Source organism: Paraburkholderia sp. GAS32, assembly GCF_050434225.1.
Lineage (GTDB): Bacteria > Pseudomonadota > Gammaproteobacteria > Burkholderiales > Burkholderiaceae > Paraburkholderia > Paraburkholderia madseniana.
In genome coordinates this window covers 1-115,343 of sequence record NZ_JBNPVS010000020.1, presented here as the reverse complement: position 1 = coordinate 115,343, position 115,343 = coordinate 1, and the positions used below count along the sequence as shown (strand labels likewise).

Below are 115,343 nucleotides of genomic sequence, written 5' to 3'. Positions count from 1 at the left end.
AGTGGAGGGCGAGGCCGCCAATCGGGCGATTCGCATTGCGCAAGTGCTCGGCGTGCCGGTGTATATCGTCCACGTGTCCGCGAAGGATGCGGTCGACGCGATTGCGCGTGCCCGCAGCGAAGGCCTTCGGGTATTCGGTGAAGTCTTGCCGGGTCATCTGGTGATCGACGAAGCGGTGTATCGCGATCCCGACTGGACCCGCGCGGCGGCGCACGTGATGAGCCCACCGTTCCGTTCCGCGGAGCATCGCGAAGCATTGTGGCGGGGTTTGCAAGCGGGCCAATTGCACACCACCGCGACCGACCACTGCGTGTTCTGCGCGTCGCAGAAGGCGATGGGCCGTGAGGACTTTACGAAGATCCCGAACGGCTGCGGCGGCGTGGAAGATCGTATGGCGGTGCTCTGGCATCACGGCGTGAATTCGGGGCGTCTCACGCCGAACGAATTCGTGCGTATTACCTCAACCAACGCCGCGCAGATTTTCAACCTGTATCCGCGTAAAGGTGCGGTCCAGGTGGGCGCGGATGCCGACCTGGTCGTGTGGGATCCGCAGGCAAGCAAGACGATTTCGGTGAAGACGCATCACCAGAAGGTCGACTTCAACGTGTTCGAAGGCATGACGGTGCAGGGCGTGGCGATGCACACGCTCACGCGCGGCGCGCTGGCATGGACCGATGGTGAACTGCGGGCAGTGCGTGGCGCAGGGCGTTATCTGAAGCGCCCGCCGAATCCGGCTTACTTCGACGCGATCCGGGTGGCCAATAAGCGGAAGGAGCCGCATCCAGTGGAGCGGTAAGCCGTTTGCAATCTGACGGGCGGCCTCGCAATGCCGCCCGTACCGACTATTTTTCAACGCCGCGCGTTCGCCGCGGCGATACCCCTCCCGCGTTTTCCCCGATGGCGCCCGGCACGTGTTCCGTGGTGCGATGCATGCCGCGTCTGCCATATCTGCTGTAAAGTCGAATTCGACGTTGTATGAGCCACCTTGGCTGTCCGCTTAGCACGCAAGCGCATATTGATCGGAAACCTGATCCTTTGTAAGAACGCAAACCGTTTGCTACAGTCCGCCCACTCTGCCGGGTCTGACCGCCGACGGAATGCCGCACACAAAACCATGCAACTGACGTAGCAAACTTTACGGAGCCACCAGATGAAGTCGATTCGTTCCATTCTGCTGATCGCGCTGCTGCAAGCGGTGACCCTGAGCCCGGCCTTCGCTGCTGACGAGCTCGCGCAGATCAAGTCCGCGGGCGTGTTCAAGATCGGCACCGAAGGCACCTACGCACCGTTCACGTACCACGATGAATCCGGCAAGCTGACCGGCTTCGACGTCGAGATCGGCACCGAGATTGCAAAGCGCCTGGGCGTCAAGCCGCAATTCGTCGAAGGGAAATGGGACGGCCTGATCGCCGGTCTCGATGTGAACCGCTACGACTCGGTGATCAACGAAGTTGCTGTCACCGACGCACGCAAAGCGAAATACGATTTCTCGGACCCGTACATCACCTCGCACGCGGCGCTGATCGTGCGTTCGGACAACACTACGATCAAGACGTTTGACGACCTGAAGGGCAAGAAGTCGGCGAATACGCTGACCAGCAACTTCGGTAAGATCGCGGCTGCACACGGCGCCGAGGTGATTCCCGTGCAGGGCTTCAACGAATCGGTCGACCTGCTGACCTCGGGCCGCGTCGATGCGACCGTCAACGATTCGCTGTCGTTCCTCGACTTCAAGAAGCACAAGCCGGATGCGAAGGTGAAGATCGCCGCGCTCGATACGTCGGCTGATAGCAGCGACAAGTCCGCGGTGCTGATCCGCAAGGGCAGCCCGGAATTGCAGGCGGCCATCAACAAGGCGCTCGCCGACATCAAGAAAGACGGCACTTACGCGAAGATTTCGCAGAAGTACTTCGGCAAAGACGTCTCCCAATAAGCGTCATCTGCGAGTCTGAATCATGCCGGCATGGTTGCATCTGATGGCGCAGTCGCTGTGGCCCCTGCTGTATGCGGGGCTCGTCTTTACCGTGCCGCTCACGCTCGCGTCGTTCGCGATCGGAATCGTGCTCGCGTTTATCGTCGCGCTGGTCCGGCTATTCGGGCCGCGGTGGGCGATCGCGTGCGTACGTTTCTACGTATGGCTGTTTCGCGGCTCGCCGTTACTGGTGCAACTGTTCGTGATTTTCTACGGACTACCGAACGTGGGCATCGTGCTCGATCCGTTGACGGCGGCGATCATCGGTTTTTCGCTGAATGTCGGCGCGTATAACTCGGAAGTGATACGCGGTGTGATCGAGTCGATCCCGAAGGGCCAGTGGGAGGCGGCGTACTCGATGGGTATGACGCGTGAACAGGCGCTGCGTCGCGCGATCTTGCCGCAGGCGGCGCGCGTCGCGCTGCCGCCGCTGTCGAACTCGTTCATTGCGTTGGTGAAGGACACATCGCTTGCCGCGGTGCTGACGGTACCTGAGGTATTTCAGGCGGCGCAGCGAATCGCGTCCGTGACCTATGAACCGTTGATTCTCTACACGGAGGCGGCGCTGGTTTATCTGGTGTTCAGTTCGGTATTGTCGTCGGCGCAAGTCCGGCTCGAGCGCAAGTTCGGCCGTCACGCACTTTTCCATGCGGGCAACTGATGATTCGACTGGAAAAAATCGACAAGTACTTCGGCGAGAATCGGGTGTTGAACTCGGTGGATCTGCAACTCGCCTCGGGCAACGTCACCGCGCTGATTGGCCCATCCGGCAGCGGCAAGAGTACGCTGCTTCGCTGCGTGAACCTGCTGGAAATCCCGGAAGCTGGATCACTTCAAGTTGGCGACCAGCGCCTCGAATTCAGCCGCGACCACAAGCCGCCGCGTGAGGAGGTGCTGACGATCCGCCGCCGCACCGGCATGGTATTCCAGAACTTCCAGTTGTTTCCGCACTTGACGGTACGACAGAACGTCATGGAGGGCCTGCTGACCGTCCTGAAGTGGGACAAGGAAAAAGCGCGCGTACGTGCGGACGAATTGCTGGAGAAAGTCGGCATCGCACAAAAAGCGGACGCATGGCCCTCGACACTGTCCGGCGGCCAGCAGCAACGCGTGGCAATAGCGCGGGCGCTAGCCCCGTCGCCGGAGGTATTGTTGTGCGACGAACCCACCTCGGCCCTCGATCCCGGACTGGCCGCGGAGGTAGTAGACGTACTCAAGCAACTCGCGACAGAAGGCATGACGATGTTGATGGCAACTCACGATTTGCGTCTAGCCGCGACGATCGCGCGAGACGTGGTATTTCTGAACAACGGCGTAGTGATCGAGGCGGGCCCATCACGGGACATTTTCATGAATCCGAGCCAACCGGAAACAGAGCGCTTCGTATCGACGCTGACGCACAGCTTGCCGGACGCATGGACAGAGCGGGGCTGACCGGAGAGAGGGAAGGGCGGGAACAAAAACCCGTGCATCGATCTCCAGCGGCGTAGCAAAAAAGAGGGGCGCCAAAGCGCCCCTCAATAAAAATGTACAACAGTCCCAAACCTTGATCACTGGTTTTCTAGCAGACTCTTCCGACGAGCACACAGTGCGAGTCGGGAAGTATGACTCCCTTGTCACTAGCGTATGCAGGGGCACAAACACAGATTCCAGATGCACCACTACCCGTTGCAAACCACGGTGCCCACTTAGTCAGTAGCGGTTTGAGCCGCTTTCTTTTGCCTACTTTTCTTTGCGGCATGCAAAGAAAAGTAGGTGCCGCCCCGCACAGGGGCAACGCTAATAGACCACTAACAATTCAAGGAAAGGCACCAAAGGCCAGACCAGGGAAAAAAACCTCAAACCGCCACACGCTCCGCGTCATTAGCGAGCGCGACCTCAAAAAACCGCTCCTGCGCAGCGGAACTAGCGCGTTCATAGGCCCGATTAACCCCACTAATAACAGCCCGAATAGAAGCAGTCACCAGATTGGCATCAATCCCAACCCCAAACGCGCTCCCAGCCACATCAGCCCCAGCCATTTCAGCGACAGCAACAGCCCGCGCATCAGCGCCTTGAGTCAGAGCCCGCTCCTCATAGTGCTGAATCCGCACCGGCACCCCAATAGCATGCATCAACGCATCAAGCGGCCCATTCCCTTCACCGCTCAACACGCGCCGCGAGCCATTAATATCGACAGTGAGCTTGATATGCTCCCGATCGCCACGCTCCGACAGACTATGCCCAACATAATGAATCGGCTCAGCACTATGCACATACTCCTGCTGGAACAATTCCCAGATCTGCGAGGGCGTCACTTCCTGCCCGCTATCATCCGTATAGCGCTGCACGGCCGAGCTGAAATCAACCTGCAAGCGCCGCGGCAACACAACCCCATAACCCTGCTCGAGCAAATAAGCGATTCCACCCTTGCCTGACTGGCTATTCACCCGAATCACCGAGTCATAGGTGCGCCCAAGATCGCTAGGATCGATCGGCATATAAGGCACTTCCCAGACCGCGTCCGGTTTCTGCACGGCAAAACCCTTCTTGATCGCATCCTGATGGGAGCCGGAGAACGCGGTGAACACCAGATCGCCGACATACGGATGGCGCGGATGCACCGGCAACTGCGTGCATTCCTCAGCAGTCCGCGCGACTTCATTGATATTCGAAAAATCGAGCTCAGGATCGACACCCTGCGTGTACAGATTCAACGCGAGCGTCACGAGATCGACATTGCCGGTACGTTCGCCATTGCCGAACAAACACCCTTCGACACGATCCGCTCCCGCCATCACCGCCAGTTCCGCGGCAGCCACGGCCGTGCCCCGATCGTTATGCGGATGCACGGAAACGATCAACGAATCGCGACGCGCGAGATTGCGATGCATCCATTCGATCTGGTCCGCGTAGACGTTCGGCGTAGCCATTTCGACGGTAGCGGGCAGGTTGACGATCGCCTTATGCTCGGGCGTCGGTTGCCAGATATCGAACACCGCATCGCATACTTCCTTGGCGAATTCGAGTTCGGTGCCACTGAACACTTCCGGGCTGTATTGCAGCGTGAAGTGCGTTTCCGGCGTGGCGTCGGCGAGACGCTTCATTGTGCGCGCGGCGTTTTGCGCGAGTTCTTTCACGCCGCTCTTTTCGAGGCCGAACACGATGCGGCGGAATTCCGGCGCGGTGGCGTTGTACAGGTGGACGATAGCGCGCGGCGCGCCACGCAAGGATTCGAAAGTGCGTTCGATCAGGTCGTCGCGAGCTTGCGTCAACACTTCGATGGTGACGTCGTCGGGGATATGGCCGCCTTCGATCAACTCACGCACGAAATTGAAGTCGGTCTGCGAGGCAGACGGGAATGCGACTTCAATTTCCTTGAAGCCGATCTGCACCAGCGTCTTGAACATGCGCATCTTGCGTTGCGCGTTCATCGGCTCGAACAGCGCCTGGTTGCCGTCGCGCAGATCGGTACTCATCCAGATCGGCGCACGCGTGATGACGCGCGACGGCCACTGTCGGTCGGTCAAATTGATGGGCTTGAACGAGTGGTACTTGGTAGCAGGGTTCTTCAACATTTTCATCATCCTTGGGATCGATCAACCTGGGTTGTCGACCGGACGACGAAAAGACAAAGCATGGCCGCCGGTCGGAAACCGGGGCTGGGTCAGTTACTGGGGAATTGAGCGGTGCTTCGGGTGTATCAGATGGAAGCGCGCAGCAGCAGACCTAGCCCGGTAGAGCGGGCTAGTAGTAGCGATAGGATGGTCTGGGCGCGGTACATGGTGCGCAATAGGAACATATTATTGGGATCTCGTCAAGCGCAGTGCGGTGAGGCGCACGCCGGCCGGAAGCGCCTATCCCGACCGGCGCGCGCTGAAAGCCAGGCCGGTCATGCGTGTCACCTGGGTTTCACGAAGCGCAAGGTCATGCGATCCGATTCGCCGATCGCGGCGTACTTCGCCCGGTCGACGTCGTGGCCTTCATACGTGGGCGGCAGCGACCACACACCGTGTGGGTAGTTTTTCGTGTCGCGCGGGTTGCTGTTCACCTCGCTTTGGGCCGCCAATTCGAAACCTGCCGCTCGCGCATGTTCGATGACATAGGCTTCGGTGACATAGCCGCTGTCGATGGTCTGTTGCAGTGAAGTGCCCGGCGCCGCGCGATGTTCCTCGACCCCGAGGATGCCGCCCGGCTTGAGTGCCGTGTAAAAGGCGCGCAGATTGGCGTCGATCTGGCCGTCCTTGATCCAGTTGTGGATATTGCGGAAGGTCAGCACCTGGTCAACGCTGCCGTCGGCCGGAAAGCCGCTGAATTGACCTGCTCGCAGCGTACCGACCACGACATTGCCGTAAATAGCCGGTGTGGCCGACAGCTTGCGCGCGAATGACGCCCGGCCAGCCTGCTCTTCTGCCAACGACGCAGCGTCCGGGCTGTCGTATTGCGCCTCGTACAGCTTGCCGTGGTCGTGCAGATAGGGCGCGAGTATCTCCGTGTACCAGCCGCCGCCGGGCGCGATCTCCAGGACGGTGTGCGACGACGCCACGCCGAAGAACTGCAGCGTTTCCTTCGGATGACGGTAGACGTCGCGTGCGCGATTCTTGTCGCTACGCTGCGGCCCCGAAATGGCGGCATCGAGCGAGGCGGAATCAGTCGCGGAGAAAGAGGTCGATGCCGTCGGAGCAGCGCAGGCGGCCATGAGCAGCGCCGCGCTCAGTGCCACGAGCGCGGAACGCAGCGCGCGGGCTTGGGGAGTGGGGTGGGTGTTCATGGCAGCCATTATCGGGCGCGATCCGCCTGAAAAGAAATCGCCAATCGGCATAACGATATGCGCTTGCGGTATTTGCTGTGATCCCGTGTCCCCATGGCTTCGGTCAGCGCACGGGGCGCGCCAGTTCGGCATTTTGCGGTGGGCGGGCAGATTTTGCCGAATCCGAAAGACGAGGTAGCGCGTATAAATGATGTGATCAGCGTCTGGGGCGCCTGGACTGGAATCGCGGACATGATCGCCTTTCATTTCACTTTGCACTTTGCCGGAGGTCGGTATGAAACGAACATCGGGGACGTCGAGGGTAGCGGGGGTTCTGCTGTGCGCGGTCGCTTGCGGCGTCGCCGCGCAGGCTGGCGCACAGGGCCTGAGCGTTCAGGACGACATCAACGCGCCGCAAAACAGTACGCGCGTGATGCCGAACGCGGCGCGCGGCAGCGAATATCCGACGCACGGCAACCAGCAGGCGGGCGAGTTGAATCTGAATCCGACCGATCCGCGCGCGCAACTGGTCAATGGGTTGCCGAACAACACCCAGTCAGGTGGCTACGGTTCGCCGCTCGCCGGCGTGCGCACCTACGTGCAGCCGCAAATGCCGTCGAACTGAGCGTTCGCGCGGGCGACAGTCGGTCGTGCTGCATCGCGCGCTGGTAGCAGCGCATCCCGGCACGGACCGTAGTGTTTCTGTTTTGGACTCAGGCTCAGGCCCAGGCCCAGGCTTTCAGGCCGAGGCGTGGCCACCCCACCGCCCGGCGACTGGATCGCCGGCTGCAGGTCCGCCTCACATACCGAACACGATCCGCAAGGTATCGTTCTGCACGATCACCGAGACGCCAATTACCAGCAGGATCAGTGGCAGCAACGCGGTACCGTAGCGCCGGATCGGCGCGCCCAGCAACGGATGCGCCACCAGCCACACGGCGCCTGCGCACCAGAGACCGATCATGGCGACGAACACCAACGAGATGAACATGCCCTCACTATGCGAATGACTCGCGTACAAAGGCACGTAGACCGCGAGATTGTCTGAGCCGTTGGCGACCGCGACGCACGCGACTGTCCACCATGACGAGCCTGCGCCGGCCGTAGCCGGCGCGGCGGCTGGTGAACGCGTGCACGCCTTGGCCCGCGCCTCTTGCACCTGATCCGCGTTGCCTGGGCGCAAGCGCGCCCATGCTTTGCTCAGCCCCACGCCTATCGGCAAGATACCGACCAGACCGACATAGCCGGCAGGTAATCGCGTCAACAGGGCGGCGAGCAGAATCGAGCCTGCGATCAAGGTCAGCGAACCGGCAAACTGCCCGGCGATCACGCGCCGACGCTGGCCGCCCGTTTCCGCAAGGAAGGCGAGCAGCACGAAAAGGTTGTCGATATTGGTGGCGGCGTAAGCCGCGACGGCGATTAGGGCAAGGCTGAACATGGGGGAAAGCCGGTCAATGCGCAGTGGGAAAACGGATCCGCGCCCATGAAGCGGGTACGGATGAAGAGGCTGCGGCGCGCCGCAGGCATGGCGGCCGGTCAACACGATGCCGATACGAAGCGTCGCGGTCAAGCTGTCTCGTTGTCTTGTGCGATGTGTGGTTTGGCACGTCCTTGCGCGGTGCCGCGTCACTGTCTGTGTGCTTATCCCTGTGCCGTCCCCGTGGGCGGCGGCGGTGCCGATCCCCCAGCCCGTAAGCTACAATTGCCGACGGCTTGCAAAACGGAACATCAATGAAGATTCGGATTCTCTCTATCGCCTGCGTCACGACCGCTGCCGCGCTGCTGGCGGCCTGCACGGCCGTCTACAAGAACTCGGATGCATGCGAGCAGTTGATGCGAAGCAAGCTGGCTGAAACATCGTCGCCGGATACGCTGAAGATCGCTCATACGGGCGCCGGTATCGACGGCTCGCGGGTGGTCGTCGAAGGATCGATCGAGCATGTGATGACGGCTTCGGAGGTTGCGGCCGCCTCGGCGGCCTCAGCGGCTTCCGCCGCGAAACTGGCGAACGCGCCTCATCCGACTTCGGGCGTGCGCGCGGCGTCCGTGCCGCAGGGGGCTTCCTCGGCTTCGGCCGCTGCGGCTGCCTCCGGCGTGATGGCTGGAGCGGCTTCAGGTGCAATGGCCGCTTCGGCGAGCCTCGCTGCCTCGGGGGGCGACGCAGCTTCGCTCAAATCGACCAAGCCGAAGAAGATCAATACGGCCGCGGCCGCCGAGTGCACATTCCACGGCTCCGCGCTGAGCGTATTTAGCTGGTTGGCGCCGGCAAAGCTCGCCACGCCGGCCCCTGCTGCTGCGAGCGAAGTCGCCGAGTAAAGCCTTGCTCGAAACGGGCGCAGGCAGTTTTGGCCAGCGCCCGCTTGACCGCAAACCGCAAACCGCAAACCGCAAACCGCGAATCTTAACCCTCAAGCCGCCCCATTCGCGAGGCGGCTTTTGTCCTCGCGCATCAGTTTCAGCACGCTTTCGCCGAAGGCCTGCGGCCGCCCCTCGAAGCAGCGCTGCACCGCCTGCGTATCGATCAGGCGTTGGCGCAGCGCCGCGCGCTCGTCGTGCTGGTCGATCATGCGCACGGCCGCAGTGACATACGTCTCGACGCTGTCCGTGGTGGTCCACGAGGGCATGCCCACGCGCTCGAACAGCGCGCCGTCGATCCGCTCGAACACTTCCGGCCCGCGTTTGCATACACCTGGCAAGCCGAGCGTCAATGCATCGACGATACCGTTGGTGTTGCCGAACGGAAACGGACTGAGGAACAGGTCGGCCTGGTTGACGCGCGCCAGATACGCGGCGTAGTCGTGAAAGTCGTGCACGATGGCGCCCGGCACCGCGCGCGCGATGACGTCGCGCAGACGGTCGAACGGCAGACCCGACGGCACACCGGTCATGAAGTGAAACTCAACGGGCGTCGCAGCACGCGCGCCGATCTCGCGGCACGCGTCGAGAAAGCCGGGATTGAGTTTCATCGCGCTGGCGGTGATGACGATCTGCAGCGCCTCGCGCTGTGACGGAATCTGCGCGACGATGTCCGGCAACGCGACGGACGGGCGGTACGGTTGACCGTCTTTCGGCAACTTCATCAGGCGTTCGCTGAAGCAGGCCGGGTCGCCGACATAATCTTCCTCGACGCTGATGTAGTCGATCTTGTCTGAATGCGTGGTAGCGGGATGGCCGAGCGCCGCGATTTGCAACGGCGCGATGCGTAGGTTGGACATGAACACCGTTAGCACGAACATGCCGACGCTCGGCATGTACAACACGTCCGGCTGCTCGGCCTCGGCGAAGTCGCGAATCGTCTTCAGGCACTCGCCGATGTAGTCGGGCTGTTCCAGTTCGATGAAGCGGTCGAAGACGTCCTGCCCCACGTCGTCGAGCGCGTAGCCGAAGCCGAAGCCCACCACCTCGAAATGTTCGCGTGCGGCTTCCAGCGTACGCGAGTGCGTGCGGTAGATCGAATGGGCGCCGCTGAACCATTCCAGCACCACCACCATCAGCGGCTTCTTGCCGCGCTGCGTTTTGCCTCTGGCACGCTTGGGTTTCGATGCGGACAAGTCAGTCAGGCCGAGTTGTTCCAGCTTGCGACGCACCAGCACGTTGATGTCCTGCTTGATCGCGTGCCGCCGCGGCGTATCGGCATAGCTGCAGAACATATAGGCGTTGTGCAGCACGGCCGATGGCAGATCGTCGAGATCGTCGATGAGCTGCAGCTTGCCGGGCAGCCACTCCAGCAGCGCCTCGCGTTTGAGATGCGCGCTTGGCGAGCCCTTGAAGACCGGTGCCAGCAAAGCGAGGGCGAGACAGGCCGCGATGGTTTTGTCGTACGCCCAGAGCGCGGCGAAGTCGAGTTCCAGTTCGGACTCGGTCGAATAGAGCACGCATAGCTTCTCGATGAAGCTGTCTCCCGGCAGAAACTGTGCGTCCGCCGCGCCGCGAGGATTCAGATGACGGATGACGTGGTCCGCATTGCCAAACGCCGTGGCCGAGAACAGCGTGCCGATCCATTCATGCAGCGTGAAAAACAATCTGAGGCACGCGGTGGGTGGCCGGAAATCCGGGTCGGCGAACAACATAGACGCCGCGCTTGTCAGACGCGTGCAGAAACGCTGGCGTTGCTCATTGGGAGACAGGTCGATCATGCCCGAGGCTTTGAAGCTCGCGTTCAACTCGCCGCGCGTTTGTTGAAGGAGTGCGAGTGCCGCGATGAGCTGAAGCGAGGCTTGCGTATGCTGCCGCGTGTAGACGAGTTGCTCGAAATCGTCGAGCGAAAAGGTGACTTCCATCGTTTCACTATTATTAGATTATGCAGAGCTAACGATATCGAGATCACGCTAGCCGGAAACGACGATTATTGCAGTCAGGGCATATCAAATAAGCGGGGGATGAGAATTTGGGAATTTTCCGCGCGGAGAAATCCGAGCGGACTGTAGGATTTTTCTGTTTGAGGCGGGAGTTTGGCGCTCGATACGCCACGTATGCTCGGGCACTCAATCGAACCCGCCCAACGCGGCTGTCTGCGCAAGGCGGGCCCCGACATCGAGCACTCAGAACGCGTAATACGGACCTGGCCCGGCCGACGTCACGCTCGATGCAATCGCCGTGTAGACGCGTCGTCCGAAGAAGAAGGGCAGGCCCCAGCCGAAGCTGTTGCTGGCAATGCCGGCCAGGTTGTCGAAGGCGTTATTCGACGAGCCAAACAGTGCGCTCGAATTGCCGATCGAAAATGATACCGTACTCGACACGCCATCCGTGCCGGAGATCGAGGCGTTTGCTGTTTGCGTGGAACTCGGGCAGTACCAATAACCGCATCGGGGCAATTGGCTATTGTTGAAGAACAGGCCGTTCGAGCCACTGTCGAGGTAGCTCTGCCCATAAGTCTGGCCGGCGCTGGTAGTGCGCACATAGCCCGTCTGCGTGTTGGTCCTGAAGACGGTCGCACCGCCCAGTGTGTTATTCGCCTGAGTGCCGATGCCGAATATCAAGGAGCCTGACACGCTGGGCGCGCCCGCGTCGGCGATTGCCGGCAGGTCGATCACCACGCCGTTGTTGTCGAGGGCGAAGCGGCTGACTGGATTGGTCACCTGCAGGGCGAGCGCTTGCGTGCCCGCGAGGCAGGCGCCACTGGCGTCGCAGTTGTAATACCAGCGTGGCAGGGCCGAATTGACGCAGCCACTGCCGCAATCGGCCGAGAACAGGCCGACGCCGAGAATGCCGTTGGCGCGCAGGCTCGCGACGGTCAGCATCGCGGGTCCGGAGCCGGCACAGTCGGTGGGCACGTTGGGCAGGGTGGGGTCAGCGATCAACTGGATCGGAATCGAGGCGGCCAGTTGGCCGGCCATGTGTACGTCCGCGCTGCGGACCGCGCCCCACGCATAGCCGCCGCCGAATACCGCGCACTCGCCCGTGACGCCGCTGCCTGAGGCCACGGCAGCAAGCGGAAGGCCGGCCGGCAGCGCCGAGGCGAGAATCCGCAAGCCCTGCGAGCCAGTGTCGACCTGAATATTGTTGACAGTCGCGCAGTTGCTGGTGCCGGGCTGGCAGACGGTGACGCTAGTGGTCAGCATGTTGCGCGTCAGGCCAGGCGCAGCGCTAACGGTGATCGGCTGGACATTCGGCGTGCTCGACTGCGGCACGGAGTTCGTCACGCTGGCGCCAGCGGGTCCGGACGGCGCGCTCGCGGCGTTCGGGCTGCTGGCCGGGCTCGTCGAGCCCGCCTGGGTGGAAGCCGCCGGCGTACTGCTTCCACCGCCGCCACCGCAACCAGTGAGCACGGCGCAAGTCAGGAACAGGGCGCGGAGATGAGAAGAGGTCTTCATGGCGTGTTGACGGTAGTTTTTCTGGGCGGTTTATTGCTGGCCTGCCCGCGTCAGCGGAGGTCAGCGGAGGTCGTCGGAGGTGACGCCGGCGGGCAGCGCCGCCGGCAGCCACGCGCGTCCGACATAGCCGCGCATCGGACCACCCGATTCCACGATCACATCTGGCCTGACAACCCGCGAGGCGTGCAGATTGCCGTCTGGCGCCGACGCGGCAGCGCCCGCCCTGTAGGAGTCGGCGTACTTTCCCAGCAGCGCGCGCAGATCCGGCATGGTCGGGCCTTGCCATGTGTAAGCGATGATCTGACCGGTATTCGTCGCGTACTCATTGAGGGTCGTGTTGCCTGCGTCGGTCAGCGTGCGCAGGCGTAAGGCGCCGTTCAGCAGGGTTTGGGCCGCCGCGGCCGTCGAATTCGCCTGGCTGGGCATTGTGCCGCCCAATTCGGCATGCGCGTCGGCACTGGCACACAGCAGGGCGGCCACCATTGCCGGGACGGCGAAGGCTGGTAAGAAAGAGGCATTTGGCATGGCAACCTGTCCCGCAGTTGGGGCGCTCAAGTTTTATTGATATGTCCAATTCAAGATAACACTCAGGTTTCCTGATCGTTGTCATGAGGGGCTCGCGGCGCTTCAGCCAATCTCGAAAATAGCGTGTGGCGGGGATGGAAAGTGTCTTTTAAAACAATGATCTGACAAGAAGCTGGGTCATGCCATACAGGCGTTTGAGAAGTGTTGTGAACTGTTAAATTTGCCGCTGATGGGCATGATCGCCGCCGTGAGGCAGGGCGTTTTTCTGCGAAAGGAGGGGCGCGCTTCGCAGCGATTCATCGGTATGCCGACCCTTCGATGCAACCCGGGATTTGCCGTCCGCGCTCTGCTCAATTCACGGGCAAACCCGGGTTTTTGCACATGACTCGCCGGGATCGGTAAAATGTTGGGTTGATCCACGGAAACTTGCCGTGGCGTAGCGGAAGGATTCCCCGAACATGACTGATCTTCGTCTTACCAAGCGGTTTGCAGTAATGCTGATGGCAGGCGGTCTGGTCGCCGGCTGCGGCACCTCGTCGCCGACCAAAATCGACTACAAAAGCGACTCGAAATCGAAGCAAGTGTCACTTGCCGTACCGCCGAACATGATCGATGAGACGTCCGATCAGCGTTCGTTGCCCCCGCAAGGCGGCCAAACCTCGCTGTCCACGCTCCAGCAGGTCCAGGCGCAAGCACCGGCCGCCAACACCCTGACGGTGGTGCCGCAGGTGAACGGCATGCACATCCAGCGCGACGGCACGGAAAGCTGGCTTGTGATCGACAACAAGGCGCCCGACCAGGCCTGGGCGCCAATCCGCCGTTTCTGGCAGGAACAGGGCTTCCTGCTGGTGGTCGACCAGCGCGACAAGGGTGTGATGGAAACGGACTGGAACGAAACGCACGCTTCGATCAACGAGGGGCTGATCCGCGATACGTTGTCCAAGGCAATGGGCAACAGCTATGTGAGTTCTGAGCGCAACAAGTACCGCACGCGTCTCGAAACGGCGCCGAACGGCGGTACCTATGTGTTCATCAGCCAGAAGGGCATGCGCGAGGCGATCAGCGGCACGAACAACGAGTCGACCAAGTGGGAAGCCAAGCCGAACGATCCGGGCCTCGAACAGGAATATCTGAAGCGCTTGATGGCAGCGCTGGCGCTGGCCGATTCGCGCAACACGCAAAGCGCCGACCTCTCGCCGGCGGGGGCGCAAACTGCGCCGAACGCGGCTACGGCGGGTGCGAAATCGGCGGCTGCGGCCACGGCGGCGCGAAACGTGGCGTTGTCGGCGCAACAGCCCATGCCGGATGACGCGGCGAACACCACGGCGGCACAGTTCTCGTCCACCGAGCTGACGCTGAGCGAGCCGTATGACCGTGCATGGCTGCGCGTGGGCCTCGCGCTCGATCGCAGCAACTTCACGGTCGACGATCGCGATGCGAGCCGCGGTCTGTACTTCGTGCGCTACGTCGATCCGAAAGATCTGACATCGGCGGAGCAGGGCTTCTGGAGCCAGGTGTTCCACGGCAAGAAGGAAAAGGTCGCCAAGCAGTATCTCGTGAACGTGCGCGCGGTGACGCCTGACCAGACCCGCGTAGCGGTGGTCGACGACAAGGGGGCTATCGATCAGAGCTCGCAGGCCAAGCAGATCATGGGTCTGATGGTCGACCAGTTGCACTGAACGAAGGTGTAGCAAGCAGCGAACGCTGTCTGAAAACCCGCCCGGAAGGCAATTCCGGGCGGGTTTTTTTATGCCCGCAATTTATCGCCGACGCAGTAAGCCGTAGACCGCTATCGCGGTGTGCACGCGTTTTGCTTTCCGTCTGAAACACCGGTATGAACCGGCGACGCTTAACGGGGAGATGGCCATGTTCGACGTGATTCCTTACTGGATGTGGGCGGCGAGCTTGCTCGTCCTGGCGCTTGTCTGCGGCGCGGCCCTGGAGCGGCGCGAGACGCAGCGGCCAACGGGCTTGCGGGTCCGGCATACGGCCGCGCAACGCACGAAATGGCCGGTGCGGTGAGGGTCGACTCGCTTCAAACGCATGAAGCGAGTTCGCGCGGCCGCCCCTGTGCGGCCGCATGTAACGTGACGTTACCCCGGTGACGTAACTCGCGAAGCCCCTTCCGCAGACCCTGTCAATATTCCTTCTTCGCAAAATAATGTAATAAAAATCAATGATTTGCGAACAATTTCTTGTAAATCGCTATAACTGGCACGCAAGCTGCTTTTAAAGACTCATGGGGCCGGATTCGTAACATCCGACGTGAGTTTGCGGCGAGTGTCCAATCGGCGATTCCCAGACCCTTTCCGCACCGGCGAACGAACCGGTGCTTAGCCCGATGATGGCCTGCGCGCATGGCGCGCGGCCTCGGTGGCCCCGTCGCCTATCCTCGTAGGGCGACGGTTTCGCCCGCACTCCAACGGAGTGCGGGCTATTTTTTTGGGTGCCCGGAATGGGTCGCCAGGCCGCTGACGCGGCGAGCGGTGCAAGACGGGAAGGCCGCGACCTTGAAGGCGTCGCGCGAGGCGGTGTTCCTGTGTCCGCGCGGCCCTCGCGGGGGCGGGAAGCGGACTGCGCCGAACGTATCGTGCGAGGCGGCGTTCAGGTGTCGGCGCGGCGCGGCCCGACCCACGGCAGACGTTTGACCACGCCGGTGGCAAGTGCGGTGCCGACGAGAATCACGCCGCAGCCTTCCAGCATGCCCGGCGACACGGTTTCGCCGAGAAACAGGGCACCCCAAAGAATGCCGAAGATCGGAATCACGAAGGTCACCGTAATCGCGCGTGCCGGCCCGGCCACCGCGATCAGATGGAAGAACAGCATGTACGCGACGCCGGTACACGCGATGCCTAGCGCGATGACCGCGCCCCACGCGTGCAGCGAGATCGGCGCGGCAGGCCAGTAGATCACGGCGAGCGGCAGCAGCACGATGGTGGCGCCGGTCATCGTGCCGGTCGCGACGGTCAATGCGTCGACGCCGGTCAGGTGGCGCTTCGTGTAATTGGCGGCGATGCCGTAAAGCAGCGTGGCGCCGAGCGCGGCGGCGGCCGCGAGCGCGGTGCTCATCGGCGTGGCGGCCGAGCCGTTCGGTGCGGCGATCTGATCCCACACCAGCATCAGGACGCCGAGAAAGCCGATCACGAGACCGAGCGTGCGCAGCGCGCTCAGGCGGTCGCGCAGCCACAGGAAGCCGACGAGCGCGCCCCACAGCGGGGTGGTCGCATTGATCACGGACGTTACGCCCGCCGACAGCGTCAACTCGGCATACGCGAACAGGCAGAACGGCGCCGCCGAATTCAGGATACCGACCACCAGCAATGGAAATGCGCGCGTGCGCAGGATCTTCGCGGACTCGCGCAGCGGCCGCCGCGCAATCAGGACGACGGCCAGAAAGGCCGCGCCGATGCCGACGCGCAACGCCATCAGCGGCGCGACACCGAAGTCGGTCACGCCGACGCGGATAAACAGAAACGAGGCGCCCCACAGGGCGGCCAGGATTAGCAGTTGCAGCAGGTTTTTGGCATTCATTGTGTCGTGCGCCGCGCGCGGTTGAGTCGAGACGCCTGTGCATCGTAGCAGCGCGATTGCGCGAAACGTTTCAGGCTGGAATGAAACGGCAAGATTCGGGGGATGGAGGACGTCTGGTAGTCGTTATCGTATGCGCGGTCGAGCCGACCGCAAAACGAGCAATTCTCACGCTAATGTGAGAAAAATTGCGATGAGATCGGTGAGGTGAGTTATCAGGTGTAGGCCCGACGGGGTTGGCGCCTGTGAAGCGTGAATTATATTGCGGCAACGCACCAGTGATACTGGCCCATCACGCAAGCCGCCGCTTCAAGGAATTAGCAGGCGCGTGCCATTACGTCGATGGGCCAGGCGCGTCTCAGTGCGGGATCATCCCCTGCAGGAAGTTCTGCTGCAGCCAGACCAGCACGCCGAGGATCACCGTCAACAGAATCGAATGCTTGAAGGTCTTGGCGAACACGACGCCTTCCTTGCCTTTGAGGTCGGTTGTCGCCACGCCGGTTGAGATGTTTTGTGGCGAGATCATCTTGCCCATCACGCCGCCCGACGAATTGGTCGCGGCCATCAGGATCGGGTTCAGATTCAGTTGATGGGCCGCTACCACCTGCAGGTTGCCGAACAGCGCGTTGCCCGAGGTGTCGCTGCCGGACAGGAATACCGCGACCCAGCCGAGGAACGCCGACACCAGCGGAAAGAACGGTCCGACCGACGCGACGCCGAGCCCGAGCGTGTAGGTGAGCCCCGAGTAGTTCATCAGATAGGCGAGCGCGACGATGGTCGCCACCGTCAGAATGGCGATGCGCGTCTGGACCCACGTGTCGGCAATGGCCTTGCCGAATTCGCTCGCTCCCAGACCCGTCGCGAGCGTCGTGATGATGGCGGCCACCAGAATCGCCGTGCCGGTCGCGAGCGGCTGGAAGTCCCACACCGCGCCGTACGGCGTGTTGTACAGCGTGATGAACACGGCTTTGTCGAGGCCCGGCCACGGTAGCTTGACGTCGCCGATCAGGAAGATTTTGGCGATGGTCCAGACAATCACCACCGCCGAGACGATGATCCACGGATACCAGCCCTGGCCACCGCTGATCTTGCCGCGCACCTCGCCCACGCGATCGATGTTGATCGCGAACTTCGGATCGGCGGCGGGCTTCCAGACGCGCAGGAACGCGATGGTGAGAATCAGCGACACCATCGACGACAACACGTCGGTCAGGCTGTAGTTCACGTAGTTCGACGCGACGAACTGGGTCAGCGCGAAGCTCGCACCTGACACCAGCAGGACCGGCCACACCCGTAGCATGTTACGAAAGCCCGCATAGACGCCGATCACATAGAACGGCAGCAGGAAGGCGAAGAACGGCAACTGGCGGCCGACCATCTTGGCGAGCGAATCGGCCGGCAGGTGCGTGACCGCGCCGAGCACGGTGATCGGCACGCCGAGCGCGCCGAAGGCAACCGGCGCGGTGTTGAAGATCAGCGTGAAGGTGAGTGCTTCGAGGGTCGGAAAACCGAGCAGGATCAGCAGCGAACTGGTGATCGCGACCGGCGTGCCAAAGCCGGAAATGCCTTCTAGCAGCGCGCCGAACGAAAAGCCGATCACCACCAGCACGACGCGGCGGTCGTTCGGCAGGTTATCGATCATCCACATGCGGAAGGCGGCGAAGCGGCCCGAGCGCTGCGAGATGTTGTAGAGCAGGATCGCGGTGAACACGATCCACATCACCGGCCAGCAGGCGAACACCGCACCGTTGGCCACTGATGCGGCCGCGAGTCCGACCGGGAACTGCCAGACGAAAATCGCCACGATCAGCCCGACGATCAGGCCCGCGAGCGAGGCCTGCCAGGCCGGCCGGCGCGCCCAGCCGAGCAACAGCAACACGACGATGATCGGCAAGGCCGCGACCAGGAACGAGAGCGGTAGCGAATTGCCGACGGGTGTGAGTAGTTGGTGAAACATCACGTCTCCTTCTTTGTTGTTCGATTCGACGCGGGACTACGCACTACGGGGCGCGTCGTTCTGGCAGGACGGATGGGCGCCGGCGGCGCGTCGAAGACGTGCCGGGTCGCTTATTTAAACAGGTACTGCGTGTGGCTTTCCCAAGCATAGGGCCCGATTGGAGCGCGTCAAGAAGGGAAAGTACGGGCGAAGGAGAGAAAGGGGCGCCGCGTCTTGCTTGGCGGGATCGTCGCGGCGTGATGCGCGTGAGGCCCGTCTGGCGCGGCATGGCCCGTGCTGGCGGGTAGGCCGACTTTCGGGCAGCGGGGTTGCGCGAGTTGTGAGGCATGGGTCTGTCCCGCGCCTGACAGTCGCGGGCACGGGACTGTCAAAGCAGATCAGCAAGATCCGGCTGCGAGACTCAGTGCCAGTGACCGTGGCCACCCCAGCCACCATGGCCACCCCAGCCACCGTGGCCTCCCCAGCAGCAGCCGAAACCGACGCCGATCGAAACCGACGGGCCATACCAGCCCGGATAGCTGTAATAAGCCGGATAGGCCGGGTAGACCGGCGGCGGATAGTAGACGGGATAAGCGGGGGCAACGTACACGGGCGGCGGCTGAGCCACCGCGTAGGTGGCCGGCTGGGATTGCGAATTGGCTCGCGCCTGCTGCTCCGCTTGAGCTTGCGCCTGGGCCTGCTGCTGTTGCGAGGTGGCCGAATCTCCGGCCGTCCCGAGGGGGACTTCCTGCTGGACGCCATTGGCCGGAACGGTGCCGTAAGCGTAATACGGGTAGTAGCCTGGATAGTAGCCGTAAGGGTAATAACAGCCGGACAGCGTCAGCACACAGGCCACGCCGGCCAGCGCGATGCCAGTTTGGGAAAGACGGGGCAAGCCGCGCGGCAGCCGCTGGCTGATTGCGCAAAGAGAGTTGCTGACGGGGGACTTCATGACGTGCTCCTGGTTACACCGGACGCCGCCATCCGGGGCGTAGTGGCTTGAGCTTACGCCGCGGCAGCGCCAACAGGATTGCAAAACCGTAACGGCTTATTTCACGTCATTGCAAAGCATTTCGCGAAGCACCCGGCATGGCGCTGGTTGCGTACGCTGCGTGCCCGCACGCTCGTCGGTGCGGGCAAGTTCGTTGTTGGCAGTTGATACATTTGGTGTCCTGCGCGGGCTTCCCATGAAAGCGTCGCCAGTGCGTGCTTGCGCTTACTTGCCGACCTGATTACCGATGATGCCGCCTGCTGCCGCACCGCCAATCGTCGACAGTGCATTGCCGCCGATCAGCCCGCCTGCGGCACCGCCTACACCCGCGCCGATCACCGTATCGCGTTGCCGCGTGGTCATGTTGTCACACGCGGAAAGACTTGCGACAACCGCGACGATCGCAGCGAACGTACCGAGTTGACGAATCGATTTCATGATGCTGACTCCATTCATTGTGTTTGGAAAATGCTTCGTGGAAGTGGACAAATCTCCCCCGTCCTTACATTTGATCTTATCGCCGCAGCCCGTATCCGGATGTGTGAGGTTGTCAGCAAGGTGTCGGTTTCGTAATCAAATGTTTCCCTTCTATCAGCATGCGGCGTGCCTGCCCGCGCAAAAATGCAAAAGCCCGCCAGTGGCGGGCTTCGGTGCTGCAATACCGTGACGCAGAAGGTTCGAATGGCGGGCGCGCGCTAATGCGCCCGCGATCCGTACCTTACTGCCGCTGATAGATCTCAGCGCCTTTCTTCATGAACTCGATCGACTTCACTTCCATGCCTTTTTTCAGCGCGTCGTCGTCGGAGAGACCTTGTTGCGCGGCGAATTCGCGCACGTCCTGCGTGATCTTCATCGAGCAGAAGTGCGGGCCGCACATCGAACAGAAGTGCGCGACCTTGGCCGAATCCTTCGGCAGCGTTTCGTCGTGGAATTCGCGTGCCTTGTCCGGGTCGAGACCGAGATTGAACTGGTCTTCCCAACGGAATTCGAAACGCGCCTTCGACAATGCGTTGTCACGCACCTGAGCGCCCGGATGGCCCTTCGCCAGATCGGCGGCGTGCGCGGCGAGCTTGTACGTGATGATGCCGGTCTTGACGTCGTCCTTGTTCGGCAGCCCAAGGTGTTCCTTCGGCGTGACGTAGCAGAGCATCGCCGTGCCGAACCAGCCGATCATCGCAGCGCCAATGCCCGAGGTGATGTGGTCGTAGCCCGGAGCGATATCAGTGGTCAACGGTCCCAGCGTGTAGAACGGTGCTTCGTCACACCATTCCAGTTGCAGGTCCATGTTTTCCTTGATCAACTGCATCGGCACGTGGCCGGGGCCTTCGATCATCGTCTGCACGTCGTGCTTCCACGCGATCTGTGTGAGTTCGCCGAGCGTCTTCAACTCGCCGAGTTGCGCTTCGTCGTTGGCATCGTAGATCGAGCCGGGACGCAGGCCGTCGCCGAGCGAGAAGGCTACGTCATACGCCTTCATGATTTCGCAGATGTCTTCGAAGTGCTCGTACAGGAAGCTTTCCTTGTGGTGAGCGAGGCACCACTTCGCCATGATCGAGCCGCCGCGCGAGACGATACCGGTCATGCGTTTCGCCGTCAGCGGCACGTATTGCAGACGCACACCCGCGTGAATCGTGAAGTAGTCGACGCCTTGTTCGGCCTGTTCGATCAGCGTGTCGCGGAAGATTTCCCACGTCAGGTCTTCAGCCTTGCCGTTGACCTTCTCCAAAGCCTGATAGATCGGCACCGTGCCGATCGGCACCGGCGAATTGCGGATGATCCACTCGCGCGTTTCGTGAATGTGCTTGCCGGTCGAGAGATCCATCACCGTGTCGCCGCCCCAGCGGATCGCCCAGGTCATCTTGTCGACTTCTTCGCCGATGGAGGAGGTCACCGCCGAGTTGCCGATGTTCGCATTCACCTTCACGAGGAAGTTACGGCCGATGATCATCGGCTCGCTTTCCGGGTGGTTGATGTTGTTCGGGATGATCGCGCGGCCGCGGGCGACTTCTTCGCGCACGAATTCCGCGGTGATTTCTTTCAGTCCGTCGGGACCGAAGGCGCTCGCGCCGAACGCCTGGCCCGGATGCTGGCGGCCCATCATCGCGGCGAGCTTTTCGCCGTTCGGACCGCTCGTCTTCAGGGTCTCCAGATACGCGGCGCGTTGCTGGTTCTCGCGAATCGCGATGTATTCCATCTCCGGCGTGATGATGCCGCGACGCGCGTAGTGCATCTGCGAGACGTTCTTGCCGGCGATGGCGCGGCGCGGCGTGCGGTGCAGGCCTTGGAAACGCAGATCGGCGGTCGCGGTATCGGCGGCGCGTTCGCGGCTGAAGTCGCTCGACAGGCCCGTCAGCGCTTCGGTGTCGCCGCGCTCTTCGATCCAGGCTTGACGCAGCGCGGGCAGACCGGCGCGGATGTCGATTTTGGCTTCCGGATCGGAATAGGGGCCCGACGTATCGTAGACGAAGACCGGCGGATTTTTCTCGCCGCCGAAGCTATCCGGCGTATCCGCCTGGGAAATTTCGCGCATCGGCACGCGGATATCGGGGCGCGAGCCGGTCACGTAAACCTTGCGGGAATTCGGCAGCGGCGCGACAGCGGCGGCATCGACGTGGGCGTCGGCGGAAAGGAACTTCGGATTGGCGTTCATGCGTATCTCCTCTGCAAAGCAATGTAGGGCCGCTAAGCAGGAGACGAGACGGAAGTTGTCGGAATTCGCGAGGGATGAAACGGTAGACCAGGTGCGAAATCCGTACGCTTCCCTGCGCTGGCATTATCCAGATCAGGTTCAAAGGGTATTTCTCACCCACGCAACACGGACCTCCAACCTCCGCGCTACGCAGGACCCCCGCGTTAGCAGCGCACACGATACACCGCCCGGGCGTTGCTTGGCAACCCGTCTTGAAAAAGTCAGATGTCGGAGATAACGCCGGTCAGCCACGCACTATTCTTATTGTGATAGGGCTGCCGGGGATGATGCGGCGCAGCAGTTCTGCGTCGCGAATGCGCTTCGCTTACAGCGTGAAATCGTCGGCAGCTTCGGGCTGGAACAGGATTTTTTCGAGCTTCAACACTTTCTCCGTGCCGCTCGGCGGCGTGAAGCGGATGCGTTCGCCGCGTTTGGCGCCGAGCAGCGCAAGGCCAACCGGCGAAAACACGTTCAGGCGGCCGTGTGCGAAATCCGCGTTGGGCGGATAGACAACCGTCCAGGTCATCTGCTCGCCGCTGGCTTCGTCGACCAGCGTGGCTTGCGAATTCATCGTGACGACGTTCGCGGGGATGTCGCGCGATTCGACGATCACGGCGCGTTCCAGGACGTCGTCGAGCATGTCTTGCAATTTGGCGTCGGCGCCGGGCGCGGCCGCGTGCTTTTCAAGACGGGCGACGTCGAGTTCGGTGAGGTAACAGGTTTTCGTCTTTTTCATGACGGGTTCTCCAATTCGATCTGCATGTAAAGGGACAGCGTGCGGATGAGATTTGCCCGGAGCCCGACGACGCGGCCCCGGTAATGGAGGGGAATTGCGTCAGGTCGGGCGCCGGGCGGCGAGAAGCGGGAGCGTTCGGGACGGCTGGCCGGCGTGAAGCGTCGCGATGTCCGCGCGCGCGCAACCGGTTGCGCGGCGGGGGCGCAAGCGGGTGAGGGCTCGGGAGAACGGAACGCGCATCGGGATAGCCGGCAGAGTGCGAAAAGTATTGGGGGAGCGTCGGAAGAAAAGCCTGATCGACGCAATCGAAAGGTGAATGTTAGCACGGGCCGGGTGTCTCTTTAATTGCCGCCGGGAGGTGCCGTGGATACGCGCTGCGGCGTGTCGATACCGCACTTGGTCATTCAAGGCCGTCGCCGCGCTGCCGTTAATCCGCCTGTAGGGGCGGCCGTTGCCCAGTCGAGCGACCGGCGGTGGGCAGCGCGTCAATGGCGCGATGCGGTTTGAGACGGCTTAAGGAGAGTGCTGATGAAAACGGGAATGGGGCGGTTTGGGGGGCTCAGCGCGGTCGCGGCGACGGCAACGCTGGTTGCGCTGGTTGCAGCGCCAATGTCGGCGGTGGCCGCGAATGGTGGAACGATCAGCTTTTCGGGCGCGATCGTGGCGCCACAACTGGCGATTTCGGCGGCGCCGGCCGGGGCACGTGTCGATGCCAGGGGCGCGCGGCTCGAGCAGTCGGGTTCAGCGGTCATGCTGACCTTTAGCGCCGCGCCGGGCGTGGCGACGGGCGCCGATGTCGCGCTTCAGGTGAACAGCGGCGCGACGGCGCGTAATGGTAATGCGCTGGGTGATGCGCTGACTGAGCGTTTTGTCGACAGCCATGGACGCGTGTTTCGCGCGGGCAGTGATGGGCACTACCGGGTTGGCCGCGATGGCGGGGTGTTGTCGCTTGCACCGAAGAATGCGGGGCAGGATACCCGGGTGACGGTTGTCGTGAGTTACGACTGAGGCACCCTCCGCGGGGCGCTTTGGGGCGGTTCGCCCGCAAGCGTACAGACACGCCGCGCCCCGCGGGGTATAAACAGCATGGAACGGTCTCGACCGTAGGCGCACGACCCGAACAAAAATAAAAAATCAAAATCGGCTGTCATAAGCGGTCTCGTGGTTCGACAAACGTGCAGATCCTGATGGAGCACGCCATGCAAACCGCACGAACCCGCCGAGACAATCGGCATGTCACGCGCGCAATCGCGCTAGCCGTAGCGCTGACAACCCTCTCCGCCAGTGGCCTTGCAAGCGCGGCCGGCGCCGTGTGCACGTCGCATAGCCCATCGCACCGCGTAGCGCTGGTGGAGCTCTACAGCAGCGAAGGCTGCAATAGCTGCCCGCCCGCCGACAACTGGCTGGGCCAGTGGAAAAACAGCGGTGCAACCCAAAGCATCGTGCCATTGGCGCTGCACGTGGACTACTGGAATAGCCTCGGCTGGACCGACCGCTTCTCGCAACATCGCTTTACTGAGCGTCAGCAAACCCTCACTGACCTCGCTGGTGGCCACACCATCTACACGCCCGAAATCTTCGTATCGGGCCGCGAACTGCGTAGCTGGTCGCAACGCGACAGTTTCCAGAGCCGCGTCGGCCAGGTCGTCGCCGAACCGGCGCAGGCGAACGTGGCGCTTGAACTGAAACCCCAGGCGAAGGGCGCCTTCAATGTCGATGCGCAATTCACCAGCAAGGCGGCAGACACCACGGCCCCACTGAACGCCTATGTCGCGGTCTACCAGAACGCGTTGAACTCGCAGGTCAGAGCAGGGGAAAACAGCGGCGCAACGCTGCATCACGAACGCGTCGTGCGGCAATGGATCGGCCCCGTGCCGCTGGTTGCCGGTAACGCGCAGATCCGCCGCGATATCCGCATCGACGATGCCGATGCTAACGCCCCGGCTGACCACTTCGGCGTCGTCGCCTTCGTCGAAAACGCTGCGACCGGCGACGTGTTGCAAGTGGGCGAGCTCGCTGCCTGCAACTGATCGCGCGACGACCCCGCAGCGCTCCCCATTTCATCGGAGATTCTCATGGCCACGCCTCATGCTCTTAGCAAAACCGCTCCGCCCGCCACGCCGAAGAGCGGCACGATTCATCCGGTGTGGGTGCGCGTCACGCATTGGCTCAACGCACTCGCGGCCATTCTGATGATGCTGTCCGGCTGGCGCATCTATGACGCCTCGCCGATCTTCAAAGGCTTCACGTTCCCCACGGGAATCACGCTCGGCGGCTGGCTCGGCGGCGCGCTGCAATGGCACTTCGCGGCGATGTGGCTGCTGGTCTTCAACGGCTTGCTGTATCTCGTGCTGAATCTGGCCAGCGGGCGCTTCGTGCGCAAGTTCCTGCCGGTCTCGCCGCGCGCCGTGCTGCACGACTTCATCGCCGCGCTGACCGGCAAGCTCTCGCACGCCGATCTGCGCGTCTACAACGCGGTGCAGAAATTCGCTTATCTGTTTGTCGTCTGCGATCTGATCGTTCTCGTACTCTCGGGCCTCGCGATCTGGAAATCGGTGCAGTTTCCGCTGCTGCGCGAGCTGATGGGCGGCTACGACAACGCACGCATCGTCCACTTCTGCGCCATGTCACTGATGGCCGCGTTCATCGCCGTGCATCTGGTGATGGTGGCCCTCGTGCCGCGCTCGCTGCTGGCGATGCTGCGCGGACGCTAAGCGGCTGACCCACGGATATGCAAAGCCTAAGGACATCGAATCATGACCACGCCTGATACAAAACTCGATCGAAAGCTTGCCGCTATGCCTGACAACACGCTCGACCGCGAATCGATCCTGATCGACGCACGGCGCGAACTCGCGATGCCGTCGCGGCGCCTGTTCGGCAAGCGGCTTCTGACGCTCGGCGGCCTGTCGATGCTGACGGGTTGCTCGCTCACCGACAACGATTCTGTCAACGCGTTCCTGACGGCCGTGTCGCGCCTGAACGACCGCGCACAAGCCGCGCTGTTCGATCCAAAGCAACTCGCGCCAACCTACACGGAAGCGCAAATCACGCGGCCGTTTCCGTTCAATGCGTTCTACGGTATCGACGACGTCCCCGATGTCAACCCCTCCGACTACAAGCTGAAGATCAGCGGCCTCGTCACCGGTCAGCGCGTCTGGACCTTGCCCGAGTTGTACGCGCTGCCGCATGCCGAGCAGATCACGCGGCATATCTGCGTGGAAGGGTGGAGCGCGATCGGCCGCTGGGGCGGCACGCCGTTTGCCGATTTTCTGCGGCGCATCGGTGCGGACACGAGCGCGAAGTACGTCGGCTTCAAATGCGCCGACGACTACTACGAAAGCATCGACATGCCGACCGCGCTGCATCCGCAAACGCTGCTCACATTTTCGTACGACGGCGAACGCCTGCCCGCGAAATACGGCTTCCCGATGAAGCTGCGCATGCCGACCAAGCTCGGCTACAAGAATCCGAAACACATCGTCGAGATGTTCGTCACCAACACGTATCCCGGCGGCTATTGGGTCGACCAGGGCTACAACTGGTTCGGAGGCTCTTGACGCGCGCGGGTCGGCGCGTGCAATGCCGGACGCGCGACCCCGGGCGGCAGAAGCTTCGGAAGTACCCCGGCACAAGGTAGAAACCAGAAGCCGGGTCAGATTCATCCACCACAAAACGGAGTCATCCCATGAAAAAGTTCGCAATCGCAGCAATGGCCGTCGCCCTCCTGACCAGCGGCGGCGCCGCGTTCGCCCAGGCAAGTGGCGCAATGTCCAACGATGCGATGTCCAAGGACACGATGTCGAAGGATTCGATGTCCAAAGACACCATGTCGAAAGACAGCATGAAGAAGGACACGATGAAGCACGACAAGATGAAAAAGGGCAGCGACGCGATGGGCATGAAGCACGAAGCATCGGGCGCCATGGCCAACTGAGCGTTGCCGGCGATGCCGGTTGCATAGCTTGAGCGCCGGTGTTGCAGGTGAGCCCAAAGCCGGGGATACGTCCCCGGCTTTTCTGTTGCATGTACGCAAAAAAGTTACGATTCTTTCAGGCGACGCGGTGGGCGCTTACTGCATAATGCGATGCGCGCCGAACATTTGGCGTGTGTCAGCCGTGGCTCGATTTCCATCGATCTCCGCGGCGTTGTGGCCCCATTGGCCATCTATCGTCCTTCCGTTCCACCGACATGTCCGCCAGCCTCGCCCGTCAGACCGCATCGCCGATGCGGTGTCCGCCATCCCGTCACAGGGTCTTCTGCGGGGGCGCAGCACCTCGAGCGGCATGGGCGGGTTGAACGTATGGCGCCGCAACTCCCCAGCCGCTTTTCGCGTGGTTTCCCGATCCGTTTGCCGCAGTCCCGTAATGGACAGATCGCGCTCGCGCTCGCCGTCGTTTATCTCGTGTGGGGCTCGACCTATCTGGCCGTGCACGTCGCGCTCGGTTCGTTTCCGCCCTTGCTGCTCTCGGGTCTGCGCAACCTGTTTGCCGGGATAGGGCTCTTCATCTTCGCGACGCGCCGCAATCCGGTCTGGCCGAGCGTGGGTGAAATCCGCAATGCCGGTATTGTCGGCACGATGCTGGTCGGCCTGTCGAGCGGCATGCTGGCCTACGGCATGCGTACCGTGGGCACCGGTACCGCTGCTGTGATGGTCGCGACCGTGCCGCTGTTCGCAACGGTGATCGCGGCGGTGGCGGGGCGCAAGATCGGCAGGGGCGAGTGGTTTGCGGTTGGCCTCGGGCTGGTGGGTATCGCGATCCTGAGCCACGGCGACAGTGCACCGGGATCGGCGGGCGGCAGCCTGGCGATCCTGTGCGGTGCGCTTTTCTGGGCCGGCGGCGCGCATCTGGCCGGGCGGCTGAAGCTGCCGTCGGACCTGTTTCTCTCGACGTCGCTGCAGATTGGCCTCGGCGGCGCGATGTCGACGATGGTCGCCCTTGTGACGGGCGAGAGGATGATGGAGGTGCATTTTCTGCCGGTGCTGGCCTTCGTCTACCTGATGCTGATCGGGACGATGACCGCCTACGTCGCGTACGGCTTTCTGATCCGCCATACGAGTCCGATCATCGCCAGTAGCTGCATGTACGTGAATCCCGTGGTGGCGGTGGCGCTCGGCGCGTTGTTGCTCGGCGAGCCGGTGACGCGCTCGACGGTCATCGCGACGATCGTGATTCTGGCCAGCGTGGGGCTGTCTTTCTGGTTCGATTACCGGAAGAAGGGGCTTGTTTAAGGAGGGCGGCGCGGCCACCTCCGCTCTCCGCTGGCTCAGTGGCTCAGAGCGCTGCCGCCACCTCCGCACCCTCGCGAATCGCGCGTTTCGCATCGAGTTCGGTTGCCACCTTTGCGCCGCCGATCACGTGATAGCGCGGACCGTTCGCATCATTCGAGCCTTTAACGCTGTTCGCGCCGTTTGACCTGCCCGTAGTTCGTGCCGCCGTCTCCGGAACCAGGTCGCGCAACGATTCCTGCCCCGCGCACACGACGATCGTGTCCACTTCAAGCCATTCTTCGACACCTTCGCGCGCGATCTTCAAACCGCGCTCGCTGATCTCCAGATACGACACACCACCGAGCATCTTCGCGCCGTTTCTGGCCAGCGTGGCGCGATGTACCCAGCCGGAGGTCTTGCCGAGCCCCATGCCGAGCTTGCCCGCCTTACGCTGCAGCAACCAGATCTCGCGGACCGGCTCTGCCGGCGCCGGCGGTTTCAAACCGCCGCGTTCCCGAACCGCAAGGTCGACACCCCATTCGTCGAGCCATGCATCGCGTGGCACGGGCAGAGGATCGCCGGAACGATGCAGCAAAAACTCGCTGACATCGAAGCCGATCCCACCCGCACCGATCACCGCCACGCGGCGTCCCACCGGTGCACCGCGCAATACATCCACGTAAGACAGCACGTTAGGCCCGTTAATACCGGCGATCGCGGGGCTCCGCGGCACGATGCCCGTGGCGATGATCACATCGTCGTAACCGCCTGCCGCGAGCAGGGCAGGATCGACGCGCGTATCGAGCCGCACGTCGACGCGATGCCGCTCCAACTGGCTCTGAAAATAGCGGATCGTTTCGCTGAACTCTTCCTTGCCCGGCACGCGCATCGCCAGATTGAACTGGCCGCCGATGGTTGCGCTTGCATCGAATAAGGTCACGCGGTGCCCGCGTGAGGCCGCAACGCTCGCCGCGGAAAGTCCCGCCGGACCCGCGCCGACTACCGCCACCGAGCGCGCGGCCTCTTGGCCTGCGATCGGCCGATAGACCAGCTCGGTCTCGCGTCCCGCACGTGGATTCACGAGGCAACTTGCGCGCTGGTTCTTGAACGTGTGATCGAGGCAGGCCTGATTGCAGGCGATACAGGTGTTGATTTCGTGCGCGCGTCCCTCGGCGGTCTTCAGCACGAACTCCGGGTCGGCGAGTAGCGGTCTTGCCATCGACACCAGATCGCCCGCTCCCTGAGCGAGCAGTTCTTCGGCGACCTCGGGCGTGTTGATGCGGTTCGACACGATCACCGGCACCTTGACCGCAGCCTTCAACCGCGCGCTCAACGCGGCGAATGCAGCACGCGGCACCGAGGTCACGATGGTCGGCACTCGCGCTTCGTGCCAGCCGATTCCGCTGTTGAACATCGTCACGCCGGCGGCTTCGAGTGCCTGGGCGACCTGCACGGTTTCTTCCCACGTGTTGCCGCCTTCGACCAGATCGATCAGCGAGAGCCGGTACACCACGATAAAGCGTTTGCCGCACGCCGCGCGTACGCGCTCGACAATCTCGCGCGCGAGCCGCATGCGGTTCTCGATGCTGCCGCCGTAGCGATCGGTACGCCGGTTCGTGCGTGGGCACAGGAACTGGTTGAGCAGATAGCCTTCGCTGCCCATGATTTCGATGCCGTCGTAACCCGCGCGCTGGGCAAGGCGCGCGCAGCGTGCATAATCGCGCACGGTCCGCTCGATGCCGGCTTCGGTGAGCGCGCGCGGTTTGAACTTCGAGATCGGCGACTTGAGCGCCGACGCTGACACGACAAAAGGCTGATACCCATAGCGGCCCGCATGCAGGATCTGCAACGCGATCTTGCCGCCTTCGGCATGCACGGCCTCGGTCAGCAAACGGTGATTGCGCAGATCGAATACCGAGTTCAGCGTGCCGCCGAAGGGCAGCAGCCAGCCTTGCCGGTTCGGCGAGATGCCGCCCGTGACGATCAGACCGACGCCGCCTTTCGCGCGCTCACGGAAATACGCGGCCAGTTTCGGGTAATTCCAGAAACGATCCTCCATGCCGGTATGCATCGAACCCATCACCACGCGATTGCGCAAACGGGTGAAGCCGAGGTCGAGTTCAGCGAGTAAGTGTGGGTAAGACATGCAGGGGACCGTGTGAGTATGGGTTGTGCGCGAACAATACACCGCGAAACGTGCCAACCCGCCGAGGAAAAATTCTAATCCGCGCAACTCGTTGCTCAGTAAGCCATTCGTCTGGTGCCAGAAGCCAATCGCCGTTTTGTTTATAGGTCTGACTATAAAAAAGCCCGCCGCGGTTTCCCGCGACGGGCTATGGAGATCCTGCATTGCAAGGCGCCGCGAGGCGCCCAGCAGCCGATTGGCTATCGCTCACTTACTTGGCTTGATCGGCCGAATTCGTGATGGCGTTGCCACCCTTCGAAATATCCTGCCCAACCCCCGCCATCGTGTTGCAACCCGCGAGCGCGGTCATCCCTGCAATAAGAAGCAAAGCGATTAGTCGATTCATGAGAGTTCTCCCTGTCGATAATGCATTGGTTGCCGTGCTCATGTTTTACGGCACGCGCTAGCCCGGCCAGCTTTCGTCTGACCGGGACTTACTCCAGTCGATCCGGTCTGATTGCATGTTAAACAAGACGGCGGTAGTGCTATCAACTGCGCTGCGATTCTATTGTAAGCGTGCTCCGGCGTTTGCGTCGTCGGCGTAGAGGTGCCGCCCCGCACAGGGCAACACTAATAAACCTCTAACCTTTTACCGTGGCTGCAAGCCTCAAATGATTCCAGGCCGCCAGTGCGGCAAAACCCACCCCAGCAACACTCACCCCAACCCACCCAAAGGCCGGCCAAACCGCAGCGCCGACCCCAGACCCGACAGCACCACCAATAAAATAAGCCACCATATAAACCGTATTCACGCGACTCCGCGCCTCAGGCTTCAACGCATAAATCCGCGATTGATTGGAAATCTGTGCAGCCTGCACACCGATATCGAGGATGATCACGCCGATCACCAACCCTGCAATACTCTTCGCCGACAAGGCAAAAACAACAAACGAAATCGCCACCAGCACAATCGACACTGTGATGATCGCCCGCGGTCCGCGGCGGTCGGAAAACTTGCCGGCGAGCGGCGCAGCCATCGCCCCCGCAGCACCGACGATCCCGAATAATCCAGCCGCCTGCGGCCCAAGATGAAAAGGCGCACCTGCCAGCAACAACGCCAGCACCGACCAGAAAATGCTGAACGCCGCGAACATCGCGGCCCCAGTCAACGAGGCTTCACGCAGCGCGCGATGCTCGACCACCAGGTGCCACATCGAGACCAGCAACTTGCCGTACGGCAGCGTCGACGTCGGCTTGCTCTTCGGCAGACGCATGATGATCACCGCCGCCAGCACCAGCAGCGCAACCACAGAAGCGCCGAACACGGCACGCCAGCCGAAATACTCGGCGACAATGCCCGCCGCAGTCCGTGCCAGCAAAATCCCCAGCAACAATCCACTCATCACCGTGCCAACGGCATGGCCACGCTGGGAAGCCGGCGCGAGTTCGGCCGCGAACGGCACCGCCTGTTGCGCGATGGTGGAGAGCACGCCAATCGCGAGACTCGCGACGATCAGCACCGACAGCGTCGGTGCCGTGGACGCCAGCACCAGTGCGACGCACATGCCCACGATCTGCAACAGGATCAGGAGGCGTCGATCGAAGCGGTCGCCGAGCGGCGCCAACAGCAGCATCCCGGCTGCGTAGCCGAGCTGCGTCACGGCCGGTACCGCGCCAACCCACGACGCGCTATTCGGAAACGACTGCCGGAAATTGTCGAGCAGCGGCTGGTTGTAATAGATGTTTGCGACTGCCACACCGGCGATCGTCGCGAGCAGAAGCAGCAAGCCGCGCAACGACCGGTCGGCGGAAGCGGGAGTGGAAGCGTCGGATGTGGACATGAGAGGGGGCTATCGACGGACCGGCCCATGCGCGGTCCTCAAGCGTGCCGATCATACCGGAGCAGGAAGGATCGTGCTGACGGCCTCGCAGGCCTCGCAGACAAAATGAGATGGTCGTTCGGTTTTCGTTCGTAGAATCTGCGCGCGCAACACGATCCATTACGTGACCGATCTCATGAACACACCCTCGACACCCGAACCTCGACGCATCAGCGGCTGGCTGCTCGTCGCCTTGATCTGCCTCGCTGCGTGGGCGCTTTCTACCGCGGTTGCATTGCGCGATCCGCTCAAGCTGATGCTCGAATGGGAGCTGCTGGCGGTATTCGTGCGCCCTGAAACACACGGCTGGTATCGCACCGTGATCGCGATGGTCGGTTGTGACGTGATTATCGGGGTGTTCATCGTCGCAGGCGCAGGTTGGCTCGCGTTGCTCGCGCGGCGCAAATCGGCGCGTTTTCCGGTGCAAGTGCAGGCGTGGCTGTTGGCCATCGTCGTCATGCGAACCATCGCCTACCTGCTCGGCGATCACATGACCCGCACCATTGGCGTCGCCATCGCCATTCCGTTCGATGGCTTCATTCAGGCCGGCGTTGCTGCCGCGCTCGGGATACCGTATTTCAGGCTGTCCCGGCGCGTACGGCAAACTTTCGTCGTTGCCTGAACCGGCGAGGCGACACCGTTAATCGATCAACTCGCCTTCAGCCTCGTAAAACGGATACGGCCCATCCGCTGTATCGACATACGCATGATGCGTGACGATGCCTGTCGCCGGATCGTAGCGATGCAGCGCGTACGCGGGCGGCTCCATCACGAATGCGGAGGGCGCATCCTCGCGCAGATCGAGTCCGACCTGATGCGCGGGTGCCGGCACCGCGGACGCAATCGTGCCGCCAAAACGCACGAACATCGGCCGATGCACGTGGCCGCAGATCACCCGCTCCACGTTCGGATAACGCGCGATCAACGCGGCGAGCTTGTCGGCGGCAGCGGGATCGAGCCGCAATTCATCCATATGCCCGATTCCGCAGACGAACGGCGGATGATGCAACGCGACCACCGTCGGCTTGCCTTGTGCCGCATCGAGTTGCGTCTCGAGCCAGGCGAGACGTGCGTCGCATAGATTGCCGGCGCTTTCGCCCGGGACCAGCGAATCGAGCGCTATTACGCGCAGCGGTCCGACGTCGACCGCGTAGTGCACGAACTCGCCACCACTACGCAATTCGGCGCGATCGGGAAACGCCGCGCGCAACGCAGCACGTTCGTCATGATTGCCCACCATCAGGAAGTAGGGGATCTCGAGCGGCGCGAGCAAGGTCTTGAGGTGTTCGTACTGTTCCGGATCGCCCTGATCGACGAGGTCGCCGGTCATGATCACAGCGGCTGGACGCGGGTCCAGCGCATTGAGCGCGGCGACAGTGCGCGCGAGATAGGCACCGGTGTCGACGCGGCGGTAAGCCAGCGCGCCGGGCCGTTTGATATGGAGGTCGCTAATTTGAGCCAGCAGCATGGGGATGTCCTTCGTTATGGCGCGCTAGAAACGCAGCGCTGTGTCATTACGATAGCGCAATCAGCGCGTCCTGCGCGATCGAAATCCCGACCGGCGTGCCACGCGCGAGTTCGACGCGGCCCGCGACGTCGATCAGCAGCGCGTCCGGTGCGGCGCCACCGATCGTCAGACGGGTGCGCTCGCCAAGAAACGCCGTGCTTTCGATGTTGCCGCGCAATTGGGCGCTGGCCGGGTCGGCGAGGTACGCGTCTTCGGGTCGGAAGAAAAATTCGTGTGCCGCGCTTGCCTGAGCGGGACCTGATGGCAGCGGTACAGCGCCGCCGGTCGTCGTCAGCAGACCATCACGCCGTTCGCCCGCCAGCCGGTTGATCGTGCCGACGAATTGCGCGACCGTGCGATTCGCCGGACGGTAGTAGATGTCGCGCGGCGACCCGATCTGCTCGATGCGGCCTGCGCTCATCACGACGATGCGGTCGCCGAGCTCCATCGCTTCGGCCTGATCGTGGGTCACGTAGACGGTTGTGATGCCCAATTCGCGCAGCAAAGTATTCATCTCGCTGCGCAAGGTGTCGCGCAAACGCGCGTCGAGCGCGGTCAGCGGTTCGTCGAGCAGCAGCACACGGGGTTGCACGGCGAGTGCGCGCGCCAATGCAACACGCTGACGCTGGCCGCCCGAAAGCTGATCGATGGGTTTGTCCGCGTGCGCGGTGAGACGCATCATCGCGAGCAATTCGTCGACGCGTTGCCGTGCGGTTTCAGCCGGCACGCGTTTGATCTTCAGGCCGTAGCCGATGTTACCGCGCACGGTCAGATTCGGAAACAGCGCGTAGCTCTGGAACACCATGCCGACCTGACGTTTTTCGATCGGCAGGGCAGTGACGTCTTCGTCGCCGAACGCGATGCTGCCGCCGGCGTCAGGTGTCTCGAGGCCCGCGATCATGCGCAGCGTGGTGGTCTTGCCGCAACCGGACGGGCCGAGCAGCACCAGCGTCTCACCGGCGCCGATGTGCAGATCGAGCGGTTCGAGCACACGCGTGCCGCGAAACGTTTTCGCGCACTGTGTGAGCGTGATGGGAACGGAGTCGAGTTTCATGGCGTGGACGTCGGTGTAGGCTTTGAACGGGAGGCAGCGGTGCGTTGTTTGCCCGCGCTGCGCTGGCCGGTCGCATCGACGCCGAGCCATTGCATCGCGACGAGCAACGGCATCGTCATGATAAAAAACAGAATCGTGTAGGCGCTGCCGATTTCGATGCGTAACGACGCATAGGTGTCGGCGAGACCGACCGGCAGCGTTTTGGTGTCGGGCGTATGCAGCATCCAGGTGAGGTTGAATTCGCCGATCGAGAGCGTCAGCACCGCCAACGCACCGGCGACGATCCCCGGCCGCGCATTCGGCAGCACGATCGTCACGAAGCGTTGAAAGAAGCTCGCGCCGAGGCTCGCCGCGCCTTCTTCGAGTGTGCGCAGATCGCTGCTCGCGCACACTGCCGCAACCGCGCGCACCATGAACGGCAGCGTGAACACCACGTGCCCGACGACGATAAACGCGACGCTCATGCGAAACATCGTGAAGCCGCCGTAGACCACCAGCAGCGCGAGCGCGGAAGCGAGACCGGGCAGGGCGATCGGCAGCACCAGAAACTCTTCGATGATGCGCGAGAGCCGCGTCTTGCTGCGCGCCAGCACGTAGCCGGCGGGCACGCCGGTCAGCAGCGTGATCAGCAAGGTCATCGCTGCCACTTCGAGCGAGAGAAATACCGAGCCGTGATACTGCGTCCACACTTCGCCGAGCCAGCGCAGCGTGAGTCCGCTCGATACGCCTTTGAAGTAGTTCACCGTGAGCCCGGCCATGATCGACATCACGACCGGCACGATCAGAAACGCGCATAGCAGCAGCGTAACGAACCACTGTCCGGCTGCGAGCCACGTGCGTGATGTGGGCAACCCACGGCGCCGCGCACGCGGTTTTGCGGGCTGCTTGATTGGAGCAGTGATGGAATTCATCGAAGTCTTTTCATCGGGTTTGGACACACCGCTCATGCGCTTGCCGCGACAGCGGAACCGCTCACGCTGCGAGCGAACGCCAGCACGGCCCATGTGACGATGCCGAGCACGATCGAGAGGCCCGCGGCCGTCACCATGTTCGCGTTCAGTGTGAACTCGGTGTAGATGGTCATCGGCAATACGTCGATGTCGGTGGCCAGGGTGAAGGCGGTGCCGAAGGCACCCATGGCGGTCGCGAAACATACCGCGCCGGCCGCGATCAAGCCCGGCGACAAGGCGGGCAACACGATGTCGCGCGTAATGCGCCACGGCGATGCGCCGAGCGAACGCGCGGCCTCTTCGAGCGAGGCATCGAGCTTGGTCGCCGACGCCATCACGGTGACGATCACGCGAGGGATCGAGAAGTACAGGTAGCCGAGAAAGAGGCCGCTCATCGAGTAAGCGAACACCCAGCGGTCGCCCGTGAGTTTCAGCGACAACGCGCCGATCAAACCCTGACGTCCGGCCAGCATGATCACCATGAAGCCGACCACGACGCCAGGGAATGCCGATGGAAATGTCAGCAGCGCGAGCAGTGTGCGCTTGAGTGGGAACTCACGGCGCGCCAGCAGCAAACCGGCGATCACCGAAAGCACAAGCGTCGTCGCCGTGACCGCTGCGGATAGCATAACCGTCGCGCCGAGGCTCGACATGTAGCGCGGATTCGTCAGCATCGCGCGATAGGTCGCGAATGCGTGGCCGTCGCCGCTGATTTGCGCGAGCGCGCCCATCGGCAACAGCCAGAACGCGATGAAAACCGCCAGCGCCGGCGCGATCAAGGCGATGCGCCAGCGCAGCGGGAACGTGACGTCGTTCAATGCATCACCTGTAGATAACGCTCGCCGAAGCTCGACTGCTTCTCGGCCATCTTGCCGAAGTCGACCGGTTTGGCGCGGGCATAGTCGCTTGCGGGCAGGAATTTGGCTGCGGTTTCCGGGCTCATTGCATTCGCGCGCACCGGACGCAGATAGGCGTCGGCCCACAGTTTCTGGCCTTCGTCCGACAGCACGAAATCGAGCACCTTCTTGCCGTTCGCTTCATGCGGCGCGCCCTTCACAAGACTCATCACGTACGGTACCGAGATCGTGCCTTCCTTCGGAATCACGAATTCGACGTTGGCGTGATCCTTGTACTTCGCGCGGTAGGCGTCGAAGTCGTAGTCGAGCAGGATCGGGATTTCGCCGGACATCACGCGCGCGTAGGCGGTCTGCTTCGGCACGATCGGCGCGTTGGCCTTCAGCTTGCGGAACCAGTCGAGGCCCGGCTCGAAGTTATCGAGCGTGCCGCCGAGCGCCTGATTCACCGCGACTGCGCCCGCATAGCCGACAAACGCGCTCGACGGATCGAGGTAGCCGATCATGCCTTTGTACTCAGGCTTCAGAAGGTCGGCCCACGAACGCGGGACCGGTTTGCCTTCGAGCGCGTCCTTGTTGACGAAAAAGCCCAGCGTGCCCGAGTGAATCGTGAACCAGTAGCCTTGCGGGTCCTTCATGTTGGCCGGAATGTCGTCCCAGTGCGCGGGCTTGTACGGCTGGATGACGCCTTTGTCTTTCGCCTGGAACGCCGACGACACGCCGAGATAGACCACGTCCGCAACCGGGCTCTTCTGCTCGGCCATCAGTTGCGCAATCGACTGGCCGGAGTTCTTGTTGTCGAACGGTACGCGGATGCCGGTCTTTTGCTGGATCGCCTTGATCTGGCTCGCCCAGTCGGCCCATTCGGGCGGGCAGTTGTAGCAGATCGCGGTTTCGTCGGCATGGGCAGCTTGCGGTGCGAGGGCGGCGAGCGCGGCCGTGACGATCATGCCGGCTGACAGCGCGGTGGCCGTGGTGCGGGCTAGACGGCGCCAGAGCGGTTTGATCGAAGACGCAAAACGTGTTGAAGAGCGGATCACTGCGGGTCTCCTGGAGAGGACGAGAGCGGGTGGTTCGGGGTTTGAATTGGATGCTTACGCAAGCGACTATGCAAACGGCCTTCAGGTCGCCACCGAAGTTTCTGTGCGGTTCGAAATCGCCGCGATGGTGGCGCCTTCACGCAAGCTGTGCGGCAAGGTCAGCGTGGGCGACGTTTCCCCTAGCGTTTCGTAGCTGCCAGTTACGCGGGCCAGCAAACGCCGCCAGGCGGCGCAGCCGATCTCGCGATTCGGCGCGCAGATGCTTGCCAGCGGCGGCGACAGCAATTCGCCCATCGCGAGTCCGTCAAAGCCGAGAATCGACATGTCGTGCGGAATCTGCAGACGCGCACGGCGCAGGCCGCGCATCACGACCATGGCGAGCAGATCGTTGCTGCAGAAGAGGGCGGTCGGGCGGTTCGGGCCGCTGGTCAGATGGGCGAGCACGGACGGCGCCAGTTCGTCGGCGTTGAAATCGACTTCGAGCGCGGGCGCAGGGGTGAGGCCGGCCTGCTGCATCGCCTGCGCGTAGCCGAGATGCCGCTGGCGAGCGCGGTCCGAAGCGGCGAGTGTGCCCGCCAGCATCAGGATGCGGCGATGGCCGTGCGCGATGAGCATGCGTACGCCATCGAACGCAGCGAGGCGGTTGTCGACCGAAACCGACGGACGCCGCACGGTGTCGTTATGCATCAGCACATAGAGCAGACCGGCGCGGTCGAGTTCGTCGAGCAGCGGATGCGTGTCGGCATCGGCGACGGTCACGATCAGGCCTTCCACGCGATGCTCGCGCAGCGTTTCGATGGCGTGGCGTTCGCGGTCGGCATCGTACTGGGTGGTCATCAGCATGAGCCGGTAGCCTTGCGCCGCGGCGAGCTCGTCGATGCCTTGCAGGCATTCGGCGAACACGGGGTTGGCGAGTGTCGGCAGGATCACGCCGATCAGGCGCGTGCGCTCACCGCGCAACTGCCGGCCGAGCGGGCTGGGACGGAAGTTAAGGGCATCGATGGATTGACGCACCTTATCGAGCGTGACTGGATTCACGGTGTGCGGCGCGTTGATCGCGCGCGAGACCGTGGCGATGGAGAAGCCCGCGTGGGCGGCGACGTCTTTGATCGTTGGGATCATGATTTCCGCGCGTTATGTAAACGTTTTCGTCAGCGGATTATCAGGAATGTTTGTGACTTGCGGATGACTCCAATTTTTGTGCCTGGCGGGAGAGGGTGAGGATGGGTCGCGGCTGGATTGCGGCGGTTTGGTGCGTCCGCCTGGCAATGGTAGAATTCGCGTCCAGCGTGGTTCTGACCCCTGCCGGGGTGATGAAATTGGTAAACATAGCGGACTTAAAATCCGCCGCCTCACGGCTTGTCGGTTCGAGTCCGATCCCCGGCACCAGGAAGTATTCCACCAGATTCCAGAAAATTCCTTGGACCCTCGATGCAGCAATGCTTCGAGGGTTTTTTTGTTTCCTGGAGAAACCGCGGAGTTCCGTTGACCTCTGGGGGCATCTTAGAAGGGGGCATGTTGGTGTAAAAAACGGCGTCCTTGAAAAAAAGCCCCCAGGAGGCCTTCATGCCCCTGACTGACATTGCTGTGCGTAGCGCAGCCCCTCGTGAGAGTGTCTATCGCCTGACCGACGGTGGCGGGATGTATCTGGAGATTGCGCCGTCGGGAGGGAAATATTGGCGCCTGAAATACTGATTCGGTGGTAGAGAAAGACGCTTGGCGCTGGGCATCTACTCTGACGTATCGCTCGCAGCAGCGCGCAGGAAGCGAAGTGCGGCGCGTGAACAACTGGCGGCGGGGATAGACCCAGGCGACGTCAAAAAGGCTGATAAGCGAGCCGCAAGACTCAACGCCAACAATTCATTCGAGGCCGTAGCCCGCGACTGGCTGGAGGAGCGCAAATCGGTCGTGCAGATTGGTCAGCACGAAAAGACGCTCGCCCGTCTGCAAAACGACGTATTCCCGTGGCTGGGCAAGCGTCCCATCACCGAGATCGACGCGCCCGAGATTCTGCTGGTGCTCAAGCGGATCGATAGGAGGGGGGCGCGATATTCAGCGCACCGGGTGCGCAGTGAAATCAGCCGCGTTTTCCGATATCCGATCAAGGAAGGCAAGGCAAAGAGCGATCCAGCAAAAGACCTGATCGGAGCGATTCCGCCTCCAATAGAAAAGCACTTTGCTGCGCTCACCGAACCCGCCAAGGTGGCGGAAATGCTCAGGGCCTTCGACGGTTTCTCGGGGACGTTTCCCGTCCTCTGCGCGCTCAAGGTTGCGCCGATGCTGTTCGTGCGGCCAAGCGAGCTTCGTCGGGCCGAGTGGGCGCAATTCGACCTGGATAAGGGGGAGTGGCGCTATCTGGTGACAAAGACACGGACTCAGAATCTGGTGCCGCTTGCAACCCAGACAGTGGCTCTCTTGCGGGAGTTGCAAGCACTGACAGGCAAGGGGCGTTTTGTCTTTCCCGGCGCTCGTTCGACGTTGCATCCAATGAGCGAAGCGGCGATCAATGCTGCACTCAGACGACTGGGTTATGACACCCGAACGGAAATTACCGGCCACGGTTTTCGCGCGATGGCCCGTACCCTCCTGCACGAGGAACTGGAGCAGAAACCAGAGGCAATCGAGCATCAACTCGCACATGCAGTACCGGATAATCGTGGCTCGGCGTATAACCGGACCAAGTTCATCAGGGAGCGCCGGGTGATGATGCAGTTGTGGGCAGACTATCTAGACAAGCTGAATGCGGGCGCACGGACCATTCGGATTTGTGGCGTGGCAGGCTGAGTCGGAATCTGAGCGTCCGCTGGGGAGATACTTCGACCGGCTGCTATAAAGGGTCGAGCTGAGCAGGTTGTCATTCGGCTCTGTGCGGCCATTACGCGTCATTCGTACGAGCTGTAACTTGGACGTTCAGGTGGCCGCTTCGCACAGGAAGCTGCCGCCGACCTTGTGCGTGCCCGAAGGGCGCCTCAGGGTCGACCGGCGCCGGATGCAGATCGATGACAGGCAGGCCGCAACGCCAGTTTGGCATTCGCCCGCGTTTGGCCGTTGGCTGCCCTTCGTGAACGTCTTCTTTCGGGTACGCTGGAATCCCTGTGATTTCAAGTCTCACAGAGGCGCTCGGCATCGGCCTGGTGGGCTGCGATATGTATCATCGAAATTGGCCGCAACGTGTCGATTCGACAGCCCTTCGTTCGTCGTGGTCCTGAAGCACCATTCAACTCAGGAGAACGACGATGCGATTCATCATCACAGCCCAAGCGAGCGCAGACAATGAGGAGCCGGATGCCGGCGGCGGTTTGGACGAGGCCCTTCTCACGGCGTACATGAGGTTCAACGAAGAGATGCACAAGGCCGGTGTCCTGGTGGCTTCCGAAGGCTTGAACCCAGCAGCGCCCGGAGCGCGAATTGCGGTTAGCAAGGGGAAACGCTATATCGTCGATGGCCCGTTTGCAGAGTCCAAGGAACTGGTCGGTGGCTTTTACATCATCGAAGTTGGATCTCTTGAGGAGGCGATTTCCTGGGCATTGCGCGCGCCATCCGGTCTCGGCGCGGACGATGTACTGGAGGTGCGCCAACTCACCGGAGCGGGCGACGTCCCGCCAAATGTCCTCGATATCATCCGGGCAGCGGCACCGACCTGGAGCGAGTCGGTTTGGCAGGCGAAGAAGTGAAGGCCACATACGGAACCGCCGAGTTGCCATCCAGCCGGGCGCTCGAGCCGACGTCCGCAGGCGAACCTCCGTCTGCGGCTCAGCGTCAGCGTAGAGCGACCGCTTTTCGGCGGCCATACCCGCGGCGAACGACCGTCGGCTTCCGGTCGGCGGCGTTACGTCCGGCCTAGCCGATTCAGGCTGGACTCGGACAACTACGGACGTTGGCCCACGCCATCGAGTGCTCGGTCGAACGTTGGCTACTGCTCCGGACCGGACCATCGAGCAGATTTCGGCCGATCGGGTCATTGGCAACGTCGGCCGGCAAATGGTTAAACTAATGCCTCTGGACCCTTCGAACCTAACCTGGCTATGCCCCTGTCAGTTGAGTTGCAGTGCTTCATATCGCGTTCCGCCTGGTCGGCCAGGTTGACACAGGAACAGCTCGCTCGCGTCCAAAAAGATGCTTTTCAACGATCGTTTTCTGCCGGCGCCCTGGTCTGTCTTCGCGGAGCCCCTGCGGATCATTGGATCGGCGTGATCGAAGGGTTAGTCAAAGTCGATACGGTCTCTAAAGGTGGGCGGGCTACAACCTTCGCCGGCGTGCCGGCGGGTTCCTGGTTCGGGGAGGGAGCCCTACTAAAGGATGAGCCTCGCCCATACTCGGTGGTAGCGCTGCGTGACAGCGAAGTCGGGTTTATACCGTGCAGCACATTTGAGTGGCTGCTTGACAATAGCCACTCGTTCAGTCGATTTGTCATCAATCAACTCAACGCCCGGTGCGGCTACTACGTCGGTCTGGTTGCAAACCTCCGTTTGCAGAAAGCGTCTGCAAGAGTCGCTTTCTGTCTCGCTGAAATGTTCAATCCGCAACTCTTTGGCGTCGCTGATCTGATGCTGGGTCTTTCGCAAGAAGAAATTGGACGTTTGTCCGGCCTTTCCAGGCAGAACACCAACCGGGCGCTTCACGAGCTCGCTGATGCGAGGCTTTTAACGATCGAATATGGGGCAGTCCGAATTCTTGACCTAACAGGGCTTCGAGATTTTGCGCATTCCGAAGATTGATTGGGCCGCATTCGTGACTACGCGTCAGACAGCTTCGTAATGGCTTCCCGGCTGCCAGCCTGCGCGCGAAGCCGAAATTTCTGAATTTTTCCTGTGCCTGTCTTTGGCAACGCGCCGTATACGATCCTCACAGGACACTTGTAGTGTGCGAGCCGTTCCCGACAGAACGTAATCAGCTCTCGTTCAGAAGGTGAATTGACACCCTGTCTCAACTCGACAAATGCGCAAGGCACTTCCCCCCACCTGACATCGGGCTGCGCGACCACCGCCGCGATGAGTACTGCTGGGTGTTGGTGCAATACATCCTCGACCTCGATCGATGAAATATTTTCGCCACCCGAAATGATGACATCTTTGGATCGATCCGTGATCTGAATGTATCCGTCCGGGTGCACCACGGCAATATCTCCAGTGTGGAACCAGCCACCCTCGAAGGCGTTTCGGGTCGCTTCCTCGTTCTTCAGATAGCCCTTCATCATGACATTGCCGCGCAGCAATATCTCTCCCTCGCTCTTCCCGTCCGCGGGAACGGGCTCAAGCGTGGCGGGATTTGCGACTTGCATGGCTTCGAGTCCGGCGGCCCGCTGACCTTGCCGCGCCTTCAGGCGCGCCTGCTCCTCGTTTGTCGATGCGTGCCAGTCTGCCTGGATGAAGCAACTGACCGGTGTGCCGGAGGATTCGGTGATGCCGTATACGTGCTCAACCTCGAATCCCAACTCGCTTACCGATTTCAATACGGTTGCCGGAGGTGGCGACCCCGCCGTGCGGACGCGAACGACGCGAGGTAACGGGCTACGCTCGCTGGCGGGCGCGTCTGCCAGTGCGGCCAGGACGATTGGCGCTGCACAAAAATGATCGACGTCGTACTCGCGGATGGCTCGAAATATTCCTGCGGCATTGACTTTGCGCAGACAGACATGGGTGCCACCCGCTGCTGTGACTGCCCAGGCGAAGCACCATCCGTTGGCGTGGAACATTGGGAGGGTCCAGAGATACACCGGCCCGCGCGGCATGCCCCAGTCAATCAACTGGAGCATGCTCATCAGGTGAACCCCACGGTGACTGACCACGACCCCTTTCGGGTCGGAGGTCGTGCCAGACGTATAGTTCAATGCGATAGCGTCCCTTTCATCCGCGGGCCATACGCCTTCGAAGTCCGGATTTCCCTCTCCGAGCAACTGCTCATAGTCGAGCTCACCTATCGATGCCCCCGGCGGCGCTTCGAGATCCGCAATGTCAATCACGAGTGGCCTGTCTGGAACATGCTCGAGTGCGTTCGCAGCAAGGGCGGCAAACTCGCGATCCACAAAAAGGACCTTGCATTCCCCGTGAAGCAGGATGAACCGAATGCCGTCGGCATCCAGCCTGCAGTTGATCGTGTTGAGAACAGCTCCGCTGAGCGGCACCCCGAAATGCGCCTCCACCAACGCGGGCGTATTAGGCGCAATGATCGATACGGTGTCGCCGCGCTTGACACCTCGCCGGACGAGCGCACTGGCGAGCCGGCGGCAGCGGCTGCGCGTCGCCGCCCAGGTCTGACGCATCTCGCCATGCACGATGGCGATACGCTCCGGAAACAGATCGGCGCATCGATCCAATGAATGCAGCGGTGTCAGCGGCACGTAGTTGGCTTCGTTTCGATCGAGGCCGCGCTCGTAGATTTTAGTGGCCATGTCGTGTCTCCTCACATGAATGTGAAAGTGTTCCGGGCATTGGTGGTGCGTAGGTGCAACCTCTGAATCGGATCGCTCAAACCTTGCGATGTCGCATCAAATCTAACCGTTGCGCCGGAATGGAACTGTCTCGAACAGGACACTCCTTGGGTTCGTAGGGGACGACGGGTTGCTGGATGCCAATTGTCATGTTCGAGACAACACGCCCTGTTCCCCCTGGCTAATCTTGCTCGCAAGGCAATGCTGCCGTGAAGGGAAGTTGCTTGAGTTTGCTGACGTTGAAGACAGATGGAGTGACAGATGAAGAGAAGTGAGACACCACCGGCGATGGACGCCGATGCGCTGCGCAAGGCCATCGAATGGGCGATCCTGTCGCGTCGCAGCGTCAGGGCGTTTCTGCCCACGTCGGTTCCTCGGGAGACGGTGGAATCGATATTGGACGTAGCGCGCTTCGCTGCCACGGGAGTCAACATTCAGCCCTGGCGCGTACACGTCGTCACGGGGCACGCCAAAGACCGTATCTGTGCCGCGATCCAACGGGTTAATGACGACTCGGCACTAGACGAGACATGCACGGACGAGTGGGACTATTACCCGCGCGAGTGGATATCTCCATACCTTGAAAGAAAACGGACTGTGGGTTGGAAGCTATATGGGTTGCTTGGAATCGAAAAGGGCGACAAGGAACGGATGCTGGCCCAGCACAGCCGCAACTATCAATTCTTTGACGCGCCCGTCGGCCTGTTTTTCACAATCGACCGCGTCATGCAGCAGGGTAGCCTGCTCGACTACGGCATGTTCCTGCAGAACATCATGATCGCTGCCCGTGCTCATGGCTTGAGCACATGCCCTCAAGCAGCATTTATGAAGTACCACAAGGTCATTGCCGATCAACTTCGATTGGAGACAGGTGAGAGGTTTGTTGTCGGCATGAGTCTCGGATTTGCGGATGCCTCGCGCATCGAGAACACCCTCGTCACGGAAAGAGCGGAGGTCGGCTCGTTTACAACGTTTTATTCGGATTAGCAGCGTGCATCGGGAGCGAATCCAGACACCAGTCAGCGACCCACGTAACGAATGCATCAGCGCAGCGTCACATGAAAGGAAAACAGACATGCAGATAAGAGACAACGTATTTGTAGTGACCGGTGCCGGTTCCGGGTTGGGGGCGGCCACGGCGAAGATGATCGTCGAGCGGGGCGGCAAGGTGGTCCTGGCGGACCTTAACCCCGAATCTGGTGAGGCCATCGCCGCACAGCTAGGGCCGAATGCCCGATTCGTTGCCACCGACGTCGCCAGCGAACACAGCGCCCGGGCAGCTTTTGCGGCGGCCATGGAAATGGGACACCTCAGGGGACTCATCAATTGCGCAGGCGTTGCTCCCGCCGAAAGGGTCATCGGCCGTGAAGGAACCCACAAGCTGGAAGCGTTCGCCCGGACGATCAATATCAACCTGGTTGGTACTTTCAACATGACCCGCAATGCGGCGGAGATGATGAGCGCCTGTCCGCCAGTGCCCTCCGGCGAACGTGGCGTCATCATCTGCACAGCCTCCGTGGCCGCGTTTGAAGGACAGGTGGGGCAGGCAGCCTACGCCGCTTCCAAAGGCGGCGTTGTGGCGATGACCTTGCCACTCGCGCGGGAACTCTCGCGCTGCGGCATCCGGGTTATGACAGTGGCTCCAGGCATCATGGAAACGCCGATGCTGCTTGGCATGCCCGCTGAAGTACAGGAGGCGCTGGGCAAAACGGTGCCGTTCCCAGCCCGGATGGGTAAGCCAGCCGAATACGCCGCTCTGGTGGAGCACATCCTCTTGAATGAATACCTGAACGGCGAGGTCGTCCGCCTCGACGGCGCCATTCGTATGGCCGCCAAATAAACCGCATCCATCTTTTCAGTGAACGAATCATGTCCAAAGATCCCGTCGTTATCGTCTCAGCCGCCCGCACCCCTATTGGCAGCTTCCAGGGGAATCTCTCCGATCGCACGGCGCCGCAGCTCGGTGCCGTTGCCGTACAGGCCGCTATCCAGCGAGCCGGCATTAGCGCCGAGCAGGTCCAGGAACTCATCCTGGGTTGTGTGCTGCCTGCGGGACTCGGCCAGGCCCCTGCGCGCCAGGCGGCCATCGGCGCCGGGCTACCCCTCTCGGTGGTCTGCTCCACTGTTAACAAAGTGTGCGGTTCCGGCATGAAAGCCGCCATGCTAGCCCATGATCTCCTGATGGCGAGCAGCAACGAGGTCATTGTTGCGGGAGGCATGGAGTCCATGACAAACGCTCCTTACTTCATCCCGAAGGCACGAGGGGGCTTCCGCCTTGGTCACGGACAGATTCTCGACCATATGTCCTTCGACGGTCTGGAAGATGCCTATTTCGACCGTGGCCGTCAAATGGGCACCTTCGCTGAAGAGTGCGCCGAGTCTTACGGATTCTCCCGGGAGGATCAGGATGCCTACGCAATAAAGTCAACCACACGAGCCCAAGCCGCTATTCGGTCCGGTGCGTTCGCGTGGGAGGTCATCCCAGTGATGACCTCCAGCAAAAAAGGTGAAGTTCTGGTACAGCACGATGAGCAGCCGGGCAAAACCAAACTGGACAGGATCACCAGCCTGAAACCCGCTTTCAAGACCGATGGCACAGTAACTGCGGCTAACTCCAGTTCGATTTCCGATGGTGCCGCCGCGCTGGTGCTGATGCGCCTCTCAAGTGCCGAGAGACTTGGGATCAAGCCTCTGGCCGCTATCGCCGGGCACGCCACCCACGCTCAGGAGCCGAGACTGTTTACCACCGCTCCCGCGGGCGCGATTAAGAAACTACTGTCCAGGATTGGATGGGGGACGTCCAGCGTAGATTTGTGGGAAATCAACGAGGCATTCGCGGTCGCCGTGATGGCTGCCATGCAGGACATGACGCTCGATCACGACAAGGTCAACATACACGGCGGCGCCTGTGCCATCGGTCACCCTATCGGCGCGTCCGGAGCACGCATTCTGGTCACCTTGCTTGCGGCCCTCAGATCGACGGGCGGAAAGCGCGGAATTGCAAGCCTCTGCATCGGCGGTGGCGAAGCCACCGCCATGGCCATCGAGATAATTTAACGTAAGCGCCGGTTGGACTCGTATCGGGAGCTCTGCATGGACATACTTCAAGACATGCGCGTCTTTGTGCGCGTCGTCGAAGCCGGGAGCTTCACCGCGGCGGCGAACAGCATGGACGCCACTCCTGGCCAGACCTCACGCGCCGTTTCGGATCTGGAAGCACACCTTCGAACCCGACTGCTCAACAGGACCACACGACGCATCGCGATGACTGAAGCTGGTGAGCGATATTACGATCATTGCATGCAGATTCTGGCACTGATCGAACAGGCTGAGGCGGAGGCTGGTGACGCACATGCGCGTCCGTGTGGGAAACTGAGGGTTCGCACTCCGGTCGGGTTTGGACAGCACTACCTCATCAAGGCGATCGGTGCATATCAACAGCTATATCCTGAAGTGAAAGTCCGGCTGACGCTCGCCAATGGCACGCCGGATTTCATCGAAGACGGCTGCGACGTTGCAATTGTCGGGGCACTGGCATTATCGGATTCAGAGCTCATTTCACAGAAAATCGGTAGTGCATTCAGCATTGTTTGCGCATCACGTACTTACATCGAGACCCATGGTGTCCCGCACAAGCCAGACGATCTCGAAGCGCATTCGTGCATCCACCTGAACACACCCGAATCTCCAATGAACGTGTGGTCCTTCAAGGGGCCAAACGGAGAGGAGTCCATTCGACTCCGGCCAGCCTTGCTGGAAGTCAATACACCAGAGGCTCTTGTCACTGGAGTACGGGAAGGACTAGGAATCGGCCTGATTCCGATTTATTCGGCGATCAGCGGATTGCACAACGGCGAACTTGCGTGGGTTCTACCCGAATACAGTTCGCAGGAGATGGGACTTTACGCGATGTATCTATCGCGACAATACGTGGACGCAAAGATTCGCAGCTGGGTGGACTATCTGAGGGATACCATGCCGGCGAAGCTGGCGGCTGATCAGGAAGCCGCTAGCAGATTCATTCACCGTTGATTGATGCAAGCGCCACTCTACTTCTGCTCTCCGGTCGCTTCGAGGATCAGATTTGCCACTTCAGTCGGATGCGACAGCAGCGACACGTGGCTCGACTTAAGCTCGATCGTATGCGCGTGCATCCGGTTCGCCATGAAGCGCTCCAGATCGGTGTTGATGGTCCGGTCTTCAGTCGATACCGCATACCAGGTCGGCTTGTCGTGCCACGCGGCGACGGTCGTCTTCGCCATCGTGATCGCCTTGCCAATGGGCTGCTGAACCGCATAATACTTCTCTGCGTCAGCCCTCGGCAGATCGCCGGCAAAGTCTTTCAAAAATGCCTGCTCGGATAGCTGGCCGTAGCCGTCGGCCGACCACTGAAGCCCCGCCGATGCGGGCGCGGCTGGAAATTTCTTCGTCAGTGCCGGATAGTCCTCGCCGGCATCCGGCGCACGCGCGGCAATGTACACGAGACCGGCCACTTTCGGATCATCGCCAGCCTGGCTGATCACCATCCCGCCGTACGAGTGCGCGACTAGCAGCGTCGGGCCATCCTGTTGCGCAAGTGCGCGCTTAACCGCGTCCACGTCCGCGTCGAGCGAGGTCGTCGGATTCTGCACCGCCGTCACGTGCAGGCCTTTTGCCTGCAGTAGCGGAATCACTTTCCCCCAGCTCGAACCATCTGCAAACAACCCGTGAACCAGCACGACGTTCTTGATCGGTGCGGACGGAGCTGCGGTGCTGTCCTGTGCGAATGACGTCGTTGCGCTCAGCAGCGTGGCGCAGGCGAAACCGGCGAGGACAAACGAATTCAACTTCATGAGACTTCTCCGAGATATGTGAAGGATGAGATTCGCGAATTTCGCTCAGCCGCAATGACGAGTCGAAAGACGAACCATACCCAGCCAATCATCCGGTCGATGCTTACGACTGCAAGCGGGCGCTGGATTCTGGTGTACGAAGGTGCAAACACAGTCCCGGTGCAAACATTCCGTTCACTGCAAAGTTTTTTTTTGAGTCAACGTCTGCAAGCAGCCATTGCATCTGGACAAGCACGAACGGCTGATGCGGGTCGAGCCGGGAAGCTGACGTCCTGATTGAACCGTCACGGACTCGCTTTCTGAAGAATCTGCGGAATAAATTGAGCCGGCGCTCGTTTCGTCCATTGCCTTTGATTTTTCTTTCTTCCGCTTCGGCAATGTCGGACCTGCTTGCGCTCTCCACGCGCTGCGGGCGACGCCGGCATCCTGCGAGTTTGCCAATGAAAAAAATCCTGGTGACATGTGCTCTTGTTGTGTCTGTCCCTGCCGCGCATGCGCAAAGCAGCATTACGTTGTACGGCATCATTGATGAGGGCTTCGAAGCAATCAGCAATGTGCCTGTTGCCGGCAGCAAAAGCGGCGGCAGACTGTTTCGACTCGATGCCAACAATGGTCTGAATGGGTCCCGTTGGGGACTCAAAGGATCCGAAGATCTCGGCGGCGGCCTCAAGGCGGTCTTCACGCTCGAGAACGGCTTCGAACTCAACACCGGAAATCTCGCGCAAGGAGGTGATGAATTTGGCCGACAGGCCTTTGTCGGTTTGTCGAGCGACCGGTATGGCACTGTGACGCTCGGGCGGCAATACGATCCCATCATCGACTACGTCGGAATATACGAGTTCGGTGATTCAAATCTTGGCTCGGATCACGCGGCACATCCCGGCGACCTCGACAATTTCAACTTCACACGTCGCCAGAACAATTCAGTCAAGTACCAGAGCCCCGACTACGGCGGTTTGAGATTCGAAAGTCTCTATAGCTTCGGCGGTGTGCCAGGCTCGCTTGCAACCAATCAGGCCTACTCTTTCGGAGCCCATTTTGCGAGAGGCCCGCTTGGTATGTCCGTGGCATATTCACACGTCAACAATCCGGCGGCGTCCTTGTTAGGGAGCAACCCAACCGATACCGCGACGTCGAACGGGCTGACCGCGAGCCCGATCTACAGCGGCTATGCGTCGGCAAGAACGTACCAGGTCGTAGCGGCCGGCGGTTCATATGCGTTCGGACACGTGGTCGTGGGCGCGACCTATTCGAACATTCGCTACTCGAACATTGCCACGCTTAGTGAAAGCAGTGCGGATTTCAACGACGCGGAAGTCAGCCTGCAGTACCTGATTGCCCCGGATTGGTCGGTTGGAGCGGCCTACAACTTCCTGAAAGGGAACGCTGTGACTCAAACCATTGGGGGCGCCAAATACAATCAGCTCTCCGCCGGTGTGAATCACAAGCTGTCCAAGCGCACCGATGTCTATATTTCAGGTGCATGGCAGACGGCGAGCGGAGACGACTCGACCGGCCACGCGGCGGTCGCGAACATTGCCGATTTGTCGCCTTCTTCGAATCGTCATCAAGCGGTCGCTCGTATCGGAATCCGGCATCAGTTCTAGTCGCGCTCCGTCAACCCAAGCACACCCTCTCCTGCGCACGCTCGCTTTTACAAGCGTTCATCCGGTCGATTTCCCATCCCACCTCGTGCTATGCGTTCACCTGATCGTGCGACGCGTGCGAAGGGGGCGGAAAACTGGCCTCCGGGTGGGTTGTAAGAAAAACAGGCAGGTCGGTAGCGGGCGGCCTGGCGGGAACGTCGAAGAACATTTCGCAAACCCAGCCGCGATGATACGAAGCGTGGTTCACGAGATGCATGAACATCGCGCCGCGCGACATAGCCGAACGCTCGCCGGATATGAACGCGAACGACAACGTCTCAGCCAGCGACGCGTCAGTCTGTTCATCCGCCCAGCGTTCGAACCACGTGTTCATGTCCTGTTGCGCGCCACGCAGGTCGTGTAGATCGGCATGCACGACCACGTTGCGTGTCGTGAAGCCGTGCTCCTTGCGTTCGAGGTGCGCCTTCCAGATCAGATCGACCACGTAAATGTGATTCAGCGTGCCGATCATCGACTTGAACAAGGTCTGCCGCGTTTTGACGGCTTCACCGGGCGGCAATGCTTCGATGCAATCGAACAGCACGTTGTCCGCCCAGGTTTTATAGCGGGAAAGAATGCGGGTGGTTTGCGTATTGAGCATGACTCGTTTCCTTGACTATTCGCTCGCGTCGTTCAGCACGTCCAGCGCAGCACGACACGCGCCGGCCAGTTGTTCACGCATCAAATCCTGCACGTTCGACGAGCGGTTCACAATGGCATCGCGAATTTTGACCGCTTGACTGAACGACGCCTGCATACGGCCGCCGCGCGCCATCGCTATGCGCCGCAGGCGGCGCACAGGTCCGATCAATCCAGCGTGACTGTCCTGCAGCGTGCGGTTGTCGGCGATCGTCATCACGATTGTGTAGAAGCGGTCTAGCGCTTCTACGTAACCCACCGGATCGCCAGCATCGACGCTCACCTGCATCGCCTCGATCACGTCGTCAAGTTGCGCGATGCCGAGTGTCGTGATGCGCTCCAACACAAGCTGTACGGCAAGACATTCAAGCGCGGCGCGGACCGTGTAAATCTCCTCGACATCGCGCAGCGTCACGGCGCGCACGTACGCGCCGACACGCGGCAGCACCGTCACCAGTCCCTCGCGTTCGAGTTGCGCGAACGCCTCGCGCATCGGCGTGCGGCTTACATTCAACTGCTTCGCGACCTGAACTTCTGAAAGGCGGCTGCCCGGCGCAAGCACGCCCTCGACGATCGCCTCGCGCAACGCGGGTACCACCACGCCTTCGCTCAATGAGTCGCTAGATGCATCGACCGTGCGCATGCGCGAGTGATATTTGCTCGCGATCTTGTCAAGCGAATGTGTGCCTGCATGCGCACCTTTCGCGTGCTTCGGTGCGGCGGCTTCGGCAGTTTTCATTGCAGTTTTACTGGAAGGCATTGACACCTCATGGTTCTGTGAATACGCTGTATACAGATTATACACCCGCAATTACTTGCACGGCACTGGAGTAAGCGCTGAAGCGTCAACGCCGGTCGACACAGGAGAAGTTATGGATCGCAGTCCATTCCCGCAGCCAGTTTTGATCGAGCGAACGGGCAACGTGCTGAGTTTTACGCTGAATCGCCCGGACGCGGGCAACGAGGTTTCCAGCCTGATGTTCGAGGCAATGACGGCGGCGTTACGCAGCGAGGCCGCAGAGCCGAGCGCGCGTGTGCTGCGCATCCGCGGGAGCGGCAACATGTTTTGTACCGGACGCGAGCGCGCCGGCCGCGACGCAGTGTCGATCCGTTCGGAAGTCGCGCGGCTGATCGAACTGAAGCGCCTCGTGCGCGGTACGTCGATGATTTCGATAGCGGAAGTGCATGGCGATGCGCATGGCTTCGGCTTCGGACTCGCGATTCTGTGTGACTTCACGCTAGTGTCGTCACGCGCGACGCTCGCGTTTCCCGAGATGCGCAAAGGCTTGCCGCCCGCCGCGATCATGGCCTATCTGGGCCGCTACGCTTTGCCGAAGACGCTGTTTCCAATGGTGCTGTTCGGCGACACGTTGACGCCCGCCGCCGCGCTGCAGGCGGGGCTGATCACGCAGGTCTGCGAGGCTGCTGCGCTGCGCGGCGACGCCGACGCCCTCACCGATCGCATCCTCGCGCTCGACGATGCAGGCGTGCGCCAGTGCAAGGCGTTCTTTCAGTCGGCGGAGGAAAGCCCGATCGAACAGAACTTCCGCAGCGCGACCGACATGCTGACCGTCACGAGCCTGCGACTGATGCAGGGCCGCTGAGCGCAAGCTCACCCATCGAAGTCCGCACATGGCGCGCGCGAACTTATCCTGGGAAGGCTCGCGTTTCTTCAGCACGCCGGCAGCAAGCATCTTGCATGGGACCGGAGTCAGTGCCAAAGCGCCAACTCTGGTCAACAGGAGACAGACATGAACGTCAACGCAGGGCCACGGCTCGACCGTTTGCCGATGTCGGGATTTCATCGGCGCATCATGTGGTTGATTGGCATCGGCATGTTCTTCGACGGCTTCGACATCTATGTCGCGTCGACCGTGCTCGGTGCAACGCTCAAAACCGGCTTCTCGACACTCGGCCAGAATGCGCTATTCGTGTCGCTAACGTTTCTAGGCATGATGCTCGGTTCGCTCGGCACCGGTTTTCTCGGCGACCGTTTCGGCCGCCGTTTCACGTATCAGGCAAATCTTGCGGTGTTCGGACTCGCGTCGCTCGGTGCGGCGCTCGCGCCGAACATGAGCGTGCTGATCGCGTGCCGCTTCGTGATGGGCCTCGGACTCGGCGCGGAAAATGTCGTCGGCTATTCGACACTGACCGAATTCGTGCCGCCGCAAAAGCGCGGTAAGCTGCAAGGATTGATGGCCGTGTTCGTCGTGTCCGGGTTGCCGGTCGCCGGGCTGATCGGATTGCTGCTGATTCCAGCATTCGGCTGGCGCGCAATGTTTGTGCTGGGCGGCTTCGGCGCGCTGGGTGTCTGGTATGCGCGCAAGTCGCTGCCCGAGTCGCCGCGTTGGCTCGACTCGGTTGGTCGCCATGAGGAAGCCGGCGCGATCCTGAATCGCATCGAAAGCGAAGTCACCGAAGCGCGCGGCGGCGAGCCGCTGCCGCCGCCTTTTGTCGCGAAGACGTCGGGGCAAGCGGCAACGTTGCTGTCGTTCGGATCGCTTTTCAGCGGCACGATGCTGCAACGGATGATCGTGGGCTGCGTGACGCTCGTTGTGATCAATACGTTGCTGTACGGCTTCGTCACCTGGCTGCCGACCTTTTTCGTGCATCAGGGCTTCAGCATCGCGAGGTCGTTCGGCTTCGCGCTCGTCATGTCGCTCGGCGCGCCAATCGGCTCAGCAATCGGCGCATTGACGGCGGACTCGTGGGGCCGCAAGCCGACCATCATCGGTGCGTCGCTCGCGGCAATCGTGTTCGGCGCGATCTATCCGTTCGTCTCGGATCCGCTGCTGCTGCCCCTTGTCGGCCTGTTGCTGACTATTCCGATCTACGTGCTTGTCGCGCTGCTGTTCGCGATTTACGTACCCGAACTCTTCCCGACCGAAGTCCGGCTGCGCGCCTCGGGCATCTGCAACACGCTGGGTCGCGGCGCGACAATCGTCACGCCGTTTATCGTCGTCGCGCTGTATGCGCAGCACGGCATCGTCGGTGTGCTGACGCTAATGATCGGCCTGCTCGTCATTCAGATCGTCGTGGTTGCGTGGCTCGGCGTCGAGCCGACCGGCCAGCGCCTCGAAGACCTGCAGCCCGCCGACCTACAGGCAAGCGATGCGATGCGCACTGACGCGCATGCATCGCCTCTCAAGTGAACCACCTGGAATTGATCTCTATGGACACAGTGAACCAGACACATCTCGATGCACAGCTTTTCATCGACGGCGCATGGACAGACGCCGACACCGGCCGTAGGCTCGACATCGTCAACCCGGCGACGGGTGAAGTAATCGGCGCGCTCGCGGCCGCGTCTCAACAGGATGTGGACCGCGCGGTGCGCGCGGGCCATCGCGCGTTCGAAAGCGGCGCGTGGCGCGACATGCCGATCCAGCAACGCGCGCGCGTGCTAAACCGTTTCGCCGATCTGTTCGAAGCGGATCTAGAACAGTTTTACAAACTCGAAACGCTGAACAACGGCCGGCCGATCTCGGAGACGCGCGCGCAGATTTCGCGTCTGCCGCAGTTCTACCGCTATTTCGCGGCGCTTGCGCTGACGCGCCGCAGCGACGTGATTCCGATCGAAGGGCCGTACCTCTGCTACACGCAGCGCGTGCCGCTCGGCGTCGTCGCGTTGATGACGTCGTTCAATCATCCGCTGATGATTCTGTCGAAGAGTCTTGCGCCCGCGCTCGCCACGGGCAATAGCGTCGTCATCAAGGCGTCCGAGCAGACGCCGCTGACCACTGTGCGCCTTGTGCGTCTGCTGGATGAAGCAGGCGTACCGAAGGGTGTCGTGAACGTCGTGAACGGCGAAGGACGCGAGGCAGGCGCGGCGCTCGCGCAGCATCCGCTGATCCGCAAGGTCGTATTCACGGGCGGCACGGAAGTCGGCCGCTCGATTGGCGAAGCGGCGGCACGCACCTTCGCGTTGACGACGCTCGAACTCGGCGGCAAGGGCGCGGTGATGCTATTCGACGATTTCGACATGGAGCGCGCGGTCAACGGCGCGGCGTTCGCGGCCTTCATTGGCGCGGGGCAGACCTGCGTGTGCGGCGCGCGGATTCTGGTGCAGAAGTCGATCTATGTGGCGTTTCTCGAACGTTTCCGCGCGAAGACGATGGGTATTCGCGTAGGCGATCCTGCCGATGTGAAGACCCAACTCGGCCCGGTGATTTCGGACCGCTCGCGCCAGCGCGTTCTCGCGATGCTGGAGCGCGCGAAGGCGGCGGGTGCAAAGGTGCTGACGGGCGGCGGCGTGCCGTCCAACCTGAAGCAGGGCTTTTTCATCGAGCCGACCGTGCTGTATGACGTCGATCCGCGTTCGGAAATCGGTCAGGATGAAGTGTTCGGGCCAATCACCGTCGTGATGCCCTTCGACGACGAGGCGGACGCGATCCGTATCGCCAACGACACGCAGTTCGGCCTCGCCGCTTCCGTGTGGACGCAGGACGTCGCGCGCGCGCATCGCGTCGCAAGCAAACTCGAATTCGGCATGGTCTGGGTCAACGATCACCACCGGCTCGACCCGGCGTCGCCGTGGGGCGGTTTCAAGAACAGCGGCGTGGGGCGCGAGACGGGTGTCGAATCGTTCGATCAGTTCAGCGAACCGCGTGCGGTGACGATCAATATAAGCGGCAAAACCATCGACTGGTATGCGGACGATGGTGAACTGAAACGTCTTAATTGATTCTTCTGAAGCGACGTTGCAGCCCTTCAAACGGTTCCATAGACGTGTGTAAAATCGACTGCAACGTCGCTTTGAGAGCAGTCCAATGCTAAGGGTTAAGGGTACGTGATGTCCGCGAAGGCACGCTGCCAGAAGATTGCACGCGGGGGCTCCCGCAAGATGCAATTGCGTGGCCAGTGCGGAATGGTCCGCCTTGGACCCGAAGAAGTCAAAGCGGTGCAGAACGGAGCAATCTCGGTGAGAGACGCCATCGGGGCCTGAGGTGTTGCACCGGCAAAAAGCATTTTGACCGTGTCAACATCTGGAGGCCAGCATTGCTGGCGCCGTACGCTGCTTCGAAGTACGGCTCTGATCAGACTGTCCATGGGTATTACTATCGCTTCCAACATGCCCGTCGAACGACCGCTATCTAGCCAGTCGGGAGACCGCTCCGGGTCGGGTCCCGCCTCACGCTTTTCTCGTAAGCGGCCGTTCTCTGAGCGTAGCAACGTCAAGGCATGATCGTGCGAATGACAGGTTGCCGCGTATCGACAGCTTGGCCTCGCCGAGGCGTGCGCGGGCCGGCGGCAACGCGCGCTCGATTATTTCGAGCGTGTCCGTGAACACAATCCTGACGATCGCGCGAGTGTTTGTCTTGCGTCGATCAGGGAGCGCCGGATATCGACGGCACGTCAGGGAACCATCTGCATGTCGCCTGGAGCTTGCGGCGGCAGCTTGATAGAAATGACCTTGAATTCGCCGCTGGTCGGCTCGGACCCCGCATGCACGGTTCCCTTCGGGATATTGATCAAGTCGCCGGCGTGGATCTGACGCTGTTCGTTACCTAGCCAGAAAGTGCCGCTTCCCGAAATCACATACTGGATTTCGTCAGAACCTCTATGCGTATGCCTGGGTACGTTACCGGTCTGCACTGCGACGGTCCCGCTCGGCGTGACGACCAGACCCTTCGAACGCAAGGTGCCCATGTTCGGAATCTGTGGACCAAGATCGGCATCGGTTAAGGCTGCCAGGTCAACGATCTGCGCCGTTAGCGGTACGTCTGACGCCTGGGCCCACGCCAGTGTGCCCAGATGAGATGCAAACATGCCGGCAACGAAGGTGGCAGGCAATGCCGCGAGATAGATGTATCGACGCATGTTCTTATCCTTTCAGATTGAACGGACCAACGGTGTGCAGTGTTGAGGAGTGGCTTGTCCTTATTCGATTGTCGCACCATCGAGAAGGCAGCTCAAAACCAGGGCAACACCTGAGCACCCTCCCGAACAGGACATGCGAAGGAGATCCCCGGGGTGAGGGGGAAATCAGCCGGCGAATATTAACGTGCAGCATATCGCGAGCAGGAGGCTTCGCTGCCTCGAAGTCGGGCGCCTCCCGTGCGCCGGCATATATAAAACCTGTGGGGCGGTAGCCGGCCATTAACAGCCTTTCGCAGTCGCGCAAAGATTGTCATTCGAGCGGCTGCTACAAACCGATCAGCGGACCTTCGAACGTGGCCATCCTCTCGGTGATCTGCGGCCGTCGAACGTTTCCTCGATACAGCTGACTGTATAAGCATTCAACCGCCATGTGATCGGCTGCCGTGTAACCGGCTGCCGGGTAGCCGGTTACCGTTCACGCCGCCCGTGCGGTCGTGTCGAGCTTAGCGAGCACTCGTGCATGTCATAGGGATCGGCGATTTATCGCGGTTTTTATCGCTTGGTCAAACGTTCCCGGGAGCGATGTAAGCGGTTTTCACGATTGTATAGAACTCGCGCGCATAGGTGCCTTGTTCACGGGGACCCAGGCTCGAACCTTTGCGCCCGCCGAATGGAACGTGGTAATCGACGCCCGCTGTCGGCGTATTGATCATTACCATACCGGCCTGTACGTGACGCTTGAAATGGCTCGCATGAGCCAGCGACATGGTGCAGATGCCAGCGGAAAGGCCGAATGGCGTGTCGTTGGCTACGGCAAGCGCTTCCTCGTAATCCGCGACCTTGATGACGGAAGCGACAGGACCGAACACTTCCTCCCTGTTGATCGTCATCGCCGAGGTCGTGTTGGTCACGAGAGCGGGCGCCAGGAAAAATCCTTCGGTCGCCGAGGGAACACGGTCGCCGCCAAACACCGAACCACCTTCGGCACGTGCGAGTTCGATATAACGCTCGTCCTGTTCTAGCTGTTTGGCGTCGACAACGGGACCGATCTGCGTCGACGCATCCAGCGCGTTACCAATCTTGAGACTGCGCATGCGCGCCTGCATGGCCTCGACAAAACGGTCGTGGATGCCGCTCGTCACGATCAGGCGGCTAGATGCGGTACAACGCTGGCCGGTGGAGTAGAAAGCGCCGTTGATGCAGGCCTCGACCGCGACGTCCAGATCGGCATCGTCGAGCACGACCATCGGGTTCTTGCCACCCATCTCGAGCTGGAATTTCTTACCGGTGGCGACGCATTTCGCGGCGATCGCCTGGCCGGTCCCAACCGAGCCCGTGAAGCTGATGGCATCCACGTCAGCTGATTTGACGAGTGTTTCGCCGACGATCGAACCCGTGCCCATGACGAGATTGATTACGCCCGCCGGTGCACCGCCTTCGGCGATGATCTTGACGAGTTCCCATACGCTCCCCGGCACGAGTTCCGCCGGCTTGATGACCACGCAGTTTCCATACGCGAGCGCAGGCGCGATCTTCCAGGCGGGAATAGCGATCGGGAAGTTCCACGGCGTGATCAGACCGATGACGCCTAGCGGTTCGCGTGTGACTTCGACCGTCAGTCCCGGGCGGACGGACGGCAAAATCTCGCCGCCGACCCGCAATGCCTCGCCCGCGAAGAATTTGAAAATCTGTCCGGCGCGTCCCACTTCGCCGACTGCTTCGGCGAGCGTTTTCCCTTCCTCGCGTGCCAGCAGCTTACCGAGTTCGTTTTTGCGCGCAAGGATGGTGCTGCCGACCTGGTCGAGCAAGTCAAAGCGCTGTTGTGGGGTACTGAGCGACCACGTGCGAAAGGCTGAGCGTGCAGACGCGATTGCTTTCTGTGTCTGATCTGCGCTGGCCCGTGCGAAATGGCCGATCACGTCGCTCGTGTCCGAAGGGTTCACATTAGGAGCGAAGTCGTTGCCATCGACCCATTCGCCGCCAATGAAGTTCTTGAATTGCGTCATCGTAAATCCGTCAGTGAGTAAATATCTGCTTGATCAACCGAGGTTCAGCAGCGAGCGCTCGGCGAGATTGGCGTACAGCGCACGCACGCCGAATGTCCACGGAGCGATTTGGGTCGACAGCCACACGGTGTTGACGAGCGCGCCAAGCGGAGGGGCGCTGATCGTCACGCGGTCGCCGAGGTGATGCGTAAAGCCGCCACCCGGCGCATCGCGATCTTTGATCGGAGAGAACATCGTGCCGAGGAACAACATGAAGCCGTCGGGATACTGATGGTGCTTGCCCCAGGTCTGACTCACCAGGTCAAGAGGGTCACGGCTGATCTCCCGCATATGGCTGATGCCTTCAAGCACGAAGCCGTCGTCGGTACCTTCCACGCGCAACGAAACACTCGTTTCTCGAATCGTGTCCAGTGTGAACCGTCCGTCGAACAGGCGAATGAACGGGCCGATCGCGCATGAGCCGTTGTTATCCTTACATTTGCCCAGCAGCAGGGCGGAGCGGCCTTCGATGTCGCGCAGATTGACGTCGTTACCCAGTGTGGCGCCCACCGCCTCGCCCCTGCTGTTGACTGCGAGGACGATCTCCGGCTCTGGGTTGTTCCACTTCGAAGCAGGCAACAAGCCGATATCGGCACCGAGTCCGACTGAAGACATAGGCTGCGACTTCGAAAATACCTCTGCATCGGGACCGATTCCGACTTCCATGTACTGCGACCATGCACCGCGTCGCTGCAGCTCTTCCTTAAGCTTGGCGGCAGCTTCTGAGCCGGGCTTGATTTTCGACAGATCGGTGCCGATCAGACGCGTGATCGCAGCGCGCACTTCCTCAGCCTTCGCAGCTTCGCCGCCTGCCTGCTCTTCAATGACGCGCTCAAGAAGGCTAATGGCGAACGTTACGCCACAGGCTTTGATGGCTTGCAGATCGCAGGGAGCCAGGAGGTAGGGTTGATCGTCTTTCCGTTGTGCGGCGACGGTGGCTTCGATCAGATTGCCGACATGACCCAGAGATTCGCCGGAAGCCTGCCGGACGAGTTCTACGAGATCCTGGCGATCGAAAAGATCGGACACTGTTGGTGCGATGCGGGAGATATCGAATACTTCCCCGCCGCGAACCGCAACGACGCACGGTCCCGCGCCGTTTTTCGTTTGACGCCACACGCGGCCAACGAGCAGGGCACCGTCGAGATCGTGAGGCAGATAGCTGGAATATGAGGTCATGAACGGATCCAATGTGCATTGAAAGTGGTGGCAACGGTAGCCGCAATAAGGATAAAACTCTGGTGACGCTAGAAGCGGTGGACGATACCCACGCCTGCTGCGAACATGCTGCGCGACGACGACGGAGTCGACTGGAAGCCGTCGCCGATCGATGCCGTTGCGGCGATCGAGCGGTTGGTCGGGCCACCCGGGAACGTCGGCGTGGCGAGCGTACGGCCGTTCGCACGCTGGAACGCTTGAAGTGCGTAGAACCCGGTACGTTTGGACAACGCGTAGTACTGGGACAGGTTGAACTGGTGGTACGACGCTGCGTCGTCGATTCCGTTCGCCTTGCTCGCCCACGTGTAGCTGTAGCCTGCAGCGAAGTCCCATGCCGTCGTGGGCTTCCAGTGCAGCACGGTGCCGGCGGTGTTGAAAACCTGCTCGTCAGTGAACTTCGACAGCACGCCCGGGATGTACTGAACGTTCGTGTACGTCGCCGAGATATCCCACGCGCTGTTGAACACGTAGCCGACGCCGACCGCGAAGCGATTCTGCGCCTGCGCGCCCTGATAGCCGTTCGTCACCGCCGACACACCCGACTGGCCAGCCGTATTCATCGTCGAATCCGTACCGTAGACGCCGCCGCCGACGGTCGAGTTGTTGATGCGCGAGAACGCAACCGTACCGCCGATCGGGCCTTGCTGATACTGGATCGCCGCCGACCACGTCGAACCGCGATACACGCTGTCCGGCACGCCTGCGAGCGAGTACGAGCCGCTGACCGTCACGCCGTAGAGCTTCGGAGAGGTATATACGATCGAGTTGTTCGCGCGGTAGATCGTGTCCAATGCGTCCAGATCGCCCGGGTGCGCGCCGAAGTAGCCGGTCAGCCAGTTCGTGGGGCTGTACGGCGCCATCAGTGTGTAGTAAGACGTGTACTGACGACCCAATGTCAGCGTACCGAAGGTCTGATTCGTCAGACCGACCCAGGCTTGACGGCCGAACATCGCGTTCGCGTATTGCTGCGCGCCGCTGTTGATGTTGAAGCCCGACTCCAACTGGAAGATGGCCTTGGTGCCGCCGCCCACATCTTCTGCGCCCTTCAGGCCGAAGCGGCTTCCCGCCCAGATGCCCGATGCCATCTTGACGTTCGAGCGACCACCGCTCGTCGAACCGAGCGACGTCTGGCTGCTCTGATAAACGATCGAATCATCGACGATACCGTAGAGCGTCACGCTGCTTTGAGCGAACGCCGGCGCAACTGCCGCGAGTGCCGTTGCTGCGGCAACGGCGGCCTTGTTCAAGTAGAAACCCTTCATTAAATTCTCCTCTATGTCCACGTGAATTGCTTTTGCCCTATCGGATCGGTACGAGCGCCTTGAGTACGCTCATATCGACCCTTGGTGTCGTCGGATTACTTGCAACTACATTCTTCGGCTCGTGCGTCATATCAAGTACGGACAACTAACGTAGTTGTATGGCGCGCCGCTTCCAGATGAAACTAGAACAACTAGACCTGCGGGAAATTCCTCGTTAATGCGCTAGATCCATCAGGTTGCGAGCAGCTACCCATGCTGCGGCGATTGACACCGATCCTTAGGCGCATGCAGGTCGGCTGTCTCGCGTTTTTCCTACGCTACAGATTTCTGACTAGGAAACGGGATCCAGTTTAATAGACACTCCGCCCTGTTTGGCCGAGGCGTAGGCCGCGTCCATGACTTGCATCATCAGCTCCGCATCCCGCAACGATGCGATCGGCTTTGCGCCAGTCCGACTTTCGGCGAGCACACGCTTGACAAACAAGGGGTAATAGACGTCGGTCTCAAGCTGGAGGCGGCGGCTTCGCGTGCCGGCAGAAAGATTATTTCTGTCGCGGATCTCGATCCGGTCCGGACCAGACTTCGCGTACATGCGGTTCGAAGCAAGAGTGAAAGAAAATTCGCGCTGCTCGTCGGGTGTACTGGGGAAGCTATATCCCGTTTCCACCAGGCCGATCACGCCGTCTTCGGTTTGCATTGTCAGCAGCGAATAGTCCTCAACGGCCGTTTGATGCGTTCTTGAGTTCATCGTGGCAGAGACTCGGACGATCTCCTTGCCAGTGAGCAATCTGAACAGGTCGATGAAGTGAGTCGCCACATTGATTGTCGATCCGCCTCCGGAATACACAGGATCGAGCGCCCAGCCGGCACCGGCCGCTTCGTATCGACTGGGCGGTCCCACAATGAAACGGAACGACATGTAGTTGAAGTCCGACGGTATGCGCCCCTCCGCATCTTCGAGCGAGCTGAGCAACTCGCTCATCCGGAAGATCAATGGCACTGCGCAATAAAGATTGGCTTCCTCGGTCAGTTTGCGAAGTCGGGTGATCTGCGACATGTTGACGCCGCACGGTTTCTCCAGCGCAAAGGGAATGTTACGCGCGATCACGGCCTCAGCGAGCGCCGGCATCTCAGAATGCCGCCCGAACACGAATGCGAAATCGACTTCCTCACGTTCGAGCAGTTCATAGGCCGACGAGTACAGCTTGCTTCCGAATCGTGCGGCAATTGCCTCGCCCTTGACATCCTCCGCATCTGACACGGCAACCACTTCAATCCCGGGCGCTTCCAGCGCATCGAGATAGAGTGGCACATGCCAATGACTGACTTCCAGTAAAGCAACTCTCATGCGTATTCTCCTTTGAAATTTTTACTCATCGCGGGCCGTGTCCGGTGCTGATCGTCCATCGGGGCGGTAATCGAATCCCAGAAACTTAAGTGCATAGACAGCCTGCCCCTGATGCATCGGGCCCCCGTCCTGGGTACGGCACCCGCGCGCGTGCGCGGCGCGGCGAAGCGGCGTTGGCTCGGACGCATTGATGATGTCGACGACGATGGCGCCAGGCGCGAGCCGCTCAGGATCAACTGGCATGGCATCGTTCGCTTTCATGCCAAGCGGCGTGGCATTGATAACGATGTCGAAGCCTTGCGGATCGGGTGGCCCCGAACGTACGTCGCAGCCGGTTTCAGCAGCAACAGATGCCGCAAGGTCGCCAGCCCGATGCCCGTCGACATCGGATACGGTTAGCTTGCTAGCGCCTGCGGACGCAACCGCAAATGCGATGGCGCTCCCCGCACCTCCGGCGCCTAAGAGAAGCACGGACTTATTCACCGGGTGGTTGCCTTCCCACTGCATCCCAAGAACGCAACCGACGCCATCAAATATCGCGCCGACCCAACGTCCATCTGCTTCACAACGGATGACGTTGAGCGCGCCGACCTGACGGGCAGTTGGATCTAGTTCATCGACAAATTCCAGCATCCGTTGCTTATGAGGCATGGTGACGAGCAGGCCGGAGAGATTGCCCATCGCTCGTGCACCGCTGACGAACTCGGACAGGTTTTCCGCCTTCACCCAGAACGGAACGCAAGCCGCGTCCACGCGCTGTTCAGCAAAAAGCTGGTTCAACAATTGTGGCGACTTAGCTGCCGTCAGTGGATCGCCCACTAATCCATAAAGTCGCGATTTACCTGTGATATGTGGATCCATGGCTGTTTGGTGTTCGATGTTGGCTGAAGGCGCAGTCTTGCGTGACTGCTCGGAAATGTGGCGTACCAAGCGCGTGTCGGACACATACAATCTCCGACCGAGCCCCTTTGATGACGAAGACCGCATCTCTTTGACGCAACGCGCTCAATTCGACTTTGGGCCGTCTGCGGCTGTCGGATGCGCCGAGAACTGGCGATCTCATGACACTCGAGAAGGCCCCAAGGGTATAAACAGTCACTTCCAAGGCGCCGGCGGTACGTCCAGATCCCAAGTCCCGTAGACAGCGGGCTCGTTAATCTCGATGACCTCGAGGTCGTCGGAGCGCCCTATCACGTTGTGCGGCACGCCGGCAGGCTGCGACAGGCCGTCACCAGCGTTAAGCGTCACGTCGCCCTCCACTCCGGCGAAACGGAACGTCACGGATCCGCGCAGCACATACAGGTAGTGCCCAGTCATGTCGTGCCAGTGCCAGCCAGTGGGATCGGTGAACGGCTTCAGCGCACGAATGTGTTTCGCTCCGATGCGACCGTCGGTCACCGCGGCGAGTCCGAGGTCGCGATACTCAGAGTCCGCGCGCAGGCCCTCTTGGTTCCAGGGCGACTCGGCCGCGCTGATGCGCGCAAACGCGCTTAGAGATTGCGCGAGCTCGCGCGGGCCGTCGTAACGGGGTGTGTCTTCGTTGTGCATGTGCGTTCCCTTTGTGCGGTGTCAATCGATTTGCAAGCGCCGCAGTCGCATCGTTTATGTTCGGCTCATGCCAAGTTGCACCAACACAGTGGTCGCAACGAGTAGGGCCGGCCAGAACGGCTACGAGCGAATCTGATTTGCGAGATCCTGGGCATCGGCAGTTTTGATTCCTCCGGCCATCGCTTCGCCGCGCAAGCGCTCGTACTCGACTTTGGGTACCGGGACCGCATCGCGGTCGCCGAGATCGTTGAGGCGGATCCGATACGTCTCCCGCGTAGTGAAAGCAGCGAACGCGGCGACAAGACAAATGCCGAACGTCAGCAAACCGATCTTCAGCGGAATATTGGTGGAGCCGGGGGGCGCGACAGCTACGAAGAGTGTTGGCGTCAGTGCAGCAAGCGTCGTCCCAACGTTTTGTCCGATGGCCATTCCCGTCACGCGCACCCGCGTGCGGAATAATTCTGGGAAAAGGCTCGGGAAGACACCGTTGAAGCCTTGGTAGGCAACGCCCCACATCAGCATCGAAAGAATCAGCGAGAGCCAGAGGTTATGGATGCTGATGGCGTAGAGGTATGCGAACGAGAGCAGCCCGGCGCTGAGGACGCCTGCGAGAACGGGCGGCCTGCGGCCAATTCTGTCAGAGAGATTGCCGACGAAGGGAATCAGTATGACCGAGCAGATGTTGCCAAGAACCGGAATCAAAAGAAAGACGCCGGCAGAAAAGCCGATACCGTAGGCCGGCTGGACCGCATACGCGGCGCCGAAAACCGTAGCGAGAAGCGCGATGACGGCGGTGAGCGCCATGCAGATTACGCGCAAGACATCGTCCCAACTCTGCCGGAGGACTTCGACGACCGGTGAGGCAGGAACTTCGCCATGGGCCTGCTCCTCGGAGAAAGCCGGAGTTTCCTCGACCTGGCGGCGAATGACGTAGCCGACGATGATAACGACAAAACTGAGGAGGAACGGAATTCGCCATCCCCAGGAAGCGAACTGGTCCTTCGGCATGTAATGCGCGAGGGGCAGGAAGACCGCTGCCGCTAGGAGCTGCCCAGCTTGCACCCCTTGGAGCGTGAAGCTCGCAAAGTAGCCACGCCGGCCGAACGGTGCATGCTCAAGAATCATGGAACTGGCGCCGGAGACCTCTCCCGCGACGGCGAACCCCTGAATGAGCCGGAGGGTGACAAGCATCACCGGAGCCCAGATGCCGGCCTGCTGATACGTGGGCAAGAGTCCCACGCCCATCGTCGAAATGCCCATTAAAAACATGCAGAAAATCAGCACCGTCTTCCGGCCGTGTCGGTCGCCGACGTGGCCAAGCACCATCGCGCCTATTGGTCGGGCGACATAGCCGACGCCGAAAGTCGCCAGTGATGCGATGATGGCAACCGTCGGGTTGCCAGAGGGAAAGAAGAGCTGCGGAAAGAGTAATGACGCTGCGGTCGCGTAAATAAAGAAGTCGTAGTACTCGAGCGCTGAGCCGATCCAGCCGCTGGCCGCGGCTATCTTCGACTGGCGCTGACGATGGGCCTCAGCTTGGGTGCTTCCGTTCATGACTTGTCTCCGTCGTGGATTGACTTTTCGGCGCCGTTCCGTTATTGTTGTAACACCGTTCCAGTAAGAACAATGTTACCCATATTATGAGAGTTGTCAAGGGAGCAGTTGACCGTTCGCTTCAGGCGATCGAGTTGCTCGCACGTGAAGCGCGCTGGATGCGTATGTCCGATATCGCCGCTGAACTCGAGCTGGAGAAAGGCCCCGCCCATCGCGTGCTTGCGCAGCTGTGCGAGCAGGGCTGGGCTGAACAAGATGAACAGACCTCCCAGTACCGCTTGACCTTGAAGCTTTCTTTGCTTGGTCAGCGGTTCCTGCACGGGCTCGGGTTGCCGGGCCTGGTGCAGCCGATTCTCGACGAACTCGCAGCGCAATGTCACGAGCTAGTTCGGCTGACGGTCGTCAATGAAGGGACACTCGCGTGGTTCGCTGCGTCTCAAGGCGCGGCGCCCGGTCTCATGTATTCGCCGTCCATGCATAGTCCCATCGCATTGCATGCCACATCGGTCGGAAAGGTGTGGTTGGCGACAATGTCAAACGACGAAGCAATCGGGCTCGCACTGCGCGGGGGGCTCGGCCAGCCCAACGGCGCAGGGACATCGAAGGCGATTAATAGCGTCGACCGATTGATACCGGAGCTCGAACTGACGAGGCAACGTGGCTATGGTCTGGTCGTCGAGGAAGCCGAGCCAGGTGTCGTCGCGATGGCCGTGACCGTGCGCTCGCTGATTGACGGGGCGGTAGTCGGGACGATGAGCATTGCTGGGCCGGTCTTACGCATACCGCCGGAGCGTTACGACGCCTTTTACGCGCTACTGCGCGAAGCATCCGCGAAGTTGGGAGCTGTCTGGCCGCGACAGAGCGTCGATCGGCACGTCAACGAGGCGGCCTGAGATGCCGGACGCAGTTCATGCTTCTCAGCGAGTCGCCCTTTGGCATGAGAAGGCAGCAAGCATTCTCGTCGCAGCGCGCCGTCAAGGCACGCAAGTGGAGCGCCTCCCCGTTGAACTGCGGCCTTCAACGGTTGACGAGGGCTTCGCGATCCAGCGAAAGGTGAGTGATGCCCTTGAGAGTAGAACCGGCGCATGGAAATGCGCGCTTCCGCAGCCGGGCAAGGTCATCGCTGCGCCGATCTACGACGCCGATATTCATCGAGGCGATGTATGTCGCATGAGTGGGTCTCCGCGTGTCTCTGTAAGGGCGGAGCCGGAACTGGCCTGCCTGCTGAACCGCGACCTGCCGCCGCGGCGCGAAACCTACAGCGAAGCTGAAGCGCTCGACGCTCTCGGGCACACGCACCTCGCGCTCGAATTGCTAGGCAGTCGTTATTCGCATCCCGAAACGCTGTCGTTCCCTGAACTACTGGCAGACGGCCTGTTCAATGCCGGCCTTGTCATCGGCCCCCGCGTTAAATCTCGGGAGGGCGCGACGCTGGCCGATCTCCCCGTCGAATTCGACGTCAGTCTGGCCAGCGTCGGCGAAGAACCAGTCATGTGTGCGGGACGCCACCCTGACCGGGGTGCGCTCCAGCCGATTGTGTGGCTCGTCAATTTCCTTCGCGTCCGCGGCCTCGGGCTGCATGCCGGCCAAGCTGTGATCACCGGGTCCTACGCGGGCGTTCTGGAGTTGCCAGTTGGTCGCGAGTTGCATATCGGCTTCGGCGACCTCGGCACATTGCCGATTACTTTTCTGTCTTGATAGGAGTACTAGATGCGTCTCGTCCGTTTTGGCCAGCCTGGTCAGGAGCACCCCGGTATCATCGATTCGAGCGGCGCGATCCGCGATCTGACCGGCATCGTGAGCGACATTGATGGAACGACCATAACGCCAGCCGCCCTTGCAAAGCTGAGCGAACTTGATCTGGATCGCCTACCCGTCGTTGAGGCGGGGACGCGTCTTGGCACCTGCGTCGGCAATGTCCGTAACCTCGTGTGCATTGGCCTGAACTACTCCGATCATGCTGCTGAAACCGACACGCCGATCCCACGCGAACCTGTGGTGTTCAACAAACACACGGGCTCCATCAGCGGCCCGAACGATCCGGTCGTCTTGCCCGCAGACGCGCGCAAGCTCGATTGGGAGGTGGAACTCGGCGTGGTGATCGGCAAACCCGCGTGGCAGATCGACGAAGCCAACGCGCTGGACCATGTGGCGGGATACTGTCTTGCGAATGATGTTTCGGAACGTGCGTATCAGCTCGAACGCGAAGGCCAGTGGACCAAGGGCAAAAGCGGATTCTCATTCGCTCCGCTTGGTCCGTGGCTGCTGACACGCGACGAAGTTCCCGATCCGCAGGTGCTCGACCTGTGGCTGGACGTGAACGGTACGCGCCGTCAGACGGGCAACACACGCACGATGATTTTCAACGTCGCGCACATCGTGGCGTATCTCAGCCGCTTCATGCCTTTAATGGCGGGCGACGTGATTATTACGGGCACGCCTCCTGGCGTAGGCCTCGGTCAGAAGCCGCCTGTCTTCCTGAAAGCAGGCGACACCATGACGCTCGGTGGCAGCGGGCTCGGCGAGCAGGCACAAAAGGTTGTGCAGTACGTGGATACGCTTGGCGCAGCGTGGGGCCGCGGCGAGTATCCGTCGGCACTTTAAGACGATTCGATTTGTCAAAGGGAGGAGATATGAGCCTTGCTGGAACGGGCGTCGTCGCAATCTGGCATGACCTGCTGCCGGAAGCGAAGGACGAATTTTACGAGTGGCACAATCGCGAGCACATGCCCGAACGCGCCGGGATTCCAGGGTTCAGGCGCGGTCGGCGCTTTATAGCATTGGATGCAGGTCCCGAGTACTTCAATCTTTACGAGGCTGACACGGTCGAGGTGCTTGGCGCGCAAGACTACCTTTCTCGGCTGAATACGCCGACGCCGTGGACCAAGCAGGTGGTCGCCTCTTTCCGGAGCGTCGCACGCTCAATCTGTCACGTGGCCTATTCGGACGGTGTTGGGCAGGGTGCCAATCTCATGACTGTGCGCTTCGACGTTGCATCGGATGCACGGGCGGAGGTCGTGAAGGGTGTGCGTCAGCGCGTCCTACCGCCCCTCGTCGACCTACCGGGTATCACGGGCGTGCACCTTTGCCTTGCCGACGAGGAGATCAGCAAGGTGGAAACGGCGGAGAAGAAGGCGCGTTCAGAAGGCACCCAGGTACCGACATGGATCGTGTTAGTCGAAGGGTGCCGGGCAGACTATGTCCGTTCAGCGGTGGACCGTTTCGTTTCGGGACTCGCGGCATTGCCCCAGGCCGGCGCGACAGCACCGGACACGACCCTCTATCAACTTGAGTACACGCGCTGCAAAACGCCCTGGAGCGCTGGCTGAGCGGTTAAGCGTCATCTGAGGACCGCTGCATGGCCCTTCGCGCGAATCCCACGTGGCTAAGCGCGACCGGCCTTTACCCTGAGAAACGTAGGAGTAGTGCCATGTCGTTGAATATCGCCGACACTTCAGAGCCATCCACCGCGTCGATGTCGGCTCGTGTCATACGGCTCAATCCTGCCGACGATGTTGTTATCGCGCTCGAACAGCTTGTGTCGGGCATGGTGCTCGGCAAGGAAGCAGTGACCGTGTCGGGACTGATTCCACCCGGGCACAAAGTGGCGACACATGACATCGGTCAGGGTGAGGCGGTGCACCGCTACGGCCAGGTAATCGGCTTTGCAAGCCAGCCAATTCGCACGGGGCAGCATGTTCATACCCATAATCTTGCGATGGGCGATTTTGCGCGCGACTACGCGTTCGGTCAGGCCGCGCGTCCGACTGTTCCGTCGAATGAGCCGGCAACATTTCAGGGCATTGTCCGCGCAGACGGGCAAGTCGCCACACGGAACTATATCGGGATCCTCACCTCGGTGAACTGCTCGGCCACGGTTGCACGAGCCATTGCTGATCATTTCCGCCGCGACTTCCATCCCGAAGAACTGGCCGCGTTCCCGAATGTCGATGGCGTCGTGGCACTCACACACGGGTCCGGTTGCGCTATCGACTCTGAAGGCGATGGTCTAGCGATCTTGCAGCGCGCGATTGGCGGCTATGCATGTCATCCGAACTTCGCAAGCGTGCTGCTCATCGGTCTCGGGTGTGAAACGAACCAGATCCCGCGACTTCTTGAGACACAGGGACTCCGGGAACACGACCGCTTGCGAACGTTCACGATCCAGGATAGCGGTGGTACGACACTGACGATCGCGAAGGGTATTGAACTGGTTCGGCGCATGTTGCCCGAAGCGAACAACGTGAGGCGGGAGCCGGTCGGTGCAAGTCATCTCACGGTCGGTCTTCAATGCGGAGGGTCGGACGGGTATTCCGGCATCACCGCCAATCCCGTGCTTGGTGCAGCCGTTGATCTACTCGTGCAACACGGAGGCACCGCGATTCTCTCGGAGACGCCCGAAATCTATGGCGCGGAGCACTTACTTACGCGCCGCGCCGAAACGCCCGAGGTGGGTCGGAAGCTGATTGATCGCATCAAGTGGTGGGAAGCGTATGCGCATCGGCAAGGGGCGCAAATGAACAACAATCCGTCTGCGGGCAACAAGGCAGGTGGCTTGACGACCGTCCTTGAAAAATCGCTGGGAGGCATTGCGAAAGCCGGCTCTACCAATCTGACCGAGGTGTACGAATATGCTCAGCCGGTCACGGCGCGCGGTCTGGTGTTTATGGACACGCCCGGCTACGACCCGGTGTCGGCTACGGGCCAGGTGGCCGGCGGTGCGAACCTGATCTGCTTCACGACGGGACGTGGTTCAGCTTACGGCTGCGCGCCGGCGCCATCCGTCAAACTTGCGACGAACACAGCACTATGGCAACGACAGTCTGATGATATAGACCTGAACTGCGGAGAACTGTTGGAAGGACGAGCGACGATCGAGCAACTAGGCCGCGTTCTTTTCGAATTGCTGCTAGATGTCGCCTCGGGAACCCGTTCTCGCAGTGAGCAGCACGGTTACGGACAAAACGAATTCGTACCTTGGCAAATTAGCGCGATCATGTGAGCGCACCTCAATACCGTTCCAGCCTCCAATACTGCTGCGCAGACAGTGACTTCCCCGCGCTGGCTTTCCCTAGGCGGCGGGTGTAAGCGAGACTGAAAGGCGGCTTTGCATCGCACTTGTGCCTCTGGGCACTCGGCGGTATGACGGTCTCTTTCGGGTCGCCTGCTGACCGTCGTGCCAAGCAATATCTGAGCGCTGTTACTCGGTCGAACCAAATTTGCGCATAGCGCTGACGGGCTAATATGACGTGGGTAATGTCAACTACGAATTCCGCCCATTCGAAGTGATCGTCGTACCCGTTTGAGGCGCTGAAAGCGACGTCGACGAAGCCCGTCCCACATAGGGATGGTTGTGCGCAGTGGCCATCGCGCAAACGGCGGCGTCGAGGGACTCCGAATTGGAGCGGCATCGGTGCTGCGCGCGATGCCGCGCTGCTGGCTAACATCATGAGTGGCGTCCAGACTCGATGCATGTCTGGGCTGGGTCATCCGATCGACATGGAGCGGGGCCGTGACTTGCCGCAAGCTGAAGGTTTACGCACTCGTATTCTGCGTCGCGGGCGCATTGTTGGGCAGCGTCGCGGCATCGGCAGATGAAGTTAAGGTGATGATCTCGGGCGGGTTTGCGTCAGCCTATCGCGCACTGGGGCCACAATTCGAGGAGGCGGCCGGCGATACGCTGGTCACCGTCTGGGGGCCTGTGGTGGGCACGGCCGCAAATGCCATCCCTGTGCGACTTGCGCGCGGCGAGTGGGCAGACGTGCTGATCGTGGTCGGCTATGCGCTCGACGATCAGATCAACGCCGGCAAGGTCGTGTCTGGCAGCAAGGTGGACTTCGCACGCTCGGCAATCGGCATCGCGGCTCGCGAGGGGGCGCCGAAGCCGGATATCAGCTCGGTCGACGCATTGCGGGGCACACTGCTCGCCGCGAAGTCGATCGTCTATCCGGACGACGCGAATGGAGTCTACATCGGCAGTGAACTATTCCGGCGTCTCGGTATCGAGGGGCGGGTGGAGAACAAGAGCCGCATGATCCCGGCCGAGCGGGTCGCCAGTGTCGTCGCGAACGGCGAAGCGGAGATCGGATTTCAGCAGATCGTCGAACTGTTGCCGGTGGACGGGGTGACGGTGGTCGGCAGTTTGCCCGCGGAGGTACAAAGGTACACGGTGTTTTCCGGGGGCATCGCCACCAATGCCAAAAATCCAGCGGGCGCAGAGGCGCTGATCCGTTTTCTGTCATCGCCGGACGCGGCCCCCGCGATTGAGGGGACCGGGCTCGAACCACTAACACCGAAGACTGCGAACTGAGCGAAGCTGTGAGCCCAGCGGGCCGGCGACCTAGGTGACGGTCGGATCTTCCGAGAACGGCCAGGAAGCGACGTTCACGTGATGCCGCGGTTGGACACTGGAGCGTCGGTAGCACATCGAAAGCGGTCACTGAATCTAGCAAACTCGGTGACGGTTCATCGGCCGAAGTGGTCACTCACGAAAGCAGGATTTCGCCGGTCTCACAGACGGCAGTGAAACAAATCTACAGCTATTAAGCTGACAATAAGCTTGGGTCTCTTATCCTGATGATGACGCGAAAGCAATTCGCTCACTTCCCTTTTTTTGAATGGAGGCCTGACATGTTGCGTCACATTACTGCCACTACCCGAACCGTTCTTGCCATCACCACCCTGACTGGCCTCGTTGCCATCGATCAGGCCGTCACATCACACCGCAGTTCCGTAAGTGCGCCCAAGCAGACGCAGACGACTCTCACGGATGACGCCAGGGGATCGCCGATGGACGCGGGCAATGCGCCGCTGTCCTCGTTGCAGCTCGCGGTGTTGCTTGAAGGATTCAACTGGCAGGCGCTCAACGATGCCGCACAAGCTGCATACGCGCGCACTCCGTAACGTCAGGGAGGCTCGCCGCACGGCGGGCCTTTTTTACTATTTCGCCGCATACCCGTCAGTGCGTGACGCGCTGTCGTCTGCGCGCGTTCACGGGATTGGCGATTTCGTCTGTCGGAACTGAATGCGTTGCGCCTGGTGAACAGCCGATACGCGACGTCATAAAAAGTTCTTATCTCCCACGGCGCACAATCGTATCAGCCAAGCGGTACAAGCCTTCGGTGGAAATCCGGTGCTGCTGGCGATCGAGCAATTCAGTGTTGCTCAAAAATTGCGCGGACTGCAAAGATAGACTCGCTCGATCCCTTACCGGATCTTGCGGCGAGGCACCAGACGCAGCGGCGGGGCCCGGAAGGGACGTGCGGTTCCTATGACCCAGAGGAGCCGAATTCCCCCACTTCCGATGGATGATCAAGTGAAAGTCAATTCTCTAATTCTCGCGTCTGCAGCAATGTGGGCCACGGTGGCCCATGCGCAGAGCAGCGTGACGCTATACGGTCTTCTCGATGCCGGCGTCACGTATACGAACAATCAACATGTCAGCGGCACGACAGGTCACAGCAACGTGCAGGCGACCAGTGGCAATCTCAATTCCGACAGATGGGGACTGCGCGGCAGCGAAGATCTCGGCTCCGGTATGCATGCCATCTTCACGTTGGAGAACGGTTTCAGCATCACCAACGGAAAATTGGGCCAGGGTGGCCGTATGTTCGGCCGTCAGGCTTGGGTGGGCCTCGCGACAGACCAGTACGGCTCAGTGACACTAGGGCGTCAATACGATTCGGTAGTCGACTATCTTGGACCCATGAGCCTGACTGGCACGCAGTATGGAGGCACCCAGTTCGCTCACCCGTTTGACAACGATAATCTCGATAACTCGTTTCGCGTCGACAACGCGATCAAGTATGCGAGCGCGAACTATAGTGGCCTGAAGTTCGGCGGCGTCTATGGCTTTTCAAACCAGGCCGGTGCCTTTGCGAACAACCGTCTGTACAGCCTGGGCGCGTCATACAACACCGGTCCGTTGAACGTCGCGGCGGCCTACATGGAGATCAATCAGCCCGGGGTGAATAGTGGCGGCGCCCTGGACGGCACCAGCACGTCCGCCGACGCACCGTTCACCGCGCAACGTCAGCGCGTCTGGGGCGCGGGAGCGAACTATTCGTTTGGCGCCGCAACCGTCGGACTGGTATGGACCCAGACGAAGCTTGACAGTGCGACCACAATCAGCACCGGCTCGCCATCGAGCCCCACGAAGTTCGGCAATGCAAGCGGCCTTAGCTTCAACAACTATGAACTCAATGCGCGCTACGACCTGACGCCGGCGTGGCGTATCTCAGGCGCCTATACATTTACCGATGGCCGCCTGAGCAACGCGACAACGAACGCCAAACCCAAGTGGAACCAGATCAGCCTGCTGAGCGACTATGCGCTCTCCAAGCGGACGGATCTCTATCTCGAAGGCGTGTATCAACATGTCAACGGCGCGAGCGGCACCGTGTTGAACGGTGCGTTGATCAACGGTATTGGCGCGCAGTCGGCGACGAATACGCAAGTTGCGGTGACCGCAGGCATTCGCACCCGCTTCTAACTCCCAGCCCTCACAAGACGCGGCCGTCCCGCCGCACTTCCTCAAGATATCTCATCATCGAAAATGCAAATGATTCAGACAAAGTTAGTCACCCTGCTGAGTCTGGCCGCGACGCTATCCGCATGCGGCGGCAACAGTTCATCGACGCCCGCCGCGACACCCGCGTCTATAGCCGTTCCTGCTTCAGTGACCGCCGCTCAGTCGGGCTACAAGATTTCGGTCTTTGCCAAGGCGCCCGGCACGCTTTTGCCCGACGATCTCGTCCAGCACGGCAGCAACATCTTCGCCGTTGCGCAAGACAGCAATAACAATCCGGACGGAACGACAGTCGCGGGTACGTCGCCGCAAAGCCAGGTGATCGAGTACGATCTGAACGGCAATGTCGTCAAGACGTTCAACGTACCGGGACACCCGGACGGCATCATGGAGTTCGATTCGCACACGGTGTGGGTCAGCACCAATGAAGACGCGAACCCGCTTTTGATCGTGATCGATACCACGGCCAATACCCAGACAACGCTCGCGCCTGACGTTACGCCGGCACATGGTGGCGGACTCGATGACATGAAGCAGCTCAACGGGGTGGTGTATGTGTCCGCATCGCATCCTACACTGGGAGCCGCTACTGTAACGGCGCCTAAAGGCGTGAGTTCGGTGCCGTCGGCTTATACCGTCACCCTGAATCCGGACAACAAGACGTTTCATCTGACGCCCGCTCTGATGGGCAATGCGGCAGCGACGAACATTGCAACGAATACGCAAGTCATGCTTAACATGACCGATCCGGATTCGATGGCAATCGACCCGGCCGGCAACGTGGTCGTCGATAGTCAGGCCGACGCCGAACTCGTGTTCCTGAAGAACCCTGGTGCGAGTCAGTCGGTGAGCGTGTTGCCGCTTATGTTGTCCGGCAACGCTGCACCGGTGGACGACACGCGTTGGGCACCTTCAGGCAGTTCGTTCATGCTGGTGTCGGACAATAAAACTCAGTTGATCTATCGCATCGATGCAAGCGCTGGCTTTACGGCCGGAACGGCGTACGCCTCCGGCCAGGGCACGCTGTTGCAGCTCAACACTTCGACGGGGGCAATGACGCCGGTCTATACCGGGATGGGTTCCCCGCACGGAATGATCTTTGTAGGCCAGTAGCCGGCCCACTGCTGTCCATTCGGCGCACGCGATGCAGTGCGCTGGATGGGCAGCCGACTCGGACCTCGCGTCGTATCAGATGACACGCTCGAGGCGAGCCCTGCGCTTGGGCACGCTTGGGCCATTGTGTGAAGCAATCGGGTATGGAATTCAAGAAACTCGACCGTCTGCTCCGGGTTGACTCCGGTCTCAGGTCTCGCTCGTAAGCGCCCCTTCACCGAGCGCGGGACAAGACGGCTTGCGAACGTCCGCAAAGGCCGACAACTCGCCGAACGGCACGATTGGGCGAAGGTCCGCTGTACCTTGGAAGCCGTCGTTGAAGGAGCAACGGGTCGAGGGCCCTTGTGGGTCGATCAGCGACTGTCGTCATCCGGCTCAGTGCGGCCAACTGTGGACGCTCGTTAGCGAACTCTCAGGGACGTCCGAACGTCGGCTGCCCCGCCGACATCGGGCGTTCGCGAGCGCCAATGGCTGGACGTCAGCGCGTGCGGACGTTCGTGTTGTATTCGAATCAACTTTCTGCGAATTATTGTCTTCCGCTAGTTTTGCTTTTCCATGCCGAAGTGAGCCTATTCATTTCAGCCTCATAAGTCGCGCAAAGTTTAACGATTCGCTCGAGGCAACCGCCGACGCGCAACATGCATTCGTCTCATTCGGGATGCGTGAGAACAACGTCGAAGCTTGGTGTGCGTGTCCCTCATGCTCCGTGCCGTTCCGGATCGCCCTGACCCGGATGTGCTGCCATTCCACTCCGGAATGATAGCTATTGCCTCGCGGCCTCTACTGCACATGGACGCTTGCGGCCAAGATAGCGACACCCAACACTCTTCGAGGATGACGTCATGAGCAAGCTCTTCAGTCGTACGAAAGTCGGACATTTCGATCTGCAACACCGTGTAGTTCTCGCGCCGCTTACGAGAATGCGTACCGAGCCGAGCAATGTCCCGGGTGATCTCATGGTGGAGTACTACGCACAGCGTGCGACGGACGGTGGCCTGCTCATTACCGACGCGACGGCCGTGTCCCAGCTCGGCATCGCTTACGTCGATGCGCCCGGGATCTACACCGAGGAACAAGTCAAGGGCTGGAAGCGCGTGACCGATGCCGTTCATGCCAAGGGAGCACGCATCTTTCTGCAGATGTGGCACGCGGGCCGTCAGGCGCATCCTGCCAACACTGGCGGGGTCACACCCGTCGCCCCGTCGCCGTTGCGTTCGCTCGAGCATGCTGCGATTCGCGACGAGAGCGGCCAGGTCAGCGAGGCGGAACTGATCGTGCCTCGCCCCCTCGAGACCGCGGAAATCCCCGTTATCGTCGAGCAATTCCGTCGCAGCGCTGAACTCGCAAAGCAGGCCGGCTTCGACGGCGTTGAGCTCCACGGTGCCAACGGCTACCTGTTCGAGCAGTTCCTGCTCGACGGCACGAACCATCGCAGTGACGAGTACGGCGGCTCGATCGAGAACCGCGCTCGTTTCCTATTCGATACGCTCGATGCAGTCGTTTCCGTGTGGGGTCCCGCTCGCGTGGCCGTCCGTCTTTCGCCGAGCGGCGTTTACGGCACCATGTCCGATAGCAATCCGCATGCGACGTTCGGCTATGTGGCGGGCCGGCTCAATCAGTATGACCTCGCATACGTCCACGTGATCGAACCGCGCATTCGCGGCATTGTGGAGAAGGAGACGACCGACGCGGACGTCTCTTCGAAGGACATTCGCCGAATCTACAAGGGCACGATCATTGCCGCCGGCGGTTTCACCGGTGAGAGCGCTGAGCAGATCGTTGTCGATGGCCATGCGGATCTCGTTGCCTTCGGCCGGATGTTCATTTCGAACCCCGATCTTCCGGAGCGACTGCGTACTGGCGCGCCGCTCAATCGATACGATCGCTCGACGTTCTACGGTGGCGACGCGCGGGGCTACACCGACTACAAATCGCTGCCTGAAGAAGTCGCGGCCTGAATGTGTTTGCAGGCCAAGGGCGGCGCAGTGGCCGTTGACCCCGTCGCCCTTGAGTTCGGGCGCGCTGTTCTGCGGGTAAAACGCAGTACCAACCCGATTCCGTCGATGAATCGACGCCATCCACTCGCATTTCGGCGGGTCAACCGCAAGTTGTTTCCGACCGCAATCGGCCTGGCGCATCACAAGGAAATTGGCTGCACGTTGTAGCGGGTGAGGAGTGCTTCGCTTCACGCGATGACATCGGCAACGCATCGGCATGCCGGAGCCGAGTACCGCGTTTTCATCGTCGAAGGTGGCGAGTGAGGCGCCAGCGCCGTTGAGGTGGAAGCCCGGCCCTGTAGAGCGGCATTGCCTGCTGGAATGAATCTTATGCCGCGCCCGGCACTACCTCGCTGACCTGCTCCTCGCTAGCATGTTCTGCGTCGGCTCAGGGCTGCATTCAAACGGCAGAGGCCTGGAACGGCTAGCACAATCGGAGGAACGATGAAGTTCAGAGCAATGAATATGGGCTTCGGCGCGCACGTCGATGAGGTCGATCTAACCTCGTTGACGCAAGACGATGTGGATCGGTTACATACGGCGCTTCTCGAGCACGGCTTGCTGGTCATCCGGAATCAGAAGCTTTCGCCTGCAGGGCAGGTCAGGATCTCGGAGGTCTTTGGCACGCTCGAGACGTTTCCGTCGGGCGAAGGGCAGTTGGCCGAATATCCGCAAATCTTTCGCGTGGCCAGCCACCCCGCTAAAGGCCATACGAACGTTGGCCGCTACTGGCATTCCGACGGCTCGTTCCGTGCAGAAGCCACGCCTATCTCGATCTGGTATCTGGTCGCGCAACCGGCCACTGGCGGCGAGACGCTTTTTGCCGATCTGCGGGAGGCGTACAGGGCCTTGCCCGATGAGAGGAAGCCCGCGATCGATGGTCTCATCACGCTGCATCGAAACGGGATAAGACATCCGCTCGTCATGCGGCATCCTGCGACACGCGAGCCGTCGATCTATTTCAATGTCGGTCTTACCGGCGGCGTCGTGGGCTATACGCCTGAACAGTTCATGGCATTGCGGACCGATCTGAACGATCACCTTTCCCGCGCAGGTGCCGCTTACGTCCATCACTGGCGCGAAGGCGACGTCATCATTGCCGACAACTTCCGGGTTGCCCACCGGGCTACGCCGATCTCGGTGGATCAGCATCGCATTCTCGATCGAACGACGATACGGGCTGATGGCGTGTACTGGGGCAAGGCGCAGAAGTGAAGGGCCGCAGCCCGTGGGCGTGCCGGCCCGCGCGAAATACTCCATTTTGCCGACGACGCGCCGCGCGCTCTGCGCAATGCGGCGCGCCGTCGTCGTCGGGTCACACGCCCTACGCCAGGAACAGCGTGTCGTGGGAAGCAAACGCGGAGCCACGTGGAAGAGGCGCGATGCCGCGCTTCAGGATCGGCGTGCCAACGCCGTCGAGGCCGGGAGGAAACGCGGCAACGTCGTCGCTGAACCCGCGGAGCGGCGCGCCATCGCCCGAGAAGGCCAGAGACTGGCCATATCCGTTTCCGTTGGGTCCGGATGCGCTCGCCACCACTACCTTCATGTCGCCGTTCCTGTCGCCGATTGATCGCCCCGGGATCGCCTTCATCATCGCGGCAAGCGGCGGCCCACAGCATGCCGTCACGGGCATAACCGGCTTTCCTCGCTGGCATGGATTGCCGGATGCCGATCTCTTTTGCGACACGCGGCGCCTCGGGCAAAGCCTGCATCGTTGCGGCGCAGCCCGCTACGAGGACCGCTACCGGGCAGACGCGCGGCCTCGCACCTTGCGTAGCGCTCGAACGAGGTCGTTATTCATTGCGCGGGCTTTCCGGCAAACAGAAATCGGCTGAGTGCGAGCAGCGGGAACAGCATGCCGACGACCGCGACCCAAGTCCAGCCGCCGTGCCTGTACAGCGTGCTCGCGATTGCGGAGCCGGCGGCGCCGCCGACGAAGACGCTCGTCATGTAGATCGAGTTCAGACGGTTGCGGCTCTTCGGATCGAGCAGGTAAATTTCGCGCTGTCCCAGGACCAGGTTCATCTGCACCGCAAAGTCGAGCAGCACGCCGGTGCCGACGAGCCCGAACACGCCGAGGCCCGGTAGCGTCAGTGCCAGCAGCACCGTGACGAGCGTCATCACGACTGCGCCGAAGCCGAATACCGCGCGCCACCCGAACTGCGCGGCGATGAAGCTCGAGATCGGACGCGAGAGCAGAATGCCGAGCACCAGCCCGCTCATGATCGTGCCGACCACGCGGCCACGCGTCTCGGCCGCCGCGAAATCTGCGCTGCGAGCCTCGTCGGTTGCCGAGTCGACGGCTGCGAGAATCGCCTTGGCGCGCTCGTAGAAGCGTCCACCGGGTTCGGTGACAGAGAGGTGTCGCGTCGTGCGATGCAGCACGACGGTCTGCAACTGCTGCTCCAGCGCCGTGACTGCGCGCGAAACCTGCGCAGCCGTCACGTTGTTTTCTTTCGCGACGGCGGTGAAGGATCCGGTTTCGACCACGCGGGCGAATATCCGCATACTGCTGACGATATCTGCCATTCTGTTCCCGGACGGTAAGACCACCCATTTTTCTCCGGAGCGCTGGCTTGGAGCCAACCTTTCTCAATGTGCTACCGCATCCTGGCGCAGTCTGACATCAGGCGTGGCGGGGGCGTTAGACGTCGTATGCCTGCCTGGAATGGATGTTATGCGTATCGAGGGTCTTCTACCAGCGTGACGCCGCGCGCATCATCTGCTCACCACGAATTTCCCGTTTGGAGAAGATCATGAGCACGTTCCCGTCATACACCATTGAGACCGCACCGGCCGCTTCGAAACCCGCCCTGGAAGACGCGAAAAAGACCTTTGGCTTTGTGCCGAATCTCCAGTCTCACATGGCCGAATCGCCTGAGCTCCTTGCCGGCTACTCCGCCCTCTGGGACCTCTTTGCCAGGAGTACGCTTACCTCGCATGAGCAGCAGGTCGTCTATCTGACCTCGAACTTCGAAAACAATTGCCATTACTGTATGGCCGGCCATTCGGCACTTGCCCGGATGATCAAGATGGATCCCGCTGTCATCGCCGCGCTGCGCGATGGAGAGCCGCTGCCTGATCCGAAGCTTGAAGCCCTGCATCGCTTCACGACGATTGTCGTACGCGAACGCGGCTTTGCTTCTGATGCGGATGTCGAGGCATTTCTCGCCGCCGGCTTCACGCGCCAGAATGTGCTTGAAGTGATACTCGGCGTTGCCACGAAGGTCATGAGCAACTATACGAACCACATCGTACATACGCAGTACGACCCGTTCATGAAGGGCAACGAGTGGACGAAGCCGGTAAAGTCCGCCGCCTGACCCGTGCGCTCGATGCGTCGATATCTTCTGGAGGTCTCGTAACATGACCAACACAACTGCAAGAAAGCCTGATGAGCGTGCTATCCCTTATCAGCTGCCTCAACCGCCTGACATGTCACCCGACATCGTGCACTTGGGCATACTCGATAAATGGCTGGAGGACGATAACCTTTGGGTGCCGATGACGCCGACTGTTTCGTTCAAGCCGCTGCTTCTCAGCGCCAGCCAGGGCTACTACGTCAATCTACTTAGAGTGCGCCAGTCCGGCGTGCTCTCGCGTCACCGTCATACCGGGCCTGTCCACGCGATCGTTCTGCGAGGCAGATGGTATTACCTCGAGCACGACTGGGTTGCGGAGCAGGGTGGCTACGCACACGAGCCGGCAGGCGAGACGCACACCCTGTACGTGCCCGAGGACGTAACTGAGATGATCACGTGGTTCCATGTTACGGGCGGGTACACCTACGTAGATCCCCAAGGCACAGCAGTGGGATACGAAGATGTGTTCACGAAAATCGAAGCGGCTCGCAGGCATTACGAAGAGATCGGCCTCGGCGCCGACTACGTAAAGCAGTTCATTCGCTAAGCGTATTCGTTATCTGCGGGCTTCGGATGCCGCGAAAGCACGAACGAAGATGTGCCCCATGCGCGGCGGAGGCCGCGCACCTCGATCGCCCGGCACAACGGGCTGCAACGGAGGATTTTCACCATGGAACGAAAAACTGTTGACGTGAATGGCGTACCGGTCAGCTACCTGAGCGCCGGTGACCCGGCAGGATCCGTCTTGTTGTTGCTGCACGGCACCTATTGGAGCCGCGTATGGCAGCCGGTACTCGACGATCTGGCCGCTGCCGGATTACGCCCCATCGCGGTAGATTTCCCTGGTTCCGGCCGCTCGGGTGGCGAGCTGACCATTGCGGATGCCTCGATTCCCGCTTTGGCGGGTTGGCTGCCGCGCTTCCTGGATGCGCTCGGTATCGCGGGACCGGTAGGCGTCGCCGGGCACGACATTGGCGGGGGCATTGCGCAGGAGGTGCTGGTCGATGGAACGATAGAGGTCAGCAAGCTGGCGCTCGTCAATGCAGTGATGTTCGATTCGTGGCCAGTGCCCGGCGTTGCCCGGTTCCGCGATCCGGCGGTGGCCGCTGCGACGACGACGGAGGATATCCTTGCTGCCCGTCGCAAGTCAGTCCTCACGGCACTGGCCAGGCCAACAACGGAAAGCGAAGTGGCCGAGTATCTCGAACCTTGGACGGACCCGCGCGTCGCACGGTCGTGGATCGCCTTGGCCGGTGCGGCGGACAATCGTTACACGATGGAGCTGTTGCCGCGCCTTCGCGCGTCGCAGACGCCAAAGCTGCTCGTCTGGGGCGAAGACGACAGCTTCCAGCTCGTCGAGCACGCGGAGCGCTTCGCCAAAGAGATCCCGAACACGCAGCTTGTCCGGATTCCCAAGGCGGGCCACATCCCCATGGAAAATGACGCTGTCGCAGTGGCTCGCGCGTTGGCTGGGTTCTTCATCTGACGCAGAGCAGCAGGCGGGAGTGGTTGTCGCTCGCCGGTCCTTTCACAGCTCGCGGATGGGACTCATGCAAGGTTCGGCAAGGTACTTGCCGGCCAGGCGTCCGGTCAATTGTGTGTGTTTCGAAAGCGAGGCGGCGAACTCTCGCGTTACTCCAGGGGGCTTGGTGAGAAGCCCTTCCACAGTATCTAGTGAAGTCGGCCCGCTGCAGACTGGCAGGGATAATTCAGTCAGTTCGGACATAGGAGAACATCATGCAAACGAATCTGGAAAACTATTTCACTGCCTACCGCAACCTGAAGTTGATGCGGGATGAGGACGGCGTGCTGGTCGTGCAATTCCATAGCAATGGCGGCCCGCTCACTTTCACGGCAGAGGCCCACACGGAGGTTGTTGATGCGTTCTACCGGATTTCGCAGGACCGGGCGAACAAGATCGTCATCCTCACGGGTGCAGGCGGGGACTTCATGACCGGGGTTGACTGGGCATCTTTCAAGGACGTCTCCGATCCCGACGTTTGGAGCCAGATCCATGACGAAGGCGTTCAGGTCCTGGAAAACATCGCCAATATACGCGTGCCAGTCATCGCGGCCATCGAGGGGCGTGCCCATATCCACTCGGAGTATGTTCTGCTGGCCAACGTCATCGTGGCAACAGAAGACGCATCCTTTCACGACATGGGCCACTATGCTGCGGGTGTCGTGCCTGGCGACGGTATCTTTACCACCTGGAGCTATCGCGCGGGAGCGGGACGGGCAGAAGCTTTCCTGCTCAACGCGCAGCCGATTACGGCGGCGGTCGCACGCGAGTGGGGGGTGGTTGCTGAGGTCGTGCCAGACGGCCAGGCGCTTGGCCGCGCACAGGAATTGGCGAGGCAGTATTTGAAAGCGCCGGAAGTGGCACGCCGCAACACGCGCGTACACTTTATTTGGCCCTTGAAGCAACGCATCGTGCAGGAAGTTGGCTATGGGTTGTCGCTCGAAGGCGCCTCCGCAGCCGCCCTTGTGAAAACAATGCAGGCGAAGAGCTGACCGCTACGAGCGGCACCTCTCGATTTGCGGAAATATGGGAAGGCGAGTGCGTTGTCGGGTACCGTTGTGGCGCACTTGCTCAGGCCCGAGATCGATCCCTACCGCGGCCTCGCACCGCGATTGATCCGGAGCTCATGATCCGCATGTTGAAGAGTAGAAAAGTTTGTGCTGTTCGCCGCCCATCATGACGAATCACTCCCGTCGATCGATGTCTTCCAGGATACCGAACAATCCGTACGTCGGCAGACTTTTTCCACAATCCGTTACTGAGCTGACGATGGGGGACTAGTCGGGGCGAACGGCAGCTTTGACTGTCGCCGAGGCCAACGGTGCGAGAGGCGCGCCTCGTTCGTATTCTACGTTCGATACCCGGGGGCGGCGTGGCGCACCTGGCCAATACTCGCAAGCAGTGGACGGCAGCGATCTGCCGGACTGGCAACGGACATTCGACACGAGAGCCACATGAAAGCGATTGAATTGCGTCAACTGCGCTACTTCTCGATTCTTGCGCGGGAACTCCATTTCGGCCGGGCGGCCGACCTCGCGTCGATAACGCAATCTGCGCTTAGCCAGCAGATTGCGAAACTGGAAGAACTGGTGGGCGCGCAATTACTGAACCGCGACCGGCGCGGCGTGACGCTGACCGCTTCGGGCGAGGCTCTGCGGAACAGCGCCGACGCCATCTTCGCTCAGGTTGAGCGCGCGTTGCGTGAAGCGCAGGATGCCGCAGGCAGTCGAGAATCCAGGCTCTCGATCGGTCTGGTCGAGTACGCGAATCTGCCGTTTATTCCGCCTGCGCTCATTCGTTTGCAGACACTATATCCGGACATAACGATAGAGCGCCACGAGATGAACACGGCGCAGCAGATCACCGCGCTGACCAAGAAACAGATCGACATCGGCTTCGGCGTATTGGTCGACACTGCACCAGACAACGACGACGTACTGGTTCAGCCGCTGTTCGAAGCAGACTGGGTCTTGTTGATGCGCAGCGATCACCGGCTGGCAAACGTCGACTGTCTGAACCTTTGCGATCTTGCGCAGGAGCGATTGATCGGCTCGGCACGTGCGGTCAATGCGCCGCTTTATGACTCGATGGTTGCTCAGTTCCAGCAAGCTGGCTTCACACCAAACTTCATCTATGAAACGACGCAGGTACAAGTTGGCGTCACGCTCATCGAACAAGGGCTCGGCGCAATGATCGGCACCACATACCTATTCTCGTCGCTTCCAAAAACTTTGCGCTACCGGCAGATCAACGGCCTCGAGCCCGTAACGGTCCAGATGCTGTCGCGCACAAACGAACGCAATTCACTGATACTTGACTTTCTCGATCTGGCGGCTGAAGAAGCGCGTTGCGCGCAAACCCGCGCTACTGCGCCTCGCGCCTCCAGTCGATAGGCAGCATTTAGGTGCGCCTGCTCAACCGTGATCGGCGTGAAGTAACGTTGACTCTGCCAAGCGAGCACTACGCGACAGCGTCGATGCCATCATCCGGCAGGTAGAGCAGGTGCTACGGATTATTCGGGAAGCGGCGGGCTATCAGAGTTTCAAGATCTCGGTTGGCCACATTGGAGATGCCAATCTGCCGTTCATCCCGCTCGTGTTGATTCGGTTTCGGGCGCTATATCTAGCCATCACGGTTGAGCGCCACGAGATGAACACGGCGCAGCAAATCGCCGCGCTAAAAAAACTGCATCGATTGGGGTTATCTTTGCCAGCAGGCAGCGTGCTCAACGATGCGGAGATTCTAACGGAGCCTCTGCTCGAATCGAACTGTGCGCTGCTGATGCGCAGCCACCACCGACTCGCGAACGTCGACTGCCTCAAACTTGTCGACCTTGTGCTGAGCGTCTGATCACCTCGGCGCGCGGGCAAATGCTCCTCTCTACCAATCGACCGTAGCGCATTTCTAAAGCACCGGCCTCAGGGCAAATTTCGTCTACGAAAACTTGCAGGCGCAAGCCGGAACTACGCTGATCGAACAGAGACCTGGAGTAGTGACCGGTGCGATCAACCCGTTCACGTCATTGCCGCAGACAATCAACTATAGGCTCATCAATGACATGGAGCCGATGTCGGTTCAAATGGTTCTCGCGTTTGAAAGAGCGCGATTCGCTGATTTTCGATTTCGTTGAAGTGATTACCGAAGAAGCGTGTCGCTTGCTTGCTTTGAACCTCCAGTCGGGCGCACCTCGCGATAAGTACGCGGTTCGCTTCACGTGTCGGATCGATTAGCGCTAGTAATCGGCCTTGCAAGTATTTCGAATTGGCTAATACCGATGATGTCATCCAAACTTCTCCTCAACGCACGAGCGGCTTGATGAATAGGTGGACCGCCGTCGAGATCATCCGCCGGCTTGCGTTCGTGTACCGTCTGATCGTGCGTATCGTGAGAATTCTGAAATGGATGTGACATCACGAGAACGCATGCGAGAGATTGCAACAAACCGCGCAATCGAAGTATTTCGCGCATTCCCAATCGACTGGAGTATTGAAGATGACCCAAGCACAAGCGAAGCCCGGAAAGACTCTTTTGTCCCCTAACGATCACACACTGATAATGATCGACCATCAGTCGCAGATGGCATTCGCGACGAAGTCGATCGATGCGGTTCTTCTGCGCAACAATGTCGCATTGGTCGCGAAGGCGGCCCGCGAGTTTAGCGTGTCGACGATTCTGACTACTGTCGCAGAAAAGGTCTTCTCCGGTCCGATTTTCGAAGAAATCAGCTCGACATTTCCTGGTCAGACGGCGATCGATCGGACTAACATGAATATGTGGGAGGACCCGCGCATCACAGCTCGCGTAAATGAAATCGGAAAATCACGCATCGTGATGGCGGGTCTCTGGACCAGCGTCTGTATCGTCGGGCCGGCGCTTTCAGCGCTTGATCAGGGGTTTGAGGTGTACGTGATCACTGATGCGTGCGGCGATGTTTCGGACGAAGCGCATCAACGTGCGCTAGATCGTCTCGTCCAACAGGGCGCACGCCCGATGACGTCGCTGCAGTATTTGCTCGAGTTGCAACGCGATTGGGCTCGGACCGAAACCTACAATGAAACAGTTAAAACCTCGGTTGCGCATGGCGGCGGTTACGGACTGGGTCTGATCTATGCGAAGACAATGTTCGGCGGTTCCGAGGGACACTGAACAAGATTTGTCATACCCGCTCGGCCTTGGTCGTTTATCGCCGGGGTGGAGCCGGTGGCGATAATCGAAGTGCGGGTTTGCCGGTGACAGCGATCAGCAACACGGTGATTGTTTTATAGTTAGCATAACGATATATATAACATTATTAACGTCGCGCAATTAAATCAGTTATCCGATTGTTTCTGTGAATAATCGTAGGTTGACGTGATCTGCAATTGGTGATGCGGCCAGTCGATCTCGCTCCTTTGCGTAATTAACTCGAGCGACTGGCGCGCTTCAATCCGATATTTCAACGTCAGGGCAGGACCAATGAAACTCTATCTGTTATCGCTGGGCGCCGGCATCCTGGTCGGCATTATCTATAGCCTGATCAATGTACGTTCGCCAGCACCTCCGCTTATCGCACTGCTGGGTCTGCTGGGCATGCTGATCGGCGAGCAGGCGATTCCTTCCGCGAGGCAGTTGTTGGGTTATTCGACGCCACCGGCGCTATCGCATCAGGCGAGCGGAACCGATCGTCTTTCCAGCACCCGGTCGGGTCATGCCGTGTTGCAGGCAGACCGGGGGCTTGATGGCAACGAGGAGGAACACTCATGAGCATTACCATTACTCAACCGGACCTGATCCTCTACAACGGCCGGGTGACGACGCTGGATCGTTCGAACCCCACGGCAACGGCTGTTGCGATCAAGGATGGCAAGTTTGCTGCGGTGGGCAGCGACGTCGAGGTTCTGCCGCTCGCAGGGTCATCAACCCGGGTGATCGACCTGACGGGGCGCAGAGTACTGCCCGGACTGATCGACAACCACATTCACATCATTCGCGGCGGACTGAACTTCAACATGGAGCTGCGTTGGGATGGCGTGCGCTCCCTTGCCACCGCGATGGACATGCTGCGCGAGCAGGTTGCCGTCACTCCGGCGCCGCAATGGGTGCGCGTGGTGGGTGGATTCACCGAGCATCAATTCGACGAGAAACGCTTGCCCACGATCGAAGAGCTGAATGCGGTTGCGCCCGATACACCCGTGTTCATTCTGCATTTGTACGATCGCGCGCTACTGAATGCGGCGGCTCTGCGCGTGGCGGGCTACACGAAGGACACGCCGGAGCCCCCGGGAGGACAGATCGTGCGAGACAGCGCCGGCAATCCGACCGGCCTGCTGCTCGCGCAGCCGAATGCATCGATCCTGTACGCGACGCTGGCAAAGGGTCCGAAGCTGCCGTTCGACTATCAGGTGAATTCGACACGCCACTTCATGCGCGAACTTAACCGGTTGGGCGTGACCGGTGCGATCGACGCGGGCGGCGGCTCCCAGAACTATCCGGACGATTACGAGGTGATCCAGAAACTGTCCGACGAGGGCCAACTGACGATCCGTCTCGCATACAACCTGTTCACGCAGAAGCCGAAGGCGGAGAAGGAAGACTTCCTGAACTGGACGAAGACGTCGAAGTACAAGCAGGGTAACGATTACTTCCGCCACAACGGCGCAGGCGAGAATCTGGTGTTCTCGGCGGCGGACTTCGAGGACTTCCGTGTCGCACGTCCGGATATGCCCCCGCAGATGGAGGGAGAGCTGGAAGAAGTTGTGCGCGTACTGGCGGAGAACCGTTGGCCGTGGCGTATGCATGCGACCTATGACGAAACGATAAGCCGCGCGCTCGACGTGTTCGAGAAGGTCAACAGGGACGTGCCGCTTGCCGGCATCAACTGGTTCTTCGATCACGCCGAGACGATTTCCGAGAAATCGATGGACCGAGTCGCTGCGCTGGGTGGTGGCGTCGCGGTGCAGCACCGGATGGCGTACCAGGGAGAGTACTTTGTAGAGCGCTACGGTGCGAAGGCCGCCGAGGCCACGCCGCCGGTTGCGAAGATGCTGGAGAAGGGAATCCGGACTTCGTCCGGTACGGACGCAACACGGGTCGCGTCGTACAACCCTTGGGTATCGCTGTCGTGGCTGGTGACGGGCAAGACGGTGGGTGGTCTGCGGATGTATCCGCAGCGGAACTGCCTTGATCGCGAAACAGCCCTGCGCATGTGGACCGAAAATGTGACCTGGTTCTCGAACGAGGAGGGCAAGAAAGGCCGGATCGAGGCAGGTCAGTTTGCAGACCTGATCGTCCCGGACCGCGACTTCTTTGCGTGCGCTGAGGGCGAGATTGCCGATACCACGTCGCTGCTGACCGTGGTGGGTGGCAAGGTGGTATACGGCACAGGCGAATTCGCGTCGTTCGACGACAGCGCACCGCCGCCCGCGATGCCGGACTGGTCACCGGTGCGTCGCTTTGGTGGTTTCGCCGGGTGGAAGAACGCGAGCGGCAACGGCGAAGCGGCGCTGCAGCAGGTCGCAGCGGCGTCGTGTGGTTGTGCGACGGCATGCGGTGTGCACGGTCACGCGCATGCCCGCGCGTGGACGGCCAATGCGCCGACCTCGGACCTGCATGGCTTCTGGGGCGCGCTCGGCTGCTCCTGCTGGGCGGTCTGACGTGAGGACAGGCGCGCTACAGGGAAATCCGTCGTGGGTGGCCGCGTTGCTGGCACGGTCGTGGGTGCTGCCGCTGGCGCGGCTCGCCCTCGTGTCTGCGTATCTGATCGGGGGCATCGACAAGCTCGCGCATTTCCATGACGCCATTCTGGAGCAGGAGCATTTCAGCCTGCATCCAGGGGCGCTGTGGGCGACGCTGGCGATTGTCGTCGAACTGGGCGGCTCCTTCTGCGTGGTTTTCAACCGGCTTGTCTGGCTGGGCGCAGGCGGGCTGTCCGCACTGACCGCCGTTGCCATGCTGGTCGCCAACAATTTCTGGAGTCTCTCTGGCAATGCACGTTTCATCGCATTGAACGGGTTTTTTGAGCACCTCGGGCTGATTGCCGCCTTTATTGCCGTGACGTATCTGGCGAGCGGCGCACACCGGTCCCGTGGCAAGACATAGCTAAACCGAAAGAGGAACTTTCACCATCATGCATAACAGAGGAACTTTCAACATCATGCGTAAATTCCGTTCCCTCGCTGTAACCGCGCTGGTCGCGGGCACGCTCGCCGTGGCCTCGTCGCTGGCACTAGCCAGCCCCCCGGTGCTAGCCAGGCCCACGGCGACGCCGTCGTTGGCCGTAGGGCCGCAGTACGACACGACACACGTCTACGTCGCGCCCGAGGACTTCGACAGGTTTACCGACAGCTTCGTCGCGACGTTTGGCGGCCATAAGTCGCAGCGGGGCGTCTTCCAGGTGACGCCGACGCCGAGCCGGACGATGTCGCAGCTCGTGTTCACGCCGGTCGGCACGTTGTCAGTATTTGGCTTCAAGACGCCGGTTCCGTACCCGTTCGGCAGTGAGCGCACCGGCTATCTCGTGACCGACATGGATGCGGCGGTGAAGTCGGCGATGGCGCATGGCGCGGATGTATATGTGGACACGTTCCCGGATCCGATCGGGCGTGATGCGCTGATCTCGTGGCCGGGTGGTGTGCACATGCAGCTGTACTGGCACAAGCAGGCGCCGTACTACGATCCGCTGGAGACGGTGCCGGAAAATCGCGTGTATGTGTCGCCGGAGCGCGCGAAAGCGCTCATCCACGATTTCGTCGTGTTCTCGCACGGCAAGGTCGTGTCCGATGACCGCAACGCACCGGGCATCGAGATTGGCCGGCCGGCCGACACGTATCGTCGGGTCCGGATCGAATCAGGCTTCGGCAAGATCACCGTCCTCGTGACAGACGGCCATCTGCCTTACCCGTTCGGGTACGAGTTGACCGGCTACGAGGTGAAGGATCTCGCCAACACGCTGAAGAAAGCGCAGGCGGCCGGCGCGACCGTACTCGTGCAGCCGTTCACCTCGGGTGGCCGCGACGCCGCGCTCGTGCAGTTCCCGGGCGGTTACATCGCCGAGCTTCACGCGGTCGCGCACTGAGCCAGGTCGGATGTACCGGCGGTCCCAGCCCGGGAAGAAGGCGGGGACGGGCTGGTTTCGTTTGATTGCCCGCCACGTCGCCGCCGGGAGGTCCCCGGGTCAGATGATTCCGGCGGCTGAGGCGCCGGAAACGGATTGCAGGCGACGGGTCCGATAGCGAGGCGACCATGCCCGGATTTTCCGCACAGGGTCTGCTGAAATCCGAAGATACTGTTCTGGCTGCGATTGCCGGTTATATCAACACACCGAGCTTTGTCGCGCTGTTCTCTGCTGGATAAACTTCGGCCTCAAACCATCGTCATGAGCCAAAACACGACTTTTTCAACACTATCGGCCGAACTGAGCCGCTCAAAATCACTTTGCAGGGTCTTCCCCGGCGGCGATAATTTAGGGGAGGGAATGACAGGCGCGAGGCCTGTCAGATATGAATTGCCACCATTGCTGATAGCAAATCTGTAGCACGCGACACTCCCCTTCTTAACGCGTCCGCCGACTTTTCCGCAGTCCAGGCTTGCTCGCACTCATCCGACGACAATTGACCAAAACCGTCGGTTGCGAACCTCACTGTCTCCCGTCGAAGTGGGAATCTCACCCGGTAATCGAACCAAAGTAGCACGCCATTTTGGGGATATTTTTGGGGTATTTAATATGGCCCTAAATTATTGGATTGTTCGCTGGTTTAGTTTTGCGCCAACTGTTCAAGTCCGGTCCCCGGCACCATGAAGTATTCCAGCAAGTTCCGATGAAATCCGTAAAGTCGCCGTGCCATTTAGTGAACTACCCCAAATCGTTGGACGGGTGTCCAACTTTTGGGGTGCAGTTCACGGTGCCCGAGGTTTTTTTAGTTTTTAGCGGCCGGCGCTCTGGCCGCCGTCGACGTGCAGGATTTCTCCCGTGATGAACGGTGCGGAATCAAGGAACAGAATCGCGTCGGCGATATCGCTCATCTCACCCATGCGCCCAAGCGGATGGAAGGCGCCCAGCGCTTCATGGGTTTCCGGCGCGTGCATCGGCGTCTTGATGATCCCCGGCGCGACGGCATTCACGCGAATACCTTTTCTGGCGTATTCAATCGCCAGCGACTTCGTAGCGGCGTTCAGTCCCCCCTTCGTCAGGGCCGCCAGTACCGAATGCACGCCGCTGATTGCAGCGTCAACGGCGCTGGAGGTCACGCTCACCACGTGGCCGCTCGAATGCCTTTCCATTTCGGCGATGGCGAGTTGCGTGATGTGATAGAAACCCGCGATATTCACATTCACAACCGCGGCGTAGTCTTCGGCGGTATGTTGGGTGAAGGGCTTCCCGATGTATATGCCGGCGTTGTTCACCAGCGTGTCGATCCGGCCAAATCGTGCAACACCTTCGGAAATGACACGCTGGGCGGTTGCCGGGTCACCAATATCGCCGGCGACGGTCAGGATGTTCGCGTCGTCCGACGGCTTGATCGAACGTGCCGTCGCAACAATGCGGTAGTCGAGCTTACGAAACGCCTTGACGACTTCGGCGCCTATACCTTGCGATGCGCCGGTAACGACGACAACCTTTTGTGACGTGCTCATGTTTTACCCAGAAAATTTTGTTCGGCTTCAACGCCCATCGGGCCGATGGCGCCGATCAAGTCAAATGTAGGCGCGTTGATTCAGATTTCGCACAAACCTGCAATCAACCCTTTTTAGCCTGCGCCAGCCACTGGTCGAGACTGACGCGGCCGATCCGCGCATCGCCGAGCGGCACGAGCGATTGCTCCTCGACACGGCCGCCGTAGTACAGCGCATCGCGATCCGTCACCACCGGGCGGGCGTCGCCTACCGATTTCAGATAACGGGTGACGATCTCCGCGAAGGGCGCGCGGTCCGGGCCGGCGATCTCGACCGTGCCGTTCAGCGGCGCGGCGAGCGCGATCTGCGCGAGGCTCGCCGCGACGTCGTCCGCGGCGATCGGCTGGAACAGGCCGTCGCCGACGCGCACCGTGCCGCCGACCGTGCTGAAATCCGCGATACCGCCGATGAACTCCATGAACTGGGTCGCGCGCACGATCGTGTACGGCACGCCCGCCGCTTCGATCACTTCTTCCTGTGCAACCTTGGCAACGAAATACGCGTTCTCCGGCGTGCGGTCGCAGCCGACGATTGATAGCGCGACGTGATGACGTACCCCTGCGGCCACTTCGGCTTTGCCGAGGTTACGGGCCGAGGTGCGGAAAAAGTCGAGCACCGCCTGCGGCTCCCACGATGGCGCGTTCGTCACATCCACTACGACGTCTGCGCCCACGAGCGCGTTGCTCAGGCCTTCGCCCGTAACGGCGTTTACGCCGGTGCGCGGCGACGCGGCAAGCGCCTCATGACCCGCTTCGCTGAGCAGCGTGACCACACGCGAGCCGATCAGGCCGGAACCACCGATTACGACGATCTTCATGGCAGATTCTCCAGATGAAAGTAACTGAACATGTGAGGCGCTGGCGGGCATCGTATTGCGTGAAAGTGTTCGCCGCCGTCGCATCGCGTGAGGCCATTGTGGAAGAATCATGCTCTATCTAAAAGTGCCAAGAATTGTCGATCCGACTAGTCCATGTCGATTGCCGCTCCCCTTGCCTGCGAGACCCTCATGACCGTACCGACTCCCGCATTGACCATCGAAATCGATCGGCGGCAGCAGTTGCCGATCTATCTGCAGATCTGCGAGCGTTTCAGGACCGCGATCGCCGCGGGGCATCTGCGTCCCGGCGATCGCGTGCCTGCGCTGCGCGGTCTCGCCACGCAACTGAGCACGGCGCGCGGCACGGTCGAGCTCGCCTACACGATCCTCGTCGACGAGGGCTACCTGCAGATGCGCGGCGCGGCGGGCACCTTCGTATCGACGTCGCTGCCGGCATCGGCGATACACTCGTCGCGTGCGCAAGGCGTTCAGGACGCGCGGGGCAGGCAGAGCACTGAATCGCGGTGCAGTTCGCCGAAGGCCCCGATGGCCCGGTCGACGATGTCGCCGTCGCCGCCTGCGCCCGCAAGGCGGGGCTCGCGGTGCTGCCGCTTTCGATCTGGTACGCGAACGGCCGCGCGCGGCGCACGCTGCGCGGCCTCGTGATGGGCTTCGCGAACATTGCCGATGCGCGTGAGGCGGCCGTCTCGCGCGAACGTTGCGCGCGTGTCTGGACGGCTGACGCGAGGGGCATGTGTCCAGATCCCGGAGAAGTGCGGCGCGGCATGCCTTTGCTCGATGCGACAGGGATGCTTTAAGCGTCTTGCGCAACCGTACCCGCCGGCGTGCTCGCGCTGCCGACCGCCTGTGCGGCGAGCGAGGCGAGCACCGCATCGCCGGTGAGTTGAACGCGCGCCGAATCGAGCGCCTCAGCTACCGTCGCTTCGCCCATCACAAGTCCCTGCAAGAGAAGAAACTGCACGCTGTGGATGCCGATCGAACCGAACGCGTCGCGCAGATAAGGTGTCAGGAAATCCGGCTGCCGCGCGCGTTCGCCGCTATTGGATGCGAAAGAGGGGCGAGTGGTTCGACGAAATGCATGCCTCGGGCGAGCAGCCCATTGCGAAAATAGAAGCGTTGCGCAAGCGGCATGTGCAGGCCCGTGTCGAGTACGAATTCCGCGCAGCCGGTATCATGCGCAATCTGCCGTACCGCGTCGAGCAGTTGGGCACCGATGCCGCCTCGCTGCAGCCTGCCATCGACAACCAGATCGTCGACATAGACAAAGCGGCCATACAGCAGATTGGTCAGCGTGCGATAACCGGCGAGGCCGACGATTTTGCCCGCGTCGGACGCAGCGAGCAGGCGATAGCCTTCGGCATGCTGCCTCGCCACCTGCGCGGCGAACGAGTGCGCGTCCGTCAGACGCGGGCGCAACTGACGCATGACGTCGAATGCGGACAGCAGCGAATCAGGCGTGTCGAGGTGAACGAAGCGAAGCGAGGCAGGCATGTGCGTCTCCACGAGGAACGACGCTCACGATACCCAGCGCACGGCTTGGTCGATAGAGCCAAGAATGTGCGATTCGACCAAGCCATCAGGCGGACGCAGTGTGTCGCTAGCCGAATTCGACGCAGTCACCGTGAAAAGCGGTGTCACCAATAGGCCATCGCGTTGCCCACGGGTACGAGCGATGGGCATTGGGGAGCCCGGTTCTCGGACCACGTGTGTTTGTTGCCGCCGATCGCAGGCAGATCATCCAGGCATGCTCGTCGAGCCCGGGCGATAGACCTTCGACGGACGCCAGGATTCACACTCCGCGGAGCTTGGCGTCTGTCGCCCGCTTTCTGACCGGCTGCTCCACCCATGATGCCTTCCTTTGAGCAAACCTTGGCCGCGTCAATCTTACCTCGGGCTATGACGACTCTCGCGCTACAGAGGATCTACTAAACAAAGACACTGAACTCTCTATAGCGCAATGATTGTCTGGCTCGATGGATCGTCGGCACGTTCTCCGAGCATCTCCTTCAGATCGCGCTCAATGATGCTGCACAGCGTTGAAATGGGAACGTCATTTGCGCCGCCTTCAAACGGATTCTCCGTGCTTTCCCCAACCTGTTCGAGCGACGTGTACATCCACGATACTGCGACACTGCATGGCACCACCAGCCATACCATGTTGCCATGCATGAAGCCACTCACTCCATCATTCAGCTTATCGAATTCGTGAAGCAGCCCGAATGGGAAAAGCAAACAAAAAAACCTCACGAATAGCGAACTGACTGTTGCATATTGACGTGGATAGGGAAAATTCTTGAAACGTTCCGATCTTGACTGGAGATCAATGAAATCCCCAACCGCCCGTTGAAGCTCCATGTAGAAACTTGAATTCAGGTGCCCCGCAATGTGAAGCATCTTGAGCGAAGCGCCTTGCAGGCTCAGCACGAATGTAGCGATAGAAGTGGAGGAAAGCGCTTGCGTTGTTTCCGACGGAGACAAATATTCTGGCAATAATTCGCTAATGTCTCTTTCCCACTCCGGCACGCGATAGAACCGACGATATTCAGCGTTGGAACGCTTGCTCGTGCTTTCCCAGATACGGGGTCGACGTAGCTCATATCGCAGCGCGGTCAGCCAGGCAAGGTGTCGATACACCAGTTTTCGGGAAATGTCTTCGTCTTTGACAAGATCGCGTGCGATTTGGCCCCAGCGACGGCTTCTGCTCAATATGTCAATCCAGATGTCGAGGGCGTCCATTGCTCTGTTGTATGTCTGAACGTTTTTGAAGCCAACGATAAACGACGTCGCGGTTCCGAGCAGAACCACAATCGTCAGAGGTACCGACAGCCATGTAAGAGCGAAAAACTTGTACAGAGCGACCGGTACGGAACCGCAAACGAGAAGTCCGTAGATCTGTCGTCGAGTCCAGATCAAGAACTCCAATAGCTTATAGGATTTTCCAAGATGCATTTTGTGTGTCTTAGGCTACCGCAGGTGAGTAATGAAAAAAGACGCGGACAACGTGCGCACCCAGTGCCACGTTCTGCGCCCAATTGACACTGACCGGACCGCTCCTCCCCTAAGACGTTGCACGCTCGACTTTTGTGACATATGACCGAAAAATCTTCCGTCAGACTTCATGCTAAACGGTTGACTCAAGTTGTGATTGTTGTTCTTCAGACAACACGGAAGCGCCCGTTTTTGGTCTTATGTTGAGGACAAGACATGCATATGATGACGGCCAGGTTCGATTCCGGCACCGCATTATGCTCGGACCATCCGGCCAACGACGTCTCACACGACGATCTCAATTCCATGCGTGGCAATATCCTGGTGTCAGAGAGTTGTCGGACTGGCGCTCATGTATTCACACGGCTGGAGAGATCTGTTCATGAACGACGACGCGCGTGCCTTCAATGGGCTTCGCCCTCGGCTTCACAAGATTGCGTATCGGATGCTGGGGTCAATTGCCGAGGCCGAGGATATCGTGCAGGACGTCTGGCTGCGCTGGCATGCGGCGCCGCGGGAGGCCATCGAAAATGCTGAAGCGTGGCTTGTCGCAGTTGCGACGCGCCTGTGCATCGACCGTCTTCGCGCGGTAAAAATTCAGCGTGAACACTATTCGGGTATATGGTTGCCGGAACCTGAAATGACTGACCCGTCTGCTACGCCAGAAGGGGTCAGGGAACGCGCCGACGACGTATCCGTGGCCTTTCTGATGCTGCTCGAGCGGCTGACTCCGGAGGCACGCGCAGCGTTCCTGCTACGCGAGGTATTCGACGCGGACTATGATGAGGTCGCTGAAGCCATCGGCAAGACGGAGGCCGCGTGCCGCCAACTGGTCAGCCGCGCCAAAGCGCAACTACGCGAAGAACGGGCACGCTATGCTGTGCCGCGCGAAACCCATCTCCGCCTGCTGCAGACCTTCGCACAGGCGCTGGAGCGCGGCGATTTCACTGCGATCAATGCCTTGCTGGCTGACGACGCGATGCTGATCGGCGACGGCGGCGGCAAGGTGCCGAGCTTCCCGAAACCGATGGTTGGCGGCCGGCGCATCGCACAGCTTTTCTATGCTGCTTGCCGGCGCTACGGCAGCGAACTCAGCATCAAGCTCGTGATGCTCAACGGTCAATGGGCGCTGCTGCGATTTGTCGAAGGCAAGCTCGAATCGGCGCAGTCGTTCGAAACAGACGGCGCGCGCATCGTCCGTATTCTCGTGCAGCGCAATCCCGACAAGCTGGCGCGTATCGCCGCGGCACACTGCAACACCTGAACGCTGATATTTCTCCGGCCTGCCTGCGCTAGGTTGCGTTTGATTGGTGCCAAAGGGACAACACCGTGAGCCCGTTTGCGGGCCTACCGCGCTACGCCACGGCGGCCTACGATGACTTCGTGCGGCGCATTGCCGCTAACGACATCCGCTAAGCGCGAGTGTTCACCAGGAGAAGTCCATGACACAGCGTATCAACTACATTCAGCAATCGCCGGAGTTGTTCAAGAAACTCCTTGAATTCAGCAATCAACTGAAGGACAGCGCAATCGAAGAATCGATCCGCGATCTCATTTCGATCCGGGCGTCGCAGATCAATGGCTGTGGGTTTTGCGTCGACATGCACGTAAAGGAAGCACGCCTGCACGGCGAGCGTGAACTGCGTCTCCATCACCTGGCAATCTGGCGCGAATCGACGCTCTTCGCGCCGCGCGAGCGCGCCGCACTGGCGTGGACTGAAGCGTTGACCAAGCTTGCCGAGCCTGGCGTGCCCGACGATATCTACGAACATGTACGTACGCAGTTCTCAGAGAAGGAACTGTCTGACCTGACGTACGAAGTCATGTCCATCAACGCCTGGAACCGCGCGAACGTAGCGTTCAGGACCGTGCCGGGTTCGGCCGACAAGGCATTCGGCCTCGACAAGACGAATCTCGCCTGAACCGTCTGGTTCTTCCATTCCTTTCCACCTTCGTCCCGCATGTGCGGGACGCGTTATTTGGCAGGCAGACCATGTTTTCACTAAAGAACACCGCAATCGCAATGCTCGTCGTCGCGGGCGCACATATCGGCGTGGCTTGTGCGGCGGCTCCCGAAGCCGTTGTGACACCGCTGATGACAAAGCCGCTCGACGACTATCCCGGCAAGGAAGCGCTGATGATCACCGTGACCTATCCACCGGGTTCTGTCGATCCAGTTCATCGGCATCACGCGCACGCCTTCGTCTATGTGCTGGAGGGATCGATCGTGATGCAGGTCAAGGGCGGCAAGGAAGTCACGCTCACGCCTGGGCAGACCTTCTATGAAGGTCCCAACGATGTACACACCGTCGGGCGTAACGCGAGCCAGACCCAACCGGCGAAGTTCATCGTGCTTCTTCTGAAGGACAAAGGCGCGCCTGTTCTCGTGCCGGAGAAATAAGCACGCTCGTGTGGCGACGCTCTGGTTTTACCTGTTTGGCTTGGCGCTGGCATCAGTGTTTGGGTCTTGGCTGGCCGATTCCAGTTCCGGCGGATCTGCGCAGCGAAAGCGGGCCCAGATGCATATGCCGCAGAGAAACGGAAGCATTCAGACGTTGCCATAAGCGGCGGCAACACGCGCCAGCTTGCCTCGGTTGAGCTGCTCATGTGCTCTCGCGTAAGGCCGCGACCATGCGTTGCGCGGCCCGGTCCATTTCATCCTCACTAAAGGGCGCGAAACCCATCACCAGACCTTGGCCCACGCTATGGCGCCGAGTGTATCGGCCCAACGGCGCCGCGTCGACACCGGCCAACTTCAATCTTCGAACGGCAGTGCGCTCATCGAGCTGCGGCAGGCGGCCCACAACGTCCAGACCGGCTGAAGCCGGCGGGAAGTCGATCAAGCCCTGCCAGTGTTTCAGAGCCGTGTGTTCGAACGCCTGTGCGCGAGTCGCATAGATCTTTCTGGTGCGACGCATGTGCTTATCGAAATGTCCGTCGCCGAAAAAGTCCGCCATGACGGCCTGTGTCAAGCCGTTAGCACTTCGGTCAGTGACTGGCGTCGCCCGGATAAACGGCTCGACGAGACGCGGGGGTAAAACGACAAAGGCAAGCCGTAGCGAGGGAAACATCAGCTTACTGAATGTTCCCGCCAATACTACGCGGGAATCGGCGCCCGGCAGACTCCGGAGCGCTGGAAGTGGTCTTGAGAGAAAGCAGTACTCGCTGTCGTAGTCGTCCTCGAAAATGATTGCATCATTCGAAGCCGCCCAGCGAAGCAAGGCAGAACGCCGTTCTGCGGACAACGGCATGCCCAGCGGAGCCTGTCGCGACGGAGTGACATAGGCGAGGACAGCCGACGGCGCCATGTGTATGCCCTCCTGCACGCGGAGGCCGTCCCGGTCAACGGGCACATCAACCACCCGAACGCCGCTCGCATGCATGATCTGTCGCGCGCCCATATATCCGGGGTCCTCCATCCAGACGGAATCCCCAGGCTTGCTCAGCAGGCGCATGCAAAGGTCGAGAGCCTGTTGCACACCGCCCACAATGACGATCTGGTCCGGCGACACTCTCACTGCGCGCGCGATCGCCAGATGTTCCGCGATGGCGAATCTCAACGCGGGCAAACCGCCAGGACTTGTGTCGTTGAGCGTAAGCAGGCGCGACGGGCGCAATTGCCGTACATGAAGTTGCCGCCATAGATCGACTGGGAACAGGCGAATATCGCCACGGTGCGGAAAGAATGGCTGCGGTAGTGAGTTCGCTCCAGAGAGCGGAAAGGGGGGATCATGCTCCCTGAGCCGCTTGATCCATGGAACGTGTAGTTCCTTTGCTGGTTCGTCGCCGGCGACAGTTTGCCGTGAAGCCACTGCGTTACACGGAAATGTGTGGTCGGGCAATGCGGTGCTCACCCGAGTACCGCTTCCGGTGCGGGCCACCAGATAACCTTCCGACAGCAATTGTTCGTACGCTCCGGCGACTGTGCCCCTGGCAAGACCGTACTGTTGTGCCAGTGTGCGCGTACCCGGGAGGAGAGCGCCTTGGGGCAAGCGGCCAGTGATGATCGCCTGGCTTAATGCCTTGTATAACCACTGCTGCAAATTTTCGTTTGCATTGGGCGCCCCCAAAGGAAGAGACCATACGACGGTGGATCGCTCGCGTCTGCGCCTTCCCGTTGGAGCTTCACATCTACCGGTCATGACGTTGGAATCTATCAGTTCTTCTTTTGCGATACGGAGTTCATGATGTGCGCACGATCGCCGTCGCAAGCAACGATTGCCTGTTAATTCAGCCTCGCCAACGAGTCCCGAGAAGTGACACGTATCGCAACCCCGAAAATTGCCGCGTCATTCACGCACCGCGACCACAGTCGAAACCATATTCAAGGCGGCGATGTAAATATTGGTCGTGTAAGGCTCGCAATGGACGAGCGCCAGACACGCGCTCCCGACGCGGAGCCGAAAATCAGAGCATCGTTCTTTCCGGCGCAGTTGAACGAACCGGAACCGACGCCCGCAAAGAACAAGCACTCAACCGTGCCCTTAACTACGGTTCACGGCGATCCAACTGAATTGAACGGCTTCGAGACGTGTCTCGTGTGCGTCAATGAATGGAATGTCGACTTCGCCGCTCCCTGCTTCGTGGCGCAGAGGCCTGATAGTCAGGGAATCATTGATACGTTGTCGTTGTCCGTGACAACCATGGAAGTGACTGAAAAAAGCAACGGGTTCTTATGAGGTGTACGCGACCTCGGGTTCGTCATTGACTCCAGTCGGTCCGAACCCGGCAGGCGATCTGGGAGCAATCACGTTTGACAATTCGGGCCGCCTGACTTCGCCTGGCGCTTCCAACCTTAGCTTCACCATCCCTAACGGTGCGGACGGTGGGGTCACGACGCAATCCTTGTCGCTGGATTTAACAGGTACGACGCAGTACGGCGGGAAGAACGGCGTAATCAGTTTGCAGCCAGACGGCAATAGTTCAGGGCAACTCACGTCGTTCTCCGTTGGTCCTGACGGCGTATTGACCGGCTCGTTTTCGAACGGCACCACGCTTGCCCTTGGCCAGGTGGTGCTCGCGACCTTCGCCAATGCGAATGGTCTCGTGAATCTCGGAAACAACGCGTATGCGCAGACGTCTGAATCTGGCGTTGCTCAAATCTCCACTCCCGGTTCAACCAATCATGGGGTGCTGCAAGGCGGTGAGACCGAAGACTCAAACGTGGACCTGACGGCGGAGCTTGTTCATTTGATTACGGCGCAGCGCGACTACCAGGCAAATGCACAGACGATCAAGACTCAGCAGACGGTCGATCAGACGCTCATCAACATATAGTTGATACGTTATCCATCAGCAATAGCCCGCGATGCCGGCGGTACAGGGGGGCGTGCCCGGTGGCCTGTCTGCCATCGGGGTTCGTGTGAGAGCCCTATGAGCAAGCCACAGATAGCAAAGGAGAACCACCGCGACGATGCCCAACAATGGCATCTGCCATCCAGATTGATGGAGGTGTGCGAACAATGGGGCGAGTCGACCGGGCAGAAACGCGCCCGCGAGGAGGCCAGCGCATGCCCATATGCTTACGCTGGCGCAGTCGTGCAATAGAAAGGAACGCGTTTTGATCGCCATCGCTCCGCAAAGAGGAACGGCGATCAGCGAAAGCCCGGGCACAAAGCGGACAATCATCAACGCACGCGCACCACGTCGAGAAAGGAAGTACTCGAATCTTGTAACACATCGTTGCCCCGTGAACGACAGTTTGCATACCAACTGGAGGGTGCGTCTGCCGTAGCGTTTGCCGCCTTGAAACCAGAGAAAATCGCCAAGAACACCACCGGAAACGGCGGCACCGAGCAGAATGACGAAGTGAAGCAGCGTACGCGCGAGGTCATATCTCGCACTGGCGATGCTCGCGCCGATCGTCATTAGCGTCGTGATGGAAGGAAACGGCAGACCGAGCGATGAGGCAAGCACGCTGAAGAATACGATCAACGCTCCATACTGAGAAAGCAGCTCATGGGAAAACATTTTATGATCCTGAGAAAATGATTTCGTCGTGGTCGTAACACTCGAGCGGGAAAGACCTGCATGAGGTTTGTCAGTGCCCTTTTCCTGGTGATTCAGAAATCGTCTGCGCTGATGGCGCACGAAGCGAATCTGAACGCTATCGTATGCGTATCTTGTTCGGCATAGAAGACTGCGCACTGCGGTTTTCATGTTGCCTGAAAAGCAACAAACGACGGGTGATCGCATGAACCTTCTGGCATGAAGTGTGATGGAACAGATCGCGCAAGTATCTCCTGAATACGTCGACCGCTGACACGCTGGTCACGGAACTCATGGAACTCGCCAAGTCGCGATTGGAACTCGCCGCAGCCCCGATGGCTCGCTTCGATAGTCCTACTCGGCGCAAATAGCTTTAGAGCGCTCCAGCCAGCCACAGCGCGACGTTGACCGAGTAACGGTGGATGTCCCGCAGAGCTTGCCGCTCGGTCTGCATCCCGTTCCCAGGAGGTTCGGTCACAAAGCTCGGACAACCAAGTCGCGAGTCCCAGTTGTAGTCGGCAAAATGATGAAAGGTACTTTGGGCGACTGCGGGACCTCCCCGGACCGAAGGTTCGAATGCGACTGCAAGATTGAAACTCTTTCCTGTTACTTTGCTTTTGCCTCGTGCGATCACTCGAGCTGGTTCGTCGTCAGGAGCGTCAACGGCGCCCTCATGGGGGTGTGCGGGCAGGAACCGGATTGCGCCGCAAGGAGAGTCAGGGTCCGCCAATACGGGATGTGTGGGTCCAACGATCGTGACTTCCTGAAAGTCTCCGTTTGTGCCCGAGTGAAAATTGGGCCAGGAGATGTGGGTTGAGAACGGGTCGTCGGCCACACGTCTGGATCGGTCGGGATCTAGATTGCGCGTGTGAAAGTGGTGTGCCTTGCCCACGCCGCCCAAACTGCACAGCGAACTGCCCAGATCCATGTGATCCCTGGTGACCAACAAACCACGACCTGCCCGTCGGAATCGCGTGATCCCCTCGCAATCTTCGGAGGTCAGACCGTCGCCTTCGTCAACGGCAAACAGCCACAACTCGTCGAACCCGGTTTCATCGAGACGAGAAAGAATCGGGTCCGGTTGCCCGAGCCGCTCGCGGTCCCGAGCAACGACATTGAACGTCACGCGCCCTTCGGAAGCTTGATGCGTTCGCAGTAGTTCTGCCAGGCGGCTGAACCGCGCAATCGACCAGTCGTCGTCGTTAGGCAGGATGGTCGTTTGAAGCAGAATCTGGATGGTACGCATGATGGTCAGTTGGTCGCTTAGAAATCTGGGTCTTATCGCGGCTGAGTCGATCTGATCCGCGACCTCCCCCTCTCGACGTGCACTTTAGTGACCGGCGCTCGGGCTGCTTTGAGACAGATGGCTACAGATAGCTGGCGCTGTGCGACGCACTGTCCGTCGTGCAACGGGTTCCCGGCGCGCGGCCATACTCGGTGTTGCCGGTCGGAGGTACCCTGAGCATGCGCCAGGCTCGTTAAAGCACATCGTCATCGTAGGCGTGCGGCACCTGTTGCGGTAGACACGCAAACAGACACGCGGTGTTGCCCGCCCGGCACCAATCGAAGGCAGGCTCAAGGGCTTTCACCCAGTGGAAAGTGCCGCCCTTTTGCAGCACACGCGATCTGCGGACACTAGTCTGCACGCGCGCTCGGACATTCGAACGTCGGCGCAGGCCCGAACTGCAGGAGGTCCTCGCGCTGCGCGGCAATCACGATAGAAAGGCTGGATGGGCGGGCACGGTGAATTGAACGACCGCGCCGCTGGGTTGGTTTGCGCTCGCCCACAATCGACCGCCATGCGCGTCGATGATCGAACGGCAGATCGACAGCCCCATCCCCAAACCCGTAGGCTTCGTGGTGTAGAAGGGGGCGAAGACGCTCTCGGCGGTGTGCGGAGCAAAGCCCGGTCCCGAATCGCGTACTGTCACGAGCACGCAGTTCGAATCGGCTTTTCCTGTGCCGATAAGCAATTGCCGTACGCCATCACTGACACCACTCATCGCGTCGATCGCGTTGACGATCAGGTTGAGGAGCACTTGTTGCAATTCGACACGGTCTCCTTCGATGAATGGCAAACCTTCAGCGAGTTGAGTTTGCACTGAGGCGCCGCTCTTCGTGGCTTCGCCACGGGTAAGCTCGATCACCTCGCGGATCGCTTCGTTGATGTCCACAGGTTCCTTCTGCGGCGGCGTCTTCCTGATCAGCCCACGGATCCGCCCGAGCACGTCCCCCGCCCGATTGGCATCCTTGATAATGCGGCTGAGCACCTGCTCGACCTCGTCGATGTCAGGAGGTTGTGCGCCCAACCACCGCAGCGCAGCCTGAGCGTTGGTCACTGTCGCGGCGATTGGCTGATTGACTTCGTGAGCGATCGAGGCAGTAAGTTGCCCCATGGTTGCCACGCGGTTCGCGTGCGCCAGCGCCGTCTGCACCTCGCGATAGCGCCGCTCGCTCTCGTGGACCTTTTCCTCCGCCTGCTTGCGCTCGGTCAGATCGAGCACGAAGGCGACGCCTTCCTTCCGGCTCGCCTCGAAAGTGGCCGCGCCGACCATGACAGGCACACGGCTGCCATCCTTTCTGATGTATTCCTTCTCGAAGGGCTGCGCGCGCCCTGTCTGCATGGCCTCTGCCAGGGCTTGTTCATCGCCTTGATGCAATTCCGGCGGTGTCAGATTCCTCCAGCGTACGCGACCGGAGACAAGATCGTCCCGCTCGTATCCCACCATGTGAAGAAATGCGTCATTGGCTTCAAGAATGTCACCATCGGCATTCCAGACGATGATTCCGATGATGTTGGCGTCGACGAGACGCCGGATCTTCGCTTCACGTTCTGCGAGGTCGCGATACAAACGGGCATTTTCCAGCGAAATTGCGGCCTGCGAGGCCAGCAGCTTCAGTACGGCGATCCGGGCCGGGCTGAACGCGCGGGCTGCCAGATTGTTTTCGAGGTAGAGCGCGCCCGTGAGCTTCGCCTGATTCATTAGGGGCATGCAGAGAATGGAACGGCCGCCATGCGCACGGATGTAGGGATCTGCAGAAAACGACGACTCGGCTGCGGCATCGTCGATGAAGATGCTCTCCCCGGTGCGCAAGACATGGTAGACGATCGACTCCGGCAGCATCGCCGCGCTCACCGGCACATCGCGCAGTTGCAACTGGGTCGCTTCAGCGCCTGTCGTCGCTTCTGCCGCTATCCGTTGTTCGCCGCCGTCCGACAGAACCAGCAGACCTCGTTCCGCGCCCGCCTGTTCAATTGCCGTACGCATGACCATGTCGATCAGCTTTTCCAGAACGATGTCGCCCGAGGCGGCCTTCGACACCTTGATCACGGTCGCGAGGTCGAGGTGTTCAACGGACGCTGCGATCGTGGTCGTCGGCCCGGGCGTGGGCTCTTCCGTCGCCAGGTACGGATACCTCTCCTCGAGTTGCCTTACCTTTCCGTCTGCTCCCCAACGCAGGTAGCCGTAGCGGGCGTCCTGTAAATACACACGGGCAATCTTCTCGAGACCGCGTGCCGCGTAAAATCGGGACGCGAGTTCGTTGGCGAGCGCCTCGTTATGGGCAAAGCCGCTTTCCTGTGCCGAGCGGATGGCCTGCTCGTAGAACTGCTCGGCGTCGATCACGCGGCCTTCGATGCGGGCAATCTCGGCACTGACCAGTGCGGCGCGGTTCTCGAAATTGTCCGGGCAATTCTCCGCCCAGATCTTCAGTTGCCTGTGATGCGCCGCTACAGCGTCCAGGTGCTGTGGGTGCTCGCCGACCGGGACGGAGTCGCACAACGCGGCGTGGGCCAGCGCACCGTAAAAGTGATATTCGGCTTCCTCAAAAAACGAGGATGAGGTCCAGAGCAGGGGTTGCGCCTTCGATGCGGCATCCATGGCAACCGAATAGTCGCCTGCAAGATAGCGTGCCTGCAATTTCCGGATCCAGTACCAACACGCAGCGATCGCCAGTTCCGGATTTTCTGAAAAACGACGCTCGATCCGAAGTTCATCAAACTGCTCATCGTCAAGGCAGCCAAATTGCGGCGTGAGTCCCCGGAGAGTCCGGATCAGCGAGCGTTGCGTGGTGATGATGTCAATGACAAGACCGAACCGTGCCTTCTCGGCGAACGCGAGGCCATTTTCGGCTTCGCCTTGCACCTCAGGCAGCGGCTCGCCGGCGAAGAGGAGGTCCGAATTCAGATTGTTGCACGCGTAGGCCCCAGACGTGAGGTCTCCGATGCGGTTCGCCGCTTCGAACGCGCGGCGCAGCAGATCACGGCAAGCCCGCACGTGTTTCATCCAGCGCACGACGAAAGCGGAAAAGCAAGCGTACGTTCTCGCCTCAAGATGTTTTAGCCCGCGTCGCTCGACCAGTTCGTAGCCGAGCTGTCCGAGTCGGAATCCGGCCTGGTAGTCGCCGAAACGCGGTCCGGCTATCTTGCCGAGCATGACATAGGCGAAACAGGACGCATCGCAGTTGCCACGCTCGAGGCTGAGACTGACCGCCTTGCAGCTCATGAGGGCAGCCAGGTTCGCATCGGTATACAAGGCCGGCGAGAAACCCTTACTCAGAACACCGGCAGTCCCGAGGGATGCCGGATCATCCATCGGCGGCAAATCGATGAGTTCCTCGATGGTCCGGCCTGCAAGCAGCGACCAGATGCGATCGTACTCGCGCCGCACCTCCTCGTCGGTCGGATGGGGCGGCCACTCGATGCTGACGCGCCGGAGGAAGGCGAGACAAACAGCGATCGCGCGGTCGCTTTGATCGAGGGTCGTGCAGACATCGATGTGCAGGCTCGCGACGAGGGCTTGTTCGACCGTTGTCGTGGCGCGATTCGACAGCGCCGTGAGGCGCTCGTCTGCGACCGATAACTGCCCGGTCAAAAATTCGCATTCGGCCCGATTCAGTTCCAGCGCGAAGATCTCTCCATGCCGGCGCTCCCAGCAATCGTTGTTCAATAGTTCCGCACCGGTGACGAGATAGGTGAGCGCCGAGGCATAGGCTGTCGACGCCTTGGCGCGCTGGCCTGCGAGCAGGTTGAAACCGGCCAGTTGCTCCCGTTCGTCCTGCTCGGTGATCAGCGCGGCGCCGCGATTGAGCTGACCCACGATCTCGAAGATCGACTCCTCCTGCTTTTCCGGGGGCGTCTGCGCAGCGAGCAGCCGCCCGATCCGCAAATGGGCCTCGGCGCGCGAGGCTTCGGGGATCAGCGAATAGGCGGCTTCCTGAATCCGGTCGTGAACAAACGCGCAGGATCCGTCCAGCCGCTCGACCAGCTCATGACGGAGCGCCTCCCACAACGCCGCGTGGAGCTGCGCCTCCGGGATGCCGAGAACGGTCGAAAGATTCGTGATCCCGGCGACGTTGCCGAGACAGGCAAGCTGCTGCAACGCCTGCTGCGTCTCCGCCGGCAGGCGGGTCAGCTTGCCAACCATCAGGTCCACGACATTGTCGGTGTAACCCTTGGCACGAATGCGATCGAGATCCCAGGACCAGCACGCCGCGTCATGGTCGAAGTGGAACAAGCCCTCCTCGGCAAGCGAATAGAGAAACTGAATCACGAAGAACGGATTGCCGGTGGTTTTGTCATGCACCAGTTGAGCCAGGGGCTCGATGCGTTTCGGCTCTCTGTGAAGCGCGTCCGCGATCAACTGTCTGACATGCGAACTGGCGAGCGGCGCCAGTGCAATTTCATCGATCTTGACGCCCGCGTTCCTGATGGCCTGAAGCTTGACCGCTAGCGGATGCGCGGCTTCGACCTCGTTGTCGCGATAAGCGCCGATCAGCATCAGGTACTGCACGTCCGCCTGAGTCAATAGATCTTCGAGCAGGTCGAGTGTCGCCGCGTCGAGCCACTGCAGATCGTCGAGAAAGAGCGCAAGTGGATGTTCCGCCCGGGCAAATACGCTGATGAATCGGCGGAACACGAACTGGAAACGGCTTTGCGCCTGCTGCGGATCAAGCGCCGGGATCGGCGGCTGGTCACCGATAATAAGCTTTAGTTCAGGAATGAGGTCGGTCATGAGCCGCGCATTCGGGCCCAGCGCCTCCAGAAACGCACCGCGCCAGATCGCCAGCTCAGCGTCGCTCTTGCCGAGCAGCGGCCGTACCAGGCTTTGAATAGCCTGCACCAGCGTCGAATAGGGGATGTCTCGCTTGTACTGGTCGAACTTGCCGGATGCGAAGAGCCCCCGCGGCGGCACCAGCACCTTGTGCAGTTCATTGACGACCGAGGATTTGCCGATGCCTGAATAGCCGGAGACGAGCACTAGTTCCGGCGCGCCGCTCCTGACGATCCGGTCGAACGCGGCGATCAGGGTGTCGACCTCGCGCTCCCGCCCGTACAGCTTTTCGGGAATCAGCAGCCGGTCAGGCATGTCGTGTTTGCCTAGTGGGAAGGCATCGACGCGGCGCTGACGCTGCCAGTCGGCCAGGCAGTGCTGCAGATCACGCTCGACACCGGCGGCAGTCTGGTAGCGCTCCTCGGCCGTCTTGGCGAGCAGCTTCATGACAATGTGGGAGACCGCGGCGGGTACGGTCTCCATCCGCGTGCTGGGTGGCACCGGCTTTCTGGCGATATGGCAGTGCACCCACTCCATGGGGTCGGCGGCCGTAAACGGCAGTGCGCCGGTCAGCATCCGGTAAAGCGTGACGCCGAAAGCGTAGAGGTCGCTGCGCGAATCGATCGAACGATTCATCCGTCCGGTCTGCTCGGGTGCCATGTAGGCGAGCGTCCCGGCGATGGTTTCGGGCGGCTCGGGCGGTTGCCGCTCGCGTAGTAGCCGCGAGGCGAGACCGAATCCGGTGAGCCGCGCCTGTGTGTCGGCGCAGTTCACCAGGATATGAGTGGGCTTGAGATCCTTATGGACAAGGCCTTGCTGGTGGAGCTTGCCCAGCGCCGCGCTGATGCTCACGGCAAGCCGTAAAAAAATTCCCATTTCCATGGGTGCGCCGAGCAGCCGCGCAAGCGGCTCACCGCCGGGGTCCTCGAGCACGAGCAGGGTCTGGCCGCCTTCGCGCACCAGTTCCAGCGGCCGCACCGCCCATGCGTCATCGAGTTCGTCTTTCAGGCCGAACTCGTGAGTGAGGCGATCAAGGCTGGCCGGTAGTGGATGTTCGGCGGCGGGCCGCACAAGCAGGATGTTTTGGCCGTCGCCCTTGCCCGGGCGCTGCCCGCGGCAGAAAACGCGCTCGCCATCGTCCCACAAGGTCTGGAGTAGGTTACCCATTGGCGCCGGAAACAAATGTAGGCCTTCATCTGCCGCACACTGCTACCCGACATTGGTCTGGACGCTACATCCGTCCGCATGATCGGCGCGGGGTACGCTCCGAAATCGATTTACAGCATGGCATCTCATCGATTACCAACGCTGCAGGTGCAGGAATTCCGGCATGATACACCTCGACGACCGAGGCGCCATTGAGTGTGGTCGGATGAACGTGGCAAAGGCGGCCGAGACTCCCGGGCGCGGAGCAGACACGTCACACATCCCCGATGACAGCGCTACGTCCGTCAGCAATCGCGGAAACACGCGTCCAGCGCGTGGGAGGCCAGCGTCGCGAACGACGCCTGGAGGATGATCGCGCCGGCCGCGCACAGCGACGACGCCAGATTCACGCCGCCATCTTACCTGCGGAAGTCTCGATGTCATCCCCGTTGAACACGGTCAGGTAATTCAGGTCGAGCGCCCGAATCTCTTCCGTCATGAAATCGACAAACACGCGAATGCGTGACGGCAAGTGTTGTCGGCAAAGATAGCAGATGTAGTGGCCCCGGTCGTCCGGCACATGCTGCCTTAGAGCCATGACAAGCTCGTTGCGTGCAATGTAATCGCATATCTGATATCCGGGCATCTGGGCGATTCCACGACCATCCAGGACTGCCGTCAACACCAGGTCTGCGTCACTGAAAGTCAATCTGGCGGTCGGCAGATACTTTCGCACATGGCCTTCTACCTTGAACTCCCACTCGAAGACGCGACCGCTGGAGAACCTGAAGTTGATACAGTCATGCTGACCCAGCTCTTCGAGCGTCGATGGCAGTCCCCGCTCTTCAGCGTAGGCACGGGATGCGCAGAGTACCATCTGCATGGGAATCAACTGCTTCGCAATGATGCTGGAGTCCTCGATGCACCCGTCGCGAAACGCGACATCGATCTGTTCTGCAGCGAAATCGGCTGGCCTGTCATCCAGAAGCAGGTCGACGGCGATATCTGGGTAGGCCTTGGAAAACCGGGAAAGCAACGGGGCAACCACCTTGCGTCCAAATCCAACCGTTGAACTGATGCGAAGCAAGCCGCGAGGCGGACCCTCGCGGAGATCCAGCATGTCGTTCATCGCCTCGACGATATGGGTCACACCCTGATTGCAGTTCTCGAAGAACCTCTCGCCCTCTTGCGTCAGGCTTGTTGTCCTTGTCGTTCGGAGAAACAGGCGAGTGCTTAGCTGCATTTCAAGCTTCTGAACATTTCGACAGACAGCCGAGCGTCCAACCCCCAATCGTTCCCCGGCTTTGGCGAAGCTTCCCTCCGTAGCGACCGCCATGAACGCGATGATCCCCGCGTAGCTCGTCGCGAAACAGGTAGACAAGGCGTCAGCGCTACTGGGCAAGCCCACGCGAAGGCCGCGCTGCAATGTATCCGATTGATCCATTGATGTCTCCCGCTTCCTTCACCGTATTCGTTTGAGCTTTGCGTTGCATCCGTTACTGCAAGCAAATACGATGCAGATCCACTGCTCGCCGATATACGTTTCTGCCAGGCCACCTACGAACGTGTACTCGTCGCATGCATTTCCACCGATCAGGATGCGGTTGTGCAGTCCGTTGAACATGGTTTTTCCCTTCGAGACTGGTCGCCAAGCTTCGCTGGGTTGCGAGCGCACCGGCCGTGAGACAAGGGTAGGCGCGCGGTCGTCACAAAACCATTCTACGGACGGGTGGCGCTGCCTGTACATAGGCTTCGAACACTCATACAAACGTATAACCCGCGGGACGGGGACACCCCCCGCAAGGTGTCGGCGAGCTTCAGGCACGGATCGTCCGACGCCCCATTTTCGAGCATCTATTGCGAGCAGTGGTGCTGGAACCTGCATCAACGGTTGCTTCCGTCCATGGGGCAACGCCGTAAGCGCTGCGCAGATCCGGGTTGTCGACGGGCACGCAATGGATAAGGCAGTCTCGCAACTCCACACGGCGCGCATTTGCCTGTGTCATGCGCGTGTCGATCCGAATGTGGAGCGATCCCGTCACACGGTTCGATGCACGGTACGCGGTCATATTGAAGTATGAGGTTGCCGTCGCAGCGGACCCACAGGCCTTACCTGGCCTGGACGACCTTGAAGCACGATTGAGCGATGTGCTTGCGGCGCATTAACACGTTTGTATGATTCTCGGTCATCGGTACGAGAATTACGCTGGGTATCGTAGAAGCACGCGGTGGCGTTCTTGCAGAGCGCGGCGGTGTTTTGGCTACGTGCACTCCCTATTCTAAAAGTCGAGGCTGGTCTTGTGTTCCGCTCAGGTAGTTTCGATTGTCGACGACGACGAGGCCGTCCGCCTTGCGATGGCGACTCTCGTGCGCTCGTTCGGTAGGCATACACGCCTGTTCGCGTCGGCGGAGGAATTTCTGCAATCCGGCTACATAGCGGAGACGTCATGCCTGATCTCCGACGTCATGATGCCAGGCATGTCGGGGGTCGAGATGCGCGACCGCATACTGGTACTCGGATATGCGCCGCCGACGATATTCATCACGGCGTTCCCGGCGGCCGACCTGAAGGCGAAGGCCATGACGAATGGTGCACTGGCTGTACTCGACAAGCCGGTTGATGCCGACGCCTTTGCGCATTGGCTCAGCGTCGCGCTGGATCTGCCGTAGCGGACCGACGACATGCCGGAACGGCGCTCCCGATGTCGCCTGTCAAGACGACTTCTGGGGCTGTGGATTGACGCCCAGCGATTCCGATTTTCTGACGAGATCAGCGACGGATCGCGCTGCCATCTTTTTCATGGCCTGGCCACGGTGAATCTTCACGGTGATCTCACTGAGATTCATCTCGGCGGCAATCTGCTTGTTCATCAGTCCGGCCACGACGAACCCCATGACTTCTCGCTCGCGCGGCGTCAGCGATTCGTAGGCGGCACGAACCGCCGCGGTCGATTGTTCGGCCGCGAGGCGCTCACTGTCGCGCGCCAACGCATTGGTAACCGCATCCAGCATGTCCTGGTCGCGAAACGGCTTCGCGAAGAAATCGACTGCCCCGGCTTTCATCGCCTTGACCGTCATTGCGATATCGCCATGCCCTGTCATGAAGACGATCGGCATACGCACGCCGCTCTTCGCAATCTGTTCCTGAACGGCAAGGCCGCTTTCGCCGCGCAGCCTGACATCGAGAACCAGGCAACTCGGGGAGTCGCCCTTCGGGAACGCGAGAAAGTCCCGCGACGATTCGAATGTCTCCACCCGTAGCCCGACTGAGCGCAGCAGACCGCCGAGGGCGAAGCGAATCGACTCGTCGTCGTCGACCACATAGACCACGGGCTCCTTGCGGGTGCTTGAACCTTGGGAAGATGTCGAATGCGACCCCAAACTCATCTCTCCTCCTTTCTCCGGACCGGCGGTGCACGCGACGGCGTCGAGTCCGATGATGCCGGCCATGCTACCACGCACAAAACAACGAGCCGGCTTTGGTGAATCCGTTCTTTGTACAGATGTCCATCCACGCCCAGTTACGCGGCCGTCGGCCACGTGCTCACGAGTGTTTCCGCACTGCCATGCGTTTCGTCTGGCGGTTGCACGTCGCATCGGTGTTCTTCCTGGCCATTCGAGCGGCGACTTCGGACAGGCTGCGGATCTTCATGCGCAAAGAGATATTCGTTGATTGTTGTCGTCGAGGCAACATGGTGAGTTCGCTCACGGGGCTACTGGCCCTCGATGTCCGAGTCTACGATCCACCCTGACGGTGCCGCGCAAGCGATGTCTGTGATGTCGATTGGGCTTGCGGCCACCATCGTTCTCCGAGTCCGGGAATCATGCTCAGTCATCTCGGAACTCGCCGATGAACAAACCAGGCACCTGTTGCTATGAGTTCGGTGCTTATCATCGACTTCGTAATTTTCCAACCGAAGGCAATAATCATGTCGCAGAAAATCTTGATAGTAGGTGCCGGCTTCGCTGGAGTGTGGGGCGCACTAGGCGCAGCTCGTGTGCTCGATGGTGCCGGTGTAAGGAACAGTGACGTTGAAATCACCTTGATCTCCCCGAAACCGGAATTGCAGATCCGTCCGCGGCTATACGAAAGCGAGCCGCAGCGGATGGCCGCACCGCTGCGTTCGCTGCTGGACGCCGTGGGCGTGAATTTTCTGGAAGGCAGTGTCGAAGAGATATCCGTTCATGACAAGACGGTAAATGTCGTATCGGCCAACGGGTCAACGCGTTCGCTCGCCTATGACCGGTTGCTGTTGACCAGTGGCAGCAGGTTGAACAAGCCACCGGTTCCAGGTCTGGCGGAGTACGCATTCTCTGTCGATCGCATTGAGGACGCGGTAGCGCTCGACAATCACTTCGCAGAGCTGGTGAAACTGCCGGATTCGCCAGCACGCAACACTGTCGCAGTCGTCGGATGTGGCTTTACGGGTATCGAGGTCGCTACTGAATTGCCAAAGCGAATGCGCGAGCTATTTGGTGCTGACGCGGCGGTTCGTGTCGTCGTGATCGGATCGCAGGACGACATTGGTCCCGATCTAGGTCCCAATCCTCGGCCGTATGTATCTGAAGCCTTTGACTCGCTGGGCGTCGAGGCGGTACTTGGATCTGGCGTAGTGTCGGTCGATGCGGACGGGGTTCACACTGCGTCGGGTACCCGGATCGAAGCCATGACCGTGATCTGGGCGGGCGGAATGCGTGCCAGCTCACTGACAGCGCAAGTTTCCTCGCATCTTGACCCACTTGGGCGCGTCGAGGTGACACCTGATCTTCGCGTGGCCGAAGCGCCCGATGTGTTTGTAGCGGGCGATGTGGCGCGAGCCCGAAGCGACGATGACGGGCACTATGCATTGATGTCCTGTCAACACGCTATCGTGATGGGGCAATTCGGCGGGCACAACGTGGCTGCAGACCTGATCGGTGTACCGACACTGGAATACAGACAGCCGTTCTATGCGACTTGCCTCGACCTTGGCGAATGGGGTGCCGTTTACTCGGAAGGCTGGGATCGACAGATCAAGCTGACGCACGCCGAAGGAAAGGTGCGCAAACAGATGATCAACACGCAGTGGATCTACCCGCCCGCGCCGAACCGTACCGAAGCGTTGGCAGCGGGCAACCCGCAGGCTTCCCTCGGCTAACCGGTAGGCGTCACCAAAGCTGTTGCGGTGAGCAGAGTGGGTCAGCGATGTGTGGCGACGGTGGCAATGAACGTCTTCAACAGACGATCACACGCCACCGTCGCTTGGGTCAGCCAATAACGTCAGCCAACGACGGTCACGATATTGACGGTCCCTTGTCTGGCCATCTTTGCATACGGGCACAAGCGCTCGGCAGCTCGAACCATCTCTTCCGCTACGCGTCGGTCAACGCCGGGCATCCGGACCCGGACGTCGATGACCAATGCATAGCCTCCGTCCATGGGATCACGACCAAACGAAACCTGCACCTCCACAACAGTCTCGTTGATCTCCATGGCGGCGCGTTTCCCGAGCAGGTTCAGTGCGCCGTGAAAGCACGCGGCAAAGCCCGCCGCGAACAGCTGCTCGGGATTGGTCCCGTTACCGGGTCCACCGAACTCAGCGGGCAGCCGCAGTTCAACAACAAGATTTCCGTCATCTGAACGAGCCACTCCAGATGCGCGGCCGTGTCCCGTCTCGCCGCCCGAAACGGTGACAGTCGTTGTGTACAGTGGATGAAAATCCCGGCCTCGATACCTGTCGAGGAGGGAGAGCGGGGGGGCTTCCAGCTTGTTGTTGTCCATGGTGCACTCTCGAGGTCCGTGACGCGCGCTCCGATTCCTGGTTAGCCTACGAGGCAACGCCGCTTCAATGGTAGATGAGCGCAGAGGGTGACGGTAGGGTGGTACAGGTACACACGGTGTTTCCAGTTTGGCGACAATCTAAATAGTCAGATGAAACCGGAGCGCCCCGTCGAAACTGTTGATTCCAATGCAGATGGTACTCCGCGCATCCCGTGCCTATGCCGAAAAGCACGGACTGCCATCGACACTGGAAGAGCTGGATCAGCACGACTGTATCGACTTCAGGTTCTCCAGTGGCCGGCCGGCTTTGGCGAACTGCGTTTCCGGATCGACACAAGTCTCGATACCCACGCGGCGTTACTCTCATTGGCTTGCGCGATCATCTTCTCAAGCTTCCTTGCGCAGTTTTGTTTGCGATACCTAGTCTTACTGTGTCAATAAAAAGCGATACCTGGTAGTATGAAGTAATAGAGACTGCGGGCGATCGCAATGACAGAAGAGATCGATGAATTTG

The 115,343-nt window shown here is 60.6% G+C and carries 100 protein-coding genes, 1 tRNA gene, 5 pseudogenes and 1 riboswitch (1 of these 107 running past the window's edge); of the genes and pseudogenes, 59 read left to right on the top strand and 47 right to left on the bottom strand.

The features are described 5' to 3' along the window. From hydA to P3T25_RS23660, 4 genes are all read left to right on the top strand, one after another. Positions 1 to 796: the 3' portion of a dihydropyrimidinase gene (hydA, locus tag P3T25_RS23675; protein WP_200621958.1), read on the top strand. 656 nt of this gene lie to the left of the window's left edge; the window shows 796 of its 1,452 coding nt (coding positions 657–1,452); its start codon lies off the left edge, out of view; the stop codon is at positions 794 to 796. Positions 797 to 1,150: 354 nt separating this feature from the next. Then, positions 1,151 to 1,933, top strand: a complete 783-nt coding sequence (locus P3T25_RS23670; RefSeq protein ID WP_054040529.1) for an amino acid ABC transporter substrate-binding protein — start codon at positions 1,151 to 1,153, stop codon at positions 1,931 to 1,933. Between the two features lie 22 nt (positions 1,934 to 1,955). Beyond that, positions 1,956 to 2,633 (top strand): amino acid ABC transporter permease, encoded by a 678-nt coding sequence (locus P3T25_RS23665; protein WP_154559079.1) that lies wholly within the window; start codon positions 1,956 to 1,958, stop codon positions 2,631 to 2,633. Next, positions 2,633 to 3,406, top strand: coding sequence for an amino acid ABC transporter ATP-binding protein (locus tag P3T25_RS23660; protein ID WP_154559080.1), 774 nt, complete (start codon positions 2,633 to 2,635; stop codon positions 3,404 to 3,406). Before P3T25_RS23665 ends, P3T25_RS23660 begins: the two co-directional genes overlap by 1 nt. Before the next feature lie 404 nt (positions 3,407 to 3,810). Here P3T25_RS23660 and leuA read toward each other — a convergent pair whose 3' ends face one another. Both leuA and P3T25_RS23650 read right to left on the bottom strand, forming a co-directional pair. Next, entirely contained in the window at positions 3,811 to 5,529 is a 1,719-nt protein-coding gene (leuA, locus tag P3T25_RS23655) for a 2-isopropylmalate synthase (protein ID WP_429359060.1), read from the bottom strand. A 323-nt stretch (positions 5,530 to 5,852) separates the two neighbouring features. After that, positions 5,853 to 6,731 carry a class I SAM-dependent methyltransferase gene (locus P3T25_RS23650; RefSeq protein ID WP_429359059.1) on the bottom strand — a complete coding sequence of 293 codons (879 nt, stop codon included), beginning with the start codon at positions 6,729 to 6,731 and terminating at the stop codon, positions 5,853 to 5,855. A 265-nt stretch (positions 6,732 to 6,996) separates the two neighbouring features. Here P3T25_RS23650 and P3T25_RS23645 point away from each other — a divergent pair, with 265 nt between their 5' ends. After that, positions 6,997 to 7,326, top strand: coding sequence for a hypothetical protein (locus P3T25_RS23645; protein WP_154559083.1), 330 nt, complete (start codon positions 6,997 to 6,999; stop codon positions 7,324 to 7,326). 174 nt (positions 7,327 to 7,500) lie between these two features. On the opposite strand, the gene P3T25_RS23640 is transcribed toward P3T25_RS23645, so the two are convergent. Continuing rightward, positions 7,501 to 8,271, bottom strand: a complete 771-nt coding sequence (locus P3T25_RS23640; RefSeq protein WP_429359058.1) for a cadmium resistance transporter — start codon at positions 8,269 to 8,271, stop codon at positions 7,501 to 7,503. A 161-nt stretch (positions 8,272 to 8,432) separates the two neighbouring features. On the opposite strand from P3T25_RS23640, the gene P3T25_RS23635 reads away from it, so the two are divergent. Continuing rightward, positions 8,433 to 9,017, top strand: coding sequence for a hypothetical protein (locus tag P3T25_RS23635; protein ID WP_154559084.1), 585 nt, complete (start codon positions 8,433 to 8,435; stop codon positions 9,015 to 9,017). Between the two features lie 92 nt (positions 9,018 to 9,109). Here P3T25_RS23635 and P3T25_RS23630 read toward each other — a convergent pair whose 3' ends face one another. The 3 genes from P3T25_RS23630 to P3T25_RS23620 all read right to left on the bottom strand — a co-directional run bounded on the left by P3T25_RS23630 (position 9,110) and on the right by P3T25_RS23620 (position 13,039). Next, positions 9,110 to 10,981, bottom strand: coding sequence for a glycosyl transferase family 1 (locus P3T25_RS23630; RefSeq protein WP_429359057.1), 1,872 nt, complete (start codon positions 10,979 to 10,981; stop codon positions 9,110 to 9,112). Positions 10,982 to 11,242: 261 nt separating this feature from the next. Further along, positions 11,243 to 12,514, bottom strand: coding sequence for a DUF3443 family protein (locus P3T25_RS23625; protein ID WP_429359056.1), 1,272 nt, complete (start codon positions 12,512 to 12,514; stop codon positions 11,243 to 11,245). A gap of 60 nt (positions 12,515 to 12,574) precedes the next feature. Continuing rightward, a complete protein-coding gene (locus tag P3T25_RS23620) occupies positions 12,575 to 13,039 on the bottom strand; it encodes a DUF2844 domain-containing protein (RefSeq protein WP_154559087.1) in 465 nt (154 codons plus the stop codon). Between the two features lie 458 nt (positions 13,040 to 13,497). On the opposite strand from P3T25_RS23620, the gene bamC reads away from it, so the two are divergent. Together bamC and P3T25_RS23610 are read left to right on the top strand one after the other, a co-directional pair. After that, complete coding sequence (bamC, locus tag P3T25_RS23615) at positions 13,498 to 14,718, top strand: outer membrane protein assembly factor BamC (RefSeq protein ID WP_266259617.1); 1,221 nt, start codon at positions 13,498 to 13,500, stop codon at positions 14,716 to 14,718. A 187-nt stretch (positions 14,719 to 14,905) separates the two neighbouring features. Next, on the top strand, positions 14,906 to 15,061 hold the full coding sequence (locus P3T25_RS23610; RefSeq protein WP_167378496.1) for a hypothetical protein: 156 nt from the start codon (positions 14,906 to 14,908) through the stop codon (positions 15,059 to 15,061). A gap of 582 nt (positions 15,062 to 15,643) precedes the next feature. Here the strand turns inward: P3T25_RS23610 and P3T25_RS23605 are convergent. From P3T25_RS23605 to P3T25_RS23580, 6 genes are all read right to left on the bottom strand, one after another. Beyond that, positions 15,644 to 16,570 (bottom strand): DMT family transporter, encoded by a 927-nt coding sequence (locus P3T25_RS23605; RefSeq protein WP_171927840.1) that lies wholly within the window; start codon positions 16,568 to 16,570, stop codon positions 15,644 to 15,646. A 355-nt stretch (positions 16,571 to 16,925) separates the two neighbouring features. Further along, entirely contained in the window at positions 16,926 to 18,524 is a 1,599-nt protein-coding gene (locus tag P3T25_RS23600; protein ID WP_171927839.1) for an L-lactate permease, read from the bottom strand. Positions 18,525 to 18,924: 400 nt separating this feature from the next. Beyond that, entirely contained in the window at positions 18,925 to 19,455 is a 531-nt protein-coding gene (locus P3T25_RS23595) for a hypothetical protein (protein WP_429359055.1), read from the bottom strand. A gap of 264 nt (positions 19,456 to 19,719) precedes the next feature. Beyond that, positions 19,720 to 19,932, bottom strand: a complete 213-nt coding sequence (locus P3T25_RS23590; protein ID WP_097389842.1) for a glycine zipper 2TM domain-containing protein — start codon at positions 19,930 to 19,932, stop codon at positions 19,720 to 19,722. A 280-nt stretch (positions 19,933 to 20,212) separates the two neighbouring features. Further along, complete coding sequence (gene thiC / locus P3T25_RS23585; RefSeq protein ID WP_171927838.1) at positions 20,213 to 22,144, bottom strand: phosphomethylpyrimidine synthase ThiC; 1,932 nt, start codon at positions 22,142 to 22,144, stop codon at positions 20,213 to 20,215. Positions 22,145 to 22,235: 91 nt separating this feature from the next. After that, positions 22,236 to 22,354: riboswitch (TPP riboswitch) on the bottom strand. A gap of 154 nt (positions 22,355 to 22,508) precedes the next feature. After that, positions 22,509 to 22,919, bottom strand: coding sequence for a GreA/GreB family elongation factor (locus P3T25_RS23580; RefSeq protein WP_154559093.1), 411 nt, complete (start codon positions 22,917 to 22,919; stop codon positions 22,509 to 22,511). A 528-nt stretch (positions 22,920 to 23,447) separates the two neighbouring features. Between P3T25_RS23580 and P3T25_RS23575 the strand changes: the two genes are divergently transcribed. From P3T25_RS23575 to P3T25_RS23550, 6 genes are all read left to right on the top strand, one after another. Further along, entirely contained in the window at positions 23,448 to 23,927 is a 480-nt protein-coding gene (locus P3T25_RS23575) for a hypothetical protein (RefSeq protein WP_233464768.1), read from the top strand. A 191-nt stretch (positions 23,928 to 24,118) separates the two neighbouring features. Beyond that, positions 24,119 to 24,949 (top strand): DUF1223 domain-containing protein, encoded by an 831-nt coding sequence (locus tag P3T25_RS23570; RefSeq protein WP_171927837.1) that lies wholly within the window; start codon positions 24,119 to 24,121, stop codon positions 24,947 to 24,949. A gap of 45 nt (positions 24,950 to 24,994) precedes the next feature. Beyond that, a complete protein-coding gene (locus P3T25_RS23565) occupies positions 24,995 to 25,633 on the top strand; it encodes a cytochrome b/b6 domain-containing protein (protein WP_154559095.1) in 639 nt (212 codons plus the stop codon). Positions 25,634 to 25,675: 42 nt separating this feature from the next. Then, a complete protein-coding gene (locus tag P3T25_RS23560; RefSeq protein WP_429359054.1) occupies positions 25,676 to 26,479 on the top strand; it encodes a molybdopterin-dependent oxidoreductase in 804 nt (267 codons plus the stop codon). Positions 26,480 to 26,607: 128 nt separating this feature from the next. Beyond that, positions 26,608 to 26,856 (top strand): pentapeptide MXKDX repeat protein, encoded by a 249-nt coding sequence (locus P3T25_RS23555; RefSeq protein WP_154559096.1) that lies wholly within the window; start codon positions 26,608 to 26,610, stop codon positions 26,854 to 26,856. Between the two features lie 366 nt (positions 26,857 to 27,222). Then, a complete protein-coding gene (locus P3T25_RS23550; RefSeq protein ID WP_266239561.1) occupies positions 27,223 to 28,152 on the top strand; it encodes an EamA family transporter in 930 nt (309 codons plus the stop codon). 43 nt (positions 28,153 to 28,195) lie between these two features. On the opposite strand, the gene P3T25_RS23545 is transcribed toward P3T25_RS23550, so the two are convergent. From P3T25_RS23545 to P3T25_RS23535, 3 genes are all read right to left on the bottom strand, one after another. After that, a complete protein-coding gene (locus P3T25_RS23545; RefSeq protein WP_266239562.1) occupies positions 28,196 to 30,277 on the bottom strand; it encodes an NADPH-dependent 2,4-dienoyl-CoA reductase in 2,082 nt (693 codons plus the stop codon). A gap of 250 nt (positions 30,278 to 30,527) precedes the next feature. Next, positions 30,528 to 30,662 carry an entericidin A/B family lipoprotein gene (locus P3T25_RS23540; protein ID WP_154559099.1) on the bottom strand — a complete coding sequence of 45 codons (135 nt, stop codon included), beginning with the start codon at positions 30,660 to 30,662 and terminating at the stop codon, positions 30,528 to 30,530. A 235-nt stretch (positions 30,663 to 30,897) separates the two neighbouring features. After that, a complete protein-coding gene (locus tag P3T25_RS23535; protein ID WP_154559100.1) occupies positions 30,898 to 32,097 on the bottom strand; it encodes an MFS transporter in 1,200 nt (399 codons plus the stop codon). Between the two features lie 175 nt (positions 32,098 to 32,272). Between P3T25_RS23535 and P3T25_RS23530 the strand changes: the two genes are divergently transcribed. Next, the gene (locus tag P3T25_RS23530) at positions 32,273 to 32,758 is read left to right on the top strand and encodes a DUF2569 domain-containing protein (RefSeq protein ID WP_171927835.1); all 486 of its coding nucleotides are present in this window, start codon (positions 32,273 to 32,275) and stop codon (positions 32,756 to 32,758) included. Between the two features lie 18 nt (positions 32,759 to 32,776). On the opposite strand, the gene P3T25_RS23525 is transcribed toward P3T25_RS23530, so the two are convergent. The 6 genes from P3T25_RS23525 to P3T25_RS23500 form a co-directional block, all read right to left on the bottom strand. After that, positions 32,777 to 33,604, bottom strand: a complete 828-nt coding sequence (locus P3T25_RS23525; RefSeq protein ID WP_266239563.1) for a phosphodiesterase — start codon at positions 33,602 to 33,604, stop codon at positions 32,777 to 32,779. Positions 33,605 to 33,650: 46 nt separating this feature from the next. Further along, complete coding sequence (locus P3T25_RS23520; protein WP_171927833.1) at positions 33,651 to 34,697, bottom strand: ABC transporter ATP-binding protein; 1,047 nt, start codon at positions 34,695 to 34,697, stop codon at positions 33,651 to 33,653. Further along, positions 34,694 to 35,608 (bottom strand): ABC transporter permease, encoded by a 915-nt coding sequence (locus tag P3T25_RS23515; RefSeq protein WP_266239564.1) that lies wholly within the window; start codon positions 35,606 to 35,608, stop codon positions 34,694 to 34,696. Before P3T25_RS23515 ends, P3T25_RS23520 begins: the two co-directional genes overlap by 4 nt. 32 nt (positions 35,609 to 35,640) lie before the next feature. Next, positions 35,641 to 36,465, bottom strand: coding sequence for an ABC transporter permease (locus P3T25_RS23510; protein WP_429359053.1), 825 nt, complete (start codon positions 36,463 to 36,465; stop codon positions 35,641 to 35,643). Continuing rightward, on the bottom strand, positions 36,462 to 37,541 hold the full coding sequence (locus P3T25_RS23505; protein WP_171927830.1) for an ABC transporter substrate-binding protein: 1,080 nt from the start codon (positions 37,539 to 37,541) through the stop codon (positions 36,462 to 36,464). The genes P3T25_RS23510 and P3T25_RS23505 overlap by 4 nt, the downstream gene beginning before the upstream one ends. An 81-nt stretch (positions 37,542 to 37,622) precedes the next feature. Beyond that, the gene (locus tag P3T25_RS23500) at positions 37,623 to 38,663 is read right to left on the bottom strand and encodes a LacI family DNA-binding transcriptional regulator (protein WP_171927829.1); all 1,041 of its coding nucleotides are present in this window, start codon (positions 38,661 to 38,663) and stop codon (positions 37,623 to 37,625) included. A 182-nt stretch (positions 38,664 to 38,845) separates the two neighbouring features. Here P3T25_RS23500 and P3T25_RS23495 point away from each other — a divergent pair. From P3T25_RS23495 to P3T25_RS23480, 4 genes and pseudogenes are all read left to right on the top strand, one after another. Next, positions 38,846 to 38,930, top strand: a tRNA-Leu gene (locus tag P3T25_RS23495). 177 nt (positions 38,931 to 39,107) lie between these two features. Further along, a pseudogene (locus tag P3T25_RS23490) lies at positions 39,108 to 40,325 on the top strand (tyrosine-type recombinase/integrase). Between the two features lie 452 nt (positions 40,326 to 40,777). Further along, positions 40,778 to 41,215 carry a YciI family protein gene (locus tag P3T25_RS23485; protein WP_154559106.1) on the top strand — a complete coding sequence of 146 codons (438 nt, stop codon included), beginning with the start codon at positions 40,778 to 40,780 and terminating at the stop codon, positions 41,213 to 41,215. A 351-nt stretch (positions 41,216 to 41,566) separates the two neighbouring features. Next, entirely contained in the window at positions 41,567 to 42,259 is a 693-nt protein-coding gene (locus tag P3T25_RS23480; protein ID WP_429359052.1) for a Crp/Fnr family transcriptional regulator, read from the top strand. 17 nt (positions 42,260 to 42,276) lie between these two features. Here P3T25_RS23480 and P3T25_RS23475 read toward each other — a convergent pair whose 3' ends face one another. Beyond that, the gene (locus tag P3T25_RS23475; protein WP_171927827.1) at positions 42,277 to 43,932 is read right to left on the bottom strand and encodes an AMP-binding protein; all 1,656 of its coding nucleotides are present in this window, start codon (positions 43,930 to 43,932) and stop codon (positions 42,277 to 42,279) included. A gap of 300 nt (positions 43,933 to 44,232) precedes the next feature. Here P3T25_RS23475 and P3T25_RS23470 point away from each other — a divergent pair, with 300 nt between their 5' ends. From P3T25_RS23470 to P3T25_RS23455, 4 genes are all read left to right on the top strand, one after another. Next, positions 44,233 to 44,958: a nitroreductase gene (locus P3T25_RS23470; protein ID WP_154567369.1), complete on the top strand. Its 726-nt coding sequence runs from the start codon at positions 44,233 to 44,235 to the stop codon at positions 44,956 to 44,958. Positions 44,959 to 45,046: 88 nt separating this feature from the next. After that, positions 45,047 to 45,811, top strand: coding sequence for an SDR family NAD(P)-dependent oxidoreductase (locus P3T25_RS23465; protein WP_171927826.1), 765 nt, complete (start codon positions 45,047 to 45,049; stop codon positions 45,809 to 45,811). A 29-nt stretch (positions 45,812 to 45,840) separates the two neighbouring features. Beyond that, on the top strand, positions 45,841 to 47,028 hold the full coding sequence (locus P3T25_RS23460; RefSeq protein ID WP_171927825.1) for an acetyl-CoA C-acyltransferase: 1,188 nt from the start codon (positions 45,841 to 45,843) through the stop codon (positions 47,026 to 47,028). Between the two features lie 36 nt (positions 47,029 to 47,064). Next, a complete protein-coding gene (locus tag P3T25_RS23455) occupies positions 47,065 to 48,003 on the top strand; it encodes a LysR family transcriptional regulator (RefSeq protein WP_171927824.1) in 939 nt (312 codons plus the stop codon). A 17-nt stretch (positions 48,004 to 48,020) separates the two neighbouring features. On the opposite strand, the gene P3T25_RS23450 is transcribed toward P3T25_RS23455, so the two are convergent. Beyond that, complete coding sequence (locus P3T25_RS23450; protein ID WP_171927823.1) at positions 48,021 to 48,803, bottom strand: alpha/beta hydrolase; 783 nt, start codon at positions 48,801 to 48,803, stop codon at positions 48,021 to 48,023. Positions 48,804 to 49,243: 440 nt separating this feature from the next. Between P3T25_RS23450 and P3T25_RS23445 the strand changes: the two genes are divergently transcribed. Continuing rightward, positions 49,244 to 50,410, top strand: coding sequence for a porin (locus P3T25_RS23445; RefSeq protein WP_171927822.1), 1,167 nt, complete (start codon positions 49,244 to 49,246; stop codon positions 50,408 to 50,410). Positions 50,411 to 50,498: 88 nt separating this feature from the next. Here the strand turns inward: P3T25_RS23445 and P3T25_RS23440 are convergent, their stop codons facing one another. Together P3T25_RS23440 and P3T25_RS23435 are read right to left on the bottom strand one after the other, a co-directional pair. Then, positions 50,499 to 51,050 (bottom strand): DinB family protein, encoded by a 552-nt coding sequence (locus tag P3T25_RS23440; RefSeq protein ID WP_171927821.1) that lies wholly within the window; start codon positions 51,048 to 51,050, stop codon positions 50,499 to 50,501. 15 nt (positions 51,051 to 51,065) lie between these two features. Further along, positions 51,066 to 51,848 carry a GntR family transcriptional regulator gene (locus P3T25_RS23435; RefSeq protein ID WP_429359051.1) on the bottom strand — a complete coding sequence of 261 codons (783 nt, stop codon included), beginning with the start codon at positions 51,846 to 51,848 and terminating at the stop codon, positions 51,066 to 51,068. A 112-nt stretch (positions 51,849 to 51,960) separates the two neighbouring features. On the opposite strand from P3T25_RS23435, the gene P3T25_RS23430 reads away from it, so the two are divergent. The 4 genes and pseudogenes from P3T25_RS23430 to P3T25_RS23415 all read left to right on the top strand — a co-directional run. Then, positions 51,961 to 52,692, top strand: a complete 732-nt coding sequence (locus tag P3T25_RS23430; RefSeq protein ID WP_171927820.1) for an enoyl-CoA hydratase/isomerase family protein — start codon at positions 51,961 to 51,963, stop codon at positions 52,690 to 52,692. Between the two features lie 147 nt (positions 52,693 to 52,839). Then, positions 52,840 to 54,240 (top strand): MFS transporter, encoded by a 1,401-nt coding sequence (locus tag P3T25_RS23425; RefSeq protein ID WP_154567361.1) that lies wholly within the window; start codon positions 52,840 to 52,842, stop codon positions 54,238 to 54,240. A 20-nt stretch (positions 54,241 to 54,260) separates the two neighbouring features. Further along, entirely contained in the window at positions 54,261 to 55,772 is a 1,512-nt protein-coding gene (locus P3T25_RS23420) for an aldehyde dehydrogenase (RefSeq protein WP_154567360.1), read from the top strand. A 531-nt stretch (positions 55,773 to 56,303) separates the two neighbouring features. Then, positions 56,304 to 56,384: pseudogene (locus tag P3T25_RS23415) on the top strand (hypothetical protein); the annotation flags it as partial. 59 nt (positions 56,385 to 56,443) lie between these two features. On the opposite strand, the gene P3T25_RS23410 reads toward P3T25_RS23415, so the two are convergent. The 8 genes from P3T25_RS23410 to P3T25_RS23375 form a co-directional block, all read right to left on the bottom strand. Further along, on the bottom strand, positions 56,444 to 56,908 hold the full coding sequence (locus P3T25_RS23410) for a cupin domain-containing protein (RefSeq protein ID WP_429359050.1): 465 nt from the start codon (positions 56,906 to 56,908) through the stop codon (positions 56,444 to 56,446). A 563-nt stretch (positions 56,909 to 57,471) separates the two neighbouring features. Further along, positions 57,472 to 58,914, bottom strand: a complete 1,443-nt coding sequence (locus tag P3T25_RS23405) for an aldehyde dehydrogenase family protein (protein WP_154562575.1) — start codon at positions 58,912 to 58,914, stop codon at positions 57,472 to 57,474. Between the two features lie 33 nt (positions 58,915 to 58,947). After that, positions 58,948 to 60,132 carry a fumarylacetoacetate hydrolase family protein gene (locus P3T25_RS23400; protein WP_154562577.1) on the bottom strand — a complete coding sequence of 395 codons (1,185 nt, stop codon included), beginning with the start codon at positions 60,130 to 60,132 and terminating at the stop codon, positions 58,948 to 58,950. A gap of 68 nt (positions 60,133 to 60,200) precedes the next feature. Beyond that, entirely contained in the window at positions 60,201 to 61,433 is a 1,233-nt protein-coding gene (locus tag P3T25_RS23395; protein ID WP_154562579.1) for a porin, read from the bottom strand. Between the two features lie 331 nt (positions 61,434 to 61,764). Next, on the bottom strand, positions 61,765 to 62,781 hold the full coding sequence (locus P3T25_RS23390) for a Gfo/Idh/MocA family protein (RefSeq protein WP_171927818.1): 1,017 nt from the start codon (positions 62,779 to 62,781) through the stop codon (positions 61,765 to 61,767). A gap of 21 nt (positions 62,782 to 62,802) precedes the next feature. After that, a complete protein-coding gene (locus P3T25_RS23385; protein ID WP_266239565.1) occupies positions 62,803 to 63,726 on the bottom strand; it encodes a shikimate dehydrogenase family protein in 924 nt (307 codons plus the stop codon). Between the two features lie 150 nt (positions 63,727 to 63,876). Further along, on the bottom strand, positions 63,877 to 64,329 hold the full coding sequence (locus P3T25_RS23380; protein WP_171927817.1) for a cupin domain-containing protein: 453 nt from the start codon (positions 64,327 to 64,329) through the stop codon (positions 63,877 to 63,879). A 120-nt stretch (positions 64,330 to 64,449) separates the two neighbouring features. After that, positions 64,450 to 65,883 carry an MFS transporter gene (locus P3T25_RS23375; RefSeq protein WP_154562586.1) on the bottom strand — a complete coding sequence of 478 codons (1,434 nt, stop codon included), beginning with the start codon at positions 65,881 to 65,883 and terminating at the stop codon, positions 64,450 to 64,452. Between the two features lie 86 nt (positions 65,884 to 65,969). On the opposite strand from P3T25_RS23375, the gene P3T25_RS23370 reads away from it, so the two are divergent. From P3T25_RS23370 to P3T25_RS23320, 11 genes are all read left to right on the top strand, one after another. Then, a complete protein-coding gene (locus P3T25_RS23370; protein WP_171927816.1) occupies positions 65,970 to 66,776 on the top strand; it encodes an IclR family transcriptional regulator in 807 nt (268 codons plus the stop codon). Between the two features lies 1 nt (position 66,777). After that, positions 66,778 to 67,581, top strand: a complete 804-nt coding sequence (locus P3T25_RS23365; protein ID WP_154562590.1) for a 2-keto-4-pentenoate hydratase — start codon at positions 66,778 to 66,780, stop codon at positions 67,579 to 67,581. A gap of 12 nt (positions 67,582 to 67,593) precedes the next feature. Further along, positions 67,594 to 68,487, top strand: a complete 894-nt coding sequence (locus tag P3T25_RS23360; RefSeq protein ID WP_171927815.1) for a fumarylacetoacetate hydrolase family protein — start codon at positions 67,594 to 67,596, stop codon at positions 68,485 to 68,487. Between the two features lie 29 nt (positions 68,488 to 68,516). Further along, a complete protein-coding gene (locus tag P3T25_RS23355; RefSeq protein ID WP_154562594.1) occupies positions 68,517 to 69,212 on the top strand; it encodes a hypothetical protein in 696 nt (231 codons plus the stop codon). Between the two features lie 101 nt (positions 69,213 to 69,313). Next, positions 69,314 to 70,885, top strand: a complete 1,572-nt coding sequence (locus P3T25_RS23350) for a UxaA family hydrolase (RefSeq protein WP_266239566.1) — start codon at positions 69,314 to 69,316, stop codon at positions 70,883 to 70,885. Between the two features lie 510 nt (positions 70,886 to 71,395). After that, positions 71,396 to 72,193: a substrate-binding domain-containing protein gene (locus P3T25_RS23345; protein WP_171927814.1), complete on the top strand. Its 798-nt coding sequence runs from the start codon at positions 71,396 to 71,398 to the stop codon at positions 72,191 to 72,193. A gap of 320 nt (positions 72,194 to 72,513) precedes the next feature. After that, complete coding sequence (locus P3T25_RS23340; RefSeq protein WP_154562600.1) at positions 72,514 to 72,786, top strand: hypothetical protein; 273 nt, start codon at positions 72,514 to 72,516, stop codon at positions 72,784 to 72,786. 412 nt (positions 72,787 to 73,198) lie between these two features. Then, the gene (locus P3T25_RS23335; RefSeq protein WP_168435791.1) at positions 73,199 to 74,374 is read left to right on the top strand and encodes a porin; all 1,176 of its coding nucleotides are present in this window, start codon (positions 73,199 to 73,201) and stop codon (positions 74,372 to 74,374) included. A 69-nt stretch (positions 74,375 to 74,443) separates the two neighbouring features. Continuing rightward, positions 74,444 to 75,523 (top strand): hypothetical protein, encoded by a 1,080-nt coding sequence (locus P3T25_RS23330; protein WP_171927812.1) that lies wholly within the window; start codon positions 74,444 to 74,446, stop codon positions 75,521 to 75,523. Positions 75,524 to 76,365: 842 nt separating this feature from the next. After that, positions 76,366 to 77,481 carry an alkene reductase gene (locus tag P3T25_RS23325; RefSeq protein WP_171927811.1) on the top strand — a complete coding sequence of 372 codons (1,116 nt, stop codon included), beginning with the start codon at positions 76,366 to 76,368 and terminating at the stop codon, positions 77,479 to 77,481. Between the two features lie 483 nt (positions 77,482 to 77,964). Then, positions 77,965 to 78,735 carry a TauD/TfdA dioxygenase family protein gene (locus tag P3T25_RS23320; RefSeq protein WP_154562608.1) on the top strand — a complete coding sequence of 257 codons (771 nt, stop codon included), beginning with the start codon at positions 77,965 to 77,967 and terminating at the stop codon, positions 78,733 to 78,735. 109 nt (positions 78,736 to 78,844) lie between these two features. Here the strand turns inward: P3T25_RS23320 and P3T25_RS23315 are convergent, their stop codons facing one another. Together P3T25_RS23315 and P3T25_RS23310 are read right to left on the bottom strand one after the other, a co-directional pair. Beyond that, positions 78,845 to 79,153, bottom strand: a complete 309-nt coding sequence (locus tag P3T25_RS23315) for a hypothetical protein (protein WP_171927810.1) — start codon at positions 79,151 to 79,153, stop codon at positions 78,845 to 78,847. A gap of 164 nt (positions 79,154 to 79,317) precedes the next feature. After that, positions 79,318 to 80,049: an MFS transporter gene (locus tag P3T25_RS23310; protein ID WP_266239568.1), complete on the bottom strand. Its 732-nt coding sequence runs from the start codon at positions 80,047 to 80,049 to the stop codon at positions 79,318 to 79,320. A 227-nt stretch (positions 80,050 to 80,276) separates the two neighbouring features. Between P3T25_RS23310 and P3T25_RS23305 the strand changes: the two genes are divergently transcribed. The 11 genes from P3T25_RS23305 (at position 80,277) to P3T25_RS23255 (ending at position 90,457) form a co-directional block, all read left to right on the top strand. Continuing rightward, positions 80,277 to 80,843, top strand: coding sequence for a carboxymuconolactone decarboxylase family protein (locus tag P3T25_RS23305; RefSeq protein ID WP_154562614.1), 567 nt, complete (start codon positions 80,277 to 80,279; stop codon positions 80,841 to 80,843). 43 nt (positions 80,844 to 80,886) lie between these two features. After that, positions 80,887 to 81,429, top strand: coding sequence for a 2,4'-dihydroxyacetophenone dioxygenase family protein (locus P3T25_RS23300; protein ID WP_171927809.1), 543 nt, complete (start codon positions 80,887 to 80,889; stop codon positions 81,427 to 81,429). Between the two features lie 123 nt (positions 81,430 to 81,552). Beyond that, positions 81,553 to 82,368, top strand: coding sequence for an alpha/beta fold hydrolase (locus P3T25_RS23295; RefSeq protein WP_154562618.1), 816 nt, complete (start codon positions 81,553 to 81,555; stop codon positions 82,366 to 82,368). Positions 82,369 to 82,619: 251 nt separating this feature from the next. Continuing rightward, complete coding sequence (locus P3T25_RS23290) at positions 82,620 to 83,396, top strand: enoyl-CoA hydratase/isomerase family protein (RefSeq protein WP_154562620.1); 777 nt, start codon at positions 82,620 to 82,622, stop codon at positions 83,394 to 83,396. Positions 83,397 to 83,858: 462 nt separating this feature from the next. Beyond that, on the top strand, positions 83,859 to 84,797 hold the full coding sequence (locus tag P3T25_RS23285; protein WP_171927808.1) for a LysR substrate-binding domain-containing protein: 939 nt from the start codon (positions 83,859 to 83,861) through the stop codon (positions 84,795 to 84,797). Positions 84,798 to 85,053: 256 nt separating this feature from the next. Continuing rightward, on the top strand, positions 85,054 to 85,254 hold the full coding sequence (locus P3T25_RS23280) for a hypothetical protein (RefSeq protein WP_171927807.1): 201 nt from the start codon (positions 85,054 to 85,056) through the stop codon (positions 85,252 to 85,254). A gap of 642 nt (positions 85,255 to 85,896) precedes the next feature. Further along, positions 85,897 to 86,550: a hydrolase gene (locus P3T25_RS23275; RefSeq protein ID WP_171927806.1), complete on the top strand. Its 654-nt coding sequence runs from the start codon at positions 85,897 to 85,899 to the stop codon at positions 86,548 to 86,550. A gap of 309 nt (positions 86,551 to 86,859) precedes the next feature. Beyond that, positions 86,860 to 87,147, top strand: coding sequence for a DUF1427 family protein (locus P3T25_RS23270; RefSeq protein WP_154562628.1), 288 nt, complete (start codon positions 86,860 to 86,862; stop codon positions 87,145 to 87,147). Further along, entirely contained in the window at positions 87,144 to 89,036 is a 1,893-nt protein-coding gene (locus tag P3T25_RS23265; protein WP_171927805.1) for an amidohydrolase, read from the top strand. The genes P3T25_RS23270 and P3T25_RS23265 overlap by 4 nt, the downstream gene beginning before the upstream one ends. Before the next feature lie 37 nt (positions 89,037 to 89,073). Beyond that, positions 89,074 to 89,481, top strand: coding sequence for a DoxX family protein (locus P3T25_RS23260; protein ID WP_372342368.1), 408 nt, complete (start codon positions 89,074 to 89,076; stop codon positions 89,479 to 89,481). A gap of 55 nt (positions 89,482 to 89,536) precedes the next feature. Then, on the top strand, positions 89,537 to 90,457 hold the full coding sequence (locus P3T25_RS23255; RefSeq protein ID WP_171927803.1) for a glyoxalase: 921 nt from the start codon (positions 89,537 to 89,539) through the stop codon (positions 90,455 to 90,457). Between the two features lie 848 nt (positions 90,458 to 91,305). Here P3T25_RS23255 and P3T25_RS23250 read toward each other — a convergent pair. Next, the gene (locus P3T25_RS23250; RefSeq protein WP_171927802.1) at positions 91,306 to 92,016 is read right to left on the bottom strand and encodes an SDR family NAD(P)-dependent oxidoreductase; all 711 of its coding nucleotides are present in this window, start codon (positions 92,014 to 92,016) and stop codon (positions 91,306 to 91,308) included. A gap of 103 nt (positions 92,017 to 92,119) precedes the next feature. Continuing rightward, the gene (locus P3T25_RS23245) at positions 92,120 to 92,872 is read right to left on the bottom strand and encodes an SDR family oxidoreductase (RefSeq protein WP_429359049.1); all 753 of its coding nucleotides are present in this window, start codon (positions 92,870 to 92,872) and stop codon (positions 92,120 to 92,122) included. 189 nt (positions 92,873 to 93,061) lie between these two features. Between P3T25_RS23245 and P3T25_RS23240 the strand changes: the two are divergent. Next, a pseudogene (locus P3T25_RS23240) lies at positions 93,062 to 93,364 on the top strand (GntR family transcriptional regulator); the annotation flags it as partial. Positions 93,365 to 93,686: 322 nt separating this feature from the next. Here the strand turns inward: P3T25_RS23240 and P3T25_RS23235 are convergent. The 3 genes from P3T25_RS23235 to P3T25_RS23225 form a co-directional block, all read right to left on the bottom strand. Then, the gene (locus P3T25_RS23235) at positions 93,687 to 93,854 is read right to left on the bottom strand and encodes a hypothetical protein (protein ID WP_171928997.1); all 168 of its coding nucleotides are present in this window, start codon (positions 93,852 to 93,854) and stop codon (positions 93,687 to 93,689) included. Positions 93,855 to 93,898: 44 nt separating this feature from the next. Further along, the gene (locus tag P3T25_RS23230) at positions 93,899 to 94,384 is read right to left on the bottom strand and encodes a GNAT family N-acetyltransferase (protein ID WP_266237174.1); all 486 of its coding nucleotides are present in this window, start codon (positions 94,382 to 94,384) and stop codon (positions 93,899 to 93,901) included. Between the two features lie 456 nt (positions 94,385 to 94,840). Further along, positions 94,841 to 95,842: a bestrophin family protein gene (locus P3T25_RS23225; protein ID WP_266237172.1), complete on the bottom strand. Its 1,002-nt coding sequence runs from the start codon at positions 95,840 to 95,842 to the stop codon at positions 94,841 to 94,843. Positions 95,843 to 96,263: 421 nt separating this feature from the next. Between P3T25_RS23225 and P3T25_RS23220 the strand changes: the two genes are divergently transcribed. The 3 genes from P3T25_RS23220 to P3T25_RS23210 all read left to right on the top strand — a co-directional run bounded on the left by P3T25_RS23220 (position 96,264) and on the right by P3T25_RS23210 (position 98,282). After that, the gene (locus P3T25_RS23220) at positions 96,264 to 97,145 is read left to right on the top strand and encodes an RNA polymerase sigma-70 factor (protein WP_171928993.1); all 882 of its coding nucleotides are present in this window, start codon (positions 96,264 to 96,266) and stop codon (positions 97,143 to 97,145) included. 178 nt (positions 97,146 to 97,323) lie between these two features. Continuing rightward, positions 97,324 to 97,803, top strand: a complete 480-nt coding sequence (locus tag P3T25_RS23215) for a carboxymuconolactone decarboxylase family protein (RefSeq protein WP_171928992.1) — start codon at positions 97,324 to 97,326, stop codon at positions 97,801 to 97,803. Between the two features lie 71 nt (positions 97,804 to 97,874). Next, positions 97,875 to 98,282 carry a cupin domain-containing protein gene (locus tag P3T25_RS23210; RefSeq protein ID WP_115105177.1) on the top strand — a complete coding sequence of 136 codons (408 nt, stop codon included), beginning with the start codon at positions 97,875 to 97,877 and terminating at the stop codon, positions 98,280 to 98,282. A gap of 202 nt (positions 98,283 to 98,484) precedes the next feature. Here the strand turns inward: P3T25_RS23210 and P3T25_RS23205 are convergent, their stop codons facing one another. Continuing rightward, a complete protein-coding gene (locus P3T25_RS23205; protein ID WP_429359048.1) occupies positions 98,485 to 100,092 on the bottom strand; it encodes a PLP-dependent aminotransferase family protein in 1,608 nt (535 codons plus the stop codon). A 45-nt stretch (positions 100,093 to 100,137) separates the two neighbouring features. Here P3T25_RS23205 and P3T25_RS23200 point away from each other — a divergent pair, with 45 nt between their 5' ends. Next, entirely contained in the window at positions 100,138 to 100,560 is a 423-nt protein-coding gene (locus P3T25_RS23200; protein ID WP_171928991.1) for a hypothetical protein, read from the top strand. Next, a pseudogene (locus tag P3T25_RS23195) lies at positions 100,538 to 101,158 on the top strand (flagellar hook-basal body complex protein); the annotation flags it as partial. The gene P3T25_RS23200 and the pseudogene P3T25_RS23195, both read left to right, overlap by 23 nt. Positions 101,159 to 101,173: 15 nt before the next feature. Here the strand turns inward: P3T25_RS23195 and P3T25_RS23190 are convergent. From P3T25_RS23190 to P3T25_RS23175, 4 genes are all read right to left on the bottom strand, one after another. Beyond that, positions 101,174 to 102,040, bottom strand: a complete 867-nt coding sequence (locus P3T25_RS23190; RefSeq protein ID WP_233469083.1) for a DedA family protein — start codon at positions 102,038 to 102,040, stop codon at positions 101,174 to 101,176. A 202-nt stretch (positions 102,041 to 102,242) separates the two neighbouring features. Beyond that, positions 102,243 to 103,115, bottom strand: a complete 873-nt coding sequence (locus P3T25_RS23185) for a hypothetical protein (RefSeq protein WP_171928990.1) — start codon at positions 103,113 to 103,115, stop codon at positions 102,243 to 102,245. Between the two features lie 466 nt (positions 103,116 to 103,581). Further along, complete coding sequence (locus tag P3T25_RS23180; RefSeq protein WP_266237163.1) at positions 103,582 to 109,089, bottom strand: trifunctional serine/threonine-protein kinase/ATP-binding protein/sensor histidine kinase; 5,508 nt, start codon at positions 109,087 to 109,089, stop codon at positions 103,582 to 103,584. A 385-nt stretch (positions 109,090 to 109,474) separates the two neighbouring features. Continuing rightward, complete coding sequence (locus P3T25_RS23175; protein WP_171928988.1) at positions 109,475 to 110,512, bottom strand: LysR family transcriptional regulator; 1,038 nt, start codon at positions 110,510 to 110,512, stop codon at positions 109,475 to 109,477. A gap of 854 nt (positions 110,513 to 111,366) precedes the next feature. Between P3T25_RS23175 and P3T25_RS23170 the strand changes: the two genes are divergently transcribed. Next, positions 111,367 to 111,738 (top strand): response regulator transcription factor, encoded by a 372-nt coding sequence (locus tag P3T25_RS23170; RefSeq protein ID WP_171928987.1) that lies wholly within the window; start codon positions 111,367 to 111,369, stop codon positions 111,736 to 111,738. A 42-nt stretch (positions 111,739 to 111,780) separates the two neighbouring features. Here P3T25_RS23170 and P3T25_RS23165 read toward each other — a convergent pair whose 3' ends face one another. Beyond that, complete coding sequence (locus tag P3T25_RS23165) at positions 111,781 to 112,455, bottom strand: response regulator transcription factor (protein WP_171928999.1); 675 nt, start codon at positions 112,453 to 112,455, stop codon at positions 111,781 to 111,783. A gap of 542 nt (positions 112,456 to 112,997) precedes the next feature. On the opposite strand from P3T25_RS23165, the gene P3T25_RS23160 reads away from it, so the two are divergent. Then, complete coding sequence (locus tag P3T25_RS23160) at positions 112,998 to 114,206, top strand: NAD(P)/FAD-dependent oxidoreductase (protein WP_429359047.1); 1,209 nt, start codon at positions 112,998 to 113,000, stop codon at positions 114,204 to 114,206. Between the two features lie 122 nt (positions 114,207 to 114,328). Here the strand turns inward: P3T25_RS23160 and P3T25_RS23155 are convergent, their stop codons facing one another. Beyond that, complete coding sequence (locus P3T25_RS23155; protein WP_171928986.1) at positions 114,329 to 114,829, bottom strand: Ohr family peroxiredoxin; 501 nt, start codon at positions 114,827 to 114,829, stop codon at positions 114,329 to 114,331. 169 nt (positions 114,830 to 114,998) lie between these two features. On the opposite strand from P3T25_RS23155, the pseudogene P3T25_RS23150 reads away from it, so the two are divergent. Continuing rightward, positions 114,999 to 115,130 (top strand): annotated as a pseudogene (locus P3T25_RS23150) (LysR family transcriptional regulator); the annotation flags it as partial. Positions 115,131 to 115,343: the final 213 nt, after the last annotated feature.

Coding starts and splice junctions, on each gene's coding strand:
- P3T25_RS23670 (WP_054040529.1), top strand. CDS start 1,151: ATGAAGTCGATTCGTTCCATTCTGCTGATCGCGCTGCTGCAAGCGGTG.
- P3T25_RS23665 (WP_154559079.1), top strand. CDS start 1,956: ATGCCGGCATGGTTGCATCTGATGGCGCAGTCGCTGTGGCCCCTGCTG.
- P3T25_RS23660 (WP_154559080.1), top strand. CDS start 2,633: ATGATTCGACTGGAAAAAATCGACAAGTACTTCGGCGAGAATCGGGTG.
- leuA (WP_429359060.1), bottom strand. CDS start 5,529: ATGTTGAAGAACCCTGCTACCAAGTACCACTCGTTCAAGCCCATCAAT.
- P3T25_RS23650 (WP_429359059.1), bottom strand. CDS start 6,731: ATGGCTGCCATGAACACCCACCCCACTCCCCAAGCCCGCGCGCTGCGT.
- P3T25_RS23645 (WP_154559083.1), top strand. CDS start 6,997: ATGAAACGAACATCGGGGACGTCGAGGGTAGCGGGGGTTCTGCTGTGC.
- P3T25_RS23635 (WP_154559084.1), top strand. CDS start 8,433: ATGAAGATTCGGATTCTCTCTATCGCCTGCGTCACGACCGCTGCCGCG.
- P3T25_RS23630 (WP_429359057.1), bottom strand. CDS start 10,981: ATGGAAGTCACCTTTTCGCTCGACGATTTCGAGCAACTCGTCTACACG.
- P3T25_RS23625 (WP_429359056.1), bottom strand. CDS start 12,514: ATGAAGACCTCTTCTCATCTCCGCGCCCTGTTCCTGACTTGCGCCGTG.
- P3T25_RS23620 (WP_154559087.1), bottom strand. CDS start 13,039: ATGCCAAATGCCTCTTTCTTACCAGCCTTCGCCGTCCCGGCAATGGTG.
- bamC (WP_266259617.1), top strand. CDS start 13,498: ATGACTGATCTTCGTCTTACCAAGCGGTTTGCAGTAATGCTGATGGCA.
- P3T25_RS23610 (WP_167378496.1), top strand. CDS start 14,906: ATGTTCGACGTGATTCCTTACTGGATGTGGGCGGCGAGCTTGCTCGTC.
- P3T25_RS23605 (WP_171927840.1), bottom strand. CDS start 16,570: ATGAATGCCAAAAACCTGCTGCAACTGCTAATCCTGGCCGCCCTGTGG.
- P3T25_RS23600 (WP_171927839.1), bottom strand. CDS start 18,524: ATGTTTCACCAACTACTCACACCCGTCGGCAATTCGCTACCGCTCTCG.
- P3T25_RS23595 (WP_429359055.1), bottom strand. CDS start 19,455: ATGAAGTCCCCCGTCAGCAACTCTCTTTGCGCAATCAGCCAGCGGCTG.
- P3T25_RS23590 (WP_097389842.1), bottom strand. CDS start 19,932: ATGAAATCGATTCGTCAACTCGGTACGTTCGCTGCGATCGTCGCGGTT.
- thiC (WP_171927838.1), bottom strand. CDS start 22,144: ATGAACGCCAATCCGAAGTTCCTTTCCGCCGACGCCCACGTCGATGCC.
- P3T25_RS23580 (WP_154559093.1), bottom strand. CDS start 22,919: ATGAAAAAGACGAAAACCTGTTACCTCACCGAACTCGACGTCGCCCGT.
- P3T25_RS23575 (WP_233464768.1), top strand. CDS start 23,448: ATGAAAACGGGAATGGGGCGGTTTGGGGGGCTCAGCGCGGTCGCGGCG.
- P3T25_RS23570 (WP_171927837.1), top strand. CDS start 24,119: ATGCAAACCGCACGAACCCGCCGAGACAATCGGCATGTCACGCGCGCA.
- P3T25_RS23565 (WP_154559095.1), top strand. CDS start 24,995: ATGGCCACGCCTCATGCTCTTAGCAAAACCGCTCCGCCCGCCACGCCG.
- P3T25_RS23560 (WP_429359054.1), top strand. CDS start 25,676: ATGACCACGCCTGATACAAAACTCGATCGAAAGCTTGCCGCTATGCCT.
- P3T25_RS23555 (WP_154559096.1), top strand. CDS start 26,608: ATGAAAAAGTTCGCAATCGCAGCAATGGCCGTCGCCCTCCTGACCAGC.
- P3T25_RS23550 (WP_266239561.1), top strand. CDS start 27,223: ATGGCGCCGCAACTCCCCAGCCGCTTTTCGCGTGGTTTCCCGATCCGT.
- P3T25_RS23545 (WP_266239562.1), bottom strand. CDS start 30,277: ATGTCTTACCCACACTTACTCGCTGAACTCGACCTCGGCTTCACCCGT.
- P3T25_RS23540 (WP_154559099.1), bottom strand. CDS start 30,662: ATGAATCGACTAATCGCTTTGCTTCTTATTGCAGGGATGACCGCGCTC.
- P3T25_RS23535 (WP_154559100.1), bottom strand. CDS start 32,097: ATGTCCACATCCGACGCTTCCACTCCCGCTTCCGCCGACCGGTCGTTG.
- P3T25_RS23530 (WP_171927835.1), top strand. CDS start 32,273: ATGAACACACCCTCGACACCCGAACCTCGACGCATCAGCGGCTGGCTG.
- P3T25_RS23525 (WP_266239563.1), bottom strand. CDS start 33,604: ATGCTGCTGGCTCAAATTAGCGACCTCCATATCAAACGGCCCGGCGCG.
- P3T25_RS23520 (WP_171927833.1), bottom strand. CDS start 34,697: ATGAAACTCGACTCCGTTCCCATCACGCTCACACAGTGCGCGAAAACG.
- P3T25_RS23515 (WP_266239564.1), bottom strand. CDS start 35,608: ATGAATTCCATCACTGCTCCAATCAAGCAGCCCGCAAAACCGCGTGCG.
- P3T25_RS23500 (WP_171927829.1), bottom strand. CDS start 38,663: ATGATCCCAACGATCAAAGACGTCGCCGCCCACGCGGGCTTCTCCATC.
- P3T25_RS23485 (WP_154559106.1), top strand. CDS start 40,778: ATGCGATTCATCATCACAGCCCAAGCGAGCGCAGACAATGAGGAGCCG.
- P3T25_RS23480 (WP_429359052.1), top strand. CDS start 41,567: ATGCCCCTGTCAGTTGAGTTGCAGTGCTTCATATCGCGTTCCGCCTGG.
- P3T25_RS23475 (WP_171927827.1), bottom strand. CDS start 43,932: ATGGCCACTAAAATCTACGAGCGCGGCCTCGATCGAAACGAAGCCAAC.
- P3T25_RS23470 (WP_154567369.1), top strand. CDS start 44,233: ATGAAGAGAAGTGAGACACCACCGGCGATGGACGCCGATGCGCTGCGC.
- P3T25_RS23465 (WP_171927826.1), top strand. CDS start 45,047: ATGCAGATAAGAGACAACGTATTTGTAGTGACCGGTGCCGGTTCCGGG.
- P3T25_RS23460 (WP_171927825.1), top strand. CDS start 45,841: ATGTCCAAAGATCCCGTCGTTATCGTCTCAGCCGCCCGCACCCCTATT.
- P3T25_RS23455 (WP_171927824.1), top strand. CDS start 47,065: ATGGACATACTTCAAGACATGCGCGTCTTTGTGCGCGTCGTCGAAGCC.
- P3T25_RS23450 (WP_171927823.1), bottom strand. CDS start 48,803: ATGAAGTTGAATTCGTTTGTCCTCGCCGGTTTCGCCTGCGCCACGCTG.
- P3T25_RS23445 (WP_171927822.1), top strand. CDS start 49,244: ATGAAAAAAATCCTGGTGACATGTGCTCTTGTTGTGTCTGTCCCTGCC.
- P3T25_RS23440 (WP_171927821.1), bottom strand. CDS start 51,050: ATGCTCAATACGCAAACCACCCGCATTCTTTCCCGCTATAAAACCTGG.
- P3T25_RS23435 (WP_429359051.1), bottom strand. CDS start 51,848: ATGCCTTCCAGTAAAACTGCAATGAAAACTGCCGAAGCCGCCGCACCG.
- P3T25_RS23430 (WP_171927820.1), top strand. CDS start 51,961: ATGGATCGCAGTCCATTCCCGCAGCCAGTTTTGATCGAGCGAACGGGC.
- P3T25_RS23425 (WP_154567361.1), top strand. CDS start 52,840: ATGAACGTCAACGCAGGGCCACGGCTCGACCGTTTGCCGATGTCGGGA.
- P3T25_RS23420 (WP_154567360.1), top strand. CDS start 54,261: ATGGACACAGTGAACCAGACACATCTCGATGCACAGCTTTTCATCGAC.
- P3T25_RS23410 (WP_429359050.1), bottom strand. CDS start 56,908: ATGCGTCGATACATCTATCTCGCGGCATTGCCTGCCACCTTCGTTGCC.
- P3T25_RS23405 (WP_154562575.1), bottom strand. CDS start 58,914: ATGACGCAATTCAAGAACTTCATTGGCGGCGAATGGGTCGATGGCAAC.
- P3T25_RS23400 (WP_154562577.1), bottom strand. CDS start 60,132: ATGACCTCATATTCCAGCTATCTGCCTCACGATCTCGACGGTGCCCTG.
- P3T25_RS23395 (WP_154562579.1), bottom strand. CDS start 61,433: ATGAAGGGTTTCTACTTGAACAAGGCCGCCGTTGCCGCAGCAACGGCA.
- P3T25_RS23390 (WP_171927818.1), bottom strand. CDS start 62,781: ATGAGAGTTGCTTTACTGGAAGTCAGTCATTGGCATGTGCCACTCTAT.
- P3T25_RS23380 (WP_171927817.1), bottom strand. CDS start 64,329: ATGCACAACGAAGACACACCCCGTTACGACGGCCCGCGCGAGCTCGCG.
- P3T25_RS23375 (WP_154562586.1), bottom strand. CDS start 65,883: ATGAACGGAAGCACCCAAGCTGAGGCCCATCGTCAGCGCCAGTCGAAG.
- P3T25_RS23370 (WP_171927816.1), top strand. CDS start 65,970: ATGAGAGTTGTCAAGGGAGCAGTTGACCGTTCGCTTCAGGCGATCGAG.
- P3T25_RS23365 (WP_154562590.1), top strand. CDS start 66,778: ATGCCGGACGCAGTTCATGCTTCTCAGCGAGTCGCCCTTTGGCATGAG.
- P3T25_RS23360 (WP_171927815.1), top strand. CDS start 67,594: ATGCGTCTCGTCCGTTTTGGCCAGCCTGGTCAGGAGCACCCCGGTATC.
- P3T25_RS23355 (WP_154562594.1), top strand. CDS start 68,517: ATGAGCCTTGCTGGAACGGGCGTCGTCGCAATCTGGCATGACCTGCTG.
- P3T25_RS23350 (WP_266239566.1), top strand. CDS start 69,314: ATGTCGTTGAATATCGCCGACACTTCAGAGCCATCCACCGCGTCGATG.
- P3T25_RS23340 (WP_154562600.1), top strand. CDS start 72,514: ATGTTGCGTCACATTACTGCCACTACCCGAACCGTTCTTGCCATCACC.
- P3T25_RS23330 (WP_171927812.1), top strand. CDS start 74,444: ATGATTCAGACAAAGTTAGTCACCCTGCTGAGTCTGGCCGCGACGCTA.
- P3T25_RS23325 (WP_171927811.1), top strand. CDS start 76,366: ATGAGCAAGCTCTTCAGTCGTACGAAAGTCGGACATTTCGATCTGCAA.
- P3T25_RS23320 (WP_154562608.1), top strand. CDS start 77,965: ATGAAGTTCAGAGCAATGAATATGGGCTTCGGCGCGCACGTCGATGAG.
- P3T25_RS23315 (WP_171927810.1), bottom strand. CDS start 79,153: ATGCCCGTGACGGCATGCTGTGGGCCGCCGCTTGCCGCGATGATGAAG.
- P3T25_RS23310 (WP_266239568.1), bottom strand. CDS start 80,049: ATGGCAGATATCGTCAGCAGTATGCGGATATTCGCCCGCGTGGTCGAA.
- P3T25_RS23305 (WP_154562614.1), top strand. CDS start 80,277: ATGAGCACGTTCCCGTCATACACCATTGAGACCGCACCGGCCGCTTCG.
- P3T25_RS23300 (WP_171927809.1), top strand. CDS start 80,887: ATGACCAACACAACTGCAAGAAAGCCTGATGAGCGTGCTATCCCTTAT.
- P3T25_RS23295 (WP_154562618.1), top strand. CDS start 81,553: ATGGAACGAAAAACTGTTGACGTGAATGGCGTACCGGTCAGCTACCTG.
- P3T25_RS23290 (WP_154562620.1), top strand. CDS start 82,620: ATGCAAACGAATCTGGAAAACTATTTCACTGCCTACCGCAACCTGAAG.
- P3T25_RS23285 (WP_171927808.1), top strand. CDS start 83,859: ATGAAAGCGATTGAATTGCGTCAACTGCGCTACTTCTCGATTCTTGCG.
- P3T25_RS23280 (WP_171927807.1), top strand. CDS start 85,054: ATGAACACGGCGCAGCAAATCGCCGCGCTAAAAAAACTGCATCGATTG.
- P3T25_RS23275 (WP_171927806.1), top strand. CDS start 85,897: ATGACCCAAGCACAAGCGAAGCCCGGAAAGACTCTTTTGTCCCCTAAC.
- P3T25_RS23270 (WP_154562628.1), top strand. CDS start 86,860: ATGAAACTCTATCTGTTATCGCTGGGCGCCGGCATCCTGGTCGGCATT.
- P3T25_RS23265 (WP_171927805.1), top strand. CDS start 87,144: ATGAGCATTACCATTACTCAACCGGACCTGATCCTCTACAACGGCCGG.
- P3T25_RS23255 (WP_171927803.1), top strand. CDS start 89,537: ATGCGTAAATTCCGTTCCCTCGCTGTAACCGCGCTGGTCGCGGGCACG.
- P3T25_RS23250 (WP_171927802.1), bottom strand. CDS start 92,016: ATGAGCACGTCACAAAAGGTTGTCGTCGTTACCGGCGCATCGCAAGGT.
- P3T25_RS23245 (WP_429359049.1), bottom strand. CDS start 92,872: ATGAAGATCGTCGTAATCGGTGGTTCCGGCCTGATCGGCTCGCGTGTG.
- P3T25_RS23230 (WP_266237174.1), bottom strand. CDS start 94,384: ATGCCTGCCTCGCTTCGCTTCGTTCACCTCGACACGCCTGATTCGCTG.
- P3T25_RS23225 (WP_266237172.1), bottom strand. CDS start 95,842: ATGCATCTTGGAAAATCCTATAAGCTATTGGAGTTCTTGATCTGGACT.
- P3T25_RS23220 (WP_171928993.1), top strand. CDS start 96,264: ATGAACGACGACGCGCGTGCCTTCAATGGGCTTCGCCCTCGGCTTCAC.
- P3T25_RS23215 (WP_171928992.1), top strand. CDS start 97,324: ATGACACAGCGTATCAACTACATTCAGCAATCGCCGGAGTTGTTCAAG.
- P3T25_RS23210 (WP_115105177.1), top strand. CDS start 97,875: ATGTTTTCACTAAAGAACACCGCAATCGCAATGCTCGTCGTCGCGGGC.
- P3T25_RS23190 (WP_233469083.1), bottom strand. CDS start 102,040: ATGAAAACCGCAGTGCGCAGTCTTCTATGCCGAACAAGATACGCATAC.
- P3T25_RS23185 (WP_171928990.1), bottom strand. CDS start 103,115: ATGCGTACCATCCAGATTCTGCTTCAAACGACCATCCTGCCTAACGAC.
- P3T25_RS23180 (WP_266237163.1), bottom strand. CDS start 109,089: ATGGGTAACCTACTCCAGACCTTGTGGGACGATGGCGAGCGCGTTTTC.
- P3T25_RS23175 (WP_171928988.1), bottom strand. CDS start 110,512: ATGGATCAATCGGATACATTGCAGCGCGGCCTTCGCGTGGGCTTGCCC.
- P3T25_RS23165 (WP_171928999.1), bottom strand. CDS start 112,455: ATGAGTTTGGGGTCGCATTCGACATCTTCCCAAGGTTCAAGCACCCGC.
- P3T25_RS23160 (WP_429359047.1), top strand. CDS start 112,998: ATGTCGCAGAAAATCTTGATAGTAGGTGCCGGCTTCGCTGGAGTGTGG.
- P3T25_RS23155 (WP_171928986.1), bottom strand. CDS start 114,829: ATGGACAACAACAAGCTGGAAGCCCCCCCGCTCTCCCTCCTCGACAGG.